Origin of the sequence: Trinickia caryophylli (assembly GCF_034424545.1) — a bacterium.
Classification (GTDB): Bacteria; Pseudomonadota; Gammaproteobacteria; order Burkholderiales; family Burkholderiaceae; genus Trinickia; species Trinickia caryophylli.
Window position 1 is genome coordinate 1,206,350 of record NZ_CP139971.1, and the last position, 115,343, is coordinate 1,321,692.

Here is a 115,343-nt window from a genome sequence, read left to right on the forward strand (position 1 = left end):
AAATCCCTGGCTGGGATCGTCATAGGTCGCAGCAAGTTTGTCGCCGAGAAAAGTCATGGCCGCTGGGCTACCCAGCTCGGCCGCGCGTTGGAAGAACGCATAAGCACTTGTGGCGCCCCCTCCCTTGACAAGCCCGTTCTGGTGGTAGACACCCATCACGTCATATGCATCCGGCACCTTCAATTTCATCGCCTTTTCCACCCAGCGAATCGCCACCTCAGGATCGTGTTCTGGAACCGCGTAGTCACTGAGGATCAACGACGCGAGGTTGAGCATCGCCCTCCAATGGTTACGCTCCGCAGCTTGCGTATAGAGCTGATAGATCTTCGGGTAGTCGCGTTTCTGATAGAAGATATCCGGATCGTCGAGTGCCAGCGCCTGCTGAAACCATTGCTCCGCTTGCGGGTCGACGGCAGGGACGTGCTGATCTTGATAGACGCAGGTAAACGCCTTGCGATGAGGGTTGAACGGCGGCAACTTCTCGTAGCGCGGCAGCTCGGACATACTGTTACTCAGCTTGTTGGTCAAAGTGGTAAACGAAACGGCCTGCGAACCGGCTGGCGGTACAAGACCCACAACTAACAGTCGCAAAACCAGGGTGATCAGTGCTGCGTGAAAGCCATGCTTGTCAGGCATAGTCAGTGTTCCCTGAGGATGGAATGGTCACCGAGGCATGCATTGCCTCCGTGGAACGATGATCCTCGAATGGCAAAAGAAATCCTGTCATTGGTTGCCCCTTCTTCATCTGTGTAAAGTTGTCTCTCATACGAGAGATCCAATCCTTAAACACATTCGGCAAATCGGCGGCACGCCCGCTACCAAGCGCCCCCCCTCCAGAGTTCAGACCAAATACCCTCTCTCGAAGCTCGGCCACAGATCCAACCCCGGTTGACCTGCCCCCTTCGGTAGGGCCAACCGGCTTCTAGCAAAGTCCCTTTAAACCAGCTCCTGGAAAGTGGCAGGAGCATCCGCTGTTGCCCGATGTTTCGCCGCGAACTCTGCTGGCGAAAGATAATTCAATGCGCTGTGGGGCCGGTCCTCGTTGTAGTCCTGACGCCACGCCGCGATGACCGCTCGGGCATGTGCAAGGCTCTTGAACCAATGCTCGTTAAGGCATTCGTCGCGGAACTTGCCGTTGAACGATTCGATGTACGCATTCTGCGTCGGCTTGCCCGGTTGAATCAATTTCAACGTAACGCCACTGGCGTAGGCCCATTGGTCAAGCGCCCGGCTCGTAAATTCCGGTCCCTGGTCCGTTCGCAGCGCTTTGGGATAGCCCCGGAAACGTGCTGCCCGGTCTAACGCTCGTGCGACGTACAAGCCGGACATGCCGTGGTCCACGACGATATCAACAGACTCCTTGGTGAAGTCATCGACGATAGTCAGGCACTTCAGACGCCGCCCGTTCGACAGCGCATCCATCACGAAATCGATTGACCAAACCTCATTGGGACCGCCCGGCAAAGCCAACTGCTCACGTTCAATCATGACGCCGTGGCGCCGACGACGGCGTCGCACGGCCAGCCCAGCCTCACGGTAAAGGCGATGCACGCGCTTGTGGTTCGCGTGAATGCCCTCGCGCTCCACGAGTGCATGCAGCCGCCGGTAGCCGAACCGCCGGCGCTCATGCGCCAGTTCCACCAGGCGCGCCGTTAGCGCTTCGTTCTCGTGGTCCGGTTTCGACTCGTAATGCAACACGCTGCGAGACAGCCCAACAAGCCGGCAGACACGGCGCTCCGAGATGTCGACCTTCTCCCGAATCGCCGCCACTGCCTCGCGCTTGGCTTGTGGGCTCAGGGCTTTCCCTTGACGACCACCTTCAGCGCTTCCATGTCGAGCATCGCTTCGGCCAGTAGCTTCTTCAGCCGCGCGTTCTCGACTTCCAGGTCCTTCAACCGGCGCGCTTCCGGCACCTCCATGCCGCCGAACTTCGCGCGCCACGTGTAGAACGACGCGTCACTGAAGCCGTGCTTCCTGCACAGCTCCTTCACCGGCATGCCGGCCTCGGCTTCCTTCAGAAACCCGATGATTTGTTCTTCCGTAAAGCGCTTCTTCATGTTCGTCTTCCTCTCCGAAAACGAACTTTACTAGGTTCCGACTGGCCCGGTTTGATGGGGGCAGGTCAGTGGAAGTTAAAGGCGCGGCCGACGTGCGCGCTGCCGACCGCAACATCGCCGCGCTGGCCGTCGATGGCGTGTACCGCACCGATCATCCCCCTGGCCGTCGCCCAAGGCCAAGCGGTGCCCGACCGCGACCTGCGCGAGGTAGTGGCCGCGTATGTGCGCCGGCTCGAAGCCCTGCGCCGCGCCGGTATCGTGGAGTGAGAAAGCCGAAGGCGTCTGGCGTGTCCCTGGTGACCTGGCCGAACGAGGCCGCCAGTACGACGCGCAACGTCTCGGCGGCGGCGTGGCGTTGGAACTGAAATCGCACCTGCCCATCGAGCGGCAGGTCCACGTCATCGGCGCCACCTGGCTCGACCAGCAGTTGATCGCCGGCGGCAAGGAGTTGGGCAATCTGGGCTTTGGGGCCGAGGTCCAGAACGCGCTAAGCGAGCGCGCGGACTTCTTGGCCGGACAAGGACTGGCCGAGCGTCGCGGGCAGCGTGTCGACCTCGCCCGCAACCTGCTGGCGACGCTGCGCGGGCGGGAGGTGGCACAGGCTGCGAAGGACATCGCCATAGAAACCGGCCTGGGACATCGGCCGGTGGCCGACGGGCAGCGCATGGCCGGCATCTACCGACGCAGCGTCATGCACGCCAGTGGGCGCCACGCCATGCTCGATGACGGCAACACGGATTTTCGCTCGTGCCGTGGAAGCCATTATTCGAGCAGCGGCTGGGACAGCAGCTGGCTGCGACTGTGCGTGGCGGCGTGTCTTGGGAATCGGGTCGGCAGCGCGGCCCTTCCGTTGGGTAACAGATTCTCATGCTGCCAGGCGTTGTCACTGGCCCTCTCGTCGGAAAGCTTATTGCATGTTTCGGCGTGCGCCGAGTTTGTCTGTTGGGCTATCGGGCCAATGCGTCGGTTATTCGCTTCTGGCGCTCAATCCCGGATCGCTTGCCATTGGGTATCTGGGCGCGGAACGGGAGTCGCTGCCGCCTTGGCGCCGCTGGATCTCCGATTCGAACTCGACACCTTCGGATCACGTCTAACTGATGCCAGCTTGGGACTCATCGCATTTGTGCTGGCAAGCGTTGTAGTCCCGAGCTTCACACGCAGCACGCGCGCAGCGGCAAGCTGTCGACCAGAATGGAATGTCTTCAAGCCAAGCGCCTTGGCTGATGCCTCATAGCTCCAAGTGGGTGCTATCGGTTCTGTTCGGTTGTTTGCTGTGCGTCGAATACTGAGCGCGCAGCTTCAATTTCTGGCTGGTGTGACTGTACCCATCGAACCAGCATGCACAGCGGGTCGATCAGCGAGTGTCCCAAGGGCGTCAGCTCGTATTCCACCTTCGGAGGAATCGTTAGAAAGGCTCGACGAACGACCAGGCCATCACGCTCAAGACCGCGCAGCGTCAAAGTCAGCATGCGGTGCGAAACGCCAATGATGGCCCGCTTCATCGCGTTGAAGCGCATCGGGCCATTTGCCAGGGCGCCAATCACCATGATGGCCCACTTATCGCCCACGCGGTCGAGGATCTGGATGATCGCGCGACACGACGCCTGGCCTGCCTCCCCAAGCTCCGTGATCGTTGGTTGCTTCGTCGGTCCCGTGCCCATTGTTCCTACCTATTAAAAGCGAGCAGCACGCAGTCCGGCTACCGCATTAAAGGAACATGGATGTTCCTGGAGAACATCCGCGTGCGTTCTTGTGCCGTCGAGTTTACAGGAACAAAATGTTCTCTATGAATATTTATAACTCGGAAGGTGCTAAATGAAAGTCGGTGTCAGTGGCGCGAGCGGTCAGCTCGGCAAAGCAATCGTTCAGGATCTCATCGCCAGCCACGCCGGGCACGGCGTCGTCGGCATCACGCGCAACACGGAAAACATCCCGGCCCCGGCGGAAAGCCGGTTTGGCGACTACGATCAGCCGGCCAGCCTTGCAGCGGCCTATCAGGGTCTCGACGCCGTCGTCCTCATCCCAAGCGTTGATGTCATGCCCGGCGCGCGGGCCAAGCAATTCGTGGCGGCGATCGACGCCGCCGTCGAAGCGGGCGTGAAGCACATCGTCCTGGTGTCGAACGCGGGCACCAAGGACCTTCCTGTGCCGTCGATGCACGTTGATTTCTGGGTTGCCGAACAGCACCTGATCCGTGCTGATGCAGCTTGGACCATTCTGCGCATGAACCTCTACGCGGAGGTCGTCGCCCAGGAGGCGCAAATGCTGATCGCCAGCGGCGCGCTGATCGGCCTTGGCGAGGAGTCGGCTGGCTTTGTGGCGCGCGAGGACCTGGCGGCCGCCACGGCTGCCGTGCTGGTCAGCGGCAGACATGCGGGTGCGATCTACGACATTACCGGGCCCGAGCGTCTCACCGGCGCGGAGAAAGCGGCGATCGTTGCCGAGGTCACCGGCAAGCCACTCGGCTTCGCGGTTGTCACCGAGGACCAGTTTCGTGGCGGCATGGCGCAAGCGGGTCTTCCCGGGCCGATCGTGGACTTCCTCGTCCAGGTCAAGCAGGGTATGGTCGGGCACGCCTACGACATCGTCACCGGCCATTTTGAACTGATCACTGGCCGCAAGCCCCGCCCGCTGCGCGACGTCATCGTCGCCGCTTTCTCGTGAGGGCAAGGAACATGGATGTTCCTGGAGAACATCCGCGTGCGTTCTTGTGCCGCAGAATTTACAGGAACAAATGTTCTCGATGAACGTTTCTAACTCGGAAGGTGCCAAATGAAAATCGGTGTCAGTGGTGCGAGCGGCCAGCTCGGCAAAGCAATCGTTCAGGATCTGATCGCCAGCCACGCTGGTCACGGCGTCGTCGGCATCTCGCGCAGCCTGGGAAACATCCATGCCCCGGCGGAAGGCCGGTTCGGCGACTACGATCAGCCGGCCAGCCTTGCAGCGGCCTATCAGGGTCTCGACGCGGTCGTCCTCATCCCGAGCGACAATATCGAGCCCGGCGCGCGGGTGAAGCAGTTTGTGACGGCGATCGACGCCGCCGTCGAGGCGGGCGTGAAGCACATCGTTCTCGTGTCGGTGGCGGGTACGAAGGACCTCGCCGCGCCGTCGATGTACGTCGAGTTCTGGGGGGCCGAGCAGCACCTGATGAGCGCTGCGGCAAGCTGGACCATCCTGCGCATGAACCTCTACGCGGAGGTCGTCGTCCAGGAGGCGCAGATGTTGATGGCCAGCGGCGCGCTGATCGGCCTCGGTGAGGAATCGGTCGGCTATGTGGCGCGCGAGGACCTGGCGTCCGCCGCTGCCGCCGTGCTGGTCAGCGGCAGCCATGCGGGTGCGATCTACGAGATCACCGGGCCCGAGCGTCTCGCCGGCGCGGAGAAAGCGGCCATCGTCGCCGAGGTCACCGGCAAGCCGCTCGGCTTCGCGGTTGTCACCGAGGACCAGTTTCGAGGCGGCATGGCGCAAGCGGGTCTTCCCGGGCGGGTCGTGGACCTGGTCGTCCAGATCAAGAAGGGCATGGTCGGGCACGCCTACGACATCGTCACCGGCCATTTCGAGCTGATCAGCGGGCGCAAGCCGCGGCCTCTGCGCGACGTAATCGTCGCCGCCTTTTCGTGAGGACCGCGCCATGCTGGACAAGGACCAAACCATGACGGATGCGCTGACGGTCGAAATCTGGCACGACGTGATCTGCCCGATCTGTCCCATCGGCGTCCGCCGCTTCCGCAAGGCCCTCGACCAGTTCGATGGCCGTGACCGGGTCAAAGTCGTCTACCGCTCGTATCGGCTGATGCGTAACGTCGTGCCGCACAGCGTGGACGAGCACATCGCCCACAAGTTCGGCCGAGGTCAGAAAGCCGCGCCGATCCTGAAGCAGGTCTCGCAGGTCGCCGCCCAGGAGGGCATAACCTACGATCTCGAGAATACGCTGGCGGGCGATACGCTGGATGCCCATCGGCTCCTTTATCTGGCTGGTGCTGACGGCAAGCAGAAGGCGTTGATCGAGCGTTTCCATCGGGGCTACTTCTCCGAGCACGCCAACCTGTTCGATCCGGACGCGCTCCTGCGCCTCGCGGTCGAGGCCGGGCTCGACGAACCGAGCGTTGCGGACGTCCTCGACGGCGACCGCTTCACAGCCAATGTTGAGGCGGACCAGGCCGAAGCGCATGCGCGCGGCATCCGGAGCGTGCCGCACTTCCTGATTGATCGCCGCATCTCCGTCAGCGGGGGGCAGGCGCCGGAAGATTTCCTCGCGGCGCTGAATAGCACGTGGACATCGCGGCCGCCACTGGAAGGTAACTCGTCCGCCGAACTCTCATGCGGCGACGACGGCTGCTACGCCCCGATCAGATCCTGACGACCGATTCGAATCCGCAGAGCGACGCGGACTGCCCTTCTTCCGCGCATTCTCAGCCAACCGAGAACCACTTCGACCTGGCTCTTGTGTTCTCTGCAAGTCCAATGCGCGCGAGGCGCCGATGGACCATTCCTCAATTGCGCAGTTCCGATTTGCCAAGCGGAAATGATTATTCGGTGGAGTGTGTATGGAGCTACGTCATCTTCGGTGCTTTATCGCAGTGGCAGAGGAGCTTCATTTCGCGCGCGCGGCCGAGCGACTGCATATCGAGCAGTCGCCACTGTCGCGCGCGATCAAGGAGTTGGAAGAAGAACTGGGAACACGGCTCTTCGTGCGCACTACACGCAGCACTCGCTTGACTCGCGCAGGTCAGTTGTTCTCGGAGAATGTGGCGTGTGTCTTTACTGCCCTGCAGCAGGCCGACAGCGTGCAAACTACGACCCATGGCTACCACGGTCAGTTGCGAGTCGCGTTATCTGATGGCATCCCGTCATCGCAATTCTCGACCTTTCTCGCGCTGTGTCGCCAAGAGGAACCCGAGATCGAGATACGCCTGTTCGAGGTTCCCTTGGCGCAACAGATCAAGGGGTTACACGATGACCTGTATGACGTAGGCTTCGCGCGGTCGGATGAAGCCGGCGATGGAGTCGTTGCTGAGGCGGTGTCGAACGAGCCCTTGATGGTTGCCGTGCCCGCTCGACATCCTCTGCTGACACACAAGCGGATTCCGTTAAAAGAGGTGTTGCGCTATCCGTTGGTTCTCAAGGATCTTCATGACTGCGAGGGCTACGCGCGGCAGATCGAGCGTGTGCTGCGACGGGTCGATCAAAAGCCGTTGATTGTGGAGCGTGTTGCGTCCAACGACCTGATGCTTGCGCTAGTTGCGGCCGGCTATCAAGTACGCCTTGGCTCGCCTTGGTTCGACTTTCTTGGCACACACAGGTCTATCACCCCTGGGGCTTGTTTGAGTGGTGGTTTTCCTTTGATGCCTACGCGCCGCGCATCTTCGATACGGCATCCGCAGTTTCCTCATCGCACAGTCGATCAAGCAGATCGACAAGCTGCCAATACAGCCACCGACTCGGGCGACTTGCCGCGCAGGAAGAGATCCGTCGTGGCCAGCCCGGGCTGGGCGCAAACAATTGCAAGAGCCGCGATAGGCATCCCGCGGCCTAACGGCTAATGTGATCCGCCCCGTCCATCTCCCTGACGAAGGCGACCAGGCGCTCGCTGAGCCTGACCGGCTGCTCCTGCTGGATCCAGTGACCGGCACCGTCAATCAGCTCGATGTCCCTCATTCCCGTCGTCGCCTTCGTCGTCATCATATCGAGCGCGCCCGGCGCCGACCAGGTGCCCCAATCGCTCCTGCCTCCGATGAAAAGTGACGGTACATCGATCGTCCTGCCCGAGAACAGGCGCAACTCAGCGTTTTGGTCAGGATCGGAAAAAACGCGGTACGCCTGCAGCGCGCCCTGGAACCCCGTGCGGTCATACTCCTGCGTGTACACCTCAAGTTCCGGCTCGGTGAGCCATTTGCTGGCCAGCACCTCGGCGGCGGAAGGCTGAAATGGAGCGACCGTCTCCGGCATCGTCTTGCCGAGGTCCATGACGTAATAGGTGGGCATCTGTGCAAGTTCTGCGGCGGTTAGCGCCTTCAACGGATGCGGCTTGTTTCCCGGCCAGTCGGCGCTCTTGACGTAGAAAAATGCACGAAGGAACGCGTGTAAGCCCTGAGGCGGGTGCCACATGTCCTGGTTCGCCTGACGACTGCTCAGATACTGCTGGTAATACTTCCTGGGCGGGTCAAGCGCCGCCAGCGCGGCCGCCAGCTTCTGGTTGCCCGTGTTCGATTGAACCGGCGATACCCCGCTTTCCGCAGTGTTGAACGCAAGCGCCGGCGGACCGGGGAACGGTGCGCTCATCAGCACCACCGAGGGAAAGACGTCAGCTCGCGCTAGCGCGCAATAGGCCGCCACGGGCGAGCCGAGGTCGTGCCCGACGAGCATGGCCGTGCGCCTATACCCCAACGCCAGAATCAGACCGAGGGCGTCACGCGTCATATTCAGGAGGCTGAAGGGCGCCAGCGGGGTGTCATAGTCGTTCACCCAACCGGTCGTGCGGCCAAAACCCCGCTGGTCAGGCGCCACGACATGGTAGCCGGCGTCAGCAAGAATCGGCATCACGTGTCGCCAGCCGTAAGCCAGATCGGGAAAGCCGTGCAGAAGCAGTGCAAGCGGCCGGCCTGCCCTTTCGTAACCGGCCTCGAGAATATGGACATCGAGCCCGTTGACGCCATGGATCATGCGTGAGCGGACCCCATTGGGGAGCGTTCCCTCACCATATGTTGACGTAGTCAAATCGATTCCTCCTGGGGGGTTTGCGCGGGCGGGCCGAATTAAAGAGGCAACCAGGCCGACCGCGCCCATCGCCAGAACGGCTCGTCGGGACATCGATGGCGTCAATGGGTCGGGAGGCATCGCTCGTACCCATAATATGGTGATCGCCATAGTATGGCGATTGACATAGCCGGGTCAAGCTAAACGTGGTACGTTTCTGGTATGACACGCAAGACTGACGCGCGCGCTCGCGCGATCGCCGCGGCCGAACGGCTGTTTCGCATCCAGGGCTACACCGCGACGGGACTGACCCAGATCCTTGAAGAAAGCGGTGCGCCTAAAGGATCGTTTTACTTTCACTTTCCCCGCGGCAAGGCACAACTCGCCGAAGAAGCCATCGACAATTACGTTGCGAACCGGATTGCGGTGCTACGGGACATCTCGGCGAATACGACGGGTGATCCGCTGAAGTTCGTTCGTCAGATTTTTCGGACATTCGCGGCCGAAATGGTCGCCTCTGATTTCCAGTACGGGTGTCTGATGCAAAATCTGGCGAACGAGTTGCCCGCGCTCGATGCTGAACTGACCGAACGGGTAGCGCGCGGATTTGCTGAGTCGACCGGAATTATCAGGGAGCATTTCAGGCAGTGCGGCTTCACTCCCGCGCGCGCGTCCTCTACTGCAACCGCCCTGGTAGCCGCCCTCGAAGGGGCACGGACGATCGCCCGCCTGGAACGCACGCCGGCTGTGTTCGGCGCGCTGGCAAAGGTGAGTGTCCAAAGGTGCGCTGCCCCCTCAAAGTGATCGGGTGCGAGGTTTCCATCGGACGGAACTGACACCGATCATGTGTAAGCGCGCGATCTAGCACACCGAGCTCATAGGGGTGCACGGAGGTTGACGTGCCAGGCGGCGGCGCATCGATCGGCAAGGCGCTTCGAATGCATCGACCAGATCAAGCTTAGCGAGCGGCGGTGGTCAGTTTTGCGAGATTGAACGGCAAGAGGTCGGTCACGTCAGCATCCGGTTCTCGCTTCGGTAGTTCGGTGAGTACGTGCACGAGGTAGGCGTAGGGTTCGACGTTGGAAGCCCTGCAGGTCAGCATAAGACTGTAGATCATGGCGCTTGCCTTCGCGCCGGCAACCGTGTCACTGAACAGCCATGAATTTCTGCCGGTACAGAATGGACGGATGTCTCGCTCGATGACGTTATTGTCGATGGGGGCCAGCCCGTCGCTCACGTAGCGACACAGATACGTCCACTGGTTTCGCGTGTATGGGATTGCCTTGCCCAGCAGACTTTCTGGCAGGACTTGCGGCGCCTGGTCGTCCAGCCACTTTCTGAATGCCTCGAGTAGTGGCACGCTGTGTTGCTGACGCAGGCGGTATGTGTAGTCAGCGCGCGTCTCGCGTTCGGGCAGATCGGCTTTGGTGAGCGTTTCGACCTGATACAGCGCCTTGAAGTATTCCAGCGCCTGCGCGGCACGGCCACCGGGTTTCTTCATGCCCTTGAGCGCTTCAACGAAGGCGCGACGGGCGTGAGCCAGGCAGCCGAAGTGCGTGGGGCCTTCGAGTGTGCGCCAGGCGGCATAGCCATCCGTCATCAGCAGGCCTTGATAGCCCGCGAGGAACGCTTGAGGATATTCCTGCCCGCGCCCCGGCTGGTAGTCGAACAGCACAACCGGCTGCGTGCTGCCGTCGGCACTGCGATACGTCCACATATAGGAGGTGCTCTGCGCACGGCCGGGTTCCTTGAGTACCTGCACCGTTGTCTCGTCACCGTGAATCAGCGGCTGCGACAGCAGTGTCCTGTGTAGAGCCTCATAGAGCCGGCTATAGTGCAGCTCGGCGGCCCGGATGATCCAGTTGGCCACTGTGCCGCGTCCCACTTCAATGTCGGCGCGCCCCAATGCGTTGGCCATCCGGTATAGAGGTGTTCCGTCGACATACTTGCCGGCAGTCACGGTGGCGATCATCGCCGCACTCGCGTTGCTGCCCGGCAATGGCTGCGCCGGCATCGGTGAGGTGATCACCGGCGTGCGTTCGGCGTGGCGCTCGCAGTGCCGGCACGCGTACTTGAAACGTACATGCTGCAGCACCGAGGCCTTTGCCTCGATATGCAGCTGTTCGCTGATCTCTTCACCCATACGGTGAAGCCCGTGTGCGCAGCACGGACATATCTTCTGGTCATCAGGCAGGTCGTATTCGATGCGCTGACGTGGCAGATGGGCCGGTAGCGGTTTGCGCCCAGGACTGCGCCGTGGCGGTTGCGGCGCATCGGGCAGGCCAGTATCGGGCAGTGTGAAGGTGTCGGCAGCGACGTCCGCGTCATGCGCTTCGGTCGCAGCGATCTGCTCTGCCTCGTCGAACACACGATCGCGTAGCTTCTCACTGCTCGGGGCGAAGCGTTGGCTCTGCGCCAGGCGGAACTGCTCCTCTAGTTGGGCAATACGTTCGCCCAGCTGCCGGTTGCGTGACTCCAGTTCACGGATATAGGCCTGGGCGGCGGACGGCAATCGGGAGAAGTCGTCTTCATTCATGCTCCCAGGATAGTCGAATGCCGCGCGCTACAGGTTTACGGAGATTTGTAACAGTCATTCGCGCGCGTTGCTGCCCGGCAAACCGGTCATTAGCTGGCGTGGCGATACCGCCGCGCCGGATGACGGCGCATTGCATCGATGTCTATACCCTCGAGCAGCCAGCGTAGCTGCTCGGTCGTCAGTTCGATCACCGCCTGTTGCCGGCGCGGCCAGATGAAGTGATCTTCTTCCAGACGCCGCACCATCAGCCAGAAACCGTTGCGCTCGTAAAGTAGCAGCTTGATCCGGTTGCGTCTGCGGTTGTGGAAGGCGTACACGGCACGCGCAAACGGGTCCAGTTGCATGGATTGCTCGACCAGCATCACCAGGCTGTTGATGCCTGCCCGGAAGTCGATCGGCTCGCGGTGCAGGAACACCTTCAAATCAGCTTCGAAGCGAAACATCAGCGCCGTCCCAGTGCCGCGATCATGGCGCTCACGAGCGCGGCGTCGCGTTCCGAGCATTCTGAGTGGTCATGGCGGCGGCCTCACGCAGCATCTTGGCCGCCAACATCACGTTGAAGCCGTACCAGTTGGCCATTGCACCCGTTTCCGCCGCGCCGATTCGCACGAAGTCCCCAGCGCGAGCGTCCATGATGTCCGCGGCCACGAGCAGACGCTTTCGACGCTCGCTGGGCGAAATAACAGCCCAGGATGGAAACGCACGGGACGCAGCGGCCACGGCCGCGTCAGCATCGTCCACGCTAGCCGCCGCCGCTCGTGTCGCCACCTTTCCTGTTGCGGGGTTCGTCCGCTCGAATGTCTTACCGTTAGACGCGGCTTGCTTTGCGCCGGCAATCAAAAGACTGCTTTCGTGCATATCGTCGTCTCCTCTGCGCGCGCTGCTCGACAAACCGCTTAGCGCTTATAAGCCTGAAGGCCGGGTTTAATCGCCTTGTCGTCGAGAAATTGCTTGAGCCCCTGCTCGCGGCCGCCTTCGGTATCGCGATGGTTCGCTTGATCGAGCTTCGCGTAGAGATAGTCTTCGTTCTGTTCCCACGTAAGCTCGCGACAGCGCTTGAAGCCGTGCTTTGCATTTCGCAGCACTACTGGGTTCTTATCGAGCAGCTTCGCCGCGAACGCAACAGTCTCTTCGCGCAACTGCGCAAGCGGAACACTCTTGTTGACAAGCCCCATTTTGGCCGCTTGCTGACCTGTGAACGTATCGCCGGTCATGATGTAGTACAGCGCCTCACGATGTCCGACCGTGTCGGCCATCGCCTTGCTCACCAGATTTCCAGGCGGAATGCCCCAGTTGATCTCCGAAAGCCCGAACACTGCTTCGTCCGCCGCGATCGCGAGGTCGCACGCGACAAGTGGCGAAAATCCGCCACCGAAGCACCACCCGTTGACCATCGCAATCGTCGGCTTCGAATACATCCGCAGCAGTTGCCATTGCCAGCGGCTCGCGTCGCGTCGAATGCGCTCTTGCAGCACGTCGGGGCCTGTGTCGACTTCGCGGAAATACTCTTTGAGGTCCATTCCAGCTGTCCATGCCGACCCTTCGCCGGTCAACACCAGTACCTGCGCATCCGCGTCGAGTTCGACTGTCTCCAACACATCGATCATTTCCTTGTTAAGTGTCGGGCTCATCGCGTTGCGTTTCTCGGGGCGATTCAACGTCACCCAGGCGATGCCGCCATCAACCACAACCTTGACTGTTTTCCAGCGACCTTCATAGCTCATCTCATTTCTCCGTAAACCCGTCCGCACTTGCGGCTTATCATCAATTTACTATCAGGCCACCTGATATGTAAAGTGGTTTACGATGGCGTTCGTACAAGCCCTCACGTCGTGTGTCGACTATGACTAAAAAATCCTCCGCCGGCGCCTCGGTCGCCCTTGCTAAAACGGCGCCCCTCGCGCGTACCGCTCGCTCGTCGCAGCGCAGAGCGCCGCGCATGCGGATCAGTTACCTGATCGGGCAGCTCGATCGCGTGATTTCGCGGCGCCTGACCGAGGCGCCCGCGCGTCATCGGCTCACGTTGCCTCAATACACCGCGCTCTCGGTGTTGCGGGCGAGTGGTCGCTCTTCGAACGCGCAGATCGTGGAGCGCTCGTTCATTACTCCGCAGTCGGCCAATGAGGTGCTGAAGACGATGGAAGCGCAAGGCTGGGTGACGCGCGAAGCCGATCCGATGAATCGCCGCGTGGTGCTGCTGTCGCTTACCAGGTCCGGGGAAGCCTTGTTGCTTGCCTGCGACGAGGCCTCGAATCACGTCGAGACAGCCATGCTCGACGGCCTGGGCGACGACGCCGAGCCTGCGCTTCAGTCGTTATTACACGCGTGCGTGCGCAACCTGCGCGCGTTTTGAGTCGCGTGCGGTTGCCATCACAATAAAGGGAAACAACGATGAGCCAAGGTTGCCTCATTGCGAAATCGCAGCACGGCAATAAACTCTTCGTACTCAGCTACAGATGAGCTTTCATTGCGGATCATTGGCTATTGCATTCGAATAACCGGAGACGAACGTTTTCGAAGTACTGGTCTTCTGATCGAATACATGTCGTGAAATGCGGCCGATGTTTCCGCCATAGACGTGCACGCTGATCGAGACCTGGTCGCGATAGACGTTTGCCACACGATGTATGTCGCCGATCACCGGAGAGACCTCGCTCACTTTGCCCGGATACAGCGTCGACTCTCCAAGGAGGCACATAGGCCACCCCTCCTCACGGCACTCGTAGCGCTCTTCTCGCTCGGCACCTCGTAGCATGCCGATAAGTCCCCACACCGTATGGTCGTGTAATGGCGTGCTTTGCCCTGGCCCCCACACGAAACTCACCACGGAAAAGCGTTCGAGAGGGTCGGCGTGCAACAGGTATTGGCGGTAATAGTGACGATCAGGTTGCGCAAAAGTTTCGGGCAACCAGTCATCCTGTGTCACCAACGCTTCCAGTAGTCGACGACCACCAAAGCGCAGCGATGCCTCATTTCCGCCACTTTCCACGAGCCGGGTCATGGCTTCGACGAAATTCTCGAAGCGCGCGAAGTTTTTCATGTTGAATCGTTCTCCATGAAATGGGATGGCAGCACCGGCGCCCAGCCGTCTCTTCGCACATTCAGTGAGAAGGCGGGTTTTTGAACGCTCGCGAATGTTGATAGGAGAGAAGCCGTTCCTTTAAACCCGGACGGGCGGCGGATCGCACGAGGTCGGTTAGATCCGCTTCGAATCCCGCAGACGTCAACACGCGATAAAGATCTGCGCGTGCGACTTCGTCGAGGACAGTGGTCTTTTCACGGACGTTTTCTATCACGTCGTCCCATTCGTAGAGAGCACATAGTTTGTGTGCGACGCCGAGTCTATGCGCCTCCTCTGCTCCGAACGCGCGGGTCTCCTCCAGGATGTGCCGCGCTCTCTCGGTGCCGACGACCGCGGCGAATCGTCGCGTGCCAAGCACAATGCCGAACCTTAGACCGGGCATCCGAAATACGGTATCGGGTGCTGCAATGCGATGACGGCAAACCGCGAAAAGATCAACCCCTGCGCCGAACACTTTGCCGTGCGCAAGTCCCATTGTCTGCGCGGAAGACTTTGCAATCGTCTGCAACAGCATCTCGATCCGAATGAATCGCAGCGTCAGATCGCCATCGCTTTGCGCATCCAGTCCGGTCATATCGAACCCCGCGCAGAAGCTCTTGCCCTCGCCGCGAAATATCAGCAGCCTGGCTCCGCTTGCATTGGCCTGATCGACAGAATCCAGCAGCCTGTCGACAAGTTCCACGTTCAATGAATTGAGTTTCTCAGGACGGTTGAGCGTGAACCTCCAGACGCCGTCGCGCGTCTCGACTTTCAGCACATCGTTCACCGTTGAGCCTCCTGTTCCGCCGTTGCTCGCAGCGGATCGAGTACTTCGGCGTTGTGCTCGCCCAAAGCCGGCGGCCGCAAACGGATCGGCAAACTGTGGGCATCGATCTGCACGGGCGAGCCGAAGGTTTTCGTCCTGATTCCGTTCGGCAGTTCGATGGGCTGCACCCAAGCCATATGCTCCACCTGAGGATCGGCCAGGACCTGTGAGAACGAATTGATCGGGGCGCAAGGCACGCGTGCCGCGCGGAATCGTTCGAGCCATTCGGACGTATTCCCGTTGGCAAACTCCGCCTCCAGGATCTGCAAAAGCGCATCCTGGTGCTGGGCCCGACTGCCAGGCGACATGAATCGTTTGTCCGTTAGCAGATCGCTTCTGCCCAATACGTCGCAGACTGAACGCCACAGCGAATTGTTGCCGGCCGCCATGCCGAAATAGCCGTCCTTGCAGCGAAATACGCGGTAAGGCGCATTGCGCGGATGAGCGGACCCCAACGGCTTGGGATCCCGCCCGCTGCCGAAAAACTCGGACGTCTGCAAAGCGGCGATCCCTAACGTAGCGCCCAGCATGGGGACGCCGACGTGACAGCCGATTCCGTTGATTGCTGCCGAACGAAGAGCAGCGAGCACGGTGAATGCCCCATACAGACCTGCAGAAAAATCGGCCAATGGAACCCCACATTTGACTGGCGCGCCACCGGCCTCTCCCGTGACGCTCATGATCCCACTCATGGCTTGAATGGTCAGATCGAACCCGCCCTCTCCGGCGCGCGGCCCCGACTGCCCGTACGCCGAGATCGAGCAGTACACCAGCTTCGGATTGAGCGCGGAGAGTGCTTCGTAGCCCACACCCAAACGCTCCATGACACCGGGCCGATTATTTTCGATCAGTACATCGGCATCTTGCGCAAGAGCACGCAAGAGTTGCAGATCCGCGGGATTCTTCAGGTCGAGCGTTACCGAACGTTTGTTGCGATTGAGCGCGGCGAAATTCTCACTGTAGCCTCCGGAAAGAGGTGGCCAACTGCGTAGCGTGTCACCTCCTTCCGGATTTTCCACTTTGATCACGTCGGCACCCATATCGGCCAGCAACATGGCACAGTACGGCCCCGCGGCGACGTTGCATACCTCGATCACCCGGATGCCGCTCAAGGGTAGCGGATTAGTCATTCAAGCTCCTCTTCGTTTTCCAACGACATCGACCACCCGGCGTCCCACTCACTATATTGGCTATCGAATTGCCGTTTTACATCCAATCCGTCGACCTCAGAATCGATGACGCAATCCTACCGTGAATGCAACCTGATGCGAATTCGACGAGGGCGCATCGAGTGTGATCTGCGCCGCGTTACCTCGTCCGGCTGCGCTCTCGTAGGCGAGGGCTGCATATACGTCGGTACGTTTTGACAACAGATAGTCGTTGCCAAGTCCGAATTGCCACCAGTGGAGTGACATGTCGCCGGCACCCGTTCTCAGGCTCGCGTTGGAAAACTTGCCCATCAAGCCGACAATGTAACTTGGCGTTAGATAGTCACTGGCACTTAACTCCAGCGAGTCGATATCGAAGCGTCCATTCGCTGTATTGAAGTCCGGCGTACTGGCGCCAGAGATGCTCAACTTGCCGATCAGCGTGCGAGAGATGACGGAGCCAAGCTCGATATTGCCGATCCGATAAAGACCGCCGGCGGTAATCACCTGTTCGGTGCCGATCGCCAGCGCCGCGCTGGATGTCTTGCCCGACAGGTTACTGTCGAGCCGCTTGAACCAGAGCGGAAATGCGCCGGGATAATCGCCGTAGGTTGCACCGTTCGTATTCGAAGCGGCGTTGGGCCCATCTAGACGCGCATAGCCGATTGCCGCGCGCAAGCCGCCGCGCAGATACTTGATCGCGGCCCCGAATTCGCGGTTATTGGCGAAACCCAAACCTCCCGCCGAGGCAGCCTGATTACTGAACGCATATTGCACGCTGTAGGTCAACCCGCGATAGTCCGGGCTTTCATAGGTGACCGCATTGTTAAAGCGCACCGAGCCACCAAGCATGTTCAGATCGAACGGGTCGGTCATCAAGGATGTGCCGAAGCGGATGCCAGCCGTCAGATAGCCGACGTACAGCTCGAACGGACTGTACTGGCGCCCCAGCATGATCTTGCCCAATGACGTCTGACCGATACCGACATACCCCTGACGGCCAAATAGACGCGAGCCTTGCTGCAAAGCACCGGAATTGGCAGAGAAGCCGTTTTCGAGCACAAAGAACGCGTTGTAACCACCACCCAGGTCTTCGTTGCCCTTAAAGCCAAATCGGCTCCCAGATAATTTGCCAGTCGTCGTTTCATAGTTGCTATGTCCGTTCTGGTTACTCACATACATGAGTCCAGAATCGATGATCCCATACAGGGTGACCGAATTCTCGGCGCGAGCAGTCGTAGCGAAAAGGGTTAGCACTGCGATTGCGATGGGTATGTTCACGCGGATGAATTTGCGGATTTGCTGCCTGCGAATCTCTTTCATATATCAACTCTAAAGTTAATTAGGATTCCCTTATATATGGATAGCATCATGATCGATGCTCGAACGCCTGGCCTAACCAGATCAGGCGTTCGACTTCCTGACAAGAATGCTCGCGGGAATCAATCCGATGACGACGCACGCTGCCATCACGAGCAGCGCAGCCACCAGGACGAAGGCAGGAGAAAAGCTGCCGGTTGCAGCCTTGATATGGCCGATCGCAACGGGGGCGAGAAATCCGCCAACCTGTCCACACGCACTCACTAGCGCAAGCCCGCCAGCAGCGGCAGTGCCGGACAGGAACGCCGTTGGAATCGTGAAAAAGAGCGCAGCGATGCACAGATAACCGATGTTCAGCACGCACAACGCAATCATCATCGCCACGAGACTGTGGCCGGACATCGTCAGCGCGATGGACGCGCAGGCCGTCAGTATCGCGCTGACTGCCCAGTGCCAGCGTCGCTCGAGTTTCTTGTCCGAGTGATGGCACACGAGCAGCATGCCGACCGCACCAATGGTCGAAGGAATCGCGAGCAACAGGCCGATGTTCAGCACGTTCCCGCCTGCCAGATGCCTGATCAACGCTGGCGCCCAGTAGTTGAGCACATTGCCCGCCCACGCAACTGGAAAATAAGCAAGTGCGACGATGTAGAGTCGCGGCGACCGGATCGCAGCCGAAAAATGCTTCGTTTTATCGTCGTGTCCTTTCGCGCTGTGTTCTTCCTGAATGGCGCTCACCACGACTTCCCGTTCTTCCTGCGACAGCCATTCGGCGCTCTCCGGCTTATCGGTGAGCAGAAAGTACATGAGCACCCCCACGACGACCGGCAGCATGCCTTCGATCAGGAAGATCCACTGCCAGTCCTTTAAACCGCCCACGCCGTTGAACGTCTGCATGATCCAGCCGGAAAGCGGGCTCCCGATCATACCCGCCAGCGGCACCGCCAGCGAAAAGAGCGCAATCACCCTGGCCCGCTTTTGTGCCGGATACCAGTACGTGAGTATGAGCATCGCGCCGGGAAAGAAGCCAGCTTCCGCGACACCCAGTGCGAGCCGGGTGACATAGAACTGCATCGGCGTCTGCACGAACATGGTTGCCGAAGAGGCGAGCCCCCACAGCACCATGATGCGAGAAATGGTTTTCTTCGCACCCACACGGGTTAGCAGCAGATTGCTCGGCACCTCAAACAGCGTATAGCTGATGAAAAACAGCCCAACACCGATCCCAAATGCAGCCTCGTCGAGGCCCACGTCGGTTTTCATATGCAGGTAAGCAAACCCCACATTGATACGATCTAAAAACGCCAGCATGAAACATAAACCCAGCGGAATCAGTATTCGCAGGTTCACCTTCGCGTACGCAGATTTCTCGGCAGATACCGTATCCGCGCCAATGTCGCGTGCGGTTGGCAACATTCCTGTCTCCTCCTTTTCGATTTCGTTTCTGCGCGGATTCTTGTTGGCGGGTAACGCGCTGTAAAGCACGTCTCTGGAATCTCGCGACCGTCTCCTTCCGTTTGCGCCCTATTGTTTGTGCATCGAGCGCGTCGGGTGAGGTCCAATGTAGTGCGGCGATCCCTAATATACAATCAAGGAATATCGCGTCATTGTTTTGCCCTAGGTTAACAGTGCAGCGATTGAGGGGAAGCAGGCCATGAGTTCTACCAACCTTCGACATCTGCGGGTTTTCGAAGCGGTCGCCCGGTTAAGCAGTTTCGTCGAAGCATCCAAGGCTTTGCACATGACGCCGGCAGCGGTCAGTCTCGCGATCCGCGATCTGGAAACGAGCCTCGAATTCCGGGTTTTCGACCGTACCACACGTTATGTGCGTCTCACGGAAGCCGGCAAACAGTATTTCGAACGGGTGGTTCGCGTGCTGACAGAAGTGCGTGCAGCAGAGAGCTGTGCGTCGTCGCTTAGAAAAGGCTCCTACGAAACCGTCCGCATTGCGACTACGCCAACCGTCATCACTTCGCTACTCGGCGTGGCGTTCGAACGGGCGCCCACGTTGTGGCCCAACGTCAGGATCAACTGCATCGAGGTGATGTCGCATCAGTTGCCGGAGGTCGTAGACGCGGGCATCGCCGATATCGCCATCGGCGTGCGTTTGCCCAATAACGAGAGCACGGAGAGCCAGCTTCTCTTCGCGTCCCGATGGACGGCGCTGATCCGGCGAGACAACAAGCTCGCGCGCAAGCATCCGCTGACCTGGCGGGAGGTGGTCGCGGAAACAGTCGTGGTGACGAATCAATCGTCGCGCCTCGCGATCCAGAAAGCCTTACCCGCGGACGTCACGATCGAACTGGCTCACGAGGTCAGCACCGCCATGTCGGCCATAGCCTATGCGGCCAGCGGCCAGGGCATAGCGATCGTGCCGGGCTATATGCGGCAGCTCGCGAAGGCACACAAACTGGTTGCGGTGCCGATCGTCGAGCCCGAAGTGTTGCATATGCTTGAAATCGCCAATGCGCGGCGGCCAAAGCCTGAGCCTCACGTGCTGCGAATCCGCGATTTTCTGCTCAGCGAGGTTCCGTCTGTCTATCGGAAGCTGGTGTAGGCGGAAGCAGGGTTCCGCCGGAACACATCAGATCTGGTTAAGCGGCACCTTCAGGTAGCGCACGCCATTGCGTTCAGCTGCTGGAAGGCGTCCGCCGTGCATGTTGACCTGCACGGCGGAAAAAAGCATTCGCGGCATCGCGAGCGTTCGATCGCGGCTTTCGCGCATGGCCACGAACGCATCTTCGTCGATCCCATCGCGCACGTGGATGTTCTGGCGTTTTTGCGCGCCTACAGTGGTTTCCCACGCATAGGCGGTGCGTTCGGCCGGCAAATAATCGTGGCAAAGATAAAGCCGCGTAGGATCGGGAAGCGAGAGCAGACGGCGAATCGAACGATAAAGTTTGCGTGCGTCGCCGCCCGGGAAATCGCAGCGCGCCGTGCCGTAGTCGGGCATGAAGAGCGTGTCGCCCGGAAACACCGCGTCGCCAATCACGTAGGCGACGCATGCAGGGGTATGCCCCGGCACGTGAAGCACCGTTGCTTCAAGGCTTCCAATACAGAAGTGATCGCCGTCGGCGAATAGCTGGTCGAACGAAGGACTGGTCGCATCGGGATCGGCCTGCACGTTCAGCATGCGTTCGAAATACTGCTGGGTGTCGACGACATGCTCACCGATCGCGGTCGCGCCGCCGCACTGTCGCTGCACGTAAGGTGCGGCGCAAAGATGATCGGCGTGGATGTGCGTTTCGAGAACCCATCTTACGTCGAGCTTTTCGCTTTCAATGAAGCGTACGAGTTCGTCGGCGGTCCGGGTCGATGTGCGCCCCGCAGCCAGATCAAAATCGAGCACCGAATCGATGACCGCGCAGGCCTCGCTGTCCGGATCGCCAACCACATAGCTCACCGTGCAACTGCCAGGTTCGAAAAATGCATGCACATACGGCTGTTGGCCGGGGTTGGTCAAGGCACGCGCAATCTGGCCATCGGCGCGCTCGAGTACCGGGTCGAAAGTTGAAGTCATGCTGGGCCCACTATCAAACGAACGTGCGGGACAACCCGCCAGGCGAAGCCGAACGATTTGTCCCGCGCGACAAAGATCACTGATCAGCCTTGCTGAAAGGCCTTGTGGGCATCCATTGCTTTGAGCGAATAGACATACGCCGCCCCTGCGTTGAGCGCTATTGCCGTAGACAACGCCTCCGCCAGTTCCGCCTCGGTTACACCAGCCGTGCGGGCCGCTTGGGCATGCGACGCGATGCAACCCTCGCAGCGCGTCGTGACAGCCACGGCGAGTGCGATCAGTTCGCGCGTTTTTGCATCCAGCGTACCGGTCGCGCCTTGCGACTCGTTCAATCCACGAAAGCCGGCGATCAGCTTGGGGTGGTGCTCCATCAACGCGCCCGAAGCCGCACGGTTCTTCTTCAACATTTCAAGCCAGTCGTTCAACATCGTCGTTCTCTCCTGAAGGTAAGACCCATTTCCCGGTTGCTGCCGCGGTTTATGTGAGTGCCGGGCCGGTCTCGATGGGACGCAGCGGATCGCTGCACCACTCGCTCCATGAGCCGGGATAGAGACGTGCCGAGGGCATGCCTGCGATTTCCATCGCCAGAAGGTTGTGGCACGCGGTCACGCCCGACCCGCATTGCGCGACGACCTGGGTACTGTCTCGCCCGTTCAATACATTGACCCACTCGCGAGCCAGCTCCGCCGAGGATTTAAAGCGGCCGCTTTCGGCGAGGTTGTCGGTAAAAGGACGGTTGACCGCTCCGGGAATGTGGCCTGCGCGCGGGTCGATCGGCTCCGTTTCGCCGCGGAACCGGGGCGCTCCTCGCCCGTCGACGATCAATGTCTCGCGCGTCGTCAGGTTGCGTGTGACGAATGCGGCGTCCACATGGCGCTCATCGGAGCCCCGGGCCTCGCCATACTGCACCGGCGACACTTGTGTCATGCCTTTGATGAAAGGACGGTCTGCTTCGGTCCACGCCTGCCAGCCGCCGTCCAGAACGCGTACGTCACGGTGGCCGATCCAGCGCAACAGCCACCACAGGCGCGCGGCATACGCTCCTCCCGACCGATCGTATGCCACGACCGGCGTCGCCGGATCGATGCCCACACTGCCGAGCCAGCGCGTAAAGTCCACTACCGACGGAAGCGGATGCCTGCCGTTCAGACCGGTCTTGCGGCCCGACAGATCGCGGTCGAGATGAGCATGCACCCCGCCGTCGATATGCCCCGCGCGATAGGCATTGACACCCGCCTCGGTTCGTTCGAGATCGTGACTGCAATCGATCACCCGCATGGCCGACAGTTGGCTGGCCAACGTGTCTGCATCAATCAAGACGTTCGATGCAGGCATCAGATGACTCCCGCGCCACGCAACTCGTCGAGTTGCGACGCCGAAAGACCGAGCACCGTTTCGAGTACCGGCACGGTATCGGCACCAAGCTGCGGCGGCGCTTTCAATTCGATCGGTGTCAGCGAAAAGCGGAACGGACTGCGCAGCACCGGAATGACGCCATGCGCCGGATGGTCGACTTCGGCACGCAAGCCGCGATGAATCACCTGTTCGTGATTGAACGCCTCCGCGATCGTATTCACCGGGCCGCACGGCACGCCCATGGCGTTCAGCGACGCGGCCAGGTCGTTGCGCTTGAGCTTTGAGGTCACCGCCTGGATTTCGGAATCGAGTTCCACGACATGTTCGAGGCGCGCTCCGTTGCTTGCGAAGCGGGGATCTTTCATCCACGCCTCGCGGTCGATCGCTTTGCAGAGCTTGGCCCATTGACCGTCATTGCCGATCTGGATCAGCAACGGGCCGTCAGCACAGGGATAGCAGTTAGACGGCGCGAACAGCCGGCTGCCGTTGCCGATACGCGCTGCCACATGGCCGGTCGACAGGAAGTTCTGCGACATGTAAGTCGTTGCGGCCACGGCCACGTCGAGCAGCGCGACATCGACGTATTGTCCTTCGCCCGTGCGTTGCTGGTGATACAGCGCGGCGAGAACCGACGAAGTTGAGATCATTCCCGTCATCACGTCGACGAGGGGTACCATCGAGCGGACCGGGCCGGCGCCCGGCTGGCCGTCAGGCAGCCCGCACGTGCTCATGATGCCGGACACGGCTTGCAGCACGGGGTCATAGCCGGGAAAACGCGACATCGGACCATCTTGGCCGTAGCCCGTCACCGAGCAATAGACGACCCGCGGATTGATCTTCCGTACCGTTTCGTAGTCGAGACCGTAGCGCTTCAGATCGCCGACCTTGAAGTTTTCGATGAACACGTCGCACTGCGCGGCCAGATCCAGAACGACCTTCTGGCCGGCTTCTTTGGTGAAATCAATCGTCAATGAGCGCTTGCCGCGATTCACGCTAAAAAACGCGGGCGTGTCGTTGGTGGTTTCGCCGTCGAGATTCTTCAGAAAGGGGGGGGACTGGCGCATTTCGTCGCCCACGCCGGGACGTTCGATCTTGAACACCTGCGCCCCCATGTCGGCGAGCGCCTGGGTGCACCATGGACCAGCCAGCACGCGTGTCAGGTCGAGTACTTTGACACCCGAGAGAATTTTGTCGTTCATAGTGGAAACCTTCCTGTGATCCGATAGCCCGTTGGTTGTCGACGCGACGGCCGGGCGCAGCCCGGCAGCGTGCAATGCATCGCCTAGAAAATCTTGTCAGGATTGAGAATGCCGTGGGGATCGAGTGCCGTCTTGATTCGCTGCATCAATTGCACAGCGGCATCGCCAGCCTCGCGCCGTAAAAACGCTTTCTTGTGAAAGCCGATTCCGTGTTCACCCGTGCAGGTTCCGCCCAGACCAATCGCGAGTTCGACGATCGCTTCGTTCAGCTTTTCCGCCTCTTCCCGCTCGGCTTCGCTGCCCGGGTCGATCACCATCAGCACGTGAAAATTGCCGTCGCCGATATGACCGAACGTCATGTGCGGGAAGTGCGCTCGCGCCATGATCCGCTCGGCACCATCGATGGATTCGGCCAGTCTGGATCGCGGCACACAGGTGTCGGTCGCGATGATCATTGAACCGGCCCGCGAAAGCTGACAGCTGAAATACGCGTGATGGCGCGCATGCCAAAGACGGCTGCGCTCTTCCGGCCGATCGGCCCATTGGAAGTCTTCGCCGCCGTGCTGCAACGCAATTTCGCGCAGCAATTCGGTTTGCTCCTGCAATGAGCCCGGAGAACCATGAAACTCCATAAAGAGCGTCGGCCGCTCGCGCAACGCGAGCTCGCGCGAATTGGCGTTGATCGCGCGGATCGAATTGGTGCACAGGTACTCGCTGCGCGCGATGGGCAGTCCCGATTGAATCGCATCGATGACCGTCGTCACCGCGGCATCCGCATCCTCAAAGGTGATGACCGCGGCGGACATCGCCTCAGGCAACGGAAACAGCTTCAGCGTGACTTCGGTCACGATCCCAAGCGTGCCCTCCGAGCCGACGAACAGACGCGTCAGGTCGTAGCCCGCAGACGATTTCACCGCCGACGTGCCGGTGTGGACGAGCGTTCCGTCGGCGGTGACCACCTTGAGCGCGAGTACGTTTTCGCGCATCGATCCATAGCGAACGGTATTGGTGCCGGACGCGCGCGTCGCGACCATTCCGCCGAGCGTCGCATGCGCACCGGGATCGACCGGAAAGAACAGGCCGTCGCCGCGAAGCACTGCGTTGAGCGCTTCTTTCGTTACACCCGCCTGCACGCTAGCCGTGAAATCGCCGGCATTCACGCCGATGATGCGATCCATCCGCGACAGGTCGATACATACGCCGCCTTTCGTGGCGAGCAGATGACCTTCCAGCGAAGAACCCGCACCAAACGCTATGGCGGGCACACGATGGGCATTGCAGAGCTTCAGGACCTCGCACACTTCATCGGTGGATTCCACGAACACCACAGCATCGGGCGGCATGGCCCGAAACGGCGATTCACCCCGGCCGTGCTGTTCCCGCACCACGGCCGCCGTGGACAGACGCTGCCCGAACATGGCACGCAGCGTTTCGATCAGACTGTCGCTGACGCGCGACAAGGTTTCTGCGCGATGTGCCTGCATGTCAGACACCCTTGAAATCTGGACGGCGCTTTTCGTGGAACGAACGCACGCCTTCGATCGCGTCCTCGCTCTTTGTCACGCGTTCGACAAGTGCCGTGGTCCGGTACATCGTCTCCGCCGGGCTGGTGGGCAACGTCGCGGCCACCAGCGTCTTCAGTTGGGCGAGAACGAGCGGTGCGGACGACGCGAGCGTGCAGGCCATCTCCTGCGCGGCCTCGAATTGCTGACCTGGCAGCGTCAACTGATTGACGAAGCCGACATCGAAAGCACGCGCCGCGGAAATCGGACCGCCGAGCAGCATCATTTCCATCGCGAATTTGTGGGGCACGCGTGCGCACAGCGCCGAGATCAAGCCTTTCGAGAGGCCGATCTTCGCCTCGGGATAGATGAAACGCGCGTCTTCCGAAGCGACGCACAGATCGCAAAACGCCATGATGGCTACAGCCATGCCGACCACCGGTCCTTGCACCGCGGCGATGAGCGGCTTGGTCAATGTCACGCCGACGCCAGGTACGCAACGCCAGAAATGTTCGGGGGGCGCACTCAGGTCGGCGCCTGCACAAAACGTCGCGCCATTTGCACATAGCAGACCGACGCGTTCATCGCCCGATTCGAGACGCGCCAGCGCGTCGGAAAGCTGATCGCACATGGCGGCAGTCAGTGCATTGCGCTTCTCGGGCCGATCGATGGTGATGATCGCGATTCCATCCTGGGCGCGATAGCTGACGCTTCCTTCCTGCATTGCAATGTCTCCCTTGTTCGTAGCTGCTACCGTGAGAGTCACTGTAGAGAGATACGCCGCAGCGGAGAAGCAAGTTATTTTCGGTTTTTATTAACTAAAATCGAATCAATCTGGACAGACCGCGCAGCGTCAGGCTCAGGCGGGAAAGCGCCGACCGGCAACTGCGGCGGCGGCCGGGCGGCTGCCTGCAAAGAACTCATAGCTGAGGCAGCGGGTTCGCGCACAGTTCGATCGATGGTCCACCTTCGTTTTGCAATATCTCTGGAAGCGGTAAATCCTTGTGGTGCGGCACGCGGTCGATGGCGTAAATAGCCACGGTAATGGGAGGTGCGCAGAGCGATCGCCCGGCACATGCACGCGCCACCGGCGTTCTGGCAATTACGCGGCGGGAACGTTGTCACCAACCTCGCCGATGATTTCGAATGCGCGCGGTTTAATGTGCAGACCAATATGGCCGCGGCGCGCCGGATAACCTGCTCGACGCCTGGCGGCAAAATGACAGCTTCAGCTGCGGAAAGCCTGGAACTCGCGTTTCGGCGCGCCGGCAACGCCGTCGACCTCTTGCGCGACAGCAAGCGTCGTGCTTTTTCACAGCAAGCGCGCAGAAATGGACGTCTGGAACTCTTTGATCTGAGCGTGCAGGCTATGTCCACTGTTTTCGATGAACTGACCCCACGAAGTTGGACACCCTTTTAGAGGTTCTGGGTGAAATACAGCGAGAAGAAGAAACTGTCGGCGACGAAGGATTACTGCACCGGCCACGCCGGGGTGAAGAGAGTTGCGGCCCGCCACAACGTGGATGTTTCGTCACTTCGGAAGTGGATAGCGGCATATCAAGCGCACGGCGAGGAAGGTCTACGAACAAGAACTAGCCGCGTGCGGTATAGCGCTGAGTTCAAGGCCGCAGTTGTGAAGCGGATGCGGAAGGAAGGCCTTTCATTCCGTCAGGTCGCAGCGCTCGCGAACGTTCGCAATTTCAATATCATTGCAGTTTGGGAGCGGCAGTATGATGACGGTAGTCTGGCCGCGGGACGTTCGCGGCCTGCAACCTACACCCTCAGAATGCCGAAACCACCGACATCAGAAAACAAGCCGGCAGCGGATGCAGACCGCAGCCGCGAGGATCTGCTTGCTGAAGTGCAGCAGCTGCGCATGGAGAACGAATATTTAAAAAAGCTCGACGCCTTGGTTCAAGCGAAGACGAAAGCAGCTCGGCAGAAAAAGCGCAAATCGTACTTGAACTGAGGCAGCGTTACCCCCTTGCAGCCGTCCTTAAAGGGCGAGCTGTCCCTGAAGTCATGCATTCGACGCAAGATCGCTCCCAACGTTCTGAAGCGGAAATTTGGTGCATCTCGCCCCAATCAGAAGTGGGTAACGGACGTGACTGAGTTCAACGTCGGCGGCCAGAAGCTCTATCTTTCTCCGGTTCTTGATCTTTACAACGGCGAAATTATCGCCTACGAGACGGCACGACGTCCGCTATTCGACATGGTCAACACGATGCTAAGTAAGGCCTTTGTGAAGCTTGGGCCACGTGACAAGCCGATATTGCATTCCGATCAAGGCTGGCAGTACCAGATGCCTGTTTATAGCCGTCGACTAAAACAGCAGAGAGTCAGACAGAGCATGTCGCGTAAAGGAAATTGCCTTGTAACGCCACGATGGAAAGCTTCTTCGGAACGATCAAGTCCGAATTCTTCCACCCAAACAGGTTTCGCAACATCGTCGAACTGCAAGCTGGCATCAAAGACTACATTCACTATTACAACCATGATCGAATCAAGCTAAGATTACGCGGACTTAGTCCAGTTCAATACCGGATGAAATATAAGCACCACTAACGTCAACGTGTCCAACATTCCGGGGTCAGTTCATTCGAATCAGTGGACACCTTTCATGACAGAAGAACACTCAGAAACGACTGGGGTGAAGGTCATCAACGTCGGTCGGGACGGCAAGCGCAGATATGACCGGCAAACCAAACAGAAGTTGGTGGAAGCGTGTCTTGAACCAGGTGCTTCGGTCGCCGGGCTCGCACTCAAGCATGGGGTCAACGCCAACTTGCTGCGCAAGTGGATCAAGCTGCATCAGCAGCGACTGGCTGGCACGTCCCCACAGCCAGCGCCGACTGGCACAGCTTTCGTTCCGGTGGTCGAAGTCGATAGTCACGAAGCGGTGGTCGCGCCCGCATCTGCGAAGGCACACCGCCACACCCCCGCAGCAAGGGCGTCGTCGCCGGCGATGACTTCGGCACGGTTGATGGTGCAGATGCCCAACGGCGTCACACTCCGGTTTGAATGCAGCGGCAATGACGCGCCGTTGCTATCGGCCATGATCGAGACGCTAGGACGGTGCGATGTTCCGCCTGGACGATGAACTGAAGGTCTATGTGCATCGTGACGCCGTTGACTTCCGCAAGAGCATCAACGGTCTCGCAGCCATCGTCGAGCAGTCAACGAAGCTCGACCCATTTGCGCGTGCGGTTTATGTGTTCAGCAATCAGCGGCGCGACCGCATCAAGATGCTGCTGTGGGACCGTAACGGCTTCTGGCTTCTCATGAAACGCCTCGAGCAGGACCGCTTCGTATGGCCGCGCAAGGAAGCGGTGCTCGTGCTGCGAACAGAGCAACTTCACTGGCTGCTGGAGGGCATCGACATCGAAGCGATGCGCGCGCATCCGAGGCGTTATTATCAGCGCGTGACCTGAAACGAGAACCGGCATCGCTGGTCTAATTCAGCGATGTCGCCGTCATCCTCTTCCTCTACCGACGAACTGCAGGCGCTGCGCGCAGAACTCGCTGCCATGAAGGGCGAGTTGCGTGTGGTGACAGTCGAACGCGATTTGTTGCGCGAGAGACTTAAGGCCTATCAGCGGCAGTTGTTTGCTTCCAGGAGCGAAGTGCGCGGTGCTGAGCAACGCGACCTCTTCCTGAACGAAGCAGAAGCGCTCGCAACGGGTTGCGAACCGGCGCAACAGGCCGAAACAGAACAGAGCGTCGAAGTCGGCGCGCATGAACGCAGGAAGCGTGGGCGCAAACCGTTAAACCCGATGCTGCCTCGCGAGGTCGTGCGCCATGAGTTGCCCGAATCAGAACGCGTCTGCGCACATGACGGCCACGCACTGGTCGAGATCGGCGCCGAGATCAGCGAGCAACCCGATATCGTGCCGCAGCAGGTTCGCGTCATTCAGCACCAGCGAATCAAACACGCATGCCCTTGCTGCGACCTTGGCATCAAGGTGACGCCGGCACCTTCGCGCATCATCCCGAAGGGCCTACTCACTGAATCAGCGCTTGCATGGGTGGTTGTGAGTAAGTTTGCTGACGCGCTGCCGCTGTACCGGATCGCCGCGTTGCTGCACCGTTTCGGTGGCGATCTCTCACGCGGTACGCTGGCAGCAAGCGTAGTGCGCGTCGGCATGGCAGTGCAGCCGCTGATTAACCTGATGCGCGACCACCTGCTCGAGGCCGACATCGTCTACGGCGATGAAACGACGGTGCAGGTACTAAAAGAGCCAGGCCGTGCTGCACAACGCAAGAGCTACATGTGGGCGCAGATGAACGGTACCGGACCACCAGTGCGAATGTTCGTAAGCGCGCGATCTAGCACACCGAGCTCATAGGGGTGCACGGAGGTTGACGTGTCGCGCCCACCGAAGGTCAGGTCACGGTGCGCGGCACCCCGGTGCGATTCTCGTCTCCACTCGACGCGCTCAACGCAGGCATCTCGACCGTGTTTCAGGAGTTTTCGCTGGTCCGCAATCTGACCGTGGCCGAGACGATGTTCCTCGGCCGCGAGCCGAAGCGCGGACTTTATAGCGTGGACCGCAGGCGCATGGAGGAAGAAGCGCGCGCGGCGCTCGGCTATATCGGCCTGAAGATCGATCCGCGCCGCCTGGTGAGTTCGCTCACCGTCGCGGAGCAGCAATCGGTCGAGATCGCGAAGGGACTGGCGGTCAGCGCGGACATCTTCATCTTCGACGAGCCGACCGCCGCGCTCAACACAAAGGACGTAGAGCGTATCGAATCGTTGCTGCTCAAGCTGCGCGATCAGGGCAAGTGCATCTTCTACATCTCACATCGGATGCGGGAAATTTTCGATCTGTGCGATACGGCGACGGTGCTCAAGGACGGCAAGCTGGTCGGCTCATACGCCACCGCCGACTTGACCCCCGACCGTCTGCTCTCTCTCATGGTGGGACGTGATGTGGAGCATCTCTATCCGCCGCGTGCGGCGTATCACAACGGCGCGGCGCTGAAAGTGAGCGCGCTGAGCACCGCACCGGGCCGCACCGGTGTGGATTTCGATGTGAGGCGCGGCGAAATTGTCGCGCTCGGCGGACTCGAAGGTCAGGGACAGCGCGATATCGTTCGCTCACTCGCGGGCGTGATGAAAGGCTGCACGGGCAAGCTCGAACTGCAACGCCGTTCGGGCGCGGCGATCTCGTTGCGACCGCGTGCGGGCGTACGCCGCGCGCTGTCGAATGGGCTGGCCTTCATGCCGGAAGACCGCAAGGGCGAAGGCCTCTATCTCGACTTGCCGATTCGCGACAACCTCACGCTCGGCGTGCATCAACGCAAGCATCCGTGGGACATCGCGCGGCCACTCGCGGCGCTTGTCAAGCGGCTCTCCGACGAACTACGGATTCGCTCTGCCAGCGCGGCGCAAGCGGTCGTGAGCCTGTCCGGCGGCAATCAGCAGAAGGTGATGCTCGGACGCTGGATCGCCATTGACGCCGATGTACTGCTGATCGAAGAGCCGACACGCGGCGTCGATGTCGGGGCGAAAGTCGAAATCTACAACGCGTTGCGCACTTTCTGCGAGCGTGGTGGCGCGGTGATCTTCACGTCCCGCGAATTGCCCGAAGTGATCGGCTTGGCCGACCGCGTTCTGGTCGTGAGCGATCATCGCATCGTCAAGGAAATCGATGCGAAAGACGCCACCGAGGAGGACATTCTCCAGGCCGCCGTCGCCCGTACCGAAACGCTTGCAGGAGCCACAGCATGATTCAGCGCCTTACTTCGTTCCGGGCCGATCGCACCGGCGGCCAGTATGTGTCGGGCGCACTCCTGGTCCTCGCGATCGTCGCTCTGGCGGTCTCGTTCGCGAGCTTCCGGACGCCCCAGAACCTCGGCAATCTTATCGTGCAGGCCACGCCGCTGATGGTCGTCGCACTCGGCCAGACCTTGCCGATTCTCACCGGCGGTCTCGATCTGTCGGTCGGTGTCGTCATGAGTCTGTCGACATGCATTCTCGCCACCACCGGCTCGCCCGCGCTCGCGATCACGCTGACCATCCTGAGCGCCGCGCTCCTCGGCATCGTGAACGGTGTCGGCGTGACGCGATTTCGCGTGCATCCGATCATCATGACCTTGTCCACCGGAACGGTGCTGCAAGGCATCGTGCTGCTCGTGCAGCCGTCGCCCGGCGGCAGCGTCTGGCCGATGCTTCCCGCCGCTGTGGGCAACTCGGTGATGGGCGTGCCGATCGCGCTGCTGTGGGTCGCGCTGGCGATCTGGTTCGCGTGGTCGCTGCTGCATCGCTCGCGGCTCGGCCTGCATGTCTATGCGGTCGGCGGCGGCGCGGACAACGCGGCGCTCGCGGGCGTGTCCGTTACGCGCATGACCATCGCGTCATATGTTATTTGTGCGCTGTTCGCGGCGGTCGCCGGCATTTTCCTCGCCGGGCGCATCTCCTCTGGCGATCCGTGGGTCGGCGCCTCGTACGGACTCGACTCGGTGGCCGCCGTCGCACTCGGCGGCACGCAACTGAGCGGCGGGATCGGCGGGCCGCTCGGCACGGCCTTCGGCGCGTTGCTGCTAAGTATCGTCGGCAACGCGATGAATATCGTGCAGATCAACCCATTCCTTCTGTCCGTGGTCAACGGCGCGCTGCTGTTGTTCGCCGTCTGTCTGCGTCGCCGCAAAGAAATCGGAATCTAAAGTCATGCCCGTCCAACCTATCTCCGAAGCCGGAAACCTTTCGATGCGCGCCGCGCCACGCTTCGAACTCCGCAGGCTCTTCGTCGCGGTGCCGCCGTCCATCTTCGTGCTCGCCGCCCTGCTGCTGTTCTGTGTGTTCTTTCGCCCCGTGCTGTTGCAACTGCCGTTTCAGATGGTGATCGCGCGTCAGGCCGCCCCGCTCGGCCTGGCCGTCGCCGCGCAAATGATCGTGATGCGATGCCGCTCCATCGACCTGTCTGTGGGCGGCGTCTTCGTGATGACGAACTATCTGATCACCACCGCGCCTCTCAACGACATGTCCGCGCCAATGCTGATTTTCGGCGCGCTCGCGATAGGCGCGCTGATCGGCCTCGTCAACGGCGTGCTCATTACGAAGTTCCGCGCGTCCGCCGTGATCGCCACGCTGGCGATAGCCTCCATTCTCACCGGCACCGTACTGTTCCTGAGCTCCGGCAGCAGCCCGGGATCGGTGCCGGACGCGGTGCAGGTACTCGGCAGCGCGAAGCTCGGCATCGTGCCGATCGCAACGGTGATCTGGGTGGGCGTGCTGCTGCTCCTCGCGATTCCGTTGCGCTTCATGGTGTTCGGCCGTCTGCTCAAAGCGGTCGGCAGCAATCCGGTCGCGGCCACGTTGTCGGGTCTGCCGGTCGAGGGCGTGTTTATCGCCTCGCATGTCGCTGCGGGACTGCTCGCGGCGGCGGGCGGTCTGCTGTTGTCGGGCTACGTCGGCGTGAGCACGACCAGCGTGGGCACCGATGTCGTGATGAATTCGATCGCAGGCGTGATCCTCGGCGGCATTACGTTTGGCGGCGGTCGCGGCGGATTGATCGGCCCGTGCGCGGCTGCCTTCGCGCTCACGCTCCTCTTCAATGTGCTCAACGCGTATGGCGCGGGCGAGTCGGGCAAGCTGATCGTACAAGGTCTGGCGATCGCGGGCGCTGCCATTCTTGCGGGCATGGCTGGGCGCACGCGTCGTTGAATGTTGGCGACGGATCACGTCGCTTCTAAAGGTTCCAGATTTCGAGTTATGGCCAAGGCATCGACACACTACGATTTCATCGTGATTGGCGCGGGCGCGGCGGGCTGTCTGACCGCCGGGCGGCTCGTGCGCGATCATGGCGCGCGGGTTCTGCTCGTCGAAGCGGGCGCACGCGACCGTAATCCGCTCATTCACATGCCCGCGGGCTTCGTCAAGCTGCTAACGAATCGCGACTACATGACGTTTCATCGCAGCGCGGAGCATGCGCATCTGGACGGCCGGCAGCCATCGATTCCGCAGGGCAAGGTGCTTGGCGGCGGCAGTTCCGTCAACGCAATGGTCTATATCCGCGGCCAGGCGCGCGACTACGACGACTGGGTGTCGATCACCGGTGATGAGTCCTTGAATTACCGTCGTCTGCTGCCGCACTTTATCCGGCTCGAAGGCAACTCCACTTTCAACAACGCGGCGCACGGCATCAATGGCCCTCTGAAGGTGTCTGACGGCGCAAATCTAAGCGACGTATCGCGCGCATTCGTGCTGGCGGCGCAGCAAACGGGCTTGCGCTTCAACGCTGATTTCAACAGCGGCACGCAGATGGGCGCAGGCTTCTACCAGACGACGACTTATCGCGGCCGCCGATGCAGCGGCGTCGACGCGTTCCTTGCGCCCGTCATGGGCGACCCGCGTCTGGAGATCCGCACGGGTACCACGGTCACGCGCATTGTGATCGAAGGCAACGTGGCGCGCGGTATCGAAGTGCAGAGCGGATCGCAGCGTGAGCAAATTTTCGGCGGACAGGTGATTCTGACCGCGGGCGCGCTCGTGACGCCCAAGCTACTTATGTTGTCGGGCATCGGCGCGGCAGGCGAACTGGCGCGTCTGGATATTCCGGTGAAGGCCGATCTACCCGGTGTCGGCGAGAACCTTCAGGATCATCATGAAGTGCCCGTCGTTGCGTTCTGCAAGGGACGATACGGCTACTTCAATCAGGATCGCGGCTGGAATCAGATACGCAACGGGCTGCAGTATCTCGCGTTCCACAACGGCCCCGTCGCATCGAACGCGGTGGAAGCCGGTGCGTTCTTCAATCCCGACGACGCGTCCGGTGCGCCGTCCATTCAGGTTTTCTGCCTGCCGACCGTCTATCTCGACCCCGATGTCACGTCGACACGCGCTACCTACGGCTTCACGCTGAACAGTTGCGTGATGCGTCCGAAAAGCCGTGGCCGCGTCTCACTACCGACAGCCGATCCTGCCGCGACCCCGATTGTCTATCCGAACTATCTGCATCACCCCGATGATCTTCGGCTGTCCATCGCGGGCATGCGTCGCGCCGCGCGCATCATGCGCGCAGGCCCGCTCGAAAGTATGGTCGAACAAATCGTGTTGCCCGACGAACGCGCGTTGTCGGATGCATCAGTTGAGTCGGACGAGGCGCTCGCGGAACATTGCCGCCGCACGGTCAAGACGGTCTATCACCCAGCGGGCACCGCGCGTATGGGCCGTGACAACGATCCGATGGCGGTCCTGCATTCGGACATGACCGTGCGCGGCATCGAGGGCCTGCGCGTGTTCGATACCTCGTCGTGGCCCACCATTATCAGCGGCAATACCGTTGCGACGACTTATGCCGTCGCCGACCGTGGCGTGTCGCGGATGATGGGCGAGACCATGCCCGAAGAAGCGCGGAAGCGCGACATCGAATCCGCCGATCCTCTGTTGACATACGCGACCTGACGCATGCACCGATCCCCCGTCACACGGTAATCAACGTAAGGATGACTAATCGGAAGACGCCCTATGAATGACATACTTTCTTGCTTCGCATCGGATGTTCTCGCAGGAAAAACTGCACTCGTTTCAGGTGGCACCAGCGGTATCGGTCTCGATATCGCCAAAGGACTCGCGGGACTTGGCGCGCGCGTCACGGCGACCGGCAGTTCCCTCGACAAGATCGCACAACTCAGGCGTGCCAAGGCGACGGATCAGATCGCTTTCGATCATCTCGATGTGACGGATCTCGAAGCGATAGGGTCGTTCGTGCAGCGCTTCGAGCGCCTTGACATTCTCGTGAATTCGCAAGGAATCTCGCGTCCCGGTCAGGAATACGACGACGCCACGTTTTTGAACGTGATGGACATCAACCTGATCAGCGCCATGCGCTTGTCCAGCGCGGCGATTTCGCTTCTGACGCACTCGCAAGGCACGATCATCAACATTGCTTCCATGCTCAGTTATCTTGCCGATGCAGAAGTGCCCGCCTATTGCGCGAGTAAGAGCGGCGTTCTCGGGTTGACGCGCGCATTGGCGCATCGTCATGGGCGCAATGGCGTGCGCGTCAATGCCATCGCGCCGGGTTACCACCGCACGGCGATGACGCACGGGCTATGGAGCGAGGACGCGGCCGCGAAGAAGATCGCCGAGCGCACGGCGCTCAAGCGCTGGGGCGAAGCCGACGATCTCGTGGGCGCCGCCATCTTTCTGTCGACGCCCGCCGCGCGCTATATCACCGGCGCGATCATCGCCGTGGACGGCGGCTACGTCGTCGGTTGAACAAGGACTCCCAAATGAACCCGTCCTCCGTCATGCTGCGCACAAGCGTGTTCCCATCGCGCTACGTGCAGGGCGCGGGCGCATTGAGCACGCTCGATGATGAACTCGCGCGTTACGGTTCATCGGCCGCGTGCCTGCTCGATGCGAACGTGTCTGCGCTGCTCGAAGACGTGACGGCGCGCGCGCAGCGAGTGAAGATCAATGCGCGATGCGTGCAGGCATCGTGCACCGAGCGCGCTGTCAAAGACGTGACCGCGTGGATCCGCGATACCGGCGCGCAGATGGTCCTGTCTTTCGGCGGCGGCAAGGTGGTCGATGTCGGCCGCGCCGCCGCCGACGATCTGCGCTTGCCGTTCATCTGCGTGCCGACCATCGCGGCATCCGACGCGCCCTGCTCCGCGCTCTCCGTCATCTACGACGACGCGGGCCGCGTGGTCCGCGACCACTTCGTGCGGCGCAACCCCGACCTCGTGTTGGTGGACTCACAGATCATCGTGAACGCGCCGGTGCGCTTCTTCATCGCTGGCATTGGCGACGCGTTATCCACCTGGTACGAAGCACAGGCGTGCGCTCGCGCGTACGCCGCGAATCTGTGTGGCGGACGCGGCACGTCGCTCGCGCTTCAGGCGGCGAAGCTCTGCCGCGACACGCTGTTCGAACACGCGCCGCAAGCGGTGGACGACTGCCGCGCAAATATCGTCACGCCGGATTTCGATGCCACGCTCGAAGCCACCGTGCTGCTGTCGGGCATCGGTTTCGAGTCGGCGGGCGTGGCGGCCGCGCACGCGATCCATCACGGACTGGCGGAGCTTCCGTCCTCGCATGACTTCCTGCACGGCGAGAAGGTGGCCATCGGCACGCTCGCATCGCTGTTTTTGTTTGCGGTGCCGGACGAAGAACGTCTTCACATGTTCCGCTTTTGCCGCGATGTGGACTTGCCGTACCGCCTGCGCGAAATCGGTGTGGACGCGGGCGATATCGACGTGTTGACGACCGTCGCCGAACGGGCATGCCAGGCCGGCGAGATCATTCACAACGAACCTTATCCAGTGACGCCGGCGAACGTGGTCGCCGCGCTGATCGCGATGGACCGGTACGCCGAGCGAAACCTCGACTGATGCAACGCATCGCATAACAACCCGTAAAAGGAACGACCTTGTTCAAAGTGTATGTGACGGATTACGACTATCCCGATCTCGCCGTCGAAAGCGAGATTCTCGAACCCATCGGCGCGCAGGTGATCGGCTTGCAGTCGCGCACGGGAGAAGGCCTCGCGGAACTGGCTCGCGACGCCGACGCGCTGATGCAGCAATACGCGAAGATTCCCGCTGAAACCATTCGCGCGCTGGAGAAGTGCAAGGTCATCGCGCGCTACGGCATCGGCGTGGACATTCTCGATGTCGATGCCGCGCGTAAAGCGGGCATTGTCGTAACGAACGTGCCAGACTACTGCATCGAGGAAGTCGCAGACCACTCCATCAGCATGGCCCTGACCATCTTTCGGTCGATCCCGACGTATGCGGCGTCCACACGGCGCGGCGAGTGGCATTGGAACACCTGGAACCGGCCGATTCCACGCATGCGCGGCAGCGTGTTCGGTCTGGTGGGCTTCGGGCGCATCGCGCAGAACATGGCGCGCAAGTTGAATCCGTTCGGCTTCGATGTCGTCGCCTACGACCCGTATGTGAGCGCAAGCCTGATGGCATCGCATGGCGTGCGCAAGGTCACGTTGGAGGAGATGCTCGCGCAAGCCGATCTGGTCGATGTGATGTGCCCGTACACGCCGCAAACGCATCATCTGATCGATGCAAAAGCGCTCGCCGCGATGAAACCCGGCGCGCTGCTCGTCAACTGTTCGCGCGGCAAGGTGGTCGATAACCGCGCGCTGTACGACGCGCTTGTCAGCGGTCAGATCGCAGCAGCGGCGCTCGACGATACCGAAGAGGAACCGGCCAAGCAGGCCGACTGGTCGCCCAACGACAACCCGCTGTTCGCGCTCGAGAACTGCATCATCACGCCGCATGCGGCGTATATCTCGCAGGACGCCCTGCACGAAGCGCGCCGCGTGGCCGCTGAAAACGTGCGTGCAGTTCTGCTCGGCGAGAAGCCGCTCAATCCGGTCGTTTCCGGTTACTAACCTACAAAGGAATCATGCTAATGAGCACCATCGTCAACCCCCGTCCCGAAGTCGATAGCGAGCTCGTCGCCCGCTTCGTCGCGCTGTCCGAAGTCATGTCGCTGTCGTGCGTGGTGTCTGACGCGCTTCAGCGCAACGGCACTATGCGCCATGACATCAAACCGAAGGGCGCGAATCGCAAGATCATCGGCACCGCGCTGACCGTTCAGCTCACGGCGGGCGATATCGTCGATTGTCTCGACGTGTTCACCGTGGCCAAGCCGGGCGACGTGATCGTTATCGACGCATTTGGCGAAACCGAAACGTCCATCTGGGGCGGACTGATGACCGGCCTCGCGCGTAACGCGGGCGTGGTCGGCGCGGTCATCGACGGCAGTTGCCGCGACACCGACGAGGCGAAGTTTCTTGATTTCCCGGTATCGGCCAAGGTCGCCGGACCGCGTCAGGCGCACACGGCCATCAGCGGACGGCGTGAGCCGATCAGCATCAATGTGCCGATTTCCTGCGGCGGTGTGATCGTGAACCCGGGCGATCTGGTCGTTGCCGACGAGATCGGTGTCGCGGTCGTGCCGCACGCCGACCTCGCCGCCGTCTACGAACGCGCGAAGACCATTGCCGACAACGAAGAGCGCATGCGCGGCATGATCCTCGAAGGCAAGACCTTCCAGGACCTGCTCGAGAAATTCGGCCGCATCTGAAGCGCGCCGTCGCTAACGTCAGGAGAAGACAGTTGAAGATCGAAAGCGTGGATACCTTCGTGCTCAAGACGGCGCTGGACAAGCCGTTCGCCTATTCGCAGGGATGGGTCACGGGCCGCTCGACAACCGTGGTGCGCATTCGCACCACCGATGGTATCGAGGGATGGGGCGAGACCTTCAGCGTGGGTTTGCAGCCGCCGGAAATCGCCGCCACGGTGATCGACAGCGCGCTCAAGCCGCTGTTGCTCGGGCAGGATCCGCTCGACACCGAAGTGCTGTGGAACACGATGTATCTGCGCACACGCGACTTTGGCCGCAAGGGCGTGGTGCTCGGCGCGATCAGTGCGGTCGATATCGCGCTGTGGGATATCTGCGGCAAGGTGGCGACGCTGCCGGTGTGGCAACTGCTTGGCGGCGCCTTTCGCCAGCGAGTGCAATGCTATGCGACGGGCTTTTTCCGCCCGACAGGTCAAGGCCAGGCCGCTGACATGGCGGTCGAGGCGCAGCGTCATCAGGCCGCCGGTTTCTCGATGATGAAGGTCAAGCTCGGCTTCGGCATCGAGGACGACATCGCCGTGATGCAGGCGATCCGCGACGCGCTCGATCCGCAAACCCGCCTCATGATCGACGTGAACCACGCCTACGGTGCGAACGAAGCGATTCGCCTCGCCCGCGCGCTGGCCGATTTCAAGTTGCGCTGGATCGAGGAGCCGGTCGTGCCCGAGGATCTTGCCGGTTATCGGCGCGTGCGCGATGCGATCGATACGCCCGTCGCTGGCGGCGAAGCCGAATTTTCGATGTATGGCTTCCACGATCTGTTCAAAGCCGGCGCGGTGGATATCGCCCAGCCCGATATCTGTCTCGCAGGCGGATTTACAGCGCTCAGGCATATCAACACGCTCGCCCAGGTCAACGGCGTGAAGGTCAATCCGCACGTATGGGGTACGGCGATCGGTCAATATGCGTCGATGCACATGATCGCCGCCACGCCCGACACGCACTACTCGCTGTATGCCGATCAACCGCTGTTCGAATACGACACCTCGTCGCATCCGTATCGGACGGCGCTCGTCAGACAGCCGCTGGAGCAGCAGAACGGATGGCTCGACGTACCGGGCGCGCCGGGACTCGGTTTCGAACTGGATCAGGCATTCTTCGATAAAACGGCACTTCGCATTGGCGCTTGACGCAATCATCGAGGACCGAATGATGCGAGACAATGAACGCTGGACCTTGATCTGGGCGCACGGCGAGGCTACCGTGCAATCGATGGGCGGCATGCTTGCGCCCGTACGCTTTAATCTAGGCGCGGGCCGCAGTGTCTCGCCGCTGCACGTCGCTCTGTGGGGCGACGACCCCGCGTGGCCGGGACTGATGCGCGCTTTGCGGGGCCAATGGCCCTGCCTGCCGTTCGGTACCATCGACGTTCCGCCGGGTCTGCCGCACGGCTTCGAAGCGCGCACGGCACACGACGAATGGCGTCACGGCTTCAGTTCAAATCACCTGTGGCGTTGCGTTGAGCACACGCCGCACAAGATCGCGCTGCATATCGACTATCCGCCCGACGACCCGGTCGAAAGTCTCGATCGTGTCATTGAAGCGAGTGCAAGCGAACCGATGCTCACGGTTTCGCTGACCGTGCGCGTGCGCCGCGACGTCACGCTGCCCTTCGCGCTGCATCCGACCTTTAAAGTGCCGCAAGAGGGCGTCGAGGTCGTGGCGTGTCCGTATCGGGCGGTGCATACGTATCCCGTGCCGATCGAACCGGCTTACTCACGCATCGTGACCAACCGGACGTTCGAATCATTGCGGATGCTCGAAACAACGGACGGATCGTTCGATGCGACGCGGCTGCCGCTGCCGCAGATCACGGAAGAACTCGTGCAACTCGAAGCGTGCCGGCCGCCCTTCGTTCTCCGCTATCCGGCCGACAGCGCGGAAGTTCGCCTCGACTGGAATACGCGCGATTTGCCTGACGCCGTGCTCTGGATCAGCAACGGCGGCCGCGACTATGCGCCGTGGTCAGGGAAAAATTTTGCGCTCGGTGTCGAGCCGGTGAACGGCTTCTTCGATCTTGGGCGAGTCGTGGCTCCGCCGCAGGATCATCCGCTTGCTGGTCGTACCGGAAGCACGTTCAAGGCTGGCGAGGCACGCACGATTCAGTACCGCTTATCGGCCGCGGCCCTTACAACCGAGCCTTCGACATGCACATGAACCGGCCCATCGAATACCGCGTTGATTGGACTTCCACCGCGCCGGGCGATCAACCGCCTGCCTCATCATCAGACGACCTGTTCGCTGCATTGTTCGCGGATGGTTTCGCGGGCGTCGTGTTCAATCCAACTCATAGGGACGACGCCACGAGCGATACGCCTCGCCATTACAAGGATGCTGCAGATGCAAGATGAAGTGTCGATGCCCCGCACCTGGCAGGCGTGGACGTGGACCGGTCAACCCGATCCGCTCGCCCTCGCGCTGCAGACCGTGCCCGCCGCGACGCCGGGAAGCGGACAAGTGCTGGTTCGCAACGCCGTCATCGGTCTGAACCCGGTGGACTGGAAGGTGCTCGGCGGCGATCTCGTCGACTGGCAGCCGGGCAAGGTGCCGGGCGTCGATGGGGCGGGCGAAGTCGTCGCCGTGGGTTCCGATATCCCGAACGATTGGCTTGGCAAACGCGTCGCATACCACACGAGTCTGGCGTCGCCGGGCAGCTTCGCCGAATACACGGCGGTGGATGCTCGAGCACTGCTTACCATTCCTTCTGCAGTCGATTTCGACACTGCGGCGAGCGTGCCATGCCCGGCACTGACCGCATGGCTCGCGCTCGACAAGCTGCCGCCGAGACGGCACGCGCGCGTTCTGGTCAGCGGCGCGGGCGGCGCTGTCGGTCTTTACTCGGTGCAGCTCGCGGCGATGCAGGGCTTCGAAGTCAGCGTAATGTGCCATCCGCGGCATGGGGACCGTCTGCGCGCGCTTGGCGCAAGCGAATGTTTTGAAGGTCCGCTCGATTCGAACAGCGAGTGGCCGCGAACGCAAGCGAACCGGTTCTTCGCCATCGTCGATGCCGTCGATGCCGCGCACGCCGCGCGCCTGTCGCCGGCGCTTTCCGCAAACGGGCATCTGGTCTGCATCCAGGGCCGCGTCGAAGGATGGCCGAGCCCCCCATTCGGACGCACCATGTCGTTGCACGAGGTCGCGCTGGGCGCGATGCATCAGCATGGCAGCAATTCGGACTGGGCACGTCTTGTCGATGCAGGCAACCGGATTCTGCAACTCATCGCTGACGGTCGGATGAAAAGCGAGCCGCTATTGACCGGGAGATTCGACGCGCTTCCCGAACGGCTCGATGCCTTGCGTCACCGCTCGGTGTCGGGCAAGTCGATCGTCGCCGTTTCATCGTTCCATCGTGCAGTCAGTCTTTAGCGCTGGGATCGAAGCGATATGCGAGGCTCCAGACGACACGCGGCATCCGCCGTCCTGAATACAGTGGCTTCAGTCGGCGTCGACGAACCATCCGTGCAGGTCGAAATGACATCGGGCGAGATGTCAACACTCATCGCCGCGCTCGATGCGCTACTCCGCGAACGCGCGATGGCTTGTCAGATTGCATCCGATTATCTCGTTCGGCAGCAACAACCGATCGATGAACTGTCGTTCGGGTTATCGAACATCATACGAATCGAGCGTTCGCTCGAAGCACGGCTCGATCCGGCCGATCGGATCTGAAGCCGCCGTTTCACTCAACTCGTCGACCGATCCGTGCCACCGCATATCGCATGCGATGCGGCGTGCCACAGCGTTCGGCACTCAAACTGAAAACTCGCAGGAGACGTGTTCATGCTGCACATGAAAAACAATCCAGGTGCTTCACCGATGCCCAAACCCGCCGGACGACAACGATGGTTGGTCCTCGGCCTTCTCTGCCTGATCGCGCTCGTCAACAATATCGACCGCCTGACCTTGTCGATCGCGGCACCCGCCATGCAGCATGAACTCGGGTTCACCGCGACCGATATCGGCTTGCTCGGCAGCGCGTTTTCACTTTTCTACGCATTCGGTCAGTTACCGTCCGGATGGTTCGTCGATCGCTTCGGACCGCGGAGATTGCTGGGGGTTTCCGTTGTCGTCTGGAGCGCCGCGACCGCTGCGATGGGTACCGCGCATTCGTTCGGCGCGTTCCTCATTGCGCGCGCGTGGCTGGGTGCGGCAGAATCGCCGTCGCTGCCTTCGACAAACAAGATCGTTACGCAATGGTTTCCGAAGAAGGAACAAGGCATCGCCAACGCAAGTTGGGATGCCGCGTTGAAGGTCGGCCCTGCCTTCCTGACCTTCGCACTCGTCTTTGTCGTGGCCGAATTCGGCTGGCGCTCGATGTATCTGGCAGCGGGCGTCGCCGGTGTCGTCGTCGCCATCGTATTCCTGTTCTTCTATCGCGATGTCGATCGAAACACCCGGTTGAGTAGAGAAGAACGCGCCTATATTGCACATGACGGGGAAGTTCGAGCCGCCGCCGATGCAGTACGCGTTCCCTGGACGGCCATGTTCAAACGCCAGAGCATGTGGGGAATGATGGCGGGCTTCTTCTGCAATCTCTGGGTGTATCAGATATTCCTGGTCTTTATTCCCATGTTCATCATCGAGCAGTTCGGCGTGAAGTTCTCTTCGTTGGGGCTGGCAGCCAGCGTGCCCTGGGTGGGCGCGATCATCGGCGATATCGTGAGCGGCATCGTTTCCGGCAAACTGGCCGAACGCTCCGGATGGACGACGCTCAAGGCGAAAAAGGTGACCATCGTCGCTGCTCTGCTGCTTCAGGCCATCGTCCTCGCCCTGCTGCCGCTTAACGCCGTGTTCGGCCAGTCGGCGGGCCTGCCCGTCGCCGTGATCCTGATGGCGTTTGCGCTGGGATTCAACGGGGCCGTGGTCGCGCATGCATGGTCGCTGCCCGCCGAGGTCACCACGTATTCGACGGTCGCGTCAGCCGGCGCAGTGCAGAATTTTGGCGGCTTCCTCGGCGCGACGCTTTCGCCGTTGGCTGCTGGCATGATCGTCGACGCCACGCATTCATTCACCCTCGTTTTCCTGTCGTCGGCGGTGGTATCGGTGTTTGGGGCAATCGCCTATCATTTTTTCGTGCGGCACCCCATCATCCAGGGCGAAAAGCTGAATCCGGCTCAAGAAGATGCCAGACAGGAATCGGTCGCCTAATCCGCAAATGATCGCCTCCGGCGACGATCTCGAGATGCATGGATTCATTCAGCCGCTTGGCGATATCGTCGGAAGCAAATTCATCTTCCCAGGTGCGGCGCAGACGAGCCGCTTTCGGCAGCAATATCGCTATGGGACTGGCTCTTGACCCGCTGCGATTCAACCCGGCTCGCTGTTAGAGAGGTGGCCTGCATTGCAGGCCTGCCACAGTGCGGAGGTGATTCCATCTGTCAGGTTGCCAAGAGAGCCTGACGGGCATCATGGACCGCTTATCGGCGTCCGTCCGACGTTGTGGCACGGGGGGACGTGCACGGCTACTTCCGGGTGAATGTGGCATGCCGCGACGAACAGTTGCGGTTGTGCGGCAACGACATCGTCAAGGAGGTGCTGGATTCGATGCACATGCGGATCAGCCGGCTGCGTCGCCTGAGTACGTCATTGCCCGGGCGTTTGCATTGCTCGTGCGCTGATCACCAGCGGTTATGAGACGCTTACAGTGAACGCGACGGTGTGCTGGCTGCAGCACTGAACCGCTCTATCGTATTGAGCGCGCTTCAGGCCATAGAACCCGAATGGGATCGCGTGCCGACCAACGTGGCTGGGATGGGCAAGGGACGCAAGCGCCAGATGGATCAATAACGCCCCACTTGCTGCGACACACGGCCGCGATGAGCCTCATGCACCACGGCTTCGACATAACCGCGACCGCGCCCGGGCCTGGCACGAGTCTTCGGAGACACCCGGACCTACTTGCACGCCGACGTGCAACTCAAGGAACGCACTCTCGGACACGACGGTCAGTCGGCACGCTATCAAATTCGGGATCCCTTGGTCGCCCTCCATAAATCTCCCTGATAATTCCGACAATCCAGACGACCGTGAACGGATATCCGCCCGACCGTGCGCGTACGGATTCGTGAAGCGGCATGATCGAGCAGTAGACATAAGCCTTGTGATGCCACTGGCGGCATCACAAGGCAAAATCCCGTATGGCCAGTTCGATCCTTGGCGTGGTGGATCCGCCTGTGCCACTGCCCGATCACCCACTGGGCAGCCTTGTCCCTCAGACCTGGCGTACGATCGGCAACTGCTCGAACACCGCGAGCACATAGCCATTGCCGCCGATCCGACGGCACTTCACGCTGCATCTCTCTCGGCGGACACCAGGCGGCCAATCGGAATGATAAACCGCCTGGGCAACAGGCCCGTCCTTGAGCCGTCTCGCACAATGTGCCGGTATCAACCGACCTAGCAAGCGCGACCTTGAGAATCCTCGGCAGACTAGTCTCGCTTCGACGAACTCCGGGCGCCTCACCGCGACTCCGATCCTTGCCGGGACAACTTCTGGCCTACTGTCTCAGTACCGTACAGTGGATAGCATCGCTAAAGCGATATCACGTGAAACGGAGGCGAGAGCCTGGCTGTGCGCGCTCACCAGCGCACCGTAGCCAGGCCCGGTGACGTTCTCGCGAACGACTGTGCGACCTTCAACCGGTTCGCCGCGCCCCGGCGCGCGGACAGACCAGATTGCTGCCAGCACTACGGTACCGCTCGTTGGCGAATCAAAGCTCTGCACGTCAACCGACACGCGGAATCCATTGTCATCCACATGTTGCGGATAGATGGATACGATCGACCCTGGCAGCAACTGCATGAGATCGGCAGCCAGTACGCGCGGAATCTGGCTCTTCAGCGGATCGGCCCAGCGAGCAAATTCGTCGATCGACACGCGGTTCTCGTCAATCCTTGACACGATCTGCGGGCGATCGACCAGTTCCGGAACCGTGACCGGGCCGATCGCGATTGCCACCGGTTTGATATCCGGCTGCAACTCGACAAGGTGCACGGGAGCCAACGTATAAAACTGCGCCGGCGGCGACGTTGCACATCCCGCAAGGAGAGTGAGAACTAATATTGCCAGGCAAAACAAGGACGATCGGCTCATGGTTTCTCCTCGGCCTTGCCTCGAATCAGCGCTTCCGGATGGCGCTGCAGGTAGTCCGCCAGCGTGCGAATCGATACTGCGGCTCGTGACAGTTCGCGCATTGTTTCAGTCGTGCTTTGCTGCAACGGCGAGTCGCTTTGAATCGCACGATTCGCTGACGCGAGAGCTTCACGAACAGTGGCCAGCGTTGCCTTGGCATCCGGCGCCAGATCCGTATTGACGGTGTTCAGAACTGAATCCGCGTCGTTCAGCGTCTTGCGTAGGTCTTTGCTGATTCCGTCGAACGGGATTGCATTCAGCTTCGCCACCAGACTCGAGATCGAGTCTTGCAAACCCTGCAGATTTCCCGGTACCGTCGGTAATTGAGGAATCGCATTGCTCCAGTTCACTTTCGCCTTCGGCGCTGCGGGGAAAAAATCGATCGCAACATAGAGTTGCCCCGTAAGGAGACTCGCGGTCTTCAATTGGGCTCGCAGTCCCTTCGAGATCAGATAGTCCGCAAACGCCTTTCGTTCAGCCGCCGTGCCTCCCATGCTGCGTTGCCAGTTCACACGCGACACCAGACGTTCGGGAAAAATGCTGACCTCAACAGGAATATTGAATTCTTTTCTGACGGGATCGAAGTGCGCCGAGATCGCCGACACCTCGCCCACGACAATCCCGCGGAAGTCGACCGGCGCGCCGACTGCCAATCCGCGTACCGACTCGTTGAAGTTCAGGACGTATTTGTCGACGATTGCATCATGCCGCTTCATGGCATCGGCGCGATCGCCGAAAAGTTGAAATTCGCGTTTCGCGTCCGCTTCAGTTCTATCCGTCGTGTCAGGCGGGTTCTCGAACGCGAGGCCACCGATCAGGATGGAGACCAGCGATTCCGTGTTGACCTTTACGCCCGTCGTATCCAGGGTCACGTCAACGCCGCTCGCTTGCCAGAAGCGCGTGTCGTTCGTGACGTACCTGTCGTATGGCGCATTGATAAAAACACGCACGGTCATCCTGGAGCCGTCGGGATCAAGTGCGTAGGAAACTATCTGGCCAACCTGAAGCCTGCGAAAGAATACGGGTGAACCGATATCGAGTGAGCCGATGCTGGTACTCCTGAGTACGAACTCCCGCCCCGGCGTCCCCGAGGCAAGCACCGGCGGCGACTCGAGTCCGACAAAATCGCGTCGGGCGTTTTGCGAGGTGCCAATATCCATTCCGATGTGGGAACCGGAAATCAGGGTGCTGATGCCTGACACGGTGCCGCCTGAAATCCGCGGCCGAACCACCCAGAAGCGGGTACCGTCGACCAGCATGCTGGAGGCGTTCCTCGACATCTCGGCGCTGGCGAGCACGGTCTGGTGATCGTCGGACAGAGTGACGCTCCTGATTACGCCGATATCGACGTTCTTAAACTTGATTTTCGTCTTGCCGGCCTCGATGCCCTCGCCCGTGGCAAAGCGGATGGTGATGCTTGGGCCTTGTTGCATGATCGACCGCACCGCGAGTCCGCCCGCTATCAACAGGGCCACCAGCGGCACAATCCATATAAGCGGCATGCGCCCATTCGATCGTTCTGCGGTAACCGCGGCTCGAATGTGAGCCGCATCGTCTTTTCCGTTCTCTGCCGACGCCTCATTCACCGTCCAACTCCACGGCGTCCCATATGAGTCGTGGATCGAACGACAGTGCCGCGAACATGGTCAGGACGACGACCGCGCCAAACGCTATAGCCCCCGGACCGGCATCGATTGTTGCAACAGAACCAAATTGCACGACCGCGACCAGGATGGTGACGACATAGATATCGAGCATCGACCAACGGCCGACGCACTCTACCCACCGGTAAATACGTGTCCGCTTGCGCGGCATGAGGGACGAGCGCAACTGAGTGCTCCAGGCGAGATAGGCTAGAGAGAGAATTTTGAGCATCGGCACAACGATGCTCGCAATAAACACGATCGAGGCCAGCACCCATGAGCCCGAGGCCCACAGGAACACCACACCGCTTAGAATCGTGTCCGACTGCGTGCCGAATAAGGTGCTGGTGATCATCACCGGCAGCAGTACGGCAGGAATATAAAGAATCATCGCGGCAAGCAAGAACGCCCAGGTACGTGCGAGGCTATTGGGCTTGCGCAGATGAAACAGCGCGCCGCAGCGCGGACAAATCCGGCCGCGAAATTGAGCGAAAGGTTTTGACACCAATCCGCAGTCGTGACAAACAAACAGGCCGGCGCGTGCGCCGGTAGCGGCTTGCGCATTCACCATTCGTCTCGGTGAACTGGAGTCGCCACCTGGCCCGCCATCAATACGCTCCCATATATCACGCGGGTCGAACGAAAAAGTTGCTGCCGTGAGCAGTACCATTACTGCGCCAAATGCCCAGAGCGCTACGCCGGGAACAACGGTCGCGAAGTGCTGCAGTTTGACCAGCGCAATCAGCATGGCAAGCATGAGCACTTCAGTCATTCCCCACGGCGCGACGTGCTTTAGTACGCGCAAAACAACCTCGGGACGTTGAGGCAGGCGGCCAGTATGCAGGGGCAGCAGTAGGTAAATCACCGACGCGATGTTCAGCGCCGGCATCACAATCGTCGTTATCAGAACGAGGCCAGCTATGGGCCACATGCCGTCGGCGTACAGCGAACAAACTGCATCGAACAGCGTGGTTTCGACGAGCGCGCCCCTGACCCAAACCCCGATGATCGGAAACCAGTTCGCCACGAGAAACATGATCGCCGCCGCTAGAGTGAACGCGAGCGCACGATCATGATGAGTAGCCGGCAGGCTTCGGTAGAAGGCAGCATCGCACCGCCGGCAACGCGCGATACCGCGTTCGACCAGGCTTGCTTTCCACTGGAGCAAGTCACATTCACGACATGCGATTAGTCTGATTTCGTTCATTTCGGCGTCCGCTTGCCTGGATGACCCTTATCCAGGCTTGATAACTTGTGTGTCGCCCAAGAGTATCACCAAAACTCGGCGTCGTAAACCGTCCAGTCGGTTTGTTTGTCATCAGTCCGGAGCGGGAACCGCAGATTTATCCAATTCAGCGGTCATCGCTGACGTAGTTCAGAACCCGCAGACGCCAACTCATGGAACAGATTCACGGTGATGAAAGGCAGAGTGGCTTCACGGCGCCGGAAACTGCTGGCAGGAAGCGAGTAACGATGCGCATGCTTCCTTGCCGAGATGGAGAAGGCAGGTCCGTGGCAGCGCTTGCCGTTAGTAATCCAGCGGCACCATCCGAGGGCGCGCGTGGGTCTGCCCGCCTGTTGGCGCGAAACAAATTTTGTGAATCTACTGCTTGCAACGATGACAGGCTCCGTAGGACATGCTCTCTGGTGAGCAGTTCGGTGCCCTGAACAGACGACTATGCGGCCGCGCCAACCGTCAGTATAAGAGGCTTGCGATGAGGACTGAGCTAGGATCCATGCCAAATCTCATAAACAAGCCGTATGTCCGGTTTACAAATGACACTGGCAGTGGTACTGTTCGACGTCATCGGCACCGCTTCGAACGACCTTATCCCATCCCCGATTCTCGTTACAGGACCACAAAGTGCTTAAGAAAAACTCCGTCGCAATATTCCTCTCCGCCGCCGCGGCACTGACTTTGACCGCGTGCGCAGGTGTGCAGCCCGTGGCCTATAGTGGGATTTCATCTTCGCCGCAGATGACACGGAACGCCGGTGATAACTCGGGCAAGGTGCCCTATCAATTTACGGCCCCCGTCGTCTGGTCGCGCTACACGAAGGTCATAGTAGATCCGGTGGTGATTTACCAGGGCGCTGACAATCAGTTTGGCGATATAAAAAGCGAGGACCGCTCGGCGCTTGCCAGCTACATGGGAAAAACGTTCTCGGGAAAGCTGGCGACCAGGTTCAGCGTCGTGCAGCAGCCCGGTCCCAACACCTTGCGGGTCAAACTGACATTGACGGGCGCCGAGAAAACTACGGCGTTGGTTGGGCAATTCATGCATTTCGATCTTGCGGGCAATCTCTATAACGGTGTGCAATCCATCCGCGGCGGTCAGGGTGCATTTAGCGGTTCCGTGTCGTACGCGGTGGAGGTCTATGACAGCGTCAGCGGTCAACTGTTAAAAGCGTACGTTTCGAAACAGTATCCCAATGCGATGAATCTTCCTGCAGCCTTCGGTTCATTGGGTGCCGCGAAGACCGGCATCGACAAGGGAGCGGACGCATTGGTCGCTGAGTTTCATTAACGCTTGAACATGCGCGCATTGGCCCACCTCGTCGCCGCAGTCGCGCCGCCCCCCATCCACCGATTTCGACCAAGCTGAAGGCGGGTTTGGCGAGCATCTCGGCAACTCATGCAGCAAAAGATGGACGAGCCCGAAGAATGCGTGGTGTCGAACCTCTGGCAACGGGTAAAAGCCGGTTAGATCGACATGGCCGGCGCAGTGCAAGCGGACGTCATCCGATTGACTGCACTGCGTGATACATAGGGCAACCTGATCTCGCAGGGGACCGTGTTATTGGTCGCAAACCACAGCCAGACGACACTGATGCGCGAAATCGACGATCAGAAGGTCAAGGCGAGTGGCCGTGGATGTCAGCGCTGGCATCCTGAAAACAGGAAAACCACTACCCGCAATCTGGCAACATTGGCGTCGCGTCGCGGCAATTCGACCAGTTGATCGATAGGATTTCCAGGGCGGTTCATCTGATAAGCTTGCGGTTTTCACACGAACGTTCCCACGGAGTACAGTTCGTGCGGATGGACCCCACGTCTCACAGGAACACATGGATAATCCCACTCGTTCGGCGCAATCCCGAAACGCGGCCATTCAGGCCGCACTGGCAATCCTCACAAAAGATGGGCCCGCGGCATTGACCTTTGACGCACTGTCGCGCGAGAGCGGAATCAGTAAAGGCGGTTTGTTGCATCAGTTTCGTAATAAAACTGCCATCCTCAAAGCCTTGCTTGCTCACCAACAAGAATATTTTGAGTCCTTTGCCAACAGTTTTCTGTCTACGAAGGGGAGCGCGCTTCCTGAACCAACACTGTCGTGCCAGATCGCGGTGACGCGAGAGTCGATCAATCAACCGAACTCAGTCGCGAGAGCCATTCTGGCAGCCCTCGTGGAGGATCCAAACCTGCTAAGTGAAATCAGCAGTCAGGACTCGGCAAACACGCGGAAAATCCGAAGCGAAGCCAAAGATCCCGACATCGCTCTCCTGCGTCTCTTTGCGGCGCGCGGCCTAGCGTACACCACGCTGTTGGGGCTCAATCCCCTCTCAGAGAGACAGCGGGAGCGTCTGTTTAAGGTCTTGTTGGACGATGATCGATGGAGCTCACATACTTCCTCGGACACCGACAGGGAGCGTTGACTCCATCGCATTGCATTACCGATAGCGCACAAAAGAGAGGCGGACGAAAATCCGCGCTGCCTGGGGGCTGCCTCCGTTTGAGCATTTTTTTCAACCCGCCGAAGGAGCGGCGACATGTGTGACCGGATGCTCGCGCATGTCACCCCAAGAGCGGCTCCATCAAACCTCGGACACTCGCAACACACGGAGGCGCCCCAACTGCTACGCTATAGCGTAGCGGTCACGCCGCCGTCCACGTAAAGTACGTGTCCATTTACGAAGTTGGAAGCGCTGCTAGCCAGGAACACCGCCGCGCCGACGAGATCTTCCACATCGCCCCAACGGCGCGACGGCGTACGGCCGATCAGCCACTTGCTGAAGGTCGCGTCCTTGACGAGCGCCTCGGTCAACTCGGTCTTGAAGTAGCCCGGACCGAGACCATTCACCTGGATGCCATGTTGACCCCAGTCGATTGCCATGCCTTTCGTCAGCATCTTCACGGCACCCTTGCTCGCGGTGTAGGCCGCAATGTTGGGACGGCCGAGTTCGCTTTGCACCGAACAGATGTTGATGATCTTGCCGCGTTGCCGCTCGATCATATGGCGTGCCACCGCCTGTCCGACCAGAAACACGCTGTCGACGTTGGTCTTCATCAGTTCCTGCCACTGCTCGTGGGAAAACTGTTCGAGCGGCGCGCGACGCTGCATGCCCGCGTTGTTGACGAGAACGTCGATTGCGCCGATTTCGCGCTCGATGTTGGCGATCGCCTTTTGCACGTCGTCTGCCGATGTCACGTCGAAACTCGCGGAGTGGACAGTGGCGCCCTCGTCACGCATACGGCTGACCGCCTCGGCAAGGCGCGCCTCGCTGCGACCGTTCAGAATGATTTCGGCCCCCGCGCCGGCCAATCCTTTCGCAAGCGCGTAACCGATTCCGGTACTCGATCCCGTGACCAGAGCACAACGCCCCGACAGATCGAACATGTTCAGATTGCTGTCCAAGTCAACCTCTCCTTGATTCTATTTCTTCCGATTTCCATGGCGCTTCGGCGGGACTGCTCAACCATTGCATGACCTCTGTCAGGTTGCAAGCGCAGTCTCGCGACGCGAAAAGATGCAGCACACCAGCCTCGCCCACAGGCGGCTCGAGCGTATCGAACTGATCGGCGACCAGCGTCGCGGGAAACTCATGATCGGTGCGTCCCGCCACACGCGCAATCGCGACCGACAGGGAAATGTCGAGAAATACGAAGCGTAGCCCGGCGACACGCGCGCGCAACCGCTCGCGGTAGCCCCGCTTCAATGCCGAACAGGACAGCACGACGGCGCCTTGACTCGCGTCCATCTTCGCGGCGAGACGATCCAGCCATGGCTCGCGATCACTGTCGCACAAGGCGATTCCGCGGCACATCTTGTCGCGGCATTGCGCCGAATGGTGCTCGTCCCCTTCGATGAAAACGCCCGCCAGTGCAAGCGCCAATTCGCGCGCGAGCGTCGATTTGCCCGAGCCCGACACGCCCATCACCACTATCTTATCTGTCACGTTGCACAATCCAGCCACGTTGTTCCGGCTGACGATCGGCCGGATCGCACCGGCCACTCAACAGGCACGGTGCGTCGCGCAAGGCGCACCGCAACGTCGCACGCTTTTCGCTTCAGGACACCGGCGTGAACTTGAGCTGGTTGATCGGTGTGACCTTGTCTGTGCGAGTCAGACCGTAAGGCGTCTTCGGTCCGAGCCACTTGTTGAAGATCGTGCTCATCTCGCCGCTCTGTTCCAGCGTAGCGAGCGCCTTGTTGACCGCGCTCAGCATGGCCGGCTCGTTCTGCCGCAGGCCGACCGCTATCGGCTCGATCAGCATCGGCTCCGACGCGATCGCCACCGCGCCGTCCGTGCCGTCCACCTGCTTGGCGATCTTCGTGGCGGTCATCTGGTTGGTCACGAAGCCCTTCACCTTGTTCTGCTCGAGTGCGAGAAACGCCGAACTGGTATCGTGGAAAGTGACCGCCTGGCCATCCTTGATCGAAATCGGAATCGACTGCGCGGACGTCGAGCCGTCGGCGGCGCTGATCTTTTGCCCCGTGAAATCAGCCAGTTTCTTGCTGGCGTCGGCCTTCTTCACAACCAGAACTTCTTTGGTGGAATAGTACGAATCGCTGAAGGCAATCTGCGTGGCGCGGGTCTTCGTATACGCCAGGTTCGCCACCACGATATCGACGCGCCCCAGCTTCAATTGTGGAATGCGTGCTTCCACCGCCAGCGGCTCCAGCTTCGCCTTCACGCCCAGTTGTTTCGCCACGGCGTTGCAGAGGTCCACGTCCATGCCTTCGAGCTGACGCGTCTGCGCATTTGGATACGAGAACGGCTCCACATTCGAATAGACGCCACAACTCAATTCGCCGTGAGTCTTGATGTCGGCCAATTGATCAGCGTGGGCCGGGGCAATCGACGCAAGCGCGCCGCCAACCACCAGCATCCCCGAGAAAATTTTCTTTGCCTGCATCGTGATGCTCCTGAAGTGTATGTGTAAAGCAACCCATTGCTGATCGAAGGTGGGCAAACTGAACTACCGTGGCGAACCTCTTGCCTCAATGTGTACGAAGGTCGGACAGGAATCGCTGCGCGCGCTCGTACTTCGGACGCAAAAAGAACTCTTCCGGTTCCGCCGTTTCGAGAATCTTCCCTGCATCCATGAACCATACGCGATCGGCGACTTCACGCGCAAAGCCCATTTCGTGCGTGACGCACATCATCGTCATGCCTTCCTGCGCGAGACTCTTCATCACGTTCAGCACTTCGCCGACCATTTCAGGGTCGAGCGCGCTGGTTGGTTCGTCGAATAGCATGGCCGGCGGATCCATCGCCAGTGCTCGCGCAATCGCGACGCGTTGCTGCTGGCCACCGGACAACTGCGGCGGGAACGCCTTGGCCTTGTTCGACAGACCCACGCGCGACAGCAAATCCGCCGCTTTGCGCTCCGCTTCCGCTCGCTTGAGGCCATTCACACGCATCGGCGACAGCGTGATGTTGTCCAGCACGGACAAATGTGGAAACAGGTTGAACTGCTGGAACACGAAACCGACGCGGCTACGGTATGCATTCAGACCCAGCTTCTTGTCATGAATGTCCTGACCATCGAAAAAGATCTGGCCGCGGTTGATCTCCTCGAGCCGGTTGACGGTGCGAATCAAGGTCGACTTGCCGGAACCCGACGGCCCGCACACCACCACCACCTCGCCTTTGCGAACCTCGGCGTTCACATCCACGAGAGCGTGATATTCGCCGTACCATTTGTTGACGCTGGAAAACTTGATCATGCGAAATACCTCGAAATGATTGAACGCCTAGTTCTCGGTGGGCAGCGGATCGGCCAGCGCGACAGCGTCAGCCTTGCGGGTCTTCGCCACGACACCGGCACGCTTGCGGGTCACGCGCCGCTCCAGGTACTGCGCCAACTGCGTCAGCGCATAACAGAGGGCGAAGTAGCTCAAGGCGAGAATCAGGTACACCGGAAACGGCTTCGTCAGCAGCCGGTTGTTAATCTGATCCGCCGCGAAGGAGATCTCCTGCACGTTGATGATGTAGCCGAGCGACGTCTCCTTGATGGTCGACACGAACTGCGTGACCATGCTCGGCACCACGTTGTAGAGCGCTTGCGGCAGGATCACCGCGCGCATGGTCTTCATGTAGCTCATGCCGAGCGCACGCGACGCTTCGGCCTGCCCTTTCGGCAATCCCTCGATGCCCGCACGGATGATCTCGCCGAGATACGCGGAGTCGTAGATCACCAGCGCGCACAGCATCGTGACGAATCCGGTGACCGGATAACCGGTCAGCACGGGCACGAGAAAGTACACCCAGAAGATCACCATCAGCAGCGGAATGCCGCGCACCATGTAGACGAGTCCGGTGGCCGGCGCCCGCAGAAAGCGGAGCGGGCTGATCCGCGCCAGGGCGACCAGAATCCCCAGGGGAAAGGCAATCACGAGTGCCGACAGCGACAACAGTATCGTCAGCACGATGCCGCCTAGCGGCCCATGCGGATACTGCCCGATGAGCAGCAGCGTCCAGTTGTCGCGCAGGATGTCGAACATGTCACTTCACTCCCGGAATGCGGTAGTGCATTGCGATTTTCGCGCCGCCCAGCATGATGACGAGCGACAAACCGAGATACACCACGGTAGCGACGAAATACGATTCGAACGACAGGAAGGTTTCGTTCTCTATCTGCCGTGTCACATACGTCAACTCCGCGGCGCCGATCGCCATGGCGAGACTCGTGTTCTTGAACAGCAGGACCGCGTGATTGACCATCGGCGGAATCGCGTTGCGCAGCGCTTGCGGCAGAATCACGAAGCGCATGCCGTTCAGGAAGTTCAGACCCAACGCGCGCGAGGCTTCGTACTGACCGTAGGAAATCGCGCGCAGCCCGCTGCGAATGTCTTCGCAGAGATAAGCCGCACTGCACAAACCGATCGCGATCACCGCGAAGATGAACTGACCGTTGTAGTGGTTCAGCACCGTTTGCAGCGAGTCCGGCAAGATGTTCGAAATGCCGAAGTACCAGAACAGGATCTGAACCAGCATCGGCACATTGCGATGGTAGGCGACGAACGTCGCGACGAAGGCCGTGGCGATACGATTGTTGGTCAGGCGGATCAGCGTGAGAAGAATGCCCACCACCAGCGAGAGCGCCCACGCCAACGCGGCCATTGCGAGCGTGAGCTCGATCCCGCGAAGGAACAGCGCGCCGTAGTCACCTTGCAGCACTGTCGCCAGATCAAAATGAAGTTTCATGTTGCCCATCCCCATGGCTCGGATCGAAGCGATGACGCCGGTCTGAATCGACCTGCGGCGGCATCGTTATTTCCTGCGGGAGTCGCCGTCAACTCTCGTGTTGAATTGATACTAGCTCGCAAAAAAAGGGCGTTGCAGAGGCCTTTCTTCTGGTGCAATAAGTTTCGGGAATGATGAAGCGGGAGGGTTTCCGGCAGGGGAGCAGGCGTGCAGTTGCATGGTGTTTGTCTCCTGTATGCAGCGCCTCTTTGGACGCCTCATCAGTGGATGCGCGCCTTTTTTCTGGCGCGCACAAATTCTCGTGAAACGGTGCCCGGCGCGGCCTGCCGCGGCGGTCTTCGCTCAGGCAGCCGCGCTTGGGCGAGCCAGCACTTGCGGATTCACTGGCGTCGGCGGCTTGCCGGCCGAGGCGCCGACACCCAGCGCGGCGATCAAATTGTCTGCGCAAAGCGAGGCCATCGCGCGCCGCGTGCTGACGGACGCGCTGCCGATGTGCGGCGTCAGCACCACGTTCTTTTGCGCGAGCAGCGCTGGACAGACCACCGGCTCGCATTCGAATACGTCCAGACCGGCCGCCGCGATGCTGCCTTCGTGAAGCGCCACGGCCAGAGCCGCATCGTCCACTACGCCGCCGCGAGCGATATTGGTCAGCGTGGCTGACGACTTCATCTGCTTGAGTTCCGCCGCGCCGATCGCATGATGCGAGCTGGCCGAATACGGCACCACCACGATCAGGTGATCGGACTCGCGCAGCAGCGTCTCCTTGTCGACGTAGCGGGCCTTGCAGTTCGCTTCGACCTCGGGAGTCAGTTGGGAACGGTTGTGATAGATCACGCGCATGTCGAAACCGAATGCGCCGCGTCGTGCGATGGCCTGGCCGATGCGGCCCATGCCGAGAATGCCGAGCGTCGATCCATGCACGTCGCCCCCGACGAACATGTCGTAGCGCCCGGTCTTGGTCCATTCGCCGGCGCGCAGGAAGCGTTCCGACTCGGTGATGCGCCGCGCCGTTGCCATCATCAGCGCGAAGCCGAAGTCGGCGGTGGTGCCGGTGAGCACGTCGGGCGTATTCGTCACCAGCACGCCGCGCGCCGTGCAGGCTTCCACGTCTACGTTGTTGTAGCCGACGCCGATATTGCACACCGCCTTGAGTTGCGGGCAGGCGTCGAGCAAGGTGGCGTCGATCCGGTCGCTGCCCGCGGTCATGGCGCCCACTTTGCCCTGCAACCGGGCGATCAGTTCCTGCTGCGTCCAGATCGTATCTTCCGGGTTGTCGGTCACGTCGAAGTTCGCGCGCAGGCGATCGACGATATCCGGAAATGACGCACGGGTAACTAGTACCGATGCACGCATGGAAAACCTCCTTGTTGAACTCGGGTGATGTCTCTTGCGCATGGGCCGCTGGCGGCGCGAGAGTCTTAATGGATTTCGCCGTGCGTGCCGACCTCGTGGGTCAGCGCGCTCGATATCTCGCGAATGCAATGGAAGCGCCGCGACGTCGGCATGAAGGTTGGGCGTGCTCGCGCGCGTAGGATCGGGCCGCGCGCCGCCAGCAGCGGCGCCACCGAGCCTGCGCGCGCAGAGGCATGCGTGGCGTTAAGCGTCGTTGCCAGCCGGATCGCGTTTGATCGTGGTCAGCCCACCCGGAACCTGCAGCGTGGGCAGGATTTCCATATTGCTGATGTTGACCGCCAACGGCGCGGCGATCGCGAAGGCGATGGCATCGGCGATATCGGAAGGCAGCGGCAGTTCGAAGCCGTCGATGAACTTCTTACGCGCTTCTTCGATATCGCCATGCACGTGGCCGAAGATATCGGTAGCGACACGGCCCGGGCAGATCTCCGTCACACGCACGCGCCTGCCGGTCGCATCGACGCGCAACTGGCGCGACAGCGCGTGAATACCTGCCTTCGTGGCGCTATAAATGGAGTTGCCGTTGAAGGTATAGATGCCCGCGATCGAGCTGATGTTGACGATATGGCCGCGATCCCGCTCGACCATGCCGGGCATGGTAAGGCGCACGAGATGCAGAACCGCTTGCAGATTCACTTCCACCTGCAAGTCGATATCGTCGGCGCCGGCATCCAGAATCGAACCCTTGGTCGATACGCCCGCATTGTTCACGACGATATCGAACGGCACTTCCTGCGTGAGTTTCGTCAGCGCTTCCAGATCGCGCACGTCGATCGCGTGCGCAATGCAACCGGTGCGTTCCGCCAGCTCATTCAGACGATCGGCGTTGCGGGCAAGCGCATGCACTTCGAGTCCTTCACGGCGGAAGCGCTCGACGATCGCAGCACCCATCCCTGTCGAAGCGCCCGTAACCAGCGCGGTCTTATAGTCTGAAAACGGCATGAATGACCTCTATCTGTAGTTCTGAAATGCCGCACCTTCGAGGCGTGCGACAGGCCTGTTACCAATGTATACGCCGTGAAAACGCGGGGCAAAGACGGATTGGCTTTGTCGCGATAAGACCGGCTTATGGTTGGCCGACGAGCGGGCTAGCATGGGCCGGCAACGCGCCGCCTAGCGCATGAGCTTCGACACCGGCACCACCCGGCCGCCCGCCGATTCGATCACGCCGCGCACCGTGCGCGCGAGGTCGACGGCGCCCGGCGTGTCGCCATGCAGCAGGATCGATTGGACCGGCATCTTGAGCTTGTTGCCGGTAATCGTCGTGATACTGCCCTCTTCGAGCAACGCCTTGACACGCGCCAGCACGGCCGCGCGGTCCTTGATGACCGCGCCTTCGAGCTTACGCGACACCAGCGCACCCTGATCGTCGTAGGCGCGGTCGGCGAGAAACGTATTGGCCGTGCGAACGCCGATGCGATCCGCGGCTCGCTCGATCTTCGTGTTCGTCGAGACGCTGATGATCACATCGCGGTCGAACTCGGCAACCGCCCGCACCAGCGGCTCGGCCAGTTCATACGACGCCGCGGCCATGTTGCCCAACGCGCCGTGAAAGCTCATGTGCGTGACGCGATGCCCCGCCGCTTTTGCAATGCCGGCGAGCGCGCCCATCTGATACACCACATAGTTCGCCAGTTCCAGCGGATCGGCCTGAATCTGCCGGCGGCCGAAACCCATCAGATCGGGGAAGCCCACGTGCGCGCCGACGTCGATCTGGCGCGCCAACGCCATCCGCACGGTCTTGTCCATGATCACGGGGTCGCCCGCATGATAGCCGCACGCGACGTTGGCCGACGACACGATATCGAGCATCGCTTCGTCCTCGCCCATGGTGTACGGTCCAAAGCCTTCACCAAGGTCCGCGTTCAGATCGATTTCCACAATTCACACTCCGTTGTTTGATTGCGCTACGCCGCGGGCGAGAGCTCGAGCAAGGGGGTTCCATACCCGACCGTCGTTCCGTGCGCGGCAAGCGTGCGCGTCACCACGCCGTCAATCGGCGCGGTCACCGGAACGCACAACTGCGCAATCTGCAGCAAGCCTACGATGTCGCCCGGTTTCACCTGAGCACCCGCTTCGACCAGGGGCGTCGAGCGCGCCGGATGCATCGTCAGAAAGATGCCGGCGGAACTGGCGCTCACGTTGACGGTTTGCGGCTGCGCGCTGTTCCTCGACACGCTCGCGTTTGCCGCAGCTGAAACCGCGGGGGCGACGTTTTGCTCCGTCGCGCTTGCATCGGCCGCACACTCGGGCTGCTCCAGCGTCAAACGAACCCTCGTCCCGGGTTTGCTGATTTCGATGAACTCGACACCGACCGCTGCCAGCCACGACGTGATCTGCCGAAGCTCGCCGATATCCACTTCGTTATTTTGGGTCATGTTTCAGTGTCGGGAAGGACGAAAGAGCTCAACGAGATTGCGCACCTTGACGAGATAGGCGTTCAGTTCGTCCAGTGCCGCGACGGCTTCCGGATAGGTCGTCTGAACGAAGCGAATCTTCGTACCGATGCGCGCCTGCGCGAGCCGCCACAAATCTGCTTCGATCACCGTGCCGATCTTCGGATAGCCACCCGAGGGCTGTGCATCCCGCAATTGAATGATCGGCTGTCCGCTATGCGGCACCTGGATCACGCCAGGCACAATCCCGTGCGAGCGTTTCTCGATCGCATGCGTCGCGACCAACGACGGACCGGCGAGGCGATACCCGTAGCGATCGCTCTGCGGCGTCACTTTCCAGCCATCGCGCCAGAACGCTTCCAGTGATTGCGGCTCATAGGAATCGTACTCGGCGGCGGGCAGCACGCGGACCGCGGTTTCGCCCGGCTCGGCGGCGGGAACGGACAACGGCGCCGGCAACGAGTACTCGGGCGGCACGGTGCCGAATCCCGCGGCGTGCACTGCCTCTTTCGACACTGCGCGCTCGGCCGGGTCCACTGCTTTCAGCACATCGCCTTTCTGCAGTTGACGGCCGTTGTAGCCGCCGAACTGACCGCGCAGCTGCGTGCTGCGCGAGCCGAGCACCACCGGCACGTCCACGCCGCCTGCAAGCGAGAGGTAGCAACGCGTACCGCTGGAAGGCACGCCGATAGTCAGCACGTCCCCCTGTTTGGCCTGCACCGTCCACCACGGCAACACCGGCCGCTCGCCTAGGCGCGCCGCGCAATCGGCGCCGGTAATCGCGAAGGCAAGGTCTTCGAGGAAGCGGATGCGAAACGGGAACATCGGAATCTCGATGCCGGCCGCGTCGTCCGGATTGCCGAGCAACAGGTTGCCGACCGCGAGCGCGAGCCGGTCCATCGCGCCGGCCGTGCCGACGCCGTAGCGCAGATAACCTTCGCGCCCCTGGTCCTGCACGGTCGCGAGCGCTGACGAAGACAGTATCTCGATCATGGAACAATCCTCTCGACGCGAAACCGGATCATGTCGCCGGGTGCGAGCGTCGCGGGATTCTCGCGCGCCGGGTCGAAGAACGACATCGACGTATGGCCGATGGTGTTCCAGCCGCTCGGTCCCGCGGATGCCGACACACCCGTCTGCACACCGCCGATCGACACCGCGCCGCCGGGCAAGCCCAGCACCGGCACCTTGCGGCGCGGCGTGGCGATACGCGGATCCATGCCGCCGAGATAGCAATAACCTGGATGGCTGCCGAGCGCATAGACGGTATAGAGCGGCGCGCAGTGCAGTTGCACGACTTCATCGACGGATAGCCCTGTGTGATTCACTACGTCCTGCAGATGCGGCCCGAACTCGCCGCCGTACTCCACCGGCAATTCCACGACCCGTCCGTCGATCTGCAACTCGCCGGCCGCGGCCCATGCGTCGCGCAATGCGGCGTCGAGCGAATCCAGGTCCGCCGGCGGCGTGAAAAACGTCAGCATCAGATTGGTCACGCCGGGCACCGCTTCACGTACGCACGGCCATGTTTCGACCTCGCGCGCGAGCGCCCAGATGCGGCGCTGCGCATGCAGATCGAGTGCGCCCGGTGCTTCGAACAGCATCGCGGTGGTGCCCAGCATGCTGATGCGAAGCAGCTGCTCCGATTCGTCCTGTTTCATTGCAAGGGCAGTCCTGTGTGAATCCGGACGTCGCCGTTCGACGACGTCCGCGTACGCGATCGACGCATGTTCAACGGTCAGCGTCATGTCTGTTTCCTCCTGGCGAGCCAGCGCTCCAGATGATGAATGTCGACCCCGCCTGCGGCGAATCCTTCGTCTTCGAGCATGGCCTGATGCAACGGCACGTTGGTGCGAATGCCTTCGACGCGCATCTCCGAGAGCGCGAGGCGCATGCGCGCCAGTGCCTCGTCACGGGTTGCGCCGTGCGTGATCACCTTGGCGATCAGCGAGTCGTAATAAGGCGGCACGACAGCGCCGCCGCTCATATGCGAGTCCACCCGTACGCCGTTGCCGCCCGGCACTTCCCACACGGAAATCTTGCCCGGACACGGCACGAAGGTGAAGGGGTCTTCGGCATTGATCCGGCATTCCAGTGCGTGCCCTTGCGTGCGAATGTCCGATTGACGAATCGTCAATGCGTGCCCCTGCGCGATGCGAATCTGTTCCCGCACGATGTCGATGCCCGAGGTCATTTCCGTCACGGGATGCTCGACCTGCAAGCGCGTATTCATTTCGATGAAGAAGAACTGATCGTTCTCGAACAGGAATTCGAAGGTGCCGGCGCCGCGGTATTTCGTTTGCCGGCACGCCTCTACGCAACGCTCGCCTACCTGCCGGATCAGTTCCGGATCGATGCCGGGCGCGGGCGCTTCTTCCAATACCTTCTGATGACGCCGTTGCAGCGAGCAGTCGCGCGAACCCAGCCACAGCGCATTGCCGTGCGTATCGCACAAGACCTGTATTTCGACGTGGCGCGGATGCTCGAGAAACTTCTCGACGTAGAGTTCGGGCTTGCCGAAGGCGCGGCGCGCTTCTTCACGCGTCACCGAGACCGCTTCGAGCAACCGTTCGGGACCGGGCACGACGCGCATGCCGCGTCCGCCGCCGCCGCCCGCTGCCTTGACGATCACCGGATAGCCGATTTCTTCGGCGACGCGCAGGATGTCGGTGGGGTCGTCGGGCAAGCCGCCGTCCGGGCCTGGCACGCAAGGTACGCCCGCCGCGCGCATGGCGCGCTTGGCCGCGACCTTGTCGCCCATGGTGCGAATCGAAGCGGGTTCAGGGCCGATGAAGGCCATGCCGGCAGCCTCGACCTGCGATGCGAAATCCGCGTTCTCCGACAGGAAACCGTAACCCGGATGAATCGCTTGCGCGCCGCTCACGTGCGCAGCGAACAGGATCGCGGTCCGGTTCAGATAACTTTGCCCCGGCGACGCAGGGCCGATGCACAGCGCCTCGTCGGCGAGACGCACGTAGCGAGCGTCGGCGTCGGCCTCCGAATGCACGGCGACGGTTTGCAGACCCAGTTCGCGGCAGGCGCGCTGGATTCGAAGCGCGATCTCGCCGCGGTTGGCGATCAGTACTTTATTGAACATGATGGGTCAGCCGATCCGGAACAGCGGCTGGCCGGATTCGACCTCGCTGCCCGGCGTCACGAGAATCTCCAGAACAGCGCCGTTGAACTCGGACTCGATCGCGTTGAACATTTTCATCGCTTCGATCGTGCAGAGCACTTGCCCTTCTTCGATCGTGTCGCCGGCATTCACGAAGGGCGCCTCGCCTGGTGCGGGTGTCAGATGCACGACGCCGAACATCGGCGCGCGAACGAGTCGCGGTTCTTTCGCGGTTGCGGAAGTGGCGGACGCTGCGGGGATTTCGCGCGGTACGCCGGTGTCGGCGTCGGTTGATTGAGCGGATGCCGCAGGCGGCGTTTGCATACCTTGCACGCTGCTGGCAAACGCCGCGGCCGCAGCTTGCTCGCCCGCTGGCGCCTCGGCCTGCCTGGCGCGCCGTTTGGCCCTCACGAGCTTGACCCTTTCCTCGCCCTCGATGACTTCGAGCTTGGCAAGCGGCGATTCCGCCAGCAGGTCGATAAGCGCCTTAATCTTCTGGAGATCCATCACTGAGTCCGTAGCCGGTTGGATGCGCGCCGGCTCACTGCAAGCCGGGCGATCGACGATGGACCCAATGTATCCGTCACATAAAAATTGCGCCAAGACGGTTTGGCTTTGTAGCGATAAGGCGCGCTTATGTATCGGCGGTATCGGCGGTAGCGGCGCCGGGCTCGAAGCGCACGTCGAGCGCGAGATCGCCCGCCAGTTCCAGCAGGATGTCCTTGACCGCCGCGGCGGGCTCGGAAAGCGGCAGATGGTCGGACAGACAGACCGAAAGCGGAATCTTGATGACAGGCGAAACGATCCGGCACTGCACGATATCGCCCGCTGCCGCGACCACGCGCGCGGTGGAATCGGGCAGGATCGTCGCGCCGATACCCGCGCTTACCGCCGCCGAGAGCGTCGACGCGGATTCGATTTCGGCCACCACTTTCGGGATCATCTGCACGCGCGCGAAGCCTTCGTCGACATATTTGCGCAGATAGTTGTACGGACGCGGCAGCAGCAAAGGCACGTCGCGCAATTCGGTCACGCCGATCTGCTCCTGCGTGATGCCCATGCTGCGCGGCGCGACAAGGAACAATTCCTCGTTCATCAGAAGCTGGAACGACAGGCCGTGCACGGGCTTGTCGCCATACAGCACGGCCATGTCCATGCGGCCGTTCATGATCAGTTCGCTCAGCGTCGTGCCGAAGTTCTCGTTGATGTACAGCAGGATGTCCGGATGCCGCGCGCGCACGGTGCGCAGCAACGGCAACGACAGCGCCGATGCCCCGGTGCCGGGCGCGAGCCCCACCGAGACCTGGCCCGAGAGCGTCTGGCCCGCGCTTTTTACGTCGGCCTGCGCCTGTTCGTACTGACGCAGGATCAGCTGCGCGTGGCGATACAACGTCGCCCCTGCCTCAGTGGCGGTGACGCCCCGTTTCGTGCGCACCAGCAGTTGCTGCTGGAACTCGTCTTCGAGCGTAATCAGCTGCTGGCTCAGCGCCGGCTGGGCGATATGAAGCACTTCGGCGGCCTGAGTCAGGCTGCCGATATCGACGATCTTCACGAAGTACTTCAAGCGCCGCAGGTTCACGGTAGTCGAGTCTCGGATGTTGGGGGATGGCAACAATGATAGGGCAAGCGCAGGGTGCCGCACAGTGCTTAAAAAACTCCGCGCTCGCTTCGGCAGGCCGGAAAAGGCGCTCTGTCAGCGTATTCCCGCATGGACCACGGCTTTCAAAGCCGGACTCGCGCGCGTGTCGCCGTGTCATAAGCGGATGTTATTGCCCCAGCGGAAAGACGTCTTGGCTTGAACTTTTTCTCACGCTTAATGTGAAGGCTCGTTAAATGCTGTTGAGGAGTCAAGTGTGAGTGCATCGCGCATCGCCGCCCGCGTCCAGCGAATCAAGCCTTCGCCGAGCAGCGCCGCGGCCGACCGCGCCGCGGAACTGCGGCGGCAGGGCAAGACCATCGTCAACCTCGTGGTCGGCGAACCCGACTTCGACACGCCGGCGCACATTCGCCAGGCCGCTTTCGAAGCGATGGAGCGTGGCGAGACACGCTATACGCAAACGGCCGGCACGCCCGCGCTGCGCGCCGCCATCGCCGCGAAGCTGCAACGCGAGAACGGGCTTTCATACGATCCGAAGCACATCATCGTGACGTGCGGCGCAAAGCACGCGATCTTCAACGCGCTCGCCGTGACCGTGGAAGCCGGCGACGAAGTCCTGATTCCCGCGCCGTACTGGGTGTCGTACCCGGACATGGCGCTCGCCTGCGACGGCGTGCCGGTCGTCGTGCCGTGCACCGAGGCCGACAGTTTCAAGCTCACACCCCCCACCCTCGAAGCGGCGATCACGCCGCGCACGCGCTGGCTGATCATCAATTCGCCGACCAACCCCACTGGCGCGACCTACACCGCCGACGAACTGCGCGCGTTAGCGGACGTGCTGCTGCGTCATCCGCAAGTGCTGGTGATGATGGACGACATCTACGAGCACATCCGCTTCGAAGGCGAGGCGTCGCAGCATCTGCTGTCGATCGAACCCGAACTCAGTTCGCGCACTCTGCTCGTCAACGGCGTCTCCAAGACTTACGCGATGACCGGCTGGCGCATCGGCTACGCCGCCGGCCCCGCCGATCTGATCGGCGCGATGGACACGCTGCAGTCGCAATCCACCAGCAACGCCAGCTCGATCAGCCAGGCCGCGGCGCTCGCCGCGCTGACCGGCGACCAGAGCTTCGTGCAGCAATCCGTGCGGACCTATCGCGAACGGCGCGACCACGCGCTCGAAGCGCTCAACGCGATTCCCGGCATCAGTTGCAAGACGCCCGGCGGCGCCTTCTATCTGTATGTGAACTGCAGCGGCATGATCGGCCGCACCACGCCCCAGGGCAAGCGCCTCGAAGGCGACGTCGACGTGGTGCTGTATCTGCTGGAGCAAGCGGGCGTCGCACTGGTTGCAGGATCGGCTTATGGCGTCTCTCCTTTCTTCCGGATGTCGATCGCCACGAGCATCGAGATCATCGAAGAAGGCTGCAGGAAGATCGCTGCCGCCGTCGCCGCTTTGAACTGAGAGTGCGGCGACGCTGCCATGCACGGCGGCGTCGCTCAGTAAAAAGACATGCCGCGCCGACAGGACTCGGCAGCCGGTTTGGAGCTTTCCATCTTTCGTCAATCTGCAAGGGGATCTATTCGTGAAAAAGCATACTTTAGGTATACTAACTGGATTTGGACTGGCCCTTTCCGGGATCGCGCACGCACAATCGAGCGTGACCCTCTACGGCATCATCGACGAAGCCGTGCGCTACGACACCCACCAGAACAAATCGGGCGGGAAGCTTTTCACGATGGGTAGCGGCGGCGAGATTCAGGGAAGCCGCTGGGGCCTGCAGGGAACCGAAGATCTCGGCGGCGGCATGGCCGCCATTTTCCAGCTTGAGGGCGGCTTTACGCCGAATACCGGCGTGACGCAGCAATCGACGCCGTCGGGCGCGGCGCGCCTGTTCGGCCGTACCGCGATGGTCGGGCTCAGCACGCCCTACGGCACGGTGACGGCGGGCCGCCAATACACCCTCGTGCACGAAATGGGCTGGATGCACGACATCTATGCATTCGCCAATTACACTGGCACGGTCGGCTTTCAGGGCGCCGGCCTGACCGGCGGTGGACGTCTCGACAACACCGTGCGCTATACCTCCCCCACGCTGGCCGGCTTCACCCTCAAGGGTGCGTACACGTTCGGCCAGACAGCGGGCAGCATCCACCAGAACTCATCGCCGGCCGTGAGCCTCTCTTATGACCACGGCCCGCTGAGCGTCGGCGCGGCTTATCAGATCGTCAACAACATCGGCGGCCTGAATCCTTCGACGACTGCCTACGGCAGCACCTACTTCGGCGTAACGATTCCAGACAGCTCACAAAAGATCTTCACGGCGGGCGCGACCTATAAATTCGGCGCCGCAAAGGTGTATGGCTCGTATATCTACAGCCACGTCTATCCGGCCGATTATCGCAACGACTCCTTCTCCACGGCGCTTCAGTACACCATCACGCCCGCGCTCGTACTCGATCTGCCGTTCTACATCGACTTCGTCCACCATGCGGGCCAGAGTGGCACGCGCATCACCACCGGCCCGACGCTCGATTACCTGCTGAGCAAGCGCACCGATGTCTACGTCGGCGTGGACTACAACCATCTCACCGGCGCATGGACCACCCTCGCCGCCGCGTCCGGCTCGAACCAGCCGTTCTATGGCTTCAACTCGCTGTTCGAAGCCGCGATTGGCCTGCGCCATAAGTTCTGACACCGCGACAGCCATGTCCTTCCGGCATCTTACCAGGCCGGAAGCACGCATCACATCGCCAAACCACGTCGGGACGCGTAGTCGTGTCCCGATCGTCGACGCACGTCCCCGCATTGAAAAGGCGGACCTCGATCCGCCCATCCCATCCATTTGCCTCAGGAGGAAACACCCATGAAAATCGGCATCCCTGCCGAAAGCCGAGCCGGCGAAAAACGTGTCGCCGGCACGCCGGAAACAGTCAAAAAACTCATCGCGCAGGGGCATACTGTTCTGGTCCAGAGCACGGCAGGTGAAGGCGCGCATTTCCCCGATACGGCCTATGCGCGAGCGGGCGCCACGCTGGTCGAAGCAGCCGAAGCATTCGCGGCCGACCTCGTGCTCAAGGTGCAGGCGCCGACAGAAACCGAGCTTCGGCAGATGAAGCGCGACGCGAGTCTCGTCGGCATGCTCAATCCGTTCGACGCCGATCAGCTCGTGCAATTTCGCGCCGCGGGCGTGACCGCTTTCGCACTCGAATCGATTCCGCGTACGACGCGCGCGCAAAGCATGGACGTGCTGTCGTCCCAAGCCAATATTGCCGGCTATAAGGCCGTGCTGGTGGCGGCCAGTTTGTACCAGCGCTTCGTGCCCATGTTGATGACCGCCGCAGGCACGGTCAAAGCCGCGCGCGTGCTCATCCTCGGCGCGGGCGTCGCGGGTTTGCAGGCGATTGCAACGGCCAGGCGTCTGGGCGCCGTGATCGAGGCATCGGACGTGCGTCCCGCCGTCAGGGAACAGATCGAATCGCTGGGCGCCAAATTTCTCGACGTGCCGTGCGAAACCGATGAAGAGCGCGAGTCCGCTCAAGGCGTGGGCGGCTATGCGCGGCCTATGCCGCCCTCCTGGATTGCACGCCAGGCCGCGTTGGTGCATGAGCGGGCCAAACAGGCCGACGTCATCATCACGACGGCTTTGATCCCTGGCCGCACTGCCCCCACCCTGCTCAACGAAGACACCGTTCGCGCGATGAAGCTGGGCTCCGTGATCATCGACCTCGCAGCGGGCAAAGGCGCAAGCGTCGGCGACCGTCGCGGCGGCAACTGTCCGTTGACCGAAGCCGATGCCGTCGTGCTGCGGCACGGCGTGCAGATCGCCGGCTATACGAATCTGCCAGCCATGGTCGCCACCGACGCCTCCGCGCTGTACGCGCGCAACGTGCTCGACTTTCTGAAGCTGATCATCGACACCGAAGGCAAGCTGAAGATCGACACCAGCGACGACATCGTAGCCGCCACCTTGCTGGGTCGCGACGCATCGATGCTGCAAACCGCCTAAGGAGACTGCGATGGAACTCATCACTCACACCACGACCAATCTGATCATCTTCGTGCTGGCGATCTATGTCGGCTACCACGTCGTCTGGAACGTGACGCCCGCGCTGCATACGCCGCTGATGGCCGTCACCAACGCGATCTCCGCGATTGTGATCGTCGGCGCCATGCTGGCCGCGGGATTGACCGTGGGTGGCGCAGGCAAGGCGTTTGGTGCTATCGCCGTCGCGCTGGCGGCGGTCAATGTGTTCGGCGGCTTCCTCGTGACGCGCCGCATGCTCGAAATGTTCCGCAAAAAAGAGGCTAAAAAGCCGGCCGCAAACGTAGTGAATGGAGTCGCGCAATGAGTATGAATGTGGTCACGTTGTTGTATCTCGTCGCCTCCGTCTGCTTCATTCAGGCGCTAAAGGGGCTGTCGAATCCGAAAAGCGCCCGGCTCGGCAACGTCTTCGGCATGGCCGGCATGACGATAGCCATGCTGACGACGCTCGCGCTGATCGCGAAACAGGCGTCGTCGCTCGGGTCGGATCTGGTACTCGGGCTCGCGGTGCTCGTCGTCGCGCTCATCGTCGGGGGCGCGATCGGCACCGTGGTGGCCGCGCGGGTCGAGATGACCAAAATGCCCGAACTGATTGCGGCGATGCACTCGCTGATCGGGCTGGCCGCCGTCTGCATTGCTTATGCAGTGGTGTCCGAGCCGTCCGCTTTCGGATTGGCCGCGCTCGGCGCCGAACTGCCGTACGGCAATCGCGTCGAGTTGTTCATCGGCACCTTTATCGGCGCGATCACGTTCTCGGGGTCGGTGATCGCATTCGGCAAGCTGTCGGGCAAGTACAAGTTCCGGCTGTTTCAGGGCGCGCCGGTCACGTATCCCGGACAGCATGCGCTCAACCTCGCACTGGCGGTCGCCATGGTCGGCTTCGGCGTTGCGTTCTTTTTGACACAGTCGTGGTTGCCCTTCATCGTCATGACCGCGATTGCGTTCGCGCTCGGCGTGCTGATCATCATCCCGATCGGCGGCGCCGACATGCCGGTGGTCGTCTCGATGCTCAACTCCTATTCCGGCTGGGCGGCCGCGGGCATCGGTTTCTCGCTGAACAATCCGATGCTGATCATTGCCGGCTCGCTGGTCGGCTCGTCTGGTGCGATTCTGTCGTACATCATGTGCCGGGCGATGAACCGCTCGTTCTTCAGCGTGCTGCTCGGCGGCTTCGGTGCGGAAACCGCCGCCGACAGCGGAGCGAAACGCGAGCAACGGCCCGTCAAATCGGGCTCCGCCGACGATGCCGCGTTTCTGCTCGGCAATGCCGAATCGGTCGTGATCGTGCCGGGCTACGGACTTGCCGTCGCCCGCGCGCAGCACGCGTTGAAGGAGTTGACCGACAAGCTCACCGGCAAAGGCATCGACGTGCGCTATGCGATCCATCCGGTAGCGGGCCGCATGCCCGGCCATATGAACGTGCTGCTCGCCGAAGCCGAAGTGCCGTACGACCAGGTATTCGAAATGGAAGACATCAACGCGGAGTTCGGCCAGACCGATGTCGTGCTGGTTCTCGGCGCCAACGACGTGGTCAATCCCGCCGCGAAGACCGACCCGGCTTCGCCGATTGCGGGCATGCCGATTCTGGAGGCGTACAAGGCGCGCACCGTGATCGTCAACAAACGCTCGATGGCCTCCGGCTACGCGGGTCTCGACAATGATCTGTTCTATATGGACAAAACGATGATGGTGTTTTCCGACGCCAAGAAGGTCATCGAGAACATGACCAGGGCGCTCGAATGAGCATCCATAAGCGGCAAGTATCGGCCCAGACGACTTTGGTCTTTGTCGAGCAGACCTTTAGACGCTACCTTACAGCGTGCTGATCCCGCATTTACCGTTATAGGCACTTACCATGCATGCACTCGTCATTCACGCACCGCTCGATCTGCGCATCGAGGAGGTGCCCACGCCCGAACCGGAAGCCAACCAGTTGCTGGTGCGGGTTCGAGCCGGCGGCATCTGCGGCTCCGACCTTCACTACTTCAATCACGGCGGTTTCGGCACGGTCCGCATCAAGGAGCCGATGGTGCTCGGCCACGAAGTGGCCGGCGCTGTCTCGCGCGTAGGAACCGGTGTGACGGACATGCCGGCCGGCACGCGCATCTCCATCAGTCCGAGCCGGCCTTGCGGGTTGTGCCAATACTGCCAGCAAGGGCTGCAAAACCACTGTCTGGATATGCGCTACTACGGCAGCGCGATGCGCACGCCGCACGTGCAGGGCGCGTTCCAGCAGGAAATCGTGATCGACCGTTCGCAGGCCCACGTGGTGGCGGATTCGTTGAGCGATGCCGAAGCGGCCATGGCCGAGCCGCTCTCCGTTGCGCTGCATGCGGTGCGGCGCGCGGGTCCGCTGCTCGGCAAGCGGGTGCTGGTAACAGGTTGCGGGCCGATCGGCGCATTGATCGTGGCCGCCGCGCGTCGAGCCGGCGTCGCTACAATCGTGGTGACCGATGTCAACACGCTGCCCCTTGAAAGCGCGAAGAAGGTCGGCGCGGACCTTGCGATCAACATCGCCGAAACGCCGGATGGGCTAAAGCCGTTTGCCGTCGACAAAGGCACGTTCGACGTTCTGTTCGAGGCGAGCGGCAACGCGGCGGCGTTGCGTGGCGCATTCGATGTGCTCAAGCCGCGCGGGGTGATCGTCCAGGTGGGACTCGGCGGAGATATCGCATTACCCATCAACGTGATCGTGGCGAAAGAATTCGATCTGCGCGGCGCGTTCCGTTTCCACGAAGAGTTCGCTGTGGCTGTCGAATTGCTGAACAAGGGTTTGATCGACGTAAAGCCCCTGATTTCAGGCATTTTCCCGTATCAGGATTCGGTCAAGGCGTTTCAGACCGCCGGCGATCGCTCGAAGTCGATGAAGGTGCTGGTGAGTTTCGATTGAATGGATAGTGTGTGAAGCGGCGATTGCGTAACTGGATTGCCGCATCACGAAGGACCATGAAAAAGCCGACGTCGAAACTCAGACGTCGGCTTTTTTTGCACTACACCACGCGTTGCTCAGTTATTGCAGCGCGCTTCGAGCGCGTCGATGAATGCGCGGTTCCAGCGGCCTTCCTTCATCGCCCGCATGGTTTCTGCCTCCGCTTCCAGAACAGCCAGCGCTTTCTCGATCACATGCGCGGCATCGTCCTGCGGAATGGCCAGCAAACCATCCTGATCGCCGACGACGATATCGCCAGGATTTACCACCATGCCGCCCACCGACACCGGCACGTTGATCTCACCGGGACCGTCCTTATACGGACCACGATGCGTGACGCCACGTGCGTACACCGGAAAATCCCGCTCGCGGATTTCCGCGACATCGCGAATCGCGCCATCCACCACTAGGCCGACGACACCTACGTGAGCGGCGTAGAACGACAGAATTCCGCCGACCACGGCGTTGTTGAGATCGCCGCCCGCGTCCACGACCAGCACGTCGCCAGGACGGCAAAACTCCAGCGCCCGCAAGTAAGTCAGGTTATCGCCGCCGCGCGAGCGCACGGTGACCGCGGTGCCCGCCATGGTCTGCTTGCTGGGCTTCTGATACGGATGCAGTCCCACACTGCCGATGTTGCGATGCATACTGTCGCTGAGCGCGGAGACGGGGATGCCACGCAACGCGGTGAGAATCGTATCGGCAGCTTGAGTCGCCGAAGGGTTTTTCCTGATGGCTTTGTACATGATTGATCCAGGCTTCCGGGTGGCTGATACATGGATACAACGGTATATCGCCTCCGCGAGTCGCGCCAAGACGGCTTCGCTCTTGCACGATAACAAATGCTTATGAGAGCGCGGAACGCTCTCAAGCTGCATATCGTTGCACCCCAGCTCGGGCGAGAAGGACGCCATACGGCGAGATGTGTGATCTGATCCCTAACCGCCCGGCTGCCACGCAGACGAAGTTGCCTTGAAGGGTGATGAAGGTAGCCTACATGTTGTCGTCGCGGGTAGAGTCGAATTGCGGCGCGGTATCATTATGTTTGGCTCATCTGTATCCGCCCCTCTCGTTTTGGCGGTATCCGAGTATCCTTGCCTTAACCCGTCTCCACGACCCGCTAATCGAACCCGACGTGCAGACCTCCCGCATCCGGCCCTCGGACAAGACATCACACCTTCGTACACGGCAAGTCACTACCAAGACCCCCGGTAGACAAACGAGACCGAAGTGCACGTAGAGGCGCGAGAGCGGATAGTTCCCGCCCCGCGCGATGCCTCACCTTGTTCCCGCTAAGAAGCCACCAAGCGCCGTGCTGAAAGTGTTACGACCGGTTCAAAATGTCTGACAAGAGGCCGCCTTCCGACACTCTAGATGGCGAGGGAACCGTGACGCGCACGGCGACTACGTCGCCTTCGCGATTGAAGGCTATTCCACCCTGTGTGCGCAGATCACGGCAAGCCCCGGTGTGAGCCCCGCCCCATGCCGCCCGTAGCGGTCTCGCGATTGCTCGACTCGGGAGAACCGACTCAGTAACCTAATCCGAGCGCACAATGCGCGCAGTCCGCGCAACTCTCGGTTCCCCGGATAGTTTCAAGCATATTGTTTACATCATATGGCGGCTACCCCTGTGAAGGCTGGACATTCCAGCGCTTTCCGCGCTTGAACTTAACTGAAACCACCTTAGCAACAAGATATGACGAAATGAAGCGAATGACGGTCGCGCCGGCGGATACCAAGATACCGGCCACCTTCACCTCATGTCCCGACGGCTGGAGGTTCGTCACGACGCCACCATCATCGCTTGCATCGCAGATGCATCTGGTCAATCGCGCCGACGAGCTGTTGGCGGGATCATTGCCGCTCAGCTACGCCTCGACGTCGCCTGAATCGAACCCGGTGCCGTACCGCCATTCGCTATCAACATGCTGTCATGAATGGCCGTGGTCGGACGGTCGCTGACGGCCGTCACAATGCCGCTCGGATCTGGTGCGTTGATCGTGACTTACTGTAGTCAGTTTGCTCGTTCGCAACGCCGTGCGCGGCAGCGGTGAATGCGCTTGTTGCAACGTTACACCGCAGACGCCCGAATCGCCCGCTTCAGCATATCAAGCGTTCGGTCACCTTGAGCGTCACGCCGGGTAATGACGCTCACCGCGGGCAGCGAAAAATCGAGATCGACCGGTAAGACTCGCCACGTACCTTCCTGCACGATCTCGTCTGCCAGATCTCGCGGAAGCAGCGTGACGCTCGTCGGATCGGCGGCCAGTACCGCCTTGATGACCGAGACCGAACTCGTTTCGACGTGTGCCTCGCGGATCACCACCTTGCTTTGGACGAGCATTTCCCCGAAAGCACGACGCGTCGGGGTCCCTTTGGGCGGCAACACCCATTCTGCGTTGGAGAAATCTTTAATCGTCAGTTTCCGGTTTTTCGGCAATGCATAGGTTCGACACGAAAGCAGCACTGGTTGCTGCGTGTAGAGGATTTCCTGCTCTAATTCTCCAGAGTTTTCATGCGTCAGTCTGGCGATGACGCAGTCAAGCTCATGGTTTCGCAGCATTCTGACTAGCGTGTCAGTATCTCCGTCGCAAATGACGAACCGATAGCTGAAGCCCTGCTGGCGAAGCATATCCATTGTCTTCGTGAGTAGTGAATGCGCGACGAACGGGATCAATCCAATCCTCACGACTCCTCGAAGACCATCTTGCAATGCGATCAATTCGTCAGCCAAGTTACGAAGATCCGCAAGGAAGTTCGAACTTCGTAGGGCAAGCACGTCGGCAGCCGCTGTTGGTGTTAGTCCGCGTGAGGTCCGGTCGAACAGCACCGCGCCGACAATCTCCTCCATCTCCCTTAGCGCCTTGGTGATGGCGGGCTGACTCAAACACAATTCGTCAGCCACCTTGCGCAATGTGCGATGGCGGTAGATCGAAGACAGCAGCACGAAGTGCCTCGCTTTCAATCGATGCGTCAATGTGATCCAACGCTGCTCTTCCCGTTTTTGCACCGGATTTCCATTTGGTTATCCAGCGATCAGTATATTTCAATAATCAGTTATCTGGTCGGCCTAGTATGGATCACAAGGGTGCTCGACGCGCGCCGCCTCTTTGATTTGGAGATCAGATGAAACTTTGGCTTCTGGGGACCGGCACGCCGACCCCTTCAACACAGCGGATGTGCTCGGGGTACCTCGTGGAGGCCGACGGCGACCATATCGTTTTCGATCATGGATTCGGCGCCCACCATCGCCTGCTCGAACTTGGTGTGCCGGCTACGGGCATCTCGCACGCATTTTTCAGCCACCACCACTACGATCACATGGGCGACTACCCCAGGCTTTTGCTCACGCGCTGGGACCAGGGTGCCGGTCGGATTCCGGAACTGAGGGTGTACGGGCCGCCGCCGCTTCAAGAGATCAGCAACCGGCTCTTCGGCGACGACGGCGCATTTGGCCCTGACCTGATATCCCGCACCGAGAACCAGGCAAGCATCGACGTCTATCATGCGCGCGGTGGGAAGGGTCCCCGCCTGAAGCCGCAACCCATCATAACTGAGCTGTCACCCAATTCAGTCGTCGAAAACCAGGGGTGGACGGTACGTGCAGTTCCCGTGAACCACTTTGCTCCGCACCTCGTCTCCTTCGGCTATCGCATTGACTGTAACGGCCAATCGATTGTGTACTCCGGCGACAGCGGCCCGTGCCCGGCGCTCAATCGACTGGCCCAAGATTGCGACGTACTGGTCCACATGTGCCACTACCTGACGGGTACAGAACCGAGCAAAACTTTTGCTGCGTTTACCTCTGGCCATCTCGAAGTGGCGGAAGCAGCCAGACAGGCAAACGCGAAGAATCTCGTGATATCGCACGTCACCGAACAATTCGACAAACCAGGCTTGCGCGAGCGCGTTATCGTCGAAATGAGTCGAATCTATAGCGGCAACATCATCTTTGGCGCTGACAAGATGGAGATTCCCGTAACGGCCCCGCAGGCAAGCAAGCTCGATTGACCGCTGCACTTGCGGCCAGCGCTTCGCGCGCCATTTACCAGAGACTATCGAGGTTTCCCTTGAAAATGCTAGAGCAACCCATCAGTCCCTCGCCGTTCCAGGCAGATAACGTCACGCATCCAACCGTCGAGAAAAAAGTTATCGTTGCTGCCGTCATCGGTACGACCCTTGAGTGGTACGACTTGTTCGCGTACCTATATTTTTCAGTGACGATATCAAAACTCTTTTTTCCGCATGCCGATCCTCTTGTATCTCTGCTCGCGACTGTCGGGACGTTTGGCGGTTCATATCTGGTGAAGCCACTCGGCGCGCTTGTGCTCAGTTCGTACGCCGACCGGGTGAGCGCGAAGGCAGCGCTGACGCTTACAGTCACCCTGATGGGGGTTGGAACGGCGATGATCGCATTTACGCCGACGTATGCTTGCATGGGCGTAGCAGCGACCGCAGTAATGGTCGCGGCGCGACTGATCCAGGGGTTTTCGTCCGGCGGAGAATACGGGTCGGGAATCTCGTTTATCGTCCAGCGTGCTCCCATCAACAGCCGTGGGTTCTATGCGAGTTTCCAGGTCGCCGCGCAAGGGTTGACCTCGATTTTTGCGGGGCTGACCGGCGTCCTCGTCTCGACGACGCTCACGACGGAACAAGTTTCTGACTGGGGATGGCGTGTTCCGTTCCTCATTGGTCTCGTGATCATTCCTGTCGCCGTCTATATTCGGCGCAACATTTCGGAAGTGGACGACAATACGATTGCCTCGCGGCACGCCACGCCTGTGCGCGAAGCCATTTTCGGATACCCACTCCTGTGCGTCCTTTCGATCGGGACTTTTGTACTGGTATCGGTTTCCTCATATGCGCTTGCGTATTATCTGCCGACCTACGCGGTACGCACGCTGGGGCTCTCGCAGACGAGCGCCTTCGGCGCAACGATCCTGACGGGTTGCGTTCAGGCAGCATGCGCGCCGCTATTCGGAGGCCTGTCCGATCGCCTGGGGCGGCTTCGCGTGATGCGAACAGCCGCCATACTGATGGCAGTAGTGGTAATACCGGCATTTCATTTCGTGGTCTCGAATCCGGGCATCGCATCATTGCTCGTTAGTCAGTGTGTGCTCGGTGTAATCATGACGGCCTACCAGGCGCCGATGCCGGCTCTGCTGTGTGATCTGTTTCCTCCGGCTGTCCGAACCGTCGGCATCTCGGTCGCCCATGACTTCACCGCCGCGACGTTCGGTGGTTTCACGCCGTTCCTGATTACATTACTCATCGCTGCAACCGGCTCGAAAATCGTACCTGGCTTGTATGTTGGATCTGCCGCGGCGCTCAGCGCCGTCTGCATCACGCTTGTCACCCGGCATGCTCGTGCACTGAGCCGGTAACACCAGCCACCTTGACTGAGAAGCCGGTATGCGATCGTGCCCACTCGGAAGGCAGACTTGCATGCGACAGCTTGGAAGTGTGGCCTGGAAGTTGTAAGCGCGCAGAAATGGACGTCTGGAACTCTTTGATCTGAGCGTGCTCCACTGTTTTCGATGAACTGACCCCGGAATGTTGGACACGTTGACGTTAGTTATGCTTATAATTCATCCGGTATGAACTGGACTAAGTCCGCGTAATCTTAGCTTGATCCAATCATGGTTGTGATAGTGAATGTAGTCTTTGATGCAAGCTTGCAGTTCGTCGATGTTGCGAAACCTGTTCAGGTGGAAGAATTCAGACTTGAGCGTTCCGAAGAAGCTTTCCATCGTGGCGTTATCGAGGCAATTTCCTTTACGCGACATGCTCTGTCTGACTCTCTGCTGTTTTAGCCGACGGCTATAAACAGGCATCTGGTACTGCCAGCCCTGACCGGAATGCAATATCGGCTTGTCACGTGGCCCAAGCTTCACAAAGGCCTTATTCAGCATCGTGTTGACCATGTCGAATAGCGGACGTCGTGCCGTCTCGTAGGCGATAATTTCGCCGTTATAAAGATCAAGAACCGGAGAAAGATGGAGCTTCTGGCGTAGACCGTATTAATTTTGTCACCGTTGCGACGTCCTGATCGTCGTACCACTTAAGGATCCGACGTGCAGCGAGCATCAGTCCCTCGCGCGTCTTGATCCGCAAACCACGGACGTCCTGTAGATACCTACCGTATTCGCGCAGGACCTCTGAGTCCAAACACTGCGGTTCTGCGTGACGCCTGATTGACGATCCAGAAACAACCTGGAGCAGGTGGCGTATCGCAGTTCGCGAGCTGAGGCGTTGGCGCCGATCGATGCAACGATCGAGAAAGCGTTCGACCAAATCTGAATTGATCGAGCGTGGATCCTTGCACCCGACCTGACTCAAGAATCGGTCAAATTGCGCGATACGCGCGAGGTAGACCTTGGCAGACGCGGGTTTGTAACCCGTCTCTGACAGCCGGGCGGCGATGCGGTCCATCTCGCCACCAAGCGTGCCAGCGCGTAAGCGATTTAAGACCCTGGGGTACTGATAATAGAACTCCAACATGATCATTTCCTCCTATGACAGACGCCGGAAAATTAGCGCGTCAAGGGAGATTGAATGCTCAAAAATTATGTGGCGGAAATGCCTGGGATTCTGATGCCCCGCTGCCTCGCTAGGCTCACGCGAAACATAACGGGCGCCGTCACATAAGAAGGGACTCGCTCAAGCACGGTCTGCACCTTGGCGGCGAGACTGGTGAATCCGGCCCGCATGTCGGTCACGCCGGCAGCCAGCCACACACGCGTGCCGACAGGAAGACCAATCACGTTTCAGCCTCCGCGGCGGCACGCAAAGTACGCAACACAACACGCAGCGTGGCTGCGTCGGGCGTGCCCTCAATCCGCACGCGTGCGATGCCGACGCAAATCTCGATCACTCCCGCGACGACGGGCTGGGCCTTGCTCTGCGACTGAACGGGCAATGCAGCCACATTCTCAATCGTGCGTCCCTCGGGCGCCACTTCTACCGGCAACAGTATCGGCGGCTCATACTGTCCGGCCTGATAGGCTCGGCGCCATTTGAACAACAGATTCGTGTTGAGCCCGTGTTCCAGAGCCAGTCGCGCGACCGAGACACCCGGTTCACATGCCAGCTTTGCGAGTTCTCGCCGGAACTCGATGGGATGGTTGGGGATACCTTTACGTGTCCGTCTGGCTGCTGTTGCAATCTCAGGTGACAAAGTAGTCTCCACCACTCGTTTGGTGGGGCCTACTTTGTCCACTTTGGCGCCATCGGTCTAGACGGTGCGCAAGCAACGCTTACGGCAGACACGGCCCTGTATTGGGCGAAGGCACGCGGTCGCAATCGGGTGGTCGAAGCTATGGAAATTGCCGAGCGTCAGTCGGTCTCCGAAAGCGAGGTCCCCATCGTTTCGGTCATTAAACCCTGACATGGCCCGCAGCTCCTCCGCGATGCCGATGGCCGCTCCCGCGCCGCATCCCGCAAACACGCGTACAAACTCGACGCCGCGCCGTAGTGGCAAACAAAGTCATTGGCCGTACGATGCGAAGAAGCCATTCTGACTGGCAAAGGCTGAGCGGCCGCTTTACGTCCAGAGTGTGTAAAAACGCATTGATCGCCTAAACCGAATCAACGCACTGAGACCGGGTGACTCATGAAGCGATTCGTTGAAGGCGATGACCGCAAGCAGGTCGTGCTACTTCCCGAATGTGTCGATGACTACATTGGACAGGACAACCAGGTCAGAATCATACACGCCTTCGTCGACGAGTTGGACCTTGCTGATCTTGGTTTTAACGGTACCACGCCGGCTATCACGGGCCGCCCGTCCTATCACCCACGCGTGATACGCAAGATCTATATCTATGGCTCCCTGAACTGGCTTCCTTCAAGCAGGCGTCTTGAGCGTGAATGTCAGCGCAACGTCGAGTTGATGTGGTTAACGGGACGTCTGGCTCCGGACTTCAAGACGATCGCCGACTTTCGCCGTGACAGCGGCGCGGCCATTCGCAACGTATGCCGGCGTTTCGTCGAACTGTGCCGCGGGCTAAAGCTACTATCCAGTGACATGGTGGCCATCGATGGTAGCAAGTTCAAGGCGTCAAACAGCAGAGACATCAACTATACGGCAAGCAAAATCGACAAGCGTCAGCAGCAGATCGAGGAAAGCGTTCAGCGGTATCTCGACCTGATTGAATCCGCAGACCGGATCAGTCCAACAGGTTTCGACGTGAAGACTGTTCGGCTTGACCTGCCCCCATCAAACCGGGCCAGTCGGAACCTAGTAAAGTTCGTTTTCGGAGAGGAAGACGAACATGAAGAAGCGCTTTACGGAAGAACAAATCATCGGGTTTCTGAAGGAAGCCGAGGCCGGCATGCCGGTGAAGGAGCTGTGCAGGAAGCACGGCTTCAGTGACGCGTCGTTCTACACGTGGCGCGCGAAGTTCGGCGGCATGGAGGTGCCGGAAGCGCGCCGGTTGAAGGACCTGGAAGTCGAGAACGCGCGGCTGAAGAAGCTACTGGCCGAAGCGATGCTCGACATGGAAGCGCTGAAGGTGGTCGTCAAGGGAAAGCCCTGAGCCCACAAGCCAAGCGCGAGGCAGTGGCGGCGATTCGGGAGAAGGTCGACATCTCGGAGCGCCGTGCCTGCCGGCTTGTTGGGCTGTCTCGCAGCGTGTTGCATTACGAGTCGAAACCGGACCACGAGAACGAAGCGCTAACGGCGCGCCTGGTGGAACTGGCGCATGAGCGCCGGCGGTTCGGCTACCGGCGGCTGCATGCACTCGTGGAGCGCGAGGGCATTCACGCGAACCACAAGCGCGTGCATCGCCTTTACCGTGAGGCTGGGCTGGCCGTGCGACGCCGTCGTCGGCGCCACGGCGTCATGATTGAACGTGAGCAGTTGGCTTTGCCGGGCGGTCCCAATGAGGTTTGGTCAATCGATTTCGTGATGGATGCGCTGTCGAACGGGCGGCGTCTGAAGTGCCTGACTATCGTCGATGACTTCACCAAGGAGTCTGTTGATATCGTCGTGGACCACGGCATGTCCGGCTTGTACGTCGCACGAGCGTTAGACCGGGCAGCACGTTTCCGGGGCTATCCCAAAGCGCTGCGAACGGACCAGGGACCGGAATTTACGAGCCGGGCGCTTGACCAATGGGCCTACGCCAGTGGCGTTACGTTGAAATTGATTCAACCGGGCAAGCCGACGCAGAATGCGTACATCGAATCGTTCAACGGCAAGTTCCGCGACGAATGCCTTAACGAGCATTGGTTCAAGAGCCTTGCACATGCCCGAGCGGTCATCGCGGCGTGGCGTCAGGACTACAACGAGGACCGGCCCCACAGCGCATTGAATTATCTTTCGCCAGCAGAGTTCGCGGCGAAACATCGGGCAACAGCGGATGCTCCTGCCACTTTCCAGGAGCTGGTTTAAAGGGACTTTGCTAGAAGCCGGTTGGCCCTACCGAAGGGGGCAGGTCAGGCTGTACGAGAAGATCGCCCGCCTGCGCCAGCAGATGCGTGAACTCGCGCAGATCGGGAAGCAGTTAGGAACGCAGCCGGACAACCAGCTGTCGATGGCGGATCCACTGCTATGCTCTGCTTGCCGTCGCCTGTATACCAATCGCCGCAATGACGCCGCTGGTATGAGCCGCTCGCCGCAGGCAGTCGAGCAAATCTTCAACTATAGGGCGGGGATCGGCTCGCCTCGGAAGCAATATTCCATACGCCAATGGTACGGTCGGCTCCCATCGGCGGACGCATAGTCGGGGGTCTGACATCGCAGTAGGACTGAAAGAATCGCAGATAGCCACGCCCATTCCTTCGGCGGCCAACCTACAACAAGTCAGAGCCGACGAGGCCTCAATATCGGGCTTGAGGTGATATCCGTGCTCGGCCGCACTTTGGTCAATCAAGATCCGCAGAAGTTGGCGATGCGGCAATATCAATCGAGTTTTTCCGAAGTGTTCTGGAGATAGCGACTTTCGCTTCGCGAGTGGATGAGTCTTGGCGAGCACGGCCACAACCGATGTGTCCAAGAGCGGCTGCGCGTCGAGAAAAGGACTCGCAACTGGGAGTAACGCCAACGCAACATCAATTTGTCCGCCGACTATCCATTCCTCGATGTCCTGCCGGGGGCGCGATTCAACAACTAGACGCATATCCGGATGAGCCTGATACGCCATGCGCAGCGCGTCGGAAAGCAGCGGGCTGTTCGTCAGCGGCGGGGTCGCGCCTATTCGCACGGGAGGCTGCTCATTTCGAAGTAGCCCCTTCGCAATATCTGGGATATGTGCAAGGCCGGAAAGTGTCCCTTCGACCTGGTGATAAAACTTCAATCCGACTGGAGTGGGAGCCATCTTTCCACCGCTGGTGCGGTCAAAGAGTCGAAGCCCAAGCATTTCTTCCAGCGCAAGAAGCTGCCGGCTTATCGACGGTTGCGTCGTATGCAGCCGTTCGGCTGCCGCTGTGACGCTCCCCGTAACCATGATTGCCTGATAGGCACGAAGTTGCTGAACCTTGATGTCGTTTGACAGCACGATTTCCCGTCCTCTATGTAGGGGCTGGCGGCTAAAGAGCCATACGATTATCGTATAGGTGTAACAGACAAAGCATTTTCCAAAAAGGGAGGGCGTCAGGATAATCGACCAAACACCCAAAAATTTTGGAGACGTTGGCTTTATGAATATACAACCTAACGTTCTGCTGATATGCGCGGACCACTGGTCGGGAAGCATGTTCGGCGTGGCCGGACACCCGGCCCTTCAGACACCTGGCCTCGACGAGATCGCACAGGCAGGCGTGCGATTTAATCGAGCCTACTCCGAATGCCCGGTTTGCATCCCCGCTCGCCGTACTCTGATGACAGGCCTGAGTCCGCGAGGCCACGGCGACCGCGTGTTCAAAGACGATTTGCGATTTCCATCAGTGACCACGCTCGCGCAGGCGTTTCGCGACGCGGGGTATCAGGCCGACGCCGTCGGTAAGTTGCATGTGCATCCGCAGCGCGACCGCATCGGGTTCGACAACGTCATTCTCGACGACGAGGGTCGGCCGCAGTGGGGCGTTGTGGACGACTACGACATCTATCTCGGTGACATCGGTCTCGCTGGTAGGCAGTTCGACCATGGCATGAGCAATAACCAGTATCACTGGCGTGCTTGGCACCTGCCTGAGGAAGTGCATCCGACGGCATGGGCTAGTCGCATGATGGCGCGTACCATTAAGCGCCGCGACCCGACTCGCCCAGCGTTCTGGTACCTCGGATTCCGTGCCCCGCATCCGCCGCTCGTTCCACCCCAAGCCTACCTCGACATCTACAAAGACATCGATATCGACGAGCCGTATTTTGGCAGCTGGCTGAAAAACAACCCGGACGAGATGCCGTTCGGCGTGTCCGCAGTGTGGCAGCGGATGAACCGATACACGGACAAGCAATTGCTGGCTGCACGCAAGGCGTTCTACGCGCTTTGCACCCAGGTCGACCATCAGATTCGGTATCTGGTAGGGACGCTCCGAATGGAAGGCTTGCTGGACAACACCATCATCTGCTTCACCAGCGACCATGGTGACATGCTGGGCAACCATCACATGTTGGCGAAACGCGTTTTCTACGAAAACGCAGCCTGTGTGCCGATGATTATCCGAGGCGTGCAAGGATGTGAGCGTCTTCCCGAAGGCAAGGTCGATAACCGTGTGGTCGGTCTGCAGGACGTTATGCCGACCCTGCTCGACCTTTGCGGCATTCCGATACCAACGCATGTGGAAGGCGTTTCGATGCTCGCAGACCGGAGCCGTGAAACACTCTACGGCGAGTGCAGCGAAGGTGAACACTCGACCCGAATGATGCATGACGGTCGCTACAAGCTCATCTACTACGCGACCGGCAATGCAGTCCAGTTGTTCGACCTCGAGTCTGATCCGAACGAGTTGACTGACTTGTCGGCATTGGAGGAGCACGCTGACGTGCTTCAACTCTTGACTCAAAAGCTCATCGCCGAGTTCTACGGTGACGACTTGGCCTGGGTGAAGGACGGAAAGCTTGTTGGAACTCCCAACAAGACATTCCGACTCGCGCCGCACCGCAATCTCAACAGTCAACGTGGCGATGGCTGGCCACCGTCACCCCCGGTAGACATTCCGCAGGTCGAATGGCATCGCAATACGCATGGTGAAGAGCAATCAGCGAAGTGATGCAGCCAGTACGCCGGGCGGCGGGGCGATTAACGGAGATGGCCGCTCGTCCCCGAGTTGTGAAATGCAGCTATGTCGATGGACGTGCCGCGAAATCACCACGGCGCTTTCTTTCTCCACAGTCGTAGTGTGGAGCACATAAAACAAGACGACTCGTGAAAAGCGAGTATGCGAAGACTGGAGCATCGGTCCTTCACGACGTTGTGTACACGCGGATCCATTGCAGCCCGCTCATACACAGGAGACAAGTAGACATGGACCTCACCCGTGCCGCGGAAGGACAAGACGTGAAGCAGCGCTCCAGAGTTCGTTATTGGATACTCTTCCTTCTCTTCATCACGACGACGCTCAACTACGCCGACCGGGCAACGCTCTCAGTGACCGGAACGGCAATCCGCGGCGAATTCGGCTTCGACGCCATTCGCATGGGCTACATTTTCTCTGCATTTAGCTGGGCATATGTGCTCTGTCAACTTCCTTCGGGCTGGCTACTGGACCGATTCGGTGCGCGCCGGATGTACTCGCTGAGCATCTTCTTCTGGTCGGTTTTCACGCTCGTTCAGGGCGGTATTGGGTTGGTAGGCCATGTGACTTCTGCGGTCGTTGCTTTTTTCGTCTTGCGATTCGCGGTGGGGATGGCCGAAGCGCCGGCTTTTCCTTCCAACGCAAAAATCGTGTCGAATTGGTTTCCGGTATCGGAACGTGGAACTGCATCAGCAATTTTCAATTCGGCTCAGTATTTCGCTCCAGTGATATTTACGCCATTGATGGCATGGATTACTCACAGCTTCGGATGGGAAGGGGTCTACATGACGATGGGCGTGCTCGGAATTGCGCTCGCGGCGTTCTTCCTTAAGTCCATGAAACAGCCTGAAGAACATCCCGGGGTCAATGCGGCCGAGCTTGACCACATCCGAGGCACGGGAGCCGGCTTTACAACCATGTCAGGGGCCGATGGTCATAGCCCGAAGGTCGGAAGTGTAACGCTCATCAAGCGGTTGCTTACGAACCGTATGTTCCTCGGCATCTATCTCGCCCAGTACTGTGTCAACGTCCTTACATACTTCTTCCTGACGTGGTTTCCGATCTACCTCATGCAGGCCCGGGGGATGACGATTTTGAAGGCTGGTGTAGTCGCCTCGTTGCCCGCAGTCTGTGGCTTCCTGGGAGGCGTGCTAGGTGGTGTTATCTCCGACGCATTGCTTCGGCGTGGCGTGTCTCTTACCGCCGCCCGGAAGATTCCCATTGTGAGCGGGATGCTGCTTTCAACTTGCATCATCGGTTGCAACTACGTTGAAGCCGACTGGATTGTCGTTGCGCTCATGTCTATTTCCTTCTTCGGGAAGGGCATCGGTGCGCTTGGATGGGCTGTCGTGGCCGATACGTCACCTAAGAGCGCAGTAGGGCTCTCGGGCGCTCTGTTCAATATGTTCGGCAACGTCGCAGGCATTGTTACTCCTATCGTCATCGGTTATCTCGTCGCGGAAAACAAGTCCTTCAACGGCGCGCTTGTGTTTGTCGGTATCAATGCCTTGATGACGATGATTTGCTACTTGGTCATCGTGAAAGAGATTCGGCCCGTCGACTTGTCAGAGCTTGAGCGCCCGTGACAGTTGCGCGTCCGGGCCGGAATTCGCTCTCGGAACTTTTGGGTTTGATTATGAATAGGAAGGTGGGTGTCATTGGCTTGGGCGCAATGGGTATGGGGTTGCGCTTTCTTTGGTCCGGGCCGGGCTAGAAGTCTATGCTGTCGATGTCAGGCAGGAAGCGCTGGAAAAGTTTGTTTCGGCTGGTGGCAAACCATGTGCTAGTCCCGCGGAGTTAGGAGCGCGATGCGACGTTGTTCTGACGCTCGTCGTGAACGCGGCGCAGACAGAAGCCGTGCTATTTGGGGGCAACGGCGCTGTCGCAGAGATGTCGCCGGGAAAGGTCGTTATAGCGTGCGCCACGGTGTCGCCGGAGTTCGCTGCGTATTTCGGTCCAACGTGACCGAGCGTTTCGGCATCGTGACCGGCGATTTCGGGAACGTGACCGAGGATTTCGGCAACGTGACCGGTCGGACCGACATGCAGGTTTGGCGTTGCGCGTGACCCCAACCACGCGGGCTATGCTCGACGGCTTTGGCCGGAGAGACGATGCCCGCGCACCGGATGAACACGCGCATGATCAAGGACGTTTTACGACTGAAGTTCGACGGCGGTTTCTCGCATGATCGAATCGCCGCGTCGTTGGGCATTTCCAAGGGCGTCGTCACGAAGTACGTTGGCCTTGCCAAGGCAGCCGAGCTCGACTGGGCGAGCGCCTGCGATATGGATGAGGGCGAGCTCGAGCGGCGTTTGATGGGCAAGCCCACGGGGCCTGCGGCCTACGCCCAGCCCGACTACGGGCGCATCCACCAGGAACTGCGCCGCAAGGGCATGACGCTCACGCTGCTCTGGGAGGAGTACCAAGCCGAGTTCGCCGACCGGCAGACCTATCGTTACACGCAGTTCTGCGAGCACTACAAGAGCTTCGCCAAGCGCCTGAAGCGCTCGATGCGCCAGATCCACCGCGCCGGCGAGAAGCTGTTCGTCGACTTCGCCGGACCCACGCTGCCGTTGACGACGGGGCGACGCGCGCACGTGTTCGTCGCTGCGATGGGCGCCTCGAGCTATACGTTCGCGTGCGCCACGCCTGCCGAGACGATGGAGGACTGGCTTGGCGGCATTGCGCGAGCACTGACGTTCTACGGCGGCGTGCCGCAACTGATCGTGCCCGACAACCCACGCGCCATGATCGCTGACCCCGATCGTTACGAGCCTCGCGCTGGCGACACCGTGCTCGATTTCGCGCGGCATTACGGCACGTCCTTCCTGCCAGCGAGAACCTATCGACCGCAGGACAAGGCTAAGGTCGAGTCAGCCGTGCAAGTGGTCGAGCGCTGGATCATGGCGCGCTTGCGTCATCACGAGTTCGGCTCGGTGCAATCCGTCGATGACGCAATCAGCCCATTGCTGACGTATCTGAACGAGCGTCCCTTCCAGAAGCTGCCCGGATGCCGAGCCAGTGCGTTTGCCCAGCTCGACGCGCCCGCCTTGTTGTCGTTGCCGGCCCAGCCGTACGAACTCGCACGCTTCAAGACGGTGACGGTGCACATCGAGCATCGTCACGCCCTCTCGTTCCGGCTCGACATCCGCCCAGGCGCAACGACCGGGTTCATCGCAGTCCCCCGTGGTACGACACCAATCAGCTGCACATAATCAACGGAGGCATTCACTGTGTACTCAATTTCGTTTTCGAAACGGGCGCTCGCCTGTTTGGCCCTGGGAGGCGCCGCGCTATTGTCCTCCGCCGGGGCCAGCGCAGGATCGAAAGGCACGCTGCTGCTCAACCGCATCGGCCCCGTCACCTCGGAGCTGTACATATCGAATGCCGACGGCACGAACGAACACAAGCTGATTCCATCGACCGGCATGGATTACCACGCCTCCTACTCGAAAGACGGGCAGTGGATCGTATTCACGTCCGAGCGCGATGGGCTCGGCCAGTCGAACCTCTACCGCGTCCGCGTGGATGGAACCGGCCTCGAGCGGCTCACGAGCCATGTAGCGGTAGACGACGCCGCCGTCTTTTCTCCGACGGACCCCGACACCATCGCCTTCGTCTCCTCCCGGCGCGGCACCGACGGCTTCGGCACAACGAACATCTGGACCTTGAAGATTTCCACCGGTGCGCTGAAGAACGTCACCGGCGCATTGAGCTTCGATCCGGCCAGGCCCCATAGCTTCTTCCGTCCGTCGTGGTCGCCGGACGGCAAATGGCTGGCGTTGTCATCCGATATCGGCTCCGATTGGCGGGGCCACAATCTGCCGAACGGTTGGGAGCGCACGCAGGAAAGCAGCATCTATCTGATCCGGCCGGATGGCTCGGGCTGGAAAAAAATCGCGGCCAACCCCGGCTACGACGAAGGCTCGCCTTCATGGTCGCCGGATGGCAAACAGGTGGTCTTCTACGAAACGCCCGTCGAATCGACCTGGGGTGCGCACCGCCCCGAATCGATCAACTCGGTCAGCTCGCAGCTCGTTTCCGTCGACGTTTCCACGTTCGCGCGAACGACACTGACGTCGAGCGCGGGCTTCAAGGTCTTCCCGCAATATCTGAGCGCAACGAACGTGGCCTACCACGTCAAAGGCGGCGATACGGAAGGCATTTACACCACGGCCGGAACGTTTCGATCGACGACCAACACCGGGATTCGCTCGCCGCGCTATTCGCCTGACGGCACCGCGATGGTCTACGAAAAAGTCACGTTCGGTCCTGCCCATGCCAACGGCACCCCGCTCTTCTCGTTCGACCCCGCCTGGACCTACCGATATACCGATGTCTTTCCGCTGCTGTCGAAAGATCGCAAGAAACTCGCGTACACGGAAAAGGCGATCAATTCGTCGATCGCCATCGTCAATCCCGATTTTTCGGGTTATACGCGCATCTACGATCCCGCCACGAGCGGCCTCGATCCCGCCCTGATCGCGCAGGGCCTGGCCGGCGCCTTTCAGCCTGCCTGGTCGCCGGACCGGCAATGGGTAGCCTTCGGCGTGGGCAACTGGTTCTTCACGCGCGGCACGGGCCCCGGCTGGATCGTGCGCATCAAGGCCGACGGAAGTATGAACGGCCGTCCGGAAGTGCTCACGGATGGCTCCATTAACGCCGGCTTTCCAAGCTATTCGCCGGACGGCAAGAAAATCGTCTATCGCGTGTGGAGTACCGACGTGAAAGGCCTGCGCATCCTCGATCTCGACCACGGCACGACGACGATCCTGACGAGCGAAGCCGACAACCTGCCGGGATGGTCACCGGACGGCAGCAGGATCGTTTTCACGCGCAAGCAGCCCGATCCGAGCGATGCGAACAGGTTCAACTATGACGTGTTCACGATCAAGCCCGACGGCACCGGCCTCGCGCGCCTGACCTCGGACGGCTCGAACCAGGGCCACGCCGTCTGGACCTGGGACGGCCGCATTGCATACAGCTCGGGCACGTATGGCTTCAGAGACGAACTCGCGCTCTACGACAACTCGTTTCAACCCGACGGCCAGAATTGGCTGATGAACGCCGACGGAAGCGATCCGCATGCGATTACGGATACGCTTTGGGAGGAGGCGATGCCGTTGTACGTGCCGAGCCTGTAACTTTGCGATGGCGGCTTTGCCGCACGAAAGAAGCCGCCCGGCCCCTGGTCCGAGCGACTTCCTTCCTTCGCGGTGCGCACGCGCGACGCTCGCGACGTTACGCCGTCATTTTCCATTTGATCGAGCAGCCGAACGCCGGGTTTTGCACCTCGGGCCCGCTACCGGTGCTGGCGATTTGCTTCATCGCGTCGAAGAGCTCCCGCGGCGCATCGGGTATCGGTCCTTTGCGCGAAGCATCCAGCCGCCCCCGATATCGCAGGTGCAGCGTCGCATCGAAGCCGTAAAACTCGGGCGTGCATACCGCGCCGTACGCTCGCGCAACGTCCTGAGTCTCGTCATAGAGGTACGGAAACGGTAGTTGCAGTTCCGTACTCAATGCCACCATGCGCTCGAACGAGTCTTCGGGATAAGTCGCCGCATCGTTGGAATTGATCGCCACGGTGCCAACGCCCAGCGCCGCGAGTTCGCGCGCATCGCGCAGCAGATGCGGCAGAATCGCCTTCACATAGGGGCAGTGATTGCACATGAAAACGACCACGAGCCCGTCGCGGCCGCGCACGTCATCGAGCGTGTACATCCGGCCGTCGGTCGCGGGCAACGCGAATGCGGGCGCCGCCACGCCGAGTTCGTCTGCGGGAGATTCGGTAGCCATTGATCGCTCCTTGCGTCTCGAGTATGTCTCGCATTGGAGCGCCCATTATCGCTTCGCCGGGCGCGACGTGCTCTTCATCGCGATTTGGACGCTCTCGTCGAGCGGCTTCAACAGCGCGGTCAACGTGCTTTTCGCCGCTTCGTGAGCGCTGTCGCTCAGCGCCAGCGTTTCGGCCGCGGTTTTGGCCGTGCTCTCGAGTTGCTTGCCGGTGCGCTGCTGCTCGAACGCCTTGCCCTCGGTTCGCGATATCGCGCCAGTTGCAACACATGGAGCGCAACAAAAAACACCGTCAACGTCGTGATGAGGTCCGCATACGAAATCAGCCAGCGCTCGGAGCGCTCTTCGGCGTTGCCGTCGCGTTCGTGTCCGGCGGAATCGGACGGGCCACGCTTGCCGGTGACAAAGGGATTAATGACGTGAGAATCCGAGGGAGCCGAAAATATAGTGCGGATGAGCCTGTCTTCATTTTATAGCGCGCCTTTTTGCCGCAAGCGGCTCCGGTAAACGAGTAACGCCCTCATCCGCGAATGAATGAGGGCAGCGGGCCGGCAGCCATCGCCGGACCGCGTTTCGACATTTCGGCAGCCTGGCTTGCAGGCCCCACGTACTTAGCGCACACCGCGATAAAGCGTCCGAAGGTTGCTGTCGGACACGCTCGAACCGGTGCCAACCGCGCCGCCGTCGCTGCCGCCCACACCCGAATCGTTCGAGATCACGGCGCCTTGCTCCGCTGCGAGCGTTTGAGCGCTCACGCCGCGTTGCGAGGCGGGTGCGCCCGCATCAGGCCGATAGAACGGCGCGGGACCATAGCCGCTTGCGAAGGCGGGAGCCGCAACGGCGGCGGAAACAGCAACCAACAGGGCAGAAATAAGCTTCGTGTTCATGATTCACTCCGATGATGTTCGTAATGTCGGGATGCGCCCGATCGGTAGATCGTTCGTGGCGCTTCGTATTCAACGTTGACGGAATGAAGTGTAAGGATCCGGCCCGCGCAGACAAAGATGCGGAAGCCGACAACACATTTCCTGGAAAACGAACAATCAGGGTGAACCCGGATCCCGATGGTGCGACCCCAATTCGTAAGGCCGACGGAGGCCGGCCGCCGGCAAGCTGGCCTACGACAGCGCGCCGGGCGGGCTGACCGAGGAAGCGTGGGCGAGCAGTTCCTGGTAGCGGCGATAGCTGCCGCAGCGCTGGAACTTGGCGGCATACATCGCCGCATCGGCCTTGTGCAGCAGCTCTTCGGCCGTGGTGCCGTCCGTTGGAAACTCACTGATGCCGATACTCGCGCCCACTTGCACCACTGCCTCGCCCACGCGCAACACCTCGTTCATGGCTTCGACGATGCGTGCGGCGATTTCCACGACAGCATCGGGCGCCTGAGCGTCGGTCACGAGTACGATGAATTCGTCGCCGCCCAGGCGGGCAGCGACGTCGCTATGGCGCAGCGTATTCGTCAGGCGCTCCGCCACCGCCACGAGTGTCTGATCTCCGGCGCGGTGGCCCAACTGGTCGTTGATTTGCTTGAATCGATCGAGGTCGACGAATATCACCGCGAGCGTCGCCCCCGTCTCGGACGCCTTTCGAATCGCGGCGTCGAGCTTATTCATGAAAAGCATGCGGTTCGGCAGCCCGGTCAACGCATCGTGGCCGGCCAGATGCGTCAGCTCGCGCTGTTTCGCATGCAGATCCATCATCTGCAGCTGGATCTCGCGACGCATGCTCGCGAAGCAGCGTGCGAGAATGCCGATCTCGTCCGAACGTTCGACAGGCAGCTTTTCGTTGTCGGGCTGATCGAATACCCGTGTCGCGGCTCGCGCGAGCGTATGCAACGGCTTCGTCAGAGCCCGCGCGAACAGGATGGCGAGCATCAGCGCCAGGAAACTTGAAACAAGCACCATATGCACGATGCGGGTGCCGAGCGCATTGGCGGGAATCAACACGTCCGACAACGGCCGCGTCAAACCGAGAACAACGAAGCCGTTTTCCGTGGAGTCGCCGAAAGGTGTGCGTGTGAAGGCGAAAATCTGCGTGTCGCTTGCTTCGGCAAGCCCGCTCGCCGCAATGCGGCCGGATAGTTGTTCGAACAACGGTTTGGTGGCGGGGAAGCTGTCCTGCATGAGCACGCGGCGGCCGCGTTCGAACCCGAACGTAAGCGAGGGATCGGGGTGCACGAGGAAATCGCCCCATCGGTTGGCCATGTAGACCTGATAGCGCTCGGGCAGATCCCGCGCCAGCCGGCTGAACACCTTGGTGAGGTCCACGTCGATCACGAGCACGCCCGCGTTCGGATTGCCGGGTGCCGCGATGGGCGTGGCTACCCGAACGGTTGGTCTGCCTTCGGCAGCGTGCGTCCCATCCTCCCGATTGATGCCGATAGGAGAGAGATAAATGTGGCCCGGCGCCAACCCGAGCGTATCGAAGACATAAGCGAATTGGCCTTTTTCCTGCAAACCCTCATCGGGCACCACGACGATTCCGCCAGGCGCACGGTCGAGACGGACGCGCTCGAGGCCGTACTCGTCGCGGGAGATCAGGCGAATCTGCAGATAATCGGGGTGATGGAGCATGAAGCTGATGAACACTTGCTGCAGCCGCCTGCGCCGATCGGCAGGCGTATTGCCGGGCGCTGTTGCGCCGGACCCATTGTCTTTCGTGCTCGCCACGGTTGCCGCGGAAGGCATAGCGGCGAGCACAAGTGCATCGTCGGCCACGTCCTTGAGCACGGTCGTGAAGCGTTGCCCGAGCAGCTTCGTCGAAGTAATGAGGTTGCGCCGCGCCTCGTCCGCGAGCATTGCCCGGTTGGCGCGGTAAGCGTAGTAGCCGGTCGCGCCGGAGGCGGCCACCCCGATCGTGGCGACGAGCACCAGCAATTGCGAAGTCAGGCCGAGCTTCATCATTGAAACCGTTGCGGTCGTTCGCCCGACACGATGCGGCGCCACAGTGATTCGCGCTCGTCGATATTCTCCACGGGCCGGGTCCAGTAGAGGTGCGCTCCTGCACCGGCCTCCGAGGCCGGCATGAGGGTATTGGCCAGGCCCTGGCGCTCGGTGAGCAGTGCGCCCACGTGCGGTTCCAGCATGGCGTTGATCCAGGCGTGAGCGAGTTCGTGGTTTCTCGCCCCGCGCGTCATCGCCCAGCAATCGAGCCACGCGAGCGCGCCCTCGTCGGGAATGACGTAGCCGACATCCGCGCCGGCGCGCCGCAGCAGTTCCACCTGCTGGGTGCCGTAATTGCCGAACATCAGCGCCGCCCGGTGCTCGACGAACAATGCCGTCGCCTCTTCCGGCAATGTGTAGAACGTCAGAAGATTGCGGCGCAGTTCGACGAGCCTCAGGGCCACCTTGTGCATTTGTTCAGGCGATAGGTGAAACGGATCGCGATAGCCCAAAGTCAACGCCGTAAATGAGAAATTGTGCTGCGCGCTATTGAAATCGAGCACGCGGCCGCGATAGCGCGGATTCCACAGTTCGCTCATCGAACGCGGCGCGACGGGCACTTGCTTGCGATCGTAGATCAGCCCGATCGAGGAGTATGTGAACGGTATCGCATAAACGCCTCCGTCTCGCACGATTCCGCCAATCGCCTCGCGCTGCCGGAAGGTCGGCAACTGGCGGCGCGTATTGGGAAGCTTCGACAGATCGAGTTGTTGAAGCAGATTCTCTCGCGTATAGCGCTCGATTTCGGCGGTATTCGCGGCAATGACGTCGAACGGCGGCGGAGAACCGGCATGCATGCGCGCTGCCAGCGTCTCGTCCGAGTCGACCATGGTCACTTCCACCTTCGCGCGAAAACGCGTTTCGAACGCTTTGACGACGTCGGCATCGGCATAGCCGGGCCACGCGAGAACTCGTAAGACGTTTCCCGTCTCAGTCGAATCGGACGCGCTCCAAGCCGATTGGCCGGGCACATAAAGCGCGACGAATGAGCAGACCGCCCAAGCGGCGAATGTCCGCCAATGCCGATTGACACGGATTCTCCCGATCAATCCCCGTACGGCGGAATGCAGGTATTGGCTATTCTTGCGCATTCGACTGCCTTTTCCAGACCAGCGACCAGTACCGTCGGCCGACGATGCCATAAAACAAATCTGTCCGCAATCGGCGGTGCCGGCTCAACGTCAGGATTTCACCCCGACGAAACACCAGTCGCGATACGATGTCGTCCGGTCACCGCGTCCACCGCTTCCCATGGCAGGGCGCGGGAGCCACGCAAACACTGGATTTCTCCATGAAGCTGTCCTTCGAAGCCCTTGAAGCGCTTGACGCCATCGACCGTACCGGCACTTTCGCCGAAGCGGCCGAACTGCTGCATCGCGCGCCGTCGTCGCTTACCTACCTTGTACAAAAGCTCGAAAGCGATCTCGACGTCGAACTGTTCGATCGCAGCGGCAGACGCGCGAAGCTCACCCATGCGGGGCGGGTTGTCGTGGAAGAGGGGCGGCGGCTGCTGAACGCCGCCGAGCAGTTGGAGCTGAAGGCACGGCGCATTCAGGACGGCTGGGAAACCGAGTTGCGCCTATGCATCGACGAAATCCTGCCCTTCGATGCGCTATGGCCTCACGTGCATGCGTTCTACGATCTCGAGATGGACACACGCCTGCGGCTGTCCACGGAGGTGCTCGGCGGCAGTTGGGATGCACTCCTCACGCGCCGCGCGGACCTCGTAGTGGGCGCGGCCGGCGACCCGCCGCAGTTGCCTCACATCGTCGCCCGCCCGGTGGGAACGCTGCGCCACGTGTTCGCGGTCTCCCCCGACCATCCGCTCGCACGGCTACCCGAGCCTTTGACGATGGAAACGATCGTCCGCTATCGCGGCGCCGTGATCAGCGATACGTCCCGGGAGCTGCAGCCGCGCTCGATCGCCACGGGCAACGGTCAGCCCGTGATTGCCGTCCCCACGCTCGCCGCGAAGCTCGCGGCTCAATGCGAAGGGCTGGCTGTCGGAACCTTGCCGGAATGCATCGCCCGACGGGCGATCGAAGCAGGCAGGCTCGTCGCTCGGCGCGTGACGAACATGCGCGAGGAAACCTGCTGCTATCTTGCCTGGCGTGACGACGAAGCCGGCCGGGCGCTGCACTGGTGGGTCGAACAACTCGATCGTCCCGATCTGGTCGAGCGCTTCACTGCCCGGATCTGACCGGCTCGCCAGCCTCTCCACTGCGTTGCCGGATGCCGAGCGACGGAACGTACGCCGCCGGTTCATCCATGGCTTCGCCAATCGCCGCGCCGATCGCCTCGCAGTGCCGCCATACTTCGCTCGGCACGCTCGTGAGTTCGCGCCGCAGCGCTCGACGCTCCAGGTAGCGCGTATAAGCGTGCTCGGCGGCCTTGCGTTCGCCATGATCGTCGAGCTGCTGCAGCGCATAGGCGCGCGTGATCTCGAGCAGGCGGTAGCGGGCGGGGGCTCCCTCGCGCTCGCGAACGACAAGCGACTTGGACACGAGGCCCTCCAGTGCATCGAGCACCTCGGCCCTCGAGTAACCCTGCTCCCAGAGCACCTCGCAGGCTGCATCGAACGAGAACCCGTTCGCGAACACCCCGAGCCAGCGCAGCAGGACGCGCTGCGCGCCGTCGAGTAGCCGGTAGCTCCAATCGAGCATCGCCTTCAAAGTCTGATGACGCGGCAGCGCCGTCCTGAAACCGCCGCTCAGAATCGAAAAATGATCGGCGAGATGCGCCGTCAGCACGTCGAGGCCCAACACCGCCGCCCGCGCGGCCGCAAGCTCGATCGCAAGCGGAATACCATCGAGGCGCCGACAGATCAGTGCAGCCAGCGCGAGGCCGAAATCATCCAGCTCGAACCTCGGGTCTCTCGCCTGCGCACGCGCGAGAAAGAGCTGAACCGCGCTGGCCCGCAATATCCCTTCGCGGCCGTCGTCTTCGCCGGGGACGTCGAGCGGCGGCACTTGGTGGAGCCGCTCCTGTTCGATGCGCAGCGCCTCGCGACTCGTGGCAAGCACATGCAGCGTACCGTTGGCCGCCGTCATCGCATCGGCCATATGGGCCGCCATGTCGATCAGATGCTCGCAGTTGTCGAGAACGATCAGCGTGTGCCGGCCCGCCAAGCCGGCGCAGATCGCTGCCAGCGAAACCGGCCGCTCGGCCAGGGCCACGCCGAGCGAGTCCGCAAGGACACCGAGGGCGCTACCCGGGTCCGATGCCGTGGCGAGCGGCACAAACGCCACGCCGTCGGCAAAACGCGCCCTCACGCGCGACGCCACTTCCAACGCGACGCGGGTCTTGCCTATTCCGCCCGCGCCGACCAGCGTGACGACACGCGCCGTATCGAGCGCCGCCACGATGTTGTCGATCGAGCTCTGGCGGCCAACGAGCGTGGATGAGGAAGGGGGCATGCTGCGCGGTATCGCGGCCGGCACGCCCGCTGCCGTCCCCGGCGCGGGCGGCGGCTCGCCCCGAACCCCGAGGAGCCGATAGCCGCGGCCCGGCACGGTGACGATCAGATCGCGGTCCTCCCGAAGCGCCTTGCGAAGCGCCGCAATATGCACTTGCAGATTGTTTTCCTGTACGACGGTGTCGGGCCAGACTTCGCGCATGATCGCCTCTTTCGAGACCAGCGCGCCGCGCGCTTGGATCAATAGCTCGAAGATATCGAACGCGCGGCTGCCGATCTGCACCGCGCCGCCATGGGAACGAATTTCGCGACTTTGCAGAAAGACATGAAGTTGTCCAACCTGAATCATTGCGAGTGCGTCGTTCGGGAGCATTGGCGGGAAATCGAAAAAACCGTCGGCGCATGCGGCGCCGGATCGATGCTAATGCATTCTCGCTTTCGGAAGATTCGAATATTCCGAATCGATATTCGATATTTTCGATCAAAGCCGGCAGTCATCACACAGATCACGCAGCTTCGAGATCGCATCCGCGCCTGACGAGAACGGCCGGGCGCACGACAGAGCTCCATCTCCGGCGCGACACGGTGGTCCCATGCACGCGCCATACTTCAGAACGATTCAGGCCGCGCTCAGGACTTTCAGGCTCCCGGTTGGGTAAGGTACGCGGCAGACCGAAAACCCGCGACGGTTGCGCAAACCCGGTGGCGTACGTATTCACGGGCATCTCTTCGCGTAGCGCAGAAACGTACCCGCGGGCGACGGCCACGCCCTATCGGGCGCGCCCGGCTGCAGCTGCCTCGCATTCCGATTGCGAGGAGCGGCGCGACCGCAGGGCACTGACGTTTTCCGGCGCTCCCCGGGGCCGGCCGCCGGCCGACCTCGACGCGCGCTTCAGTTGGGATACTTTTTATGAATCGCAAACGGGTATGGCTCGCTGCGGGCGGACTGGTTGCCATAGGCATCGCGCTCGCGGTCGGCGTCATGTACGAGCCGGCCATCGCGCCGATCGCCCCGCCGCCCCCCACGGCGTTCGAGCCCACGCTCAAGCGCGAGGGTGCGCGCATCGTCGCACTCGGCGATTGCGCGGTCTGCCACACGTCGAAGAACGGCAAACCGTTCGCAGGCGGGCTGCCGCTCGCGACGCCGTTCGGCACGATCTACGCGACGAACATCACGCCCGACGCCGCCACGGGTATCGGCCGATGGTCCGAGCGCGCGTTTGCGCGCGCATTGCGGCGCGGCATCTCACGCGATGGCCATCAGCTCTACCCCGCATTCCCGTACGTTCACTTCACGCGGATGTCCGACCGCGACATCGCCGCGGCTTACGCCTACCTCATGAGCCGCGAGCCGGTGAGCGCAGCGACGCCCCCGAATCGGCTGATCTTCCCGCTGAACTTCCGCCCATTGGTCGCGTTCTGGAACATTCTGTTCCTCAGGGCAGGCCCGCGCGAGCCAGACGCCGCCCGCGACGCGGAATGGAACAGGGGCAGGCTGCTCGTCGACGGGCTCGGCCATTGCGCCGCGTGCCACTCCCCGCTGAACGCGATAGGCGGCGAAAAACCGGGGTGGGCATTCGACGGCGGCCTCGTCGACGGCTGGGAGGCGCCGCCGCTCAACAGGCTCGCACAGGCCGTCAAACCGTGGACCAAAGCGCAGCTCACCACGTATCTACGCACCGGACTCGCGCCGGAGCATGGTGCCGCAGCCGGCCCGATGCTGCCGGTCACGCGGGAACTGGCCACCGTACCGGTGGAAGACGTCCAGGCCATCGCCACCTACGTCCTGTCGCTGCAACAGAAGGGCTCTGCGGGCAGCGAGAATAGCGAAGGCGCGGGTGGTGCGAACGCCCATGCAGTCGCGGCAGACATGCTTTCAACCGCGCAACGGCAAGGCGCGGTGCTCTTCGCCGCGTCATGTGCCCAATGTCACGGCCCGGCGTCGCCGATGCAGGCGATCGGCCTGCGACCCTCGCTGGCCTGGAGCACGGCGGTGAACGCATCGACACCGCGCAACGCGATTCAGACGATCCGCCACGGCATCGACTGGCACGGCGAAGACGCGATCAACTACATGCCCGCTTTCCGCGACGTCTATGACGACGAGCAGATCGCGAGCCTTGCCGCCTACGTGCGGCAAGCCTACTCGACGAAACCGGCGTGGGCGAATACCGCGGACATGGCGGCCACGCTCGAAAAGGAGGACAGCGCGCGATGATTTCCCTCAACGTGAACGGCGTGCGGCACACGCTGAATCTCGACCCTTCGACACCGCTGCTCTATGCGTTGCGCAACGACCTCGAGCTGAATGGCGCAAAGTTCGGCTGCGGGCTCGGGCAGTGCGGGGCGTGTACCGTCATCGTCGACGACAAACCGGTGTTCTCGTGCCTGCTGCCGGTGAGCGCCATCGGCGAAAGACAGGTCCGCACGATCGAAAGCCTCGGCACGGCCGAGCATCCCGGGCCGCTGCAACGCGCGTTCGTCAGGCATCAGGCGGCGCAGTGCGGCTACTGCATCGCGGGGATGATCATGCGGGCGCAGGCGCTGCTCGAACGCAACCCCAAGCCGAGCGAGGAAGAGATCCGCGCCCACATGTCCCCGAACCTCTGCCGTTGCGGAACCCATATGCGGATACTCGCGGCGATCCGCGAGGCGGTCGGACTCGACGATCCGCATGCCGCACCCGCGGTTATCGAAAAAAAGGCATTGCGATGAGCCGTCAAACGAATGATCCGGCAAGCTGCGTACGAGAAGACACCCTCGACGAGGGCCGCCGCCGCTTCATGATATCGGGGGCCCTCTTCGTCACGTTCACGATGGTGCCGAGCGTCGAGGCGCTGGCGCAGGAAGTGATCGCCGACGAGGGCGCGGCCGTTCACATATCGAAGGCAACCCAGGCGCTCGCCGGCAGCCTCAAGACGAACCCGCTGCTCGATGCATGGATCAAGATTGCGCCGAACGGCGCAGTGACCGTGTTCACGGGCAAGGTCGAGTTGGGCACCGGCGTACGCACCGCACTCTTGCAGGTGGCTGCGGAGGAACTCGACATGAACCCGGCGTCGATCACGTTTCTGACCGCCGATACGGGCGCATCCCCCGACGAGGGACTCACCGCCGGCAGTCATACGATGGCGGACAGCGGCACGGCGCTGCTCAACGCCGCAGCGCAGGTGCGCGACCTGCTCGTTCGCGCGGCGGCGCGCCGCCTCGGCGTGGATGCCGCCACGCTGACGACGAGCAATGCCGTCATCCAGGCCGCCGATGGGCGCACGATGACCTACGGCGAAGCGGTCGGATTCGTGGATCTGCACCGTCAGGCCGCGCCGGACTCCCCCCTCAAGGACCCGACGGCCTTCCGCGTCATCGGTACCTCGTTGCCGCGGCTCGAGATTCCGGCCAAAGTCACGGGCGGCGCGAGCTATGTCCAGGATCTGCGGATGCCCGGCATGCTGCACGCAAGAGTGGTGATGCCGCCGTCATACGACGCGAAGCTCCTCGATTTCGACGAGCGCACGATCCTCTCGATGCCGGGCGTGGTGCGCATCGTGCGCAACGGCAGCTTTCTCGCGGTGGTGGCGCGCGGCGAGTGGCAAGCCGTGACGGCACAGCGGGCGCTTTCGGCAACGAGCCGCTGGACCCCCGGTCGCCCGCTGCCCGATCCCGCCACCGTGCACCACGACCTGAAGCAGCTCGCCACCCGCCAGATCAAGATTGCGGACCAGCACGAGCCGGCCGCGCCGGCGGTAAAAACGCTGAATGCCCGCTTCATCAAGCGCTATCTGATGCACGGCTCGATCGGGCCGTCATGCGCAGTTGCTGTGTCGCGCAAGGGCGAAATGACGGTCTGGACTCACTCGCAAGGCGTCTATCCGCTGCGCGACGCGCTCGCGGAAATGCTCTCGCTGCCGAAGGAGAACGTGCGCTGCATCCACACCGAGGGTTCGGGCTGCTACGGTCATAACGGTGCCGACGACGTGGCCGCACACGCTGCCTTGATCGCCGCCGCCCTGCCCGATCAGCCGATCCGCGTGCAATGGATGCGCGAGCAGGAACACACCTGGGATCACTTTGCGCCGGCCATGGTGACCGAACTGAGCGCGTCGCTCGACGCGCAAGGGAACATCGTCGATTGGAAGTATGCGCTCTGGAGCAGTTCTCACAACGAGCGCATCGTCAATGCAGGCCGGCTGCTTCCCGCACGTATGCTCGAAAAGCCGTTCGTGCCCGCGCCTTCCGAGCCGATGCTGCAACCCGAAGGTGGCGGCGATCGCAACGCCATTCCGCTTTATGCGCTACCGAACGTGTACGTCATGAACAACTTCTCGCCGACGATGCCGCTTCAGACTTCGGCCATGCGCTCGCTCGGTGCGCATACGAACGTGTTCTCGATCGAAAGCATGATGGACGAGCTCGCGCATGCGGCGGGCATCGATCCCGTGGCGTTCCGACTGCGGCACATGCGGGACCCGCGCGCGCGAGAGACGATCACGCTCGCGGCGAAGCAGTTCGGCTGGCCGCGTCCGCCACGCGCACGCAATCGCGGCGTCGGCTTCGCATTCGGCAAATACAAGAACCTGATGGCGTACGTGGCGATGGCAGTGGACATATCGGTGGTGCCGGAAACCGGGCAGGTGACGCTCGAACACGCGCACGTAGTGGTGGATGCCGGCCAGATCGTCAACCCCGACGGAATCCGCAATCAGATCGAAGGGGGCGTGATTCAGTCGGCCAGTTGGACGTTGTACGAGGCGCTGCGCTACGACACCGAGCGCATCCGCAGCTTCGACTGGAGCAGCTATCCGATTCTGCGTTTCCCCGTCGTTCCGAAAAACCTCACGGTGCATCTGATCGACCGCCCAGGCGCGCCGTTCCTCGGCGTAGCGGAAGCATCCATGGGACCGACCGCCGGCGCGCTCGCGAACGCGCTCTTCGACGCGACGGGCAAACGCCCGCGCGAAATGCCAATGGCCGGCGAATCGCTGCGCCGGCAGATCGGAGTCTGACGCGGCCGAGGCGGGGCGGCCGCCGAACCGGGCTGGAAGCGACGGCGTAACAACGCGCGCCCGGTTCGGGCGAAGTCACAATCTGGCCGAGGACGACCATTCCTGCGAGCGATACCGCGTCCGCGCGGGGCGATCCGGGGCTTGCGGCAACCTCACCGCACGCTCGTGAGCCTGCCGCATCAGATCCAACAAGTGCATGAAGCTCGCCCGGGCTTCGACCAGAAACGGCGCGGACAACCGAATGCCACGCCGGTTACCGTCGTGGGACAGAATCCCCAGCCGCTCGGCCCCGTTGAGCACGTTGCGCACGTGCGATTTCGACAGGCCGAGCATCTGCGCGACGGCGCCACCAGTCAGTTCGAGCGGTACCGGCGCATCGACCGGGCTGCCCGCTTCGAGGCAGCCCTGGCAATGCGCGCGCAAGAACGCGTAGGCGATGCGCAAACCGCATTCGTGATCCTCGAACCATTGCCAACGCGGGAACGCGTCGCGACGCTGAGCGATGCCTTCGATGACGAGCAGCGAAGCCCGCACATAGCGTTCGAAATACGACTGGTCGGTTTGCAGGTTGTCCGCGCAGCCGGGCGGCATCACGTCGAGCATTTCCGCCAGCACGAGATGATGGACCAGCCAGTCGCGCAAACCGTCGACGACGCGCGGCCCCGGCACAAGGAATTTCTCGCGGCGGTCCATCGGGTTGAGTTCGACCGACAGCAGCCTCGCGACTTTGGCCACGCCGACGAACGCCGCGAGCGTACGACCGCATCCGGTTTGCGTCTGCAGCCACCGCAAGGTCGGCCTCGGGCCGACGCCCGCCTTCCAGTCGAAGTGCGCGATGACGAGCCGCCCCATTGCATGCGACTGCATCACACGACCGAAAATCTTGTTGATCAGCCGTTCCCCGACGAACAACGCCAGAACCTGATCGGTGTGCCGCATCACCGCGCGCGCGTACAACTCGTCGTCCGGCATCGTTCCCCCGTTTGTCCGTCTGCCTGTTTGCCTGTTTGCCTGTTTGCCTGTTTGCCCGGCCAATACATGCCATTTTTGGACTTGATTGTAATACCGCCCGACTCGAAGATCCGGTTCCGTAGCACAGCGAAAACAAAGAGAACAAGCACGGGGTTATCTCGTTCTTCGAGCATTATCGTACCGGGCGCGTCCGGTACGAACGACACATTCAAGGAGGTCATGTGCCGCTCCAGCCCTTTCATCGATTCACACCGCCCGACATGACGCTGTACAACCTGCCGGAGCGATCTGCCGCGCAACAGGTGGGCACCGAGGTCATCGTCTCCTCCCTCGATGCCGTGCGCGATCCGCTATACCCGTTCGAGGACATTCCGAAGTCGCATCCCGATGCCGTCGAACAGCGCAATCGCATTCGAGAACAGAAGCGCCGGGACGTTTCGCACTACCGAACTTCGCGAAGCCGATGGTGGGAAGTCGCGCATTTCGAGCGCGTGGAAGAAGACCTCGAAAAAAAAATCGTCGTCACCGCGGGTTCGGAAATCGAGCTCACCAGCGAAAGTAAATCGACGCTTACGGCGAAGCTCGGCTTCGAGCTCGGCTATCCCGACATCGCCAAGATCACCGGGGAAATCGAAGCGGGTCTCGAGCTGACCGACACTGGATCGTTCAAAAGAACGGAGAGCCGAACGATCGAACTCAATCAGAAGCTGCGGGGCGGCTATCTCTACTTCTTCTGGCAAACGCTGGAAGCGATCCGGCTCGAACGGCGCCGCTTCGGCATGACCTCTTACGAGCTGGTATCCGAAGTGATTGCACGCTCGCCGGAGGTGGTGCCGGTACGTGTCCAGTTCCGCGAAGCCGATGCTCCCGCCGCCACCGAATGAGCCGACCAAGGAGACGCTATGTCGCAACAACACACACTGGCTCCCGGCGAAGTCGTCCGTTTCGGCACGATGGCCTTTTCCGGACAAACGATGGTCTTCATGCAGAACCTCGACGACAACTACCGAGGCCGCGCGCGCATACGTCCGGTCGGCGCCGAGGTCACCGATCTGTCGCGCAAGTTGCTGGGTAATTCGTTTTACGGCGAATGGGAGGACTTCATTGGACCGAGCCAATTCAAGGAACTGCGGTTCAAGTATGCGGGCGCCATCATGGAAGTCGCCAATATCGGCCATACGCAGTTGAAGGTCTGGACCGATCTCTGAGCGCCGATCGCCCGCGGCTCATTGCCGATTCTTCGATTCAAGGAACACCGTTTACGAGGGCATCATGACATTCAAATTCATTCGCCACGCCACACTCATCGCCTTGTTGTCCGTCGCCTGCACAGCGCATGCCCAGGCAGACCCGGACGCGTGCAAGCAATGGAAGAAGTCGTTCAACGAAACCGCCGCCGACGCCAAGGCGGCGCGGACCAAGCTGAAGACGTATATGCCGAAGGGAAAGAACCCTGAAACCGTCGCGCAATGGAAAGCGAGCGTCGACGACGCCACGTTTCGAAAGATCCTGCCGCTCGTGAACCGGATCGACGAAGCCAACAAGCACGGCAAACGGCTTTTCGATCTGATGCATCAGGGCCGGTGCCCGGCCTGAGGCGCTCGATCCGCGCGGGGCCGGAACGGGGGCGTCGCGACGATGCGGCGCCCTCGCAGTCAAGACTGCGCCGTCTGCCCGGTAGCATTGACGAATGTCGCTCTCACGATGCGTGAGCGACACGCGCGTGGCTGGCAGCTCGGGACTGTGTCATCGAGCAGTACTCTGAGGCGCACCACCGGACGCAATGAGCAACTGGTCGACCAATTCGAGCTTCAGTGGCTTATCGGCACTCAGCTTTTTCTTTTCGATCACGTATTTCCAGCCGCCTCCATTGCCCGGGTTACGGTAGAACGCAACGATCGCCACGAACTTCGTGTCGGCCTGCATCGGCTGAGAAAGGCTGGCCGACGCGCCCGGGTTCAGCACGGAAGCCATGCTTGCCTGCAGGTCCTGTGCGAGCACCGTCCGGTCGTTGTTCAGGAGATCCTCATACGAGGCGCCGTCAAACATCGCCCGGTCCTTGAGCTGATACACGCGCACGGCGACCGACGTCGCACGGCCCGCGTCGTCCGGATTCAACGCTTCGCGGGCGGACAGATCGACGTCGAGCACCTTGACCTGCTTAAAAAAAACAGCGTGATAGGCACTCGATGAGGCGTCGGAGACGGACTGCCATGCGCCGCAGGCCGACAGCAGCAGGACTGATGCAGCGGTTGAGATGGCGCAACGGATGGACATTGAGACTCCTTGGTTAGACATGGCTTGGCGTAAGGTGTGGATTGGGTTCGAGCGTGGGGAACGCTTCGTACACGCCGAGCGCAATGTTGATCAGGCGCGCATCGTCGGCAGGCAGCACGGTGGTCCACCCGAGGCGCGGCGCCGGTCCTGCTGGCGACGATCCGACGGTGGGCTGCGGCGCCAGCCGCGAGGAAATCTCCATGCGCAGGTGCACGTCGGCCTTCACACCCATGTACAACTGGACGAACGCGATCAGCTCGCGATTCAACCATGCGCCGGGCAGAAGATCATGAGCCTGCCGCGCGTCGACCGGCCGCAGCGTGACGCGCACCGCGCGATTGCGATAGGTCATCTTCCGGCCAAGCACGTAGCCTCCTCCGAGCCCCTGGCGCCCGCCAGGATCCGACACGGGGTTCCGACTCGCGGACGCCAGCGGCCGCTGTTGTCCCGTGCGCGTCGTTGTCGGGAAGAATTCATCGACACGCACGCCGGCCCCCGGTACGGCGAGCGCGACGACGCCTGCGAGCCCTTCGGACGTACGCGTGCGCTGGATCAGCAGCGCCAGCAGCGCCAGCATCCGCGAATCGGGCACTCCCGCACGCCCTGGCTTGTCGCCCCACCCGAAACCGGCCAGGCACAGCAGGTTGCGCGAATGCACGTCGCTTCCGCCAGGACGGAAACTTTCCGGGTAGCGGTACTTTTTCCACGCGCGGTACAGCAGTGTGACGAAACGATGGTTGAACTGGTCAAGAAACGCCTCGACGACATCGTGCCCCTCCTCGCGCAGCACGATGTCGTCGATCATGTGCGAAGGCATCGCCGCATCGACGCCATAAAGACCCATGAACGTCGTGCGCACGGTCGGCGGCACATCGGGGCGCTCGTCGTCGAACTCTACGGATGCGATCTCGCCGGCAGGGAAACCAATGCGCGGGCGCGGCCGGAAGCGTACGGGCTCATGCGCTGCCGTATCGCGCGTGCCGAAGCCCGGCATGCCCCCTGAAAGCGCGTCCTCCCCGTCGAGCGTCGTTTCTCCGGAGCGCAGAGCGCCGGATATGCGCACCTCGATCAGCCGGCATAGCTGCATGAAGTTCATCTGAGGCGCGCGGGCGAGCAGCGACGCCACGAGCGGATCGAGGTTGGGTAACTCTCGTGGTCTCACAGCGTCGCCCGTTGTGCTTTGCTGCGCGGCCAGACCGTGCGGGTCTGCGACGGCAGGGTCACGATCGACAGCTTCGTGAACAGGTTGATTTCGGCATACAGCGCGAAGAAACGATGCAGCAGCTCGCCGAACAGCATCACGTCGCCGTCACCCGCAAAGGCATGCGAATCGAGCGTCACCTCGATCAGTACACCCCGCTCGACCGAGCCGCCCGACACCTCCTCGAGCAGTTCCTGCGATACCCACGCGATGCCGGCCAGCCGACGGCGGTTCAGCTCGTCGTTGGTCCAGTCGTAAAGCGCAAGCGCGCCGCGCAACACCTCGGCGTTCATCATCGACAGAAAGTTGGGCGCCAGATGCGACAGCACCCGCCACTGGAAGCGGTCGCCTGTGGGCGGATAGAGCGGCAGAGTCGGCGCAACGAGGTTCCTCACGCCCACGACATTCTGCGTGCTGACCGCGATTTCATTGAGACTGGCTTCGCGCAGCCCCTTGCGCGGCAGCATGCCGTTCGTGCCCGTCACCCGCAATGAAAGGCTTTCCTCGGGAAGCGTCGCCATCGTTTCCCATGCGTGGCCGCCGAGAACAACCCAACTCTCGTGCAGCCCGGACATGCCGGGGCGCACGCGCGCATGAAAATACCGCTCCGGTGCTTCGTGGCGCAGCATGCCGCCGCGATGCCGGAAGGTCGCGAACGGCACGTATTCGTAGCGCTCGGCGGTATCGTGGTCGAACGCCTCGATCGCGTCGACCGAATACGTCTCGACATGCTCGCCCTGGTGGCCGGCCGGCACCACACGATATTCCGTCTCGTGGTGGTCGATCTCGATCGGCTCGGCGTCGAGCTCGAACAGGTTGATGACCGGCGCACAGAAGAGCCGAATGTTATCCGCATCGAAACGCTGGTCGGAAGGATAAGCGTGCTTCAGCACGATCTCGAGTTCGAAGCCGGTCGCCCCCTCCGGCAGCTTCCTAACATCGAGCCCACAGAGGTCGACGAACAGAAACTTCTCGCGGAAGGTAAAGTATTCGAGCAGCAGCTGGTATCCCGAGAATGCAGCGTCGGCCTTCGGCCATAACCGCTCTTCGGTCGAGAACCCGGCCGGTTCGAGCGTGACGCCGGCAAGCGGCACGACTTCGCCGTTACGGACTTCCGGAATACGCCACGCGATCGAATCGACCTGACGCGTGAGCGCGAGATGCATCGCGAACGCGGTCGGCAGGTCCGCATTGAGGTATAGGCGCAGCCGCGAAAGATCCGTTTCCTCGCGGCGGGCCGACCGATCGAGCGTGAAGCCAAGCTGGATCACCGAGCGACCGTCGTGACGCACGGTCGCCCCGGCATGGGTGATGGAGAGTGGCTGCAACGTCACGGCCTGCGTGGTTCGATACAGGCACTGCACCGTCTTCGGCGTCGTGCCCTCGGCACCCGCCACTGGGGGCACCGCGATCGGCGCGGAACGCACCGGTACGCCCGCTGACACCACTTCGGTTTTCTGGAGCTTTTCCGCGAGCGGGACGAGTTCGACGACCGACAACGACGGAATCATCCGCAGATAGTGCGGCCATAACAGGCTCACCAATCCCTCGGTGAGTTCCGGAAGTTCGTCGTCGAGCTTCTGCTGAAGGCGTCCGGTCAGAAACGCGAAACCCTCATGAAGCCGCTCCACATAGGGATCGCGATCGCCCACGCGATCGAGGTTGAGCAGGCGCGCCCGGTCGGGATGGGCCTTCGCGAATTCCTTGCCCGACTCGCGCAGATAGCGCATCTCCGCTTCGTAGTAGCGCAGGATGGGATCGTCGTTTTCCATTGAAGTTCTTGGTTATTAAAGGCCGAGCGCGCGGGCCGGGTCGAGCACCGTGAGTTCCGCTTGCAGCTCGCCGACGCGGCGGGCGAGTGCGGGCTTGTCGGCATCCTTACGGTTGCTCATTGCCTTCAATGCGCGAAGGAGTTGCTGCTTCACCTCGAAGACGAGCGCGGGCTCCCAGCGCGTGAGCGGCAGCGAGCGAGCCGCGCCGTCGAGTTCATTCAGCAGCGCGAGGGCCGTATCGGGCTTTCCGGCGTAATCCGCAAGGCGCGCCATGACGAGCCGCTGCAAGTAGCGGTGCCGCTCCGTCTTCATTCCAGGAAGGGCCTCGAGCCAGCCGAATGCCACCTCCACGCCCTCGCGCGCAGACAGATCGCGCGCCTGTGCTTCGATTTCGGGCCAGTCGCCGGCGGCTTCGCCTTCCTTGTCGGCAGACACCGGCAACGGTGCCACCGCCTCTCCTGCTTCCAGGTCGCGCACGACCGCATGCCGCGCGATCCATTCGAGCGTCGCGTCGTCGGCGAATGGTGTGCCGTCGCTGAAGGCGAGGCGCTCGATGCCGGGCAACCGTTCGAGGAACAGGGCAAAATCCGCGCGCAGCAGCTCGCGCCACGTGCTGTACGGCGCACCGACATGATCGAGCGCCACGTGCTGAAAGTACTGGAGGTCGAACCAGAGGTGATTCACTCCCTCCATGAATGCACCCTCGACGCGTTCGAGCAGTTCGTGCCATTGCTTTTGCAGCACGAGCCGCTTCATCTGCTGGCGCAGTTCGCCGCGAGGAGGCACGAGGCGCGTGCGGGAAGTGGCATCTGCGGGCGGCACCTCGTGCAACGTATCCCAGCGAACCGTCCGCAGAAGCCGGGCGGATGGGAGGTAGCCGTTTTCCTGGTCCCGGAGCCATGCCGCCATTGCGCGGGCCTGATCGAGCAAGTCGCGCGCGGAGGCGATCGGGCTCGACGTGGCCGACGAGGTGGCTGCCTGCGCCTGCATGCCGGCGTCCGCTTCCGCCTTCCGTGCCGGCTCGGCCTTCTGGTCGAAACGGGACACGAGCGCCTGCAGATTCGGCCGCGCAGCCTCGGGCCATGCGGCCGTGCGTTCGAGCAGCACGTCGAGTGCGGCGAGCGCGCGCTCGAGGTCATGGGATGCAAATGCGCCGCTGCTTTGCAGCAGCTCGAGCACACGCGTAGTGGCCAGCATCTCGAGCGCGCCCTTCCTTGCCTCGGCTCGTGGGGGCAGCACCGCCTCGCCGAAGCGATCGACAAGCGCGGCGGCCAGTTCGAGTCCGTCGGAAAATCCCGCGGGACCATCCTGCCGCAGGCGAGCGAACGCGTAGTACCCGGCCAGTCGCAGATCCTTGCCCGTTTCCTTGAGCAACTGCTCGCAGGAACGGACGATCAGGCCATCGTCGATGCCCGAGAGCTTGCCGGCTTCGTCTTTCAGTTCGAAGAAGGCGTCTTCGTAGCCGGGGTCGCGGCCAACGCCGCCGTCGCCGGGCAGCGGCTGCAGCCATGCGTTCCAGGCGTCGAGCCGCGTGCGCGCGAGTTGCTCGCCGTCATCGCGCGCGGGAAAGAGACTTTTGAAGAGTCCGCCGAGCATCACTCGACCTCCGGCAATGCGCCACGCGGCAATGGCGTCGCGGCGTGCTTCGCGGCCTTGATCGCCAACGCCGGCAGCGGCGGCGGATTGACGGCCGACAGCTTCGGCCCCGCCCCCCTCGCTGATCCAGTGACAAAGATGCGGTTGGGCAACGTGAAGCGCCTGAGTTGCAGCACGTCCAGCGGCCCCGCCCCCGCCTCGCTGCGCAATTGCACCCTGAGCGCAATACCTTGGCTCGTGTCCGGTGTCCAGGTCAGCAGATAGCGCGCGCTGTCCTCCTGCGATATCTTTGCGCGCTCCAACAGCCGGATCAGACCAAACCGCCCCTGCGAATCGAGTGCCGTGCGCAGTCCGCCCTGCTCGGTCTGCCATTCGATATGCGACAGGTTCTCCAGCGACTGCCCAGGCCACTCGAACGGGGTCCACTCCTGCTTCTGGTTGAAATAGTGCAGTTCACGCCCGGACAACACGAATTTCATGTCGGTGACGCCCGGTGTCGGCACCGCCTGCAACTCGTAGCGCACGTGCCCCTCTCCGGACGGGAACAACACGCTCGAGATCCGGGTGAGCTTGTTGAGGCTCGCGAGGAAGCCCGGATCGATCGTGAGCGCGCCGTGATCGGCGCCTTGCACGGCCACCCACCGGTCGCCCTGCCGTTCGACGACGCCGGCGAGTTGCGTCGTGACGAACTGCGTGATCACGCCGTTATCCGGCCGCATGAAGCGCGCCATTTCCGGGAGTGACGCGTCGTTGTCCGAGTCGGCGAAAGGGTAGCGGCCACCGAACGTCCTGTTCCAGTCTGTGACGATCGCCGTGCGCCAGATCTCATTCAGGCTCGAGGCGGCCGGCTGCACCACGACCTGCCAGCTCTGATCGAACGGTGCGCGGAACAGCTCGCCGAACCCGGACCACTGTTCGCCCAGGCTCGCGGCGAGGCGGCTCGCGTACTCGCGGCTCTCGGCCATGTCCGACGTTTTGCCTTGGAGGACCGACTGTGCGGCGAGGCGCGCCATCGCGTCGGGATCGGCGTTGGAGACAATCTGCGACGCCTTCAGGCGCATGGCCGTGACGCGCTCGAGGTAGCGTGCGAGACTGAGGTCGCCCGTGGCGGCCAGTTGCGCCGCGGCCTTGCTGTTCGCTGGGGCACCAGACACCAGATCATTTCCCGTCAGGCGCAGGATCGGGCCGAAAGCCGCCGAAAGCGGCGCTAGCTGCGGCTGGGCCCGCTTCGACGGGTCCTTGTCTGCCGCCCCGACGAGTTGCTGCGCCTTACTGATCAGGTTGTCCGCGAGCGACTGTGTGTTCGCACCCGCCCCCGCCTGGTAGATGACCGCATTCATCAGCGCGACGAGCGGCGAGCGCTGCGGGTCGCCCAGCAGTGTCAACTGGTCGGCAGTGGCCGAAAGCGTCGGTGCCGGTTGCCAGCGCAGGCTGTTGAGGAACAGCGCCCACGCGCGCGCGTAATCGTCGAAGTAGCGCTGGCGAAGCTGAGCCTTTAGTGTCGACGGTGCAGCCTGTGTCGTCTTGACATCGGAGAGCACCCAGTCGCCCGCGACGTTGCGCTGCTCGCTCGCGTCGTCGATCGCCTTCGCGATGCGCTCATCCCACGCGGCACGTGTGAACACGCCCGGCACGGTTGCCGTCGTGTTGAAAAGCCCTCGGCCGGTCGTGTCGCCAAGCAGCATCGCGAGCGACACGGGCGGATACTTGGCCTTCGCGTCATCGAGGATTTGCTGGTAGACCGCGTCGGTCGAATTCTGGATACCTCGTACGCTGACGATCGTTTGGCGCGTGGAGGCGACAAGGCCGAGATCCGGCGCCATGGCAGGCACTCTGCCGCGTGCCAAGTGGTCCGCAAAGAACGCGATCGTATGCTGGCGCAGGTCTTCCCAGGTGCCGGGCGACAGAGGCGAGTTCACGGGGCGCTCGGGTGCGGCAGTTGCGACGAGTTGCGGGCTCAGGAAAGTCGCCGCGGCGCGTTCCGGCCTGGCGAGCATGAGGTAGGCCTTGAGTGTGTCGTAGGCAGTGTGCACCTGTGCATCGCCGCCGCTGGCGATCTCGGCGTCGGACAGCGAGCCGAGGTGACGCAGGCGCGCCTCGAGTGTCTCGTGGATCGGGGCCACGAGGATGCGGTTGGCCGCGTCGGTGTAACGCGGCCATAGCGCTTCTAGTAACGCTTCGTCCCGGTTCAGGCCGAAGCGGGCGGCCCACGGCGCGCCGTCGCGTTGATGGGTTTCCAGTGTATCGATCTGACGATCGAAGCGATCGAGCACTTGCAAAGCCTGGGGTGGGTTGCCGAGGCCGGACAACTGAGTCACGGTGTCGGTTGCGCTTCGAATCGTCGCGCGGTTGGCAACGCCGGAGAGCATCGTGCCGGCCATCCAGCAGGCGATCAGGCCGGTGGTGAGCCATGCCGCGGACGTCGATAGCGAGAAGCCGATGCGGCGGCCGTGGATCGTGCGGCTGTGGTCTGCGACGGTCTGCCAGATCGCGCGGTGTGGGGGCTCGAGGGGCCGTTCGTCGTCATGTGCATCGGTGAGCGCCCGCTCGCGTTCCTTCGAGAGCGGTGCGAAAAGAAGCCCGTGGACCGCGTGCCGCCAGACACGGGACCGGGCCGTCTGCAGGACCCACCCCGACAGCGCACTGCGAAGGTTCGAAATGTGCTGCGACAGTTCGGCCGGATAGCGGTCGCGAGCATTCTTCGTCAGCCGTACGACGCCGGCGTCCGCAAGGTTGTTGGCGAGGTCTTGCAGCAACGTGTCGATCTCTTCCGCACTCACGCGTGCGTTCGACCAGGTGAAGCCCATCGCCTCGTCGGGGCTCGAGGTTTCGTCGTCGAAATCGGTGACGTTGAGCAGATACGCGGGGGCAGCCCAGCGCAGCGCGCGGGCATGGCGCGCGAGCCGCTGGCCGAGTTCGTCCGTATCGAAAGGCGCACTGGCTGAACTGCGGTTACGTGCCACCGCCACGATCGCGTCGACCGGGCGACGGCGGCGCAGGCGGCGGATCTGGTCGAGCCATTCGGTCTCGAGCGTGTCGCGCGTTTGCTTCGCGTACAGCAGGATCGTGTCACCGGCGATCAGATACCCCGCCTCGACGAGTCCCGGTGCCAGGCGCTTTACCAGCGATAGGTCGCCGGCCACGAGCACCCATCGTTCGCGATAGCGCCAACGCCAGCCGTGGCGGTCGCGCAGCGCCTGCCTGAGCGTTGCCGCACGCATCTGGACTGCACAGAGCGGACGGTCCTCGGATGCGCGCAACGTGCCACGCCCCCGGTCGTAGACCCACCGCCGCACAGCGCGCCATGCAACGGCGGGGCGGGAGGAGTCATTAAAGCTGAACACGAGCAGGAGCACCACGAATACAACACACAGCGCCGCAATCGCTACTCCGCGATTCGCAGGAGACACGCCAACCCATTGAGGCCGCTCCCAGATGAGCAGCCCAGGAATAACGACGAGAACGATGATACCGAGAAGGTCAAGCTTGAATTGGCGGTTCATGCCGAGGAGCGTCTAGATTTTGATTCGTTGTCGGTGGTCGTCACGGTCGCGACAAGCGTTCGGTCTGCGAGACGCTGAGCGACCAGTTGCGGCGTCGACGATTGCATGGCACGGTCGGCCGCACAGGCCACAGCAAGCCAACCCGATGTCAGGCCCGCGTGCCCGACCGCCCGGTCCAGGTCGAATTCGGGCAAGGGCTCACTACGCTTCTTGCCTTGATTTACATGCGTGAATGACGAGTGCAGCGGCCCCACGGAGAGTCCATCGAATCCCGTCATCCATAGCGATTCGACTGCACCGGGCTCAACACTTCCCCACTGAAGTGCACGTGTCAGCGCGTGATCGAGATTCTCATTGTCGGATCGCAATGGTCGATGAAGCGCGGCAAGCGACGGCAGGCCGAACTGGGTCGCGAGCAGCGCAGAAGTAAAAAGCAAGCCGACTCCCGCCTCTGCGCTTCCATCCAAAGGTGTTTCATCGATCACCTTGCTGAGGGTGATGGAAACGAGCAGCATCGCCTGCCCGTGCAACGGCCCGTGTTGATCGTCAAGCCAGGCATCGATTGTCATCAGATCAAGCGGTTCCTGCGCGCGCCTCGCTTGAGCCGCGCGCAGTTTGTGACTATTCCATCTGGTCCGCCACAATTCCAAGGCATCGACATTTCCGGCGTAGCCGGAAATGTCGAGCAGCACGCAAAGGGGCAACTCCGCGGAAAGCGATGCAATCGACGCAGTCAGATCGGTCAGCAATCTGTCGTAAAGCCACTCGAGAACCAACTCTTGACGCTCAGGATCGTCAGCGGCCAGACTCGCATCGATCGGTTGCAGCCATCGTGCCGAGATCGATTCGTTTTGCTCGTGACCCGAGGCGATCGCGTCCAGCTTCAAAGTTCCGTTCGCAATATCGCCACTTCGGTTTTCGTCATCGTTCTCGGTCACGCGGATGGCGAAACCCAGGATGGACACGGGGATGCTTTCCCTGGCGAAAAGCTGTTCAGCGTATTGCTTGCACGCGGCATTCCATGCCAAGGCATCGAGACGTCTACCCTCGTATGCGCTAAAAGGCCGCGTCACGACCAATACCGCCATGCCTGTCGGAAAGACGGTCACGCATACCCAGAACCATGGAGTACGCGTCGGTTCGCCGGCCGGCCAGAGCATCAGCACCACGAACACGCCGGCCAATGTCAGAACAAGGAAGACCACGGCCCAGAGAAACGGCGACGGCGGCTTGTCTGGCACCGGCTCTTCCGGCGGCAGAGAATTGAAATCGAGCGCCATCGTTCAGCGAGGACCACTGTTGGGCAAGGACGAAATCAACCGGCATCCGCACTCGCACTGATCGTTATGCTGCGCAACCTCGATGCCATCGTCGAATGCCCCGGAGGTGGCCGTGGCTATTCGATTGTCCCCATGCTTCGGGCATGTGACGGGATCATAAAGGCGCGCAATAGCGCGCCCCATAAAAAAGCGTGTCGCCGAGCCGGCCGAGACAACGCCACCTCCGGTGTGTCCATCACCTACTCGAATGATGCCCGCCATATTGCTCCCACGTTGAATTGTCACCGCCGGCGCGCCTTCGGTGCGTAGTTACGTAACATGCGCTCAAAGACGACTCGGTATCCGGGGAACTGACGTCATGGCATCGCTTACCTGCTTCGCTCGTTCAGCCGCCTTTTCTTCGCGTTTGCTCCGCTTTTCCTCCTTGACGTAGTCGCTTACGCCGAAGGTATCGGTTGCGCGCGTCTGGAAGTAGAGACTCGACGACAGCAAATGGTCATGCCAGCTCGTCAGCATCGTGTCGTGAACTAGCAGATCGAACAGCGCCATAACCTTGGGCGGAAGCGGATTGGACCCGTTAAGGCCCATCTTCCACGCCTGGGCGAGCGCCTCCTGATCCGGCGACATCATCATGGCCTGGATAATTCCGACACTGAAGTCCGGGTCTGCGTCCCAGGGCAGGTCACCACTCTGAGCCATGTCCTGCATCTTGTTGGCCTGCTTCCGCAAACCAGCCTGTTGGGATTCGCGAGTCAGCATGTCCTGAGCTTCCCTCTGGATACGCTCCCATACCCCTTCGGCAGGACGACGCTTTTCGATGCCTGCGTCGCGACCGGAAATCATTTCCGGCAACATCGAGTCTCGCCAGCGCACCTCCGCCTTGGCCAAAGTTGCACTGTCCGGCGGTGGGTTTTGATTTCTGAGCGCGATATATGCGGCCTCGGCGTCCTTGCTTTCCTTTAACAGTGCGCGATGTCGCGCATCCAGCGTATCGAAGCGGCTCGTCACGGTTGAACGGAACGCGGGAGATTGATATCGCACCGCCATCCAGCGCAGGAACACCTGCATGTGTTCGAGGAAATTTAGCCGCGCAACGTAGGGGACAATCTCTCGATACGCTTCGATCAACTCTCCAATCTTGTACGTCGTTTTGCCGTCGGAAATGGGGTGAGCAAGCGTAAACCGTTCATAGGTCTTCGACTTCCACTTGCGCATATCTTCCATTGTGTCTAGCACAATGCCATGCGTGATTGCCTCATGCAGCATGTCGCGCAGGACGACGCGCTGCAATTCGGCGCGGGCGCCCAGCGTACCCGGTGGCGCTCCGCCGGTGATGTCTTCGCTGGTTCCCGGATAGAGGTACTGAAGGCCACGAGTTTTCTCGAGACTGTCGAGTCGCTGGTAGAAACGCAATTCGTGAGCGGCCGCGAAATGCACGCACCGCGCGACAGACTCAGGCACGGCGAGCTTCTGGCCACCATAGTTTTGCTTGATCATGTTGAGAACCGGCACCATGCCCAGCACCTTGTTCTCTTCCATCAGCGACGACACGGCATCGAGCAACCCGAGAAACTTGATCTCGATCGGTACGGCCGTGTGGTTCGGGTCCTTCGGATCGACATACGCGAGTTTCGCCTCGCTCGGATGTTTGTACTTTTCCGTCAGTTCGTTTGCCAGTGCCCGCGCAAGCACACCACCGCGGTCGGCCCCGAAGATGGAGACCTGAATCCGCTGAATCTTCGGCATCTTCAGCTTCGTGTCTTCGATGGCCTTTTCGAACTGATTCTTCGCAGCCGCGACGCGATCCTCCACACCCGTTCCAAATAGGCGGGCGACCGCACGGTTATCGCGACACCACGGAATCGAATCCAGCGCGACGCCAATGAACACCTCCTTCGCTGTGTCCCACCCAGCCTTCATTGGGTTTTTCTTAGCGTCGTAAAGAATCGCGCGCGCCGCGGCCCGCGCCCGTCGCACCCAGCGATCATCGCGCTCCAACCTCAAGACGCGCCCCACGTTCTTCGGCGCGGACGTAACTTTGCCGACCAGATCGTTGAAGGATTTGACGATTGGGCGATACGAGAAGTCCTCGAGCCCCTTCTTCACGCCAACACTGATGGCGCTTTGCGGTTTGATTGCCAGACGGTCGACGCCTGCAACTTTCTTTCCAATACCGACCGCCTTCTTCTCGGCCGACTTGCCGATTTCCTTGCCGGTCTTCAAGACCGCCGATGTTACCAATCCTTCCCGAGCTTCTTCATTCATGTCAGTGCCGAGCCCAGAATAATAGAAGCGATACCAAAACTGATTTGGCGTCTTTGGCCGCCGGAGATCCGTGTTTTCGCGATGCGCTTCCCACAGACGACAGATATTC

103 protein-coding genes and 11 pseudogenes (2 of these 114 running past the window's edge) are annotated in these 115,343 nt (G+C 61.3%); 56 read left to right on the plus strand and 58 right to left on the minus strand.

Annotated elements, in window-relative coordinates; all coding sequences use genetic code 11:
* Both U0034_RS24560 and U0034_RS24565 read right to left on the minus strand, forming a co-directional pair.
* Nucleotides 1-636, minus strand: the 5' end (the start) of a protein-coding gene (locus tag U0034_RS24560; RefSeq protein ID WP_386092448.1) for a tetratricopeptide repeat protein. Its footprint begins 1,032 nt before the window's first position; 636 of the gene's 1,668 nt are visible here — the first part of the coding sequence; the start codon lies at nt 634-636; the stop codon falls past the left edge of the window.
* 300 nt (nt 637-936) lie between these two features.
* Nucleotides 937-2,057, minus strand: a protein-coding gene (locus tag U0034_RS24565) for an IS3 family transposase (protein WP_102623166.1) whose coding sequence is annotated in 2 segments (ribosomal slippage) — nt 937-1,799 and nt 1,799-2,057 — 1,122 coding nt in all. Because the reading frame shifts where the segments join, the coding sequence is not laid out codon by codon here.
* Nucleotides 2,058-2,116: 59 nt separating this feature from the next.
* Here U0034_RS24565 and U0034_RS24570 point away from each other — a divergent pair.
* Nucleotides 2,117-2,915: pseudogene (locus tag U0034_RS24570) on the plus strand (DUF3363 domain-containing protein); the annotation flags it as partial.
* A 389-nt stretch (nt 2,916-3,304) separates the two neighbouring features.
* Here the strand turns inward: U0034_RS24570 and U0034_RS24575 are convergent.
* The gene (locus tag U0034_RS24575) at nt 3,305-3,718 is read right to left on the minus strand and encodes a winged helix-turn-helix transcriptional regulator (RefSeq protein ID WP_085230702.1); all 414 of its coding nucleotides are present in this window, start codon (nt 3,716-3,718) and stop codon (nt 3,305-3,307) included.
* A gap of 154 nt (nt 3,719-3,872) precedes the next feature.
* On the opposite strand from U0034_RS24575, the gene U0034_RS24580 reads away from it, so the two are divergent.
* The 4 genes from U0034_RS24580 to U0034_RS24595 all read left to right on the plus strand — a co-directional run bounded on the left by U0034_RS24580 (nt 3,873) and on the right by U0034_RS24595 (nt 7,600).
* Entirely contained in the window at nt 3,873-4,721 is an 849-nt protein-coding gene (locus U0034_RS24580; protein ID WP_085230701.1) for an NAD(P)H-binding protein, read from the plus strand.
* A gap of 108 nt (nt 4,722-4,829) precedes the next feature.
* A complete protein-coding gene (locus U0034_RS24585) occupies nt 4,830-5,678 on the plus strand; it encodes an NAD(P)H-binding protein (RefSeq protein WP_085230700.1) in 849 nt (282 codons plus the stop codon).
* 10 nt (nt 5,679-5,688) lie between these two features.
* A complete protein-coding gene (locus U0034_RS24590; RefSeq protein ID WP_085230699.1) occupies nt 5,689-6,417 on the plus strand; it encodes a DsbA family oxidoreductase in 729 nt (242 codons plus the stop codon).
* A 187-nt stretch (nt 6,418-6,604) separates the two neighbouring features.
* Nucleotides 6,605-7,600 carry a LysR family transcriptional regulator gene (locus U0034_RS24595; RefSeq protein ID WP_269149711.1) on the plus strand — a complete coding sequence of 332 codons (996 nt, stop codon included), beginning with the start codon at nt 6,605-6,607 and terminating at the stop codon, nt 7,598-7,600.
* Here the strand turns inward: U0034_RS24595 and U0034_RS24600 are convergent.
* A complete protein-coding gene (locus tag U0034_RS24600; RefSeq protein ID WP_085230698.1) occupies nt 7,590-8,720 on the minus strand; it encodes an alpha/beta fold hydrolase in 1,131 nt (376 codons plus the stop codon). The two genes, U0034_RS24595 and U0034_RS24600, sit on opposite strands and share 11 nt — an antisense overlap.
* Nucleotides 8,721-8,975: 255 nt before the next feature.
* On the opposite strand from U0034_RS24600, the gene U0034_RS24605 reads away from it, so the two are divergent.
* On the plus strand, nt 8,976-9,557 hold the full coding sequence (locus tag U0034_RS24605; RefSeq protein WP_085230697.1) for a TetR/AcrR family transcriptional regulator: 582 nt from the start codon (nt 8,976-8,978) through the stop codon (nt 9,555-9,557).
* 154 nt (nt 9,558-9,711) lie between these two features.
* Here U0034_RS24605 and tnpC read toward each other — a convergent pair whose 3' ends face one another.
* From tnpC to U0034_RS24625, 4 genes and pseudogenes are all read right to left on the minus strand, one after another.
* Nucleotides 9,712-11,289 (minus strand): IS66 family transposase, encoded by a 1,578-nt coding sequence (tnpC, locus tag U0034_RS24610; RefSeq protein ID WP_085230696.1) that lies wholly within the window; start codon nt 11,287-11,289, stop codon nt 9,712-9,714.
* An 89-nt stretch (nt 11,290-11,378) separates the two neighbouring features.
* Entirely contained in the window at nt 11,379-11,732 is a 354-nt protein-coding gene (gene tnpB / locus U0034_RS24615; RefSeq protein WP_158243585.1) for an IS66 family insertion sequence element accessory protein TnpB, read from the minus strand.
* A 61-nt stretch (nt 11,733-11,793) separates the two neighbouring features.
* Nucleotides 11,794-12,147: pseudogene (locus U0034_RS24620) on the minus strand (aldehyde dehydrogenase family protein); the annotation flags it as partial.
* A 38-nt stretch (nt 12,148-12,185) separates the two neighbouring features.
* The gene (locus U0034_RS24625; protein ID WP_085230693.1) at nt 12,186-13,013 is read right to left on the minus strand and encodes a p-hydroxycinnamoyl CoA hydratase/lyase; all 828 of its coding nucleotides are present in this window, start codon (nt 13,011-13,013) and stop codon (nt 12,186-12,188) included.
* 215 nt (nt 13,014-13,228) lie between these two features.
* Between U0034_RS24625 and U0034_RS24630 the strand changes: the two genes are divergently transcribed.
* Nucleotides 13,229-13,642 carry a MarR family winged helix-turn-helix transcriptional regulator gene (locus tag U0034_RS24630; protein WP_233212091.1) on the plus strand — a complete coding sequence of 138 codons (414 nt, stop codon included), beginning with the start codon at nt 13,229-13,231 and terminating at the stop codon, nt 13,640-13,642.
* 111 nt (nt 13,643-13,753) lie between these two features.
* Here the strand turns inward: U0034_RS24630 and U0034_RS24635 are convergent, their stop codons facing one another.
* The 5 genes from U0034_RS24635 to U0034_RS24655 all read right to left on the minus strand — a co-directional run bounded on the left by U0034_RS24635 (nt 13,754) and on the right by U0034_RS24655 (nt 19,060).
* Nucleotides 13,754-14,329, minus strand: coding sequence for a cysteine dioxygenase family protein (locus U0034_RS24635; RefSeq protein ID WP_085230691.1), 576 nt, complete (start codon nt 14,327-14,329; stop codon nt 13,754-13,756).
* Between the two features lie 61 nt (nt 14,330-14,390).
* Entirely contained in the window at nt 14,391-15,137 is a 747-nt protein-coding gene (locus U0034_RS24640; protein WP_085230690.1) for an enoyl-CoA hydratase/isomerase family protein, read from the minus strand.
* The gene (locus U0034_RS24645; RefSeq protein ID WP_085230689.1) at nt 15,134-16,306 is read right to left on the minus strand and encodes a CaiB/BaiF CoA transferase family protein; all 1,173 of its coding nucleotides are present in this window, start codon (nt 16,304-16,306) and stop codon (nt 15,134-15,136) included. The genes U0034_RS24640 and U0034_RS24645 overlap by 4 nt, the downstream gene beginning before the upstream one ends.
* 96 nt (nt 16,307-16,402) lie before the next feature.
* A complete protein-coding gene (locus U0034_RS24650; RefSeq protein WP_085230688.1) occupies nt 16,403-17,647 on the minus strand; it encodes a porin in 1,245 nt (414 codons plus the stop codon).
* Between the two features lie 81 nt (nt 17,648-17,728).
* The gene (locus U0034_RS24655; RefSeq protein WP_085230687.1) at nt 17,729-19,060 is read right to left on the minus strand and encodes an MFS transporter; all 1,332 of its coding nucleotides are present in this window, start codon (nt 19,058-19,060) and stop codon (nt 17,729-17,731) included.
* Nucleotides 19,061-19,298: 238 nt separating this feature from the next.
* Between U0034_RS24655 and U0034_RS24660 the strand changes: the two genes are divergently transcribed.
* Nucleotides 19,299-20,201, plus strand: a complete 903-nt coding sequence (locus U0034_RS24660; protein ID WP_085230686.1) for a LysR family transcriptional regulator — start codon at nt 19,299-19,301, stop codon at nt 20,199-20,201.
* 27 nt (nt 20,202-20,228) lie between these two features.
* Here the strand turns inward: U0034_RS24660 and U0034_RS24665 are convergent, their stop codons facing one another.
* The 6 genes from U0034_RS24665 to U0034_RS24690 form a co-directional block, all read right to left on the minus strand.
* Nucleotides 20,229-21,164, minus strand: a complete 936-nt coding sequence (locus U0034_RS24665) for an MBL fold metallo-hydrolase (RefSeq protein ID WP_085230685.1) — start codon at nt 21,162-21,164, stop codon at nt 20,229-20,231.
* A gap of 83 nt (nt 21,165-21,247) precedes the next feature.
* The gene (locus U0034_RS24670; protein WP_085230684.1) at nt 21,248-21,592 is read right to left on the minus strand and encodes a carboxymuconolactone decarboxylase family protein; all 345 of its coding nucleotides are present in this window, start codon (nt 21,590-21,592) and stop codon (nt 21,248-21,250) included.
* Nucleotides 21,593-21,641: 49 nt separating this feature from the next.
* Nucleotides 21,642-22,499, minus strand: a complete 858-nt coding sequence (locus tag U0034_RS24675) for a sulfurtransferase (protein ID WP_085230683.1) — start codon at nt 22,497-22,499, stop codon at nt 21,642-21,644.
* Nucleotides 22,499-23,719, minus strand: a complete 1,221-nt coding sequence (locus U0034_RS24680; protein WP_085230682.1) for a CaiB/BaiF CoA transferase family protein — start codon at nt 23,717-23,719, stop codon at nt 22,499-22,501. The genes U0034_RS24675 and U0034_RS24680 overlap by 1 nt, the downstream gene beginning before the upstream one ends.
* A gap of 83 nt (nt 23,720-23,802) precedes the next feature.
* Nucleotides 23,803-25,203, minus strand: coding sequence for an FAD-binding oxidoreductase (locus U0034_RS24685; protein WP_085230681.1), 1,401 nt, complete (start codon nt 25,201-25,203; stop codon nt 23,803-23,805).
* A 1-nt stretch (nt 25,204) separates the two neighbouring features.
* The gene (locus tag U0034_RS24690; protein ID WP_085230680.1) at nt 25,205-25,945 is read right to left on the minus strand and encodes an enoyl-CoA hydratase/isomerase family protein; all 741 of its coding nucleotides are present in this window, start codon (nt 25,943-25,945) and stop codon (nt 25,205-25,207) included.
* Nucleotides 25,946-26,296: 351 nt separating this feature from the next.
* On the opposite strand from U0034_RS24690, the gene U0034_RS24695 reads away from it, so the two are divergent.
* From U0034_RS24695 to U0034_RS24795, 22 genes and pseudogenes are all read left to right on the plus strand, one after another.
* Nucleotides 26,297-26,641: a hypothetical protein gene (locus U0034_RS24695; protein WP_139831233.1), complete on the plus strand. Its 345-nt coding sequence runs from the start codon at nt 26,297-26,299 to the stop codon at nt 26,639-26,641.
* Nucleotides 26,642-26,713: 72 nt separating this feature from the next.
* Nucleotides 26,714-26,761, plus strand: a pseudogene (locus tag U0034_RS29295) (hypothetical protein); the annotation flags it as partial.
* Between the two features lie 294 nt (nt 26,762-27,055).
* Nucleotides 27,056-27,786 (plus strand): annotated as a pseudogene (locus U0034_RS29300) (IS3 family transposase); the annotation flags it as partial.
* A gap of 55 nt (nt 27,787-27,841) precedes the next feature.
* Nucleotides 27,842-28,321: an IS66-like element accessory protein TnpA gene (tnpA, locus tag U0034_RS24705; protein WP_085230679.1), complete on the plus strand. Its 480-nt coding sequence runs from the start codon at nt 27,842-27,844 to the stop codon at nt 28,319-28,321.
* Complete coding sequence (gene tnpB, locus U0034_RS24710; protein ID WP_085230678.1) at nt 28,302-28,652, plus strand: IS66 family insertion sequence element accessory protein TnpB; 351 nt, start codon at nt 28,302-28,304, stop codon at nt 28,650-28,652. The genes tnpA (U0034_RS24705) and tnpB (U0034_RS24710) overlap by 20 nt, the downstream gene beginning before the upstream one ends.
* 33 nt (nt 28,653-28,685) lie before the next feature.
* Nucleotides 28,686-29,534: pseudogene (locus U0034_RS24715) on the plus strand (transposase); the annotation flags it as partial.
* 68 nt (nt 29,535-29,602) lie between these two features.
* A pseudogene (locus U0034_RS24720) lies at nt 29,603-29,926 on the plus strand (ATP-binding cassette domain-containing protein); the annotation flags it as partial.
* Nucleotides 29,927-29,965: 39 nt separating this feature from the next.
* Entirely contained in the window at nt 29,966-30,952 is a 987-nt protein-coding gene (locus U0034_RS24725; protein WP_338114529.1) for an ATP-binding cassette domain-containing protein, read from the plus strand.
* Entirely contained in the window at nt 30,949-31,887 is a 939-nt protein-coding gene (locus U0034_RS24730; RefSeq protein ID WP_085230676.1) for an ABC transporter permease, read from the plus strand. Before U0034_RS24725 ends, U0034_RS24730 begins: the two co-directional genes overlap by 4 nt.
* Before the next feature lie 4 nt (nt 31,888-31,891).
* Nucleotides 31,892-32,887 (plus strand): ABC transporter permease, encoded by a 996-nt coding sequence (locus tag U0034_RS24735; RefSeq protein ID WP_085230675.1) that lies wholly within the window; start codon nt 31,892-31,894, stop codon nt 32,885-32,887.
* Nucleotides 32,888-32,935: 48 nt separating this feature from the next.
* Nucleotides 32,936-34,627: a GMC family oxidoreductase gene (locus tag U0034_RS24740; RefSeq protein ID WP_085230674.1), complete on the plus strand. Its 1,692-nt coding sequence runs from the start codon at nt 32,936-32,938 to the stop codon at nt 34,625-34,627.
* Nucleotides 34,628-34,690: 63 nt separating this feature from the next.
* Nucleotides 34,691-35,443, plus strand: a complete 753-nt coding sequence (locus U0034_RS24745) for an SDR family NAD(P)-dependent oxidoreductase (protein WP_085230673.1) — start codon at nt 34,691-34,693, stop codon at nt 35,441-35,443.
* Between the two features lie 14 nt (nt 35,444-35,457).
* Nucleotides 35,458-36,561, plus strand: a complete 1,104-nt coding sequence (locus U0034_RS24750; RefSeq protein ID WP_085230709.1) for a glycerol dehydrogenase — start codon at nt 35,458-35,460, stop codon at nt 36,559-36,561.
* Nucleotides 36,562-36,608: 47 nt separating this feature from the next.
* Nucleotides 36,609-37,580 carry a C-terminal binding protein gene (locus U0034_RS24755; RefSeq protein ID WP_233212093.1) on the plus strand — a complete coding sequence of 324 codons (972 nt, stop codon included), beginning with the start codon at nt 36,609-36,611 and terminating at the stop codon, nt 37,578-37,580.
* A 20-nt stretch (nt 37,581-37,600) separates the two neighbouring features.
* Entirely contained in the window at nt 37,601-38,278 is a 678-nt protein-coding gene (locus U0034_RS24760; RefSeq protein WP_158243584.1) for an RraA family protein, read from the plus strand.
* 32 nt (nt 38,279-38,310) lie between these two features.
* The gene (locus U0034_RS24765) at nt 38,311-39,465 is read left to right on the plus strand and encodes a mandelate racemase/muconate lactonizing enzyme family protein (protein WP_085230670.1); all 1,155 of its coding nucleotides are present in this window, start codon (nt 38,311-38,313) and stop codon (nt 39,463-39,465) included.
* Nucleotides 39,466-39,484: 19 nt separating this feature from the next.
* Nucleotides 39,485-40,492: an aldose epimerase family protein gene (locus U0034_RS24770; protein ID WP_139831232.1), complete on the plus strand. Its 1,008-nt coding sequence runs from the start codon at nt 39,485-39,487 to the stop codon at nt 40,490-40,492.
* Entirely contained in the window at nt 40,489-40,686 is a 198-nt protein-coding gene (locus U0034_RS24775; protein WP_139831231.1) for a hypothetical protein, read from the plus strand. Before U0034_RS24770 ends, U0034_RS24775 begins: the two co-directional genes overlap by 4 nt.
* Nucleotides 40,676-41,701: a zinc-binding dehydrogenase gene (locus U0034_RS24780; protein ID WP_085230708.1), complete on the plus strand. Its 1,026-nt coding sequence runs from the start codon at nt 40,676-40,678 to the stop codon at nt 41,699-41,701. The genes U0034_RS24775 and U0034_RS24780 overlap by 11 nt, the downstream gene beginning before the upstream one ends.
* A gap of 120 nt (nt 41,702-41,821) precedes the next feature.
* Nucleotides 41,822-42,004 carry a hypothetical protein gene (locus tag U0034_RS24785; protein ID WP_139831230.1) on the plus strand — a complete coding sequence of 61 codons (183 nt, stop codon included), beginning with the start codon at nt 41,822-41,824 and terminating at the stop codon, nt 42,002-42,004.
* A 111-nt stretch (nt 42,005-42,115) separates the two neighbouring features.
* Nucleotides 42,116-43,483, plus strand: a complete 1,368-nt coding sequence (locus U0034_RS24790) for an MFS transporter (protein ID WP_085230667.1) — start codon at nt 42,116-42,118, stop codon at nt 43,481-43,483.
* Between the two features lie 291 nt (nt 43,484-43,774).
* Nucleotides 43,775-43,969, plus strand: a complete 195-nt coding sequence (locus U0034_RS24795; RefSeq protein ID WP_254902674.1) for an FCD domain-containing protein — start codon at nt 43,775-43,777, stop codon at nt 43,967-43,969.
* A gap of 871 nt (nt 43,970-44,840) precedes the next feature.
* On the opposite strand, the gene U0034_RS24800 is transcribed toward U0034_RS24795, so the two are convergent.
* The 3 genes from U0034_RS24800 to U0034_RS24810 form a co-directional block, all read right to left on the minus strand.
* Nucleotides 44,841-45,428, minus strand: coding sequence for a PqiC family protein (locus U0034_RS24800; protein ID WP_085230666.1), 588 nt, complete (start codon nt 45,426-45,428; stop codon nt 44,841-44,843).
* A complete protein-coding gene (locus U0034_RS24805; RefSeq protein ID WP_085230665.1) occupies nt 45,425-46,969 on the minus strand; it encodes a PqiB family protein in 1,545 nt (514 codons plus the stop codon). Before U0034_RS24805 ends, U0034_RS24800 begins: the two co-directional genes overlap by 4 nt.
* Before the next feature lie 76 nt (nt 46,970-47,045).
* A complete protein-coding gene (locus tag U0034_RS24810; RefSeq protein ID WP_085230664.1) occupies nt 47,046-48,317 on the minus strand; it encodes a paraquat-inducible protein A in 1,272 nt (423 codons plus the stop codon).
* 657 nt (nt 48,318-48,974) lie between these two features.
* Here U0034_RS24810 and U0034_RS24815 point away from each other — a divergent pair.
* Both U0034_RS24815 and U0034_RS24820 read left to right on the plus strand, forming a co-directional pair.
* On the plus strand, nt 48,975-49,637 hold the full coding sequence (locus tag U0034_RS24815; protein ID WP_085230663.1) for a DUF3313 domain-containing protein: 663 nt from the start codon (nt 48,975-48,977) through the stop codon (nt 49,635-49,637).
* Nucleotides 49,638-50,178: 541 nt separating this feature from the next.
* Nucleotides 50,179-50,766 carry a TetR/AcrR family transcriptional regulator gene (locus U0034_RS24820; protein WP_085230662.1) on the plus strand — a complete coding sequence of 196 codons (588 nt, stop codon included), beginning with the start codon at nt 50,179-50,181 and terminating at the stop codon, nt 50,764-50,766.
* 206 nt (nt 50,767-50,972) lie between these two features.
* Here U0034_RS24820 and U0034_RS24825 read toward each other — a convergent pair whose 3' ends face one another.
* From U0034_RS24825 to nac, 15 genes are all read right to left on the minus strand, one after another.
* A complete protein-coding gene (locus tag U0034_RS24825) occupies nt 50,973-51,728 on the minus strand; it encodes a glucose 1-dehydrogenase (protein WP_085230707.1) in 756 nt (251 codons plus the stop codon).
* Nucleotides 51,729-51,747: 19 nt separating this feature from the next.
* On the minus strand, nt 51,748-52,287 hold the full coding sequence (locus U0034_RS24830) for a gluconokinase (protein WP_233212090.1): 540 nt from the start codon (nt 52,285-52,287) through the stop codon (nt 51,748-51,750).
* 112 nt (nt 52,288-52,399) lie between these two features.
* The gene (locus tag U0034_RS24835; protein WP_233212089.1) at nt 52,400-53,305 is read right to left on the minus strand and encodes a transporter substrate-binding domain-containing protein; all 906 of its coding nucleotides are present in this window, start codon (nt 53,303-53,305) and stop codon (nt 52,400-52,402) included.
* Nucleotides 53,306-53,333: 28 nt separating this feature from the next.
* A complete protein-coding gene (locus U0034_RS24840) occupies nt 53,334-54,062 on the minus strand; it encodes an amino acid ABC transporter ATP-binding protein (RefSeq protein WP_085230659.1) in 729 nt (242 codons plus the stop codon).
* Nucleotides 54,063-54,089: 27 nt separating this feature from the next.
* Nucleotides 54,090-54,839 (minus strand): amino acid ABC transporter permease, encoded by a 750-nt coding sequence (locus U0034_RS24845; protein ID WP_085230658.1) that lies wholly within the window; start codon nt 54,837-54,839, stop codon nt 54,090-54,092.
* Between the two features lies 1 nt (nt 54,840).
* Nucleotides 54,841-55,542, minus strand: a complete 702-nt coding sequence (locus U0034_RS24850; RefSeq protein ID WP_085230706.1) for an amino acid ABC transporter permease — start codon at nt 55,540-55,542, stop codon at nt 54,841-54,843.
* Between the two features lie 342 nt (nt 55,543-55,884).
* Nucleotides 55,885-56,895, minus strand: a complete 1,011-nt coding sequence (locus U0034_RS24855; protein ID WP_085230657.1) for a 2-hydroxyacid dehydrogenase — start codon at nt 56,893-56,895, stop codon at nt 55,885-55,887.
* 243 nt (nt 56,896-57,138) lie between these two features.
* Nucleotides 57,139-57,897, minus strand: coding sequence for an SDR family oxidoreductase (locus U0034_RS24860; protein WP_085230656.1), 759 nt, complete (start codon nt 57,895-57,897; stop codon nt 57,139-57,141).
* Nucleotides 57,898-58,068: 171 nt separating this feature from the next.
* Complete coding sequence (locus U0034_RS24865) at nt 58,069-58,836, minus strand: LamB/YcsF family protein (RefSeq protein ID WP_085230655.1); 768 nt, start codon at nt 58,834-58,836, stop codon at nt 58,069-58,071.
* Nucleotides 58,837-58,862: 26 nt separating this feature from the next.
* Nucleotides 58,863-59,333, minus strand: a complete 471-nt coding sequence (locus U0034_RS24870; RefSeq protein WP_085230654.1) for an acetyl-CoA carboxylase biotin carboxyl carrier protein — start codon at nt 59,331-59,333, stop codon at nt 58,863-58,865.
* A 3-nt stretch (nt 59,334-59,336) separates the two neighbouring features.
* Complete coding sequence (locus U0034_RS24875) at nt 59,337-60,344, minus strand: 5-oxoprolinase subunit C family protein (RefSeq protein WP_085230653.1); 1,008 nt, start codon at nt 60,342-60,344, stop codon at nt 59,337-59,339.
* Nucleotides 60,341-61,012 (minus strand): 5-oxoprolinase subunit PxpB, encoded by a 672-nt coding sequence (pxpB, locus tag U0034_RS24880; protein WP_233212088.1) that lies wholly within the window; start codon nt 61,010-61,012, stop codon nt 60,341-60,343. Before pxpB ends, U0034_RS24875 begins: the two co-directional genes overlap by 4 nt.
* Before the next feature lie 83 nt (nt 61,013-61,095).
* On the minus strand, nt 61,096-62,448 hold the full coding sequence (accC, locus tag U0034_RS24885; protein WP_085230651.1) for an acetyl-CoA carboxylase biotin carboxylase subunit: 1,353 nt from the start codon (nt 62,446-62,448) through the stop codon (nt 61,096-61,098).
* Between the two features lie 6 nt (nt 62,449-62,454).
* Nucleotides 62,455-62,973, minus strand: coding sequence for an acetyl-CoA carboxylase biotin carboxyl carrier protein (accB, locus tag U0034_RS24890; protein WP_085230650.1), 519 nt, complete (start codon nt 62,971-62,973; stop codon nt 62,455-62,457).
* A 127-nt stretch (nt 62,974-63,100) separates the two neighbouring features.
* Nucleotides 63,101-64,045: a nitrogen assimilation transcriptional regulator NAC gene (nac, locus tag U0034_RS24895; RefSeq protein WP_085230649.1), complete on the minus strand. Its 945-nt coding sequence runs from the start codon at nt 64,043-64,045 to the stop codon at nt 63,101-63,103.
* A 274-nt stretch (nt 64,046-64,319) separates the two neighbouring features.
* On the opposite strand from nac, the gene U0034_RS24900 reads away from it, so the two are divergent.
* From U0034_RS24900 to U0034_RS24925, 6 genes are all read left to right on the plus strand, one after another.
* Entirely contained in the window at nt 64,320-65,528 is a 1,209-nt protein-coding gene (locus U0034_RS24900; RefSeq protein WP_085230648.1) for an aspartate transaminase, read from the plus strand.
* A gap of 121 nt (nt 65,529-65,649) precedes the next feature.
* On the plus strand, nt 65,650-66,759 hold the full coding sequence (locus U0034_RS24905) for a porin (protein ID WP_249037216.1): 1,110 nt from the start codon (nt 65,650-65,652) through the stop codon (nt 66,757-66,759).
* 171 nt (nt 66,760-66,930) lie between these two features.
* Nucleotides 66,931-68,073, plus strand: a complete 1,143-nt coding sequence (locus tag U0034_RS24910) for a Re/Si-specific NAD(P)(+) transhydrogenase subunit alpha (protein WP_085230647.1) — start codon at nt 66,931-66,933, stop codon at nt 68,071-68,073.
* Nucleotides 68,074-68,083: 10 nt separating this feature from the next.
* On the plus strand, nt 68,084-68,416 hold the full coding sequence (locus tag U0034_RS24915; protein ID WP_085230646.1) for an NAD(P) transhydrogenase subunit alpha: 333 nt from the start codon (nt 68,084-68,086) through the stop codon (nt 68,414-68,416).
* Nucleotides 68,413-69,852: an NAD(P)(+) transhydrogenase (Re/Si-specific) subunit beta gene (locus U0034_RS24920; protein ID WP_085230645.1), complete on the plus strand. Its 1,440-nt coding sequence runs from the start codon at nt 68,413-68,415 to the stop codon at nt 69,850-69,852. Before U0034_RS24915 ends, U0034_RS24920 begins: the two co-directional genes overlap by 4 nt.
* 112 nt (nt 69,853-69,964) lie before the next feature.
* Nucleotides 69,965-70,999, plus strand: a complete 1,035-nt coding sequence (locus U0034_RS24925; RefSeq protein WP_085230644.1) for an L-idonate 5-dehydrogenase — start codon at nt 69,965-69,967, stop codon at nt 70,997-70,999.
* A 116-nt stretch (nt 71,000-71,115) separates the two neighbouring features.
* Here the strand turns inward: U0034_RS24925 and U0034_RS24930 are convergent, their stop codons facing one another.
* Nucleotides 71,116-71,784 carry an RraA family protein gene (locus tag U0034_RS24930; protein WP_176072647.1) on the minus strand — a complete coding sequence of 223 codons (669 nt, stop codon included), beginning with the start codon at nt 71,782-71,784 and terminating at the stop codon, nt 71,116-71,118.
* Between the two features lie 958 nt (nt 71,785-72,742).
* On the opposite strand from U0034_RS24930, the gene U0034_RS24935 reads away from it, so the two are divergent.
* The gene (locus U0034_RS24935) at nt 72,743-73,000 is read left to right on the plus strand and encodes a hypothetical protein (protein ID WP_139831229.1); all 258 of its coding nucleotides are present in this window, start codon (nt 72,743-72,745) and stop codon (nt 72,998-73,000) included.
* A 109-nt stretch (nt 73,001-73,109) separates the two neighbouring features.
* Here the strand turns inward: U0034_RS24935 and U0034_RS24940 are convergent, their stop codons facing one another.
* Nucleotides 73,110-74,048, minus strand: a complete 939-nt coding sequence (locus U0034_RS24940; RefSeq protein ID WP_085230643.1) for a LysR family transcriptional regulator — start codon at nt 74,046-74,048, stop codon at nt 73,110-73,112.
* A gap of 116 nt (nt 74,049-74,164) precedes the next feature.
* Here U0034_RS24940 and U0034_RS24945 point away from each other — a divergent pair, with 116 nt between their 5' ends.
* Together U0034_RS24945 and U0034_RS24950 are read left to right on the plus strand one after the other, a co-directional pair.
* A complete protein-coding gene (locus tag U0034_RS24945) occupies nt 74,165-75,049 on the plus strand; it encodes an MBL fold metallo-hydrolase (protein ID WP_085230642.1) in 885 nt (294 codons plus the stop codon).
* Nucleotides 75,050-75,114: 65 nt separating this feature from the next.
* Nucleotides 75,115-76,422, plus strand: a complete 1,308-nt coding sequence (locus tag U0034_RS24950; RefSeq protein ID WP_085230641.1) for an MFS transporter — start codon at nt 75,115-75,117, stop codon at nt 76,420-76,422.
* 204 nt (nt 76,423-76,626) lie between these two features.
* Here the strand turns inward: U0034_RS24950 and U0034_RS24955 are convergent.
* The 3 genes and pseudogenes from U0034_RS24955 to tnpA (U0034_RS24970) form a co-directional block, all read right to left on the minus strand.
* Nucleotides 76,627-77,046: pseudogene (locus tag U0034_RS24955) on the minus strand (IS3 family transposase); the annotation flags it as partial.
* Entirely contained in the window at nt 77,018-77,539 is a 522-nt protein-coding gene (locus U0034_RS24960; protein ID WP_139831227.1) for a hypothetical protein, read from the minus strand. The gene U0034_RS24960 and the pseudogene U0034_RS24955, both read right to left, overlap by 29 nt.
* A 259-nt stretch (nt 77,540-77,798) precedes the next feature.
* On the minus strand, nt 77,799-78,215 hold the full coding sequence (gene tnpA, locus U0034_RS24970) for an IS66-like element accessory protein TnpA (RefSeq protein ID WP_085230638.1): 417 nt from the start codon (nt 78,213-78,215) through the stop codon (nt 77,799-77,801).
* Between the two features lie 435 nt (nt 78,216-78,650).
* Between tnpA (U0034_RS24970) and U0034_RS24975 the strand changes: the two are divergent.
* A pseudogene (locus U0034_RS24975) lies at nt 78,651-79,244 on the plus strand (transposase); the annotation flags it as partial.
* A gap of 67 nt (nt 79,245-79,311) precedes the next feature.
* Nucleotides 79,312-80,432 (plus strand): IS3 family transposase gene (locus U0034_RS24980; RefSeq protein ID WP_143795582.1). Its coding sequence is split into 2 segments (ribosomal slippage): nt 79,312-79,570 and nt 79,570-80,432, totalling 1,122 coding nucleotides; the frame shifts between segments, so codons are not numbered across the junction.
* Nucleotides 80,433-80,589: 157 nt separating this feature from the next.
* Here the strand turns inward: U0034_RS24980 and U0034_RS24985 are convergent.
* Nucleotides 80,590-81,537 (minus strand): LysR family transcriptional regulator, encoded by a 948-nt coding sequence (locus tag U0034_RS24985; RefSeq protein ID WP_158243596.1) that lies wholly within the window; start codon nt 81,535-81,537, stop codon nt 80,590-80,592.
* Nucleotides 81,538-81,679: 142 nt separating this feature from the next.
* Here U0034_RS24985 and U0034_RS24990 point away from each other — a divergent pair, with 142 nt between their 5' ends.
* The 5 genes and pseudogenes from U0034_RS24990 to U0034_RS25010 all read left to right on the plus strand — a co-directional run bounded on the left by U0034_RS24990 (nt 81,680) and on the right by U0034_RS25010 (nt 88,359).
* Complete coding sequence (locus U0034_RS24990; protein ID WP_085230879.1) at nt 81,680-83,191, plus strand: sulfatase-like hydrolase/transferase; 1,512 nt, start codon at nt 81,680-81,682, stop codon at nt 83,189-83,191.
* 254 nt (nt 83,192-83,445) lie between these two features.
* Nucleotides 83,446-84,801: an MFS transporter gene (locus tag U0034_RS24995; protein ID WP_085230878.1), complete on the plus strand. Its 1,356-nt coding sequence runs from the start codon at nt 83,446-83,448 to the stop codon at nt 84,799-84,801.
* Nucleotides 84,802-84,851: 50 nt separating this feature from the next.
* A pseudogene (locus U0034_RS25000) lies at nt 84,852-85,171 on the plus strand (NAD(P)-binding domain-containing protein); the annotation flags it as partial.
* A gap of 155 nt (nt 85,172-85,326) precedes the next feature.
* Nucleotides 85,327-86,334 (plus strand): annotated as a pseudogene (gene istA / locus U0034_RS25005) (IS21 family transposase); the annotation flags it as partial.
* A gap of 177 nt (nt 86,335-86,511) precedes the next feature.
* Nucleotides 86,512-88,359 carry a hypothetical protein gene (locus tag U0034_RS25010; RefSeq protein WP_233211806.1) on the plus strand — a complete coding sequence of 616 codons (1,848 nt, stop codon included), beginning with the start codon at nt 86,512-86,514 and terminating at the stop codon, nt 88,357-88,359.
* A gap of 97 nt (nt 88,360-88,456) precedes the next feature.
* Here U0034_RS25010 and U0034_RS25015 read toward each other — a convergent pair whose 3' ends face one another.
* Nucleotides 88,457-89,011 (minus strand): thioredoxin family protein, encoded by a 555-nt coding sequence (locus U0034_RS25015; RefSeq protein ID WP_085230843.1) that lies wholly within the window; start codon nt 89,009-89,011, stop codon nt 88,457-88,459.
* Between the two features lie 10 nt (nt 89,012-89,021).
* Between U0034_RS25015 and U0034_RS25020 the strand changes: the two genes are divergently transcribed.
* Nucleotides 89,022-89,156, plus strand: coding sequence for a hypothetical protein (locus U0034_RS25020; RefSeq protein ID WP_254902686.1), 135 nt, complete (start codon nt 89,022-89,024; stop codon nt 89,154-89,156).
* A 99-nt stretch (nt 89,157-89,255) separates the two neighbouring features.
* Here U0034_RS25020 and U0034_RS29305 read toward each other — a convergent pair.
* The 4 genes and pseudogenes from U0034_RS29305 to U0034_RS25040 all read right to left on the minus strand — a co-directional run.
* Nucleotides 89,256-89,346: pseudogene (locus U0034_RS29305) on the minus strand (flagellar motor protein MotB); the annotation flags it as partial.
* 273 nt (nt 89,347-89,619) lie between these two features.
* The gene (locus U0034_RS25030) at nt 89,620-89,895 is read right to left on the minus strand and encodes a hypothetical protein (RefSeq protein ID WP_085230844.1); all 276 of its coding nucleotides are present in this window, start codon (nt 89,893-89,895) and stop codon (nt 89,620-89,622) included.
* 231 nt (nt 89,896-90,126) lie between these two features.
* Nucleotides 90,127-91,911: a diguanylate cyclase domain-containing protein gene (locus tag U0034_RS25035; protein WP_085230845.1), complete on the minus strand. Its 1,785-nt coding sequence runs from the start codon at nt 91,909-91,911 to the stop codon at nt 90,127-90,129.
* Entirely contained in the window at nt 91,908-93,041 is a 1,134-nt protein-coding gene (locus tag U0034_RS25040) for an extracellular solute-binding protein (RefSeq protein ID WP_085230846.1), read from the minus strand. The genes U0034_RS25035 and U0034_RS25040 overlap by 4 nt, the downstream gene beginning before the upstream one ends.
* Before the next feature lie 200 nt (nt 93,042-93,241).
* Here U0034_RS25040 and U0034_RS25045 point away from each other — a divergent pair, with 200 nt between their 5' ends.
* Entirely contained in the window at nt 93,242-94,150 is a 909-nt protein-coding gene (locus U0034_RS25045) for a LysR family transcriptional regulator (RefSeq protein ID WP_085230847.1), read from the plus strand.
* Here the strand turns inward: U0034_RS25045 and U0034_RS25050 are convergent.
* A complete protein-coding gene (locus U0034_RS25050; RefSeq protein ID WP_233211807.1) occupies nt 94,134-95,738 on the minus strand; it encodes an ATP-binding protein in 1,605 nt (534 codons plus the stop codon). The two genes, U0034_RS25045 and U0034_RS25050, sit on opposite strands and share 17 nt — an antisense overlap.
* 537 nt (nt 95,739-96,275) lie before the next feature.
* Here U0034_RS25050 and U0034_RS25055 point away from each other — a divergent pair.
* The 3 genes from U0034_RS25055 to U0034_RS25065 are packed head-to-tail and all read left to right on the plus strand — an operon-like array spanning nt 96,276 to nt 100,368.
* Entirely contained in the window at nt 96,276-97,583 is a 1,308-nt protein-coding gene (locus U0034_RS25055; RefSeq protein ID WP_085230848.1) for a c-type cytochrome, read from the plus strand.
* On the plus strand, nt 97,580-98,080 hold the full coding sequence (locus U0034_RS25060) for a (2Fe-2S)-binding protein (RefSeq protein ID WP_085230849.1): 501 nt from the start codon (nt 97,580-97,582) through the stop codon (nt 98,078-98,080). Before U0034_RS25055 ends, U0034_RS25060 begins: the two co-directional genes overlap by 4 nt.
* Nucleotides 98,077-100,368 carry a xanthine dehydrogenase family protein molybdopterin-binding subunit gene (locus U0034_RS25065; RefSeq protein WP_085230850.1) on the plus strand — a complete coding sequence of 764 codons (2,292 nt, stop codon included), beginning with the start codon at nt 98,077-98,079 and terminating at the stop codon, nt 100,366-100,368. Before U0034_RS25060 ends, U0034_RS25065 begins: the two co-directional genes overlap by 4 nt.
* Nucleotides 100,369-100,443: 75 nt before the next feature.
* On the opposite strand, the gene U0034_RS25070 is transcribed toward U0034_RS25065, so the two are convergent.
* On the minus strand, nt 100,444-101,340 hold the full coding sequence (locus U0034_RS25070; protein ID WP_085230851.1) for a hypothetical protein: 897 nt from the start codon (nt 101,338-101,340) through the stop codon (nt 100,444-100,446).
* 221 nt (nt 101,341-101,561) lie between these two features.
* On the opposite strand from U0034_RS25070, the gene U0034_RS25075 reads away from it, so the two are divergent.
* The 3 genes from U0034_RS25075 (at nt 101,562) to U0034_RS25085 (ending at nt 102,936) form a co-directional block, all read left to right on the plus strand.
* Entirely contained in the window at nt 101,562-102,224 is a 663-nt protein-coding gene (locus U0034_RS25075) for a hypothetical protein (protein ID WP_139831241.1), read from the plus strand.
* Between the two features lie 18 nt (nt 102,225-102,242).
* Nucleotides 102,243-102,548, plus strand: a complete 306-nt coding sequence (locus tag U0034_RS25080) for a hypothetical protein (protein WP_085230853.1) — start codon at nt 102,243-102,245, stop codon at nt 102,546-102,548.
* A 64-nt stretch (nt 102,549-102,612) separates the two neighbouring features.
* Nucleotides 102,613-102,936: a hypothetical protein gene (locus tag U0034_RS25085; protein WP_085230854.1), complete on the plus strand. Its 324-nt coding sequence runs from the start codon at nt 102,613-102,615 to the stop codon at nt 102,934-102,936.
* A 150-nt stretch (nt 102,937-103,086) separates the two neighbouring features.
* On the opposite strand, the gene tssJ is transcribed toward U0034_RS25085, so the two are convergent.
* From tssJ to U0034_RS25125, 8 genes are all read right to left on the minus strand, one after another.
* On the minus strand, nt 103,087-103,617 hold the full coding sequence (gene tssJ, locus U0034_RS25090) for a type VI secretion system lipoprotein TssJ (protein WP_233211808.1): 531 nt from the start codon (nt 103,615-103,617) through the stop codon (nt 103,087-103,089).
* Nucleotides 103,618-103,630: 13 nt separating this feature from the next.
* Nucleotides 103,631-104,713, minus strand: coding sequence for a type VI secretion system baseplate subunit TssG (gene tssG / locus U0034_RS25095; RefSeq protein ID WP_102622872.1), 1,083 nt, complete (start codon nt 104,711-104,713; stop codon nt 103,631-103,633).
* 62 nt (nt 104,714-104,775) lie between these two features.
* The gene (tssF, locus tag U0034_RS25100) at nt 104,776-106,590 is read right to left on the minus strand and encodes a type VI secretion system baseplate subunit TssF (RefSeq protein WP_085230857.1); all 1,815 of its coding nucleotides are present in this window, start codon (nt 106,588-106,590) and stop codon (nt 104,776-104,778) included.
* A gap of 15 nt (nt 106,591-106,605) precedes the next feature.
* The gene (gene tssA / locus U0034_RS25105) at nt 106,606-108,186 is read right to left on the minus strand and encodes a type VI secretion system protein TssA (protein ID WP_085230858.1); all 1,581 of its coding nucleotides are present in this window, start codon (nt 108,184-108,186) and stop codon (nt 106,606-106,608) included.
* On the minus strand, nt 108,186-111,689 hold the full coding sequence (locus U0034_RS25110) for an ImcF-related family protein (protein ID WP_102622854.1): 3,504 nt from the start codon (nt 111,687-111,689) through the stop codon (nt 108,186-108,188). Before U0034_RS25110 ends, tssA begins: the two co-directional genes overlap by 1 nt.
* Complete coding sequence (locus tag U0034_RS25115) at nt 111,686-112,969, minus strand: hypothetical protein (RefSeq protein WP_085230860.1); 1,284 nt, start codon at nt 112,967-112,969, stop codon at nt 111,686-111,688. Before U0034_RS25115 ends, U0034_RS25110 begins: the two co-directional genes overlap by 4 nt.
* Nucleotides 112,970-112,972: 3 nt before the next feature.
* Entirely contained in the window at nt 112,973-113,230 is a 258-nt protein-coding gene (locus tag U0034_RS25120) for a PAAR domain-containing protein (RefSeq protein ID WP_085230861.1), read from the minus strand.
* A 63-nt stretch (nt 113,231-113,293) separates the two neighbouring features.
* On the minus strand, nt 113,294-115,343 hold the 3' portion of the coding sequence (locus U0034_RS25125; protein WP_085230862.1) for a DUF2235 domain-containing protein. The gene runs 191 nt beyond the window's last position; 2,050 of the gene's 2,241 nt are visible here — the last part of the coding sequence; its start codon lies beyond the right edge, outside the window — the gene reads right to left on this strand; its stop codon occupies nt 113,294-113,296.

What these genes read in the sequence shown, in the direction of transcription:
- U0034_RS24575 (WP_085230702.1), bottom strand. Translation starts at nt 3,718, where the DNA reads ATGGGCACGGGACCGACGAAGCAACCAACGATCACGGAGCTTGGGGAG.
- U0034_RS24580 (WP_085230701.1), top strand. Translation starts at nt 3,873, where the DNA reads ATGAAAGTCGGTGTCAGTGGCGCGAGCGGTCAGCTCGGCAAAGCAATC.
- U0034_RS24585 (WP_085230700.1), top strand. Translation starts at nt 4,830, where the DNA reads ATGAAAATCGGTGTCAGTGGTGCGAGCGGCCAGCTCGGCAAAGCAATC.
- U0034_RS24590 (WP_085230699.1), top strand. Translation starts at nt 5,689, where the DNA reads ATGCTGGACAAGGACCAAACCATGACGGATGCGCTGACGGTCGAAATC.
- U0034_RS24595 (WP_269149711.1), top strand. Translation starts at nt 6,605, where the DNA reads ATGGAGCTACGTCATCTTCGGTGCTTTATCGCAGTGGCAGAGGAGCTT.
- U0034_RS24600 (WP_085230698.1), bottom strand. Translation starts at nt 8,720, where the DNA reads ATGATCCATGGCGTCAACGGGCTCGATGTCCATATTCTCGAGGCCGGT.
- U0034_RS24605 (WP_085230697.1), top strand. Translation starts at nt 8,976, where the DNA reads ATGACACGCAAGACTGACGCGCGCGCTCGCGCGATCGCCGCGGCCGAA.
- tnpC (WP_085230696.1), bottom strand. Translation starts at nt 11,289, where the DNA reads ATGAATGAAGACGACTTCTCCCGATTGCCGTCCGCCGCCCAGGCCTAT.
- tnpB (WP_158243585.1), bottom strand. Translation starts at nt 11,732, where the DNA reads ATGTTTCGCTTCGAAGCTGATTTGAAGGTGTTCCTGCACCGCGAGCCG.
- U0034_RS24625 (WP_085230693.1), bottom strand. Translation starts at nt 13,013, where the DNA reads ATGAGCTATGAAGGTCGCTGGAAAACAGTCAAGGTTGTGGTTGATGGC.
- U0034_RS24630 (WP_233212091.1), top strand. Translation starts at nt 13,229, where the DNA reads ATGCGGATCAGTTACCTGATCGGGCAGCTCGATCGCGTGATTTCGCGG.
- U0034_RS24635 (WP_085230691.1), bottom strand. Translation starts at nt 14,329, where the DNA reads ATGAAAAACTTCGCGCGCTTCGAGAATTTCGTCGAAGCCATGACCCGG.
- U0034_RS24645 (WP_085230689.1), bottom strand. Translation starts at nt 16,306, where the DNA reads ATGACTAATCCGCTACCCTTGAGCGGCATCCGGGTGATCGAGGTATGC.
- U0034_RS24650 (WP_085230688.1), bottom strand. Translation starts at nt 17,647, where the DNA reads ATGAAAGAGATTCGCAGGCAGCAAATCCGCAAATTCATCCGCGTGAAC.
- U0034_RS24655 (WP_085230687.1), bottom strand. Translation starts at nt 19,060, where the DNA reads ATGTTGCCAACCGCACGCGACATTGGCGCGGATACGGTATCTGCCGAG.
- U0034_RS24660 (WP_085230686.1), top strand. Translation starts at nt 19,299, where the DNA reads ATGAGTTCTACCAACCTTCGACATCTGCGGGTTTTCGAAGCGGTCGCC.
- U0034_RS24665 (WP_085230685.1), bottom strand. Translation starts at nt 21,164, where the DNA reads ATGACTTCAACTTTCGACCCGGTACTCGAGCGCGCCGATGGCCAGATT.
- U0034_RS24670 (WP_085230684.1), bottom strand. Translation starts at nt 21,592, where the DNA reads ATGTTGAACGACTGGCTTGAAATGTTGAAGAAGAACCGTGCGGCTTCG.
- U0034_RS24675 (WP_085230683.1), bottom strand. Translation starts at nt 22,499, where the DNA reads ATGCCTGCATCGAACGTCTTGATTGATGCAGACACGTTGGCCAGCCAA.
- U0034_RS24680 (WP_085230682.1), bottom strand. Translation starts at nt 23,719, where the DNA reads ATGAACGACAAAATTCTCTCGGGTGTCAAAGTACTCGACCTGACACGC.
- U0034_RS24685 (WP_085230681.1), bottom strand. Translation starts at nt 25,203, where the DNA reads ATGCAGGCACATCGCGCAGAAACCTTGTCGCGCGTCAGCGACAGTCTG.
- U0034_RS24690 (WP_085230680.1), bottom strand. Translation starts at nt 25,945, where the DNA reads ATGCAGGAAGGAAGCGTCAGCTATCGCGCCCAGGATGGAATCGCGATC.
- U0034_RS24695 (WP_139831233.1), top strand. Translation starts at nt 26,297, where the DNA reads ATGCACGCGCCACCGGCGTTCTGGCAATTACGCGGCGGGAACGTTGTC.
- tnpA (WP_085230679.1), top strand. Translation starts at nt 27,842, where the DNA reads ATGACAGAAGAACACTCAGAAACGACTGGGGTGAAGGTCATCAACGTC.
- tnpB (WP_085230678.1), top strand. Translation starts at nt 28,302, where the DNA reads ATGTTCCGCCTGGACGATGAACTGAAGGTCTATGTGCATCGTGACGCC.
- U0034_RS24730 (WP_085230676.1), top strand. Translation starts at nt 30,949, where the DNA reads ATGATTCAGCGCCTTACTTCGTTCCGGGCCGATCGCACCGGCGGCCAG.
- U0034_RS24735 (WP_085230675.1), top strand. Translation starts at nt 31,892, where the DNA reads ATGCCCGTCCAACCTATCTCCGAAGCCGGAAACCTTTCGATGCGCGCC.
- U0034_RS24740 (WP_085230674.1), top strand. Translation starts at nt 32,936, where the DNA reads ATGGCCAAGGCATCGACACACTACGATTTCATCGTGATTGGCGCGGGC.
- U0034_RS24745 (WP_085230673.1), top strand. Translation starts at nt 34,691, where the DNA reads ATGAATGACATACTTTCTTGCTTCGCATCGGATGTTCTCGCAGGAAAA.
- U0034_RS24750 (WP_085230709.1), top strand. Translation starts at nt 35,458, where the DNA reads ATGAACCCGTCCTCCGTCATGCTGCGCACAAGCGTGTTCCCATCGCGC.
- U0034_RS24760 (WP_158243584.1), top strand. Translation starts at nt 37,601, where the DNA reads ATGAGCACCATCGTCAACCCCCGTCCCGAAGTCGATAGCGAGCTCGTC.
- U0034_RS24770 (WP_139831232.1), top strand. Translation starts at nt 39,485, where the DNA reads ATGATGCGAGACAATGAACGCTGGACCTTGATCTGGGCGCACGGCGAG.
- U0034_RS24775 (WP_139831231.1), top strand. Translation starts at nt 40,489, where the DNA reads ATGAACCGGCCCATCGAATACCGCGTTGATTGGACTTCCACCGCGCCG.
- U0034_RS24780 (WP_085230708.1), top strand. Translation starts at nt 40,676, where the DNA reads ATGCAAGATGAAGTGTCGATGCCCCGCACCTGGCAGGCGTGGACGTGG.
- U0034_RS24785 (WP_139831230.1), top strand. Translation starts at nt 41,822, where the DNA reads ATGTCAACACTCATCGCCGCGCTCGATGCGCTACTCCGCGAACGCGCG.
- U0034_RS24790 (WP_085230667.1), top strand. Translation starts at nt 42,116, where the DNA reads ATGCTGCACATGAAAAACAATCCAGGTGCTTCACCGATGCCCAAACCC.
- U0034_RS24800 (WP_085230666.1), bottom strand. Translation starts at nt 45,428, where the DNA reads ATGAGCCGATCGTCCTTGTTTTGCCTGGCAATATTAGTTCTCACTCTC.
- U0034_RS24805 (WP_085230665.1), bottom strand. Translation starts at nt 46,969, where the DNA reads ATGCCGCTTATATGGATTGTGCCGCTGGTGGCCCTGTTGATAGCGGGC.
- U0034_RS24810 (WP_085230664.1), bottom strand. Translation starts at nt 48,317, where the DNA reads ATGAACGAAATCAGACTAATCGCATGTCGTGAATGTGACTTGCTCCAG.
- U0034_RS24820 (WP_085230662.1), top strand. Translation starts at nt 50,179, where the DNA reads ATGGATAATCCCACTCGTTCGGCGCAATCCCGAAACGCGGCCATTCAG.
- U0034_RS24825 (WP_085230707.1), bottom strand. Translation starts at nt 51,728, where the DNA reads ATGTTCGATCTGTCGGGGCGTTGTGCTCTGGTCACGGGATCGAGTACC.
- U0034_RS24840 (WP_085230659.1), bottom strand. Translation starts at nt 54,062, where the DNA reads ATGATCAAGTTTTCCAGCGTCAACAAATGGTACGGCGAATATCACGCT.
- U0034_RS24845 (WP_085230658.1), bottom strand. Translation starts at nt 54,839, where the DNA reads ATGTTCGACATCCTGCGCGACAACTGGACGCTGCTGCTCATCGGGCAG.
- U0034_RS24850 (WP_085230706.1), bottom strand. Translation starts at nt 55,542, where the DNA reads ATGAAACTTCATTTTGATCTGGCGACAGTGCTGCAAGGTGACTACGGC.
- U0034_RS24855 (WP_085230657.1), bottom strand. Translation starts at nt 56,895, where the DNA reads ATGCGTGCATCGGTACTAGTTACCCGTGCGTCATTTCCGGATATCGTC.
- U0034_RS24860 (WP_085230656.1), bottom strand. Translation starts at nt 57,897, where the DNA reads ATGCCGTTTTCAGACTATAAGACCGCGCTGGTTACGGGCGCTTCGACA.
- U0034_RS24870 (WP_085230654.1), bottom strand. Translation starts at nt 59,333, where the DNA reads ATGACCCAAAATAACGAAGTGGATATCGGCGAGCTTCGGCAGATCACG.
- U0034_RS24875 (WP_085230653.1), bottom strand. Translation starts at nt 60,344, where the DNA reads ATGATCGAGATACTGTCTTCGTCAGCGCTCGCGACCGTGCAGGACCAG.
- pxpB (WP_233212088.1), bottom strand. Translation starts at nt 61,012, where the DNA reads ATGAAACAGGACGAATCGGAGCAGCTGCTTCGCATCAGCATGCTGGGC.
- accC (WP_085230651.1), bottom strand. Translation starts at nt 62,448, where the DNA reads ATGTTCAATAAAGTACTGATCGCCAACCGCGGCGAGATCGCGCTTCGA.
- accB (WP_085230650.1), bottom strand. Translation starts at nt 62,973, where the DNA reads ATGGATCTCCAGAAGATTAAGGCGCTTATCGACCTGCTGGCGGAATCG.
- U0034_RS24910 (WP_085230647.1), top strand. Translation starts at nt 66,931, where the DNA reads ATGAAAATCGGCATCCCTGCCGAAAGCCGAGCCGGCGAAAAACGTGTC.
- U0034_RS24915 (WP_085230646.1), top strand. Translation starts at nt 68,084, where the DNA reads ATGGAACTCATCACTCACACCACGACCAATCTGATCATCTTCGTGCTG.
- U0034_RS24920 (WP_085230645.1), top strand. Translation starts at nt 68,413, where the DNA reads ATGAGTATGAATGTGGTCACGTTGTTGTATCTCGTCGCCTCCGTCTGC.
- U0034_RS24925 (WP_085230644.1), top strand. Translation starts at nt 69,965, where the DNA reads ATGCATGCACTCGTCATTCACGCACCGCTCGATCTGCGCATCGAGGAG.
- U0034_RS24930 (WP_176072647.1), bottom strand. Translation starts at nt 71,784, where the DNA reads ATGTACAAAGCCATCAGGAAAAACCCTTCGGCGACTCAAGCTGCCGAT.
- U0034_RS24935 (WP_139831229.1), top strand. Translation starts at nt 72,743, where the DNA reads ATGAAGCGAATGACGGTCGCGCCGGCGGATACCAAGATACCGGCCACC.
- U0034_RS24945 (WP_085230642.1), top strand. Translation starts at nt 74,165, where the DNA reads ATGAAACTTTGGCTTCTGGGGACCGGCACGCCGACCCCTTCAACACAG.
- U0034_RS24950 (WP_085230641.1), top strand. Translation starts at nt 75,115, where the DNA reads ATGCTAGAGCAACCCATCAGTCCCTCGCCGTTCCAGGCAGATAACGTC.
- U0034_RS24960 (WP_139831227.1), bottom strand. Translation starts at nt 77,539, where the DNA reads ATGTTGGAGTTCTATTATCAGTACCCCAGGGTCTTAAATCGCTTACGC.
- U0034_RS24990 (WP_085230879.1), top strand. Translation starts at nt 81,680, where the DNA reads ATGAATATACAACCTAACGTTCTGCTGATATGCGCGGACCACTGGTCG.
- U0034_RS24995 (WP_085230878.1), top strand. Translation starts at nt 83,446, where the DNA reads ATGGACCTCACCCGTGCCGCGGAAGGACAAGACGTGAAGCAGCGCTCC.
- U0034_RS25015 (WP_085230843.1), bottom strand. Translation starts at nt 89,011, where the DNA reads ATGGCTACCGAATCTCCCGCAGACGAACTCGGCGTGGCGGCGCCCGCA.
- U0034_RS25030 (WP_085230844.1), bottom strand. Translation starts at nt 89,895, where the DNA reads ATGAACACGAAGCTTATTTCTGCCCTGTTGGTTGCTGTTTCCGCCGCC.
- U0034_RS25035 (WP_085230845.1), bottom strand. Translation starts at nt 91,911, where the DNA reads ATGATGAAGCTCGGCCTGACTTCGCAATTGCTGGTGCTCGTCGCCACG.
- U0034_RS25040 (WP_085230846.1), bottom strand. Translation starts at nt 93,041, where the DNA reads ATGCGCAAGAATAGCCAATACCTGCATTCCGCCGTACGGGGATTGATC.
- U0034_RS25045 (WP_085230847.1), top strand. Translation starts at nt 93,242, where the DNA reads ATGAAGCTGTCCTTCGAAGCCCTTGAAGCGCTTGACGCCATCGACCGT.
- U0034_RS25050 (WP_233211807.1), bottom strand. Translation starts at nt 95,738, where the DNA reads ATGCTCCCGAACGACGCACTCGCAATGATTCAGGTTGGACAACTTCAT.
- U0034_RS25055 (WP_085230848.1), top strand. Translation starts at nt 96,276, where the DNA reads ATGAATCGCAAACGGGTATGGCTCGCTGCGGGCGGACTGGTTGCCATA.
- U0034_RS25060 (WP_085230849.1), top strand. Translation starts at nt 97,580, where the DNA reads ATGATTTCCCTCAACGTGAACGGCGTGCGGCACACGCTGAATCTCGAC.
- U0034_RS25065 (WP_085230850.1), top strand. Translation starts at nt 98,077, where the DNA reads ATGAGCCGTCAAACGAATGATCCGGCAAGCTGCGTACGAGAAGACACC.
- U0034_RS25070 (WP_085230851.1), bottom strand. Translation starts at nt 101,340, where the DNA reads ATGCCGGACGACGAGTTGTACGCGCGCGCGGTGATGCGGCACACCGAT.
- U0034_RS25080 (WP_085230853.1), top strand. Translation starts at nt 102,243, where the DNA reads ATGTCGCAACAACACACACTGGCTCCCGGCGAAGTCGTCCGTTTCGGC.
- U0034_RS25085 (WP_085230854.1), top strand. Translation starts at nt 102,613, where the DNA reads ATGACATTCAAATTCATTCGCCACGCCACACTCATCGCCTTGTTGTCC.
- tssJ (WP_233211808.1), bottom strand. Translation starts at nt 103,617, where the DNA reads ATGTCCATCCGTTGCGCCATCTCAACCGCTGCATCAGTCCTGCTGCTG.
- tssG (WP_102622872.1), bottom strand. Translation starts at nt 104,713, where the DNA reads ATGAACTTCATGCAGCTATGCCGGCTGATCGAGGTGCGCATATCCGGC.
- tssF (WP_085230857.1), bottom strand. Translation starts at nt 106,590, where the DNA reads ATGGAAAACGACGATCCCATCCTGCGCTACTACGAAGCGGAGATGCGC.
- tssA (WP_085230858.1), bottom strand. Translation starts at nt 108,186, where the DNA reads ATGCTCGGCGGACTCTTCAAAAGTCTCTTTCCCGCGCGCGATGACGGC.
- U0034_RS25110 (WP_102622854.1), bottom strand. Translation starts at nt 111,689, where the DNA reads ATGAACCGCCAATTCAAGCTTGACCTTCTCGGTATCATCGTTCTCGTC.
- U0034_RS25115 (WP_085230860.1), bottom strand. Translation starts at nt 112,969, where the DNA reads ATGGCGCTCGATTTCAATTCTCTGCCGCCGGAAGAGCCGGTGCCAGAC.
- U0034_RS25120 (WP_085230861.1), bottom strand. Translation starts at nt 113,230, where the DNA reads ATGGCGGGCATCATTCGAGTAGGTGATGGACACACCGGAGGTGGCGTT.